115 protein-coding genes and 1 pseudogene are annotated in these 113,369 nt (G+C 66.8%); 54 read left to right on the forward strand and 62 right to left on the reverse strand.

Going from position 1 to position 113,369, the window contains the following annotated elements; genetic code table 11:
* The 3 genes from OVA28_RS00005 to OVA28_RS00015 all read right to left on the reverse strand — a co-directional run.
* A partial coding sequence (locus OVA28_RS00005) for a hypothetical protein (RefSeq protein WP_268095271.1) occupies positions 1–517 on the reverse strand: 517 nt, incomplete at its 3' end.
* A gap of 5 nt (positions 518–522) precedes the next feature.
* Complete coding sequence (locus tag OVA28_RS00010) at positions 523–1,539, reverse strand: zinc-dependent alcohol dehydrogenase (protein WP_268095272.1); 1,017 nt, start codon at positions 1,537–1,539, stop codon at positions 523–525.
* Between the two features lie 383 nt (positions 1,540–1,922).
* A complete protein-coding gene (locus tag OVA28_RS00015; protein WP_194662806.1) occupies positions 1,923–2,480 on the reverse strand; it encodes a VanZ family protein in 558 nt (185 codons plus the stop codon).
* A 383-nt stretch (positions 2,481–2,863) separates the two neighbouring features.
* Here OVA28_RS00015 and OVA28_RS00020 point away from each other — a divergent pair, with 383 nt between their 5' ends.
* Positions 2,864–3,598: an MIP/aquaporin family protein gene (locus OVA28_RS00020; protein WP_194662805.1), complete on the forward strand. Its 735-nt coding sequence runs from the start codon at positions 2,864–2,866 to the stop codon at positions 3,596–3,598.
* A gap of 168 nt (positions 3,599–3,766) precedes the next feature.
* Here OVA28_RS00020 and OVA28_RS00025 read toward each other — a convergent pair whose 3' ends face one another.
* The 5 genes from OVA28_RS00025 to OVA28_RS19070 form a co-directional block, all read right to left on the reverse strand.
* The gene (locus tag OVA28_RS00025; RefSeq protein WP_326493727.1) at positions 3,767–4,645 is read right to left on the reverse strand and encodes an AraC family transcriptional regulator; all 879 of its coding nucleotides are present in this window, start codon (positions 4,643–4,645) and stop codon (positions 3,767–3,769) included.
* Between the two features lie 21 nt (positions 4,646–4,666).
* The gene (locus OVA28_RS00030) at positions 4,667–5,398 is read right to left on the reverse strand and encodes a GAF and ANTAR domain-containing protein (protein WP_268095273.1); all 732 of its coding nucleotides are present in this window, start codon (positions 5,396–5,398) and stop codon (positions 4,667–4,669) included.
* A 43-nt stretch (positions 5,399–5,441) separates the two neighbouring features.
* The gene (locus OVA28_RS00035; protein ID WP_268095275.1) at positions 5,442–6,197 is read right to left on the reverse strand and encodes a GAF domain-containing protein; all 756 of its coding nucleotides are present in this window, start codon (positions 6,195–6,197) and stop codon (positions 5,442–5,444) included.
* A 770-nt stretch (positions 6,198–6,967) separates the two neighbouring features.
* Complete coding sequence (locus OVA28_RS00040; protein WP_268095276.1) at positions 6,968–7,705, reverse strand: hypothetical protein; 738 nt, start codon at positions 7,703–7,705, stop codon at positions 6,968–6,970.
* 372 nt (positions 7,706–8,077) lie between these two features.
* The gene (locus OVA28_RS19070; RefSeq protein ID WP_326493719.1) at positions 8,078–8,323 is read right to left on the reverse strand and encodes a hypothetical protein; all 246 of its coding nucleotides are present in this window, start codon (positions 8,321–8,323) and stop codon (positions 8,078–8,080) included.
* A 1,012-nt stretch (positions 8,324–9,335) separates the two neighbouring features.
* Here OVA28_RS19070 and OVA28_RS00050 point away from each other — a divergent pair.
* Entirely contained in the window at positions 9,336–10,406 is a 1,071-nt protein-coding gene (locus OVA28_RS00050) for a BLUF domain-containing protein (protein ID WP_268095277.1), read from the forward strand.
* Between the two features lie 538 nt (positions 10,407–10,944).
* On the opposite strand, the gene OVA28_RS00055 is transcribed toward OVA28_RS00050, so the two are convergent.
* The 4 genes from OVA28_RS00055 to OVA28_RS00070 all read right to left on the reverse strand — a co-directional run bounded on the left by OVA28_RS00055 (position 10,945) and on the right by OVA28_RS00070 (position 13,926).
* Entirely contained in the window at positions 10,945–11,571 is a 627-nt protein-coding gene (locus tag OVA28_RS00055; RefSeq protein WP_268095279.1) for a GAF and ANTAR domain-containing protein, read from the reverse strand.
* A complete protein-coding gene (locus OVA28_RS00060) occupies positions 11,511–12,188 on the reverse strand; it encodes a GAF domain-containing protein (RefSeq protein WP_268095280.1) in 678 nt (225 codons plus the stop codon). The genes OVA28_RS00055 and OVA28_RS00060 overlap by 61 nt, the downstream gene beginning before the upstream one ends.
* A gap of 611 nt (positions 12,189–12,799) precedes the next feature.
* A complete protein-coding gene (locus OVA28_RS00065; RefSeq protein WP_268095281.1) occupies positions 12,800–13,480 on the reverse strand; it encodes an RES domain-containing protein in 681 nt (226 codons plus the stop codon).
* A 68-nt stretch (positions 13,481–13,548) separates the two neighbouring features.
* Entirely contained in the window at positions 13,549–13,926 is a 378-nt protein-coding gene (locus OVA28_RS00070) for a hypothetical protein (protein WP_268095282.1), read from the reverse strand.
* Positions 13,927–14,146: 220 nt separating this feature from the next.
* Between OVA28_RS00070 and OVA28_RS00075 the strand changes: the two genes are divergently transcribed.
* Positions 14,147–14,491, forward strand: a complete 345-nt coding sequence (locus tag OVA28_RS00075; protein ID WP_268095283.1) for a hypothetical protein — start codon at positions 14,147–14,149, stop codon at positions 14,489–14,491.
* A 616-nt stretch (positions 14,492–15,107) separates the two neighbouring features.
* On the opposite strand, the gene OVA28_RS00080 is transcribed toward OVA28_RS00075, so the two are convergent.
* The 4 genes from OVA28_RS00080 to OVA28_RS00095 form a co-directional block, all read right to left on the reverse strand.
* On the reverse strand, positions 15,108–15,338 hold the full coding sequence (locus tag OVA28_RS00080; protein ID WP_268095284.1) for a hypothetical protein: 231 nt from the start codon (positions 15,336–15,338) through the stop codon (positions 15,108–15,110).
* Between the two features lie 251 nt (positions 15,339–15,589).
* Complete coding sequence (locus OVA28_RS00085) at positions 15,590–16,075, reverse strand: DUF3515 family protein (RefSeq protein WP_268095285.1); 486 nt, start codon at positions 16,073–16,075, stop codon at positions 15,590–15,592.
* 224 nt (positions 16,076–16,299) lie between these two features.
* Complete coding sequence (locus OVA28_RS00090) at positions 16,300–16,551, reverse strand: hypothetical protein (RefSeq protein WP_268095287.1); 252 nt, start codon at positions 16,549–16,551, stop codon at positions 16,300–16,302.
* A 174-nt stretch (positions 16,552–16,725) separates the two neighbouring features.
* Positions 16,726–16,962: a hypothetical protein gene (locus tag OVA28_RS00095; protein ID WP_268095288.1), complete on the reverse strand. Its 237-nt coding sequence runs from the start codon at positions 16,960–16,962 to the stop codon at positions 16,726–16,728.
* A 127-nt stretch (positions 16,963–17,089) separates the two neighbouring features.
* Here OVA28_RS00095 and OVA28_RS00100 point away from each other — a divergent pair, with 127 nt between their 5' ends.
* Positions 17,090–17,617: a hypothetical protein gene (locus tag OVA28_RS00100; protein WP_268095289.1), complete on the forward strand. Its 528-nt coding sequence runs from the start codon at positions 17,090–17,092 to the stop codon at positions 17,615–17,617.
* A gap of 203 nt (positions 17,618–17,820) precedes the next feature.
* Here the strand turns inward: OVA28_RS00100 and OVA28_RS00105 are convergent, their stop codons facing one another.
* The gene (locus OVA28_RS00105; protein WP_268095290.1) at positions 17,821–18,126 is read right to left on the reverse strand and encodes a hypothetical protein; all 306 of its coding nucleotides are present in this window, start codon (positions 18,124–18,126) and stop codon (positions 17,821–17,823) included.
* A gap of 570 nt (positions 18,127–18,696) precedes the next feature.
* A complete protein-coding gene (locus OVA28_RS00110) occupies positions 18,697–18,996 on the reverse strand; it encodes a hypothetical protein (RefSeq protein ID WP_268095291.1) in 300 nt (99 codons plus the stop codon).
* A gap of 349 nt (positions 18,997–19,345) precedes the next feature.
* Here OVA28_RS00110 and OVA28_RS00115 point away from each other — a divergent pair, with 349 nt between their 5' ends.
* Positions 19,346–19,720: a hypothetical protein gene (locus OVA28_RS00115; RefSeq protein ID WP_268095292.1), complete on the forward strand. Its 375-nt coding sequence runs from the start codon at positions 19,346–19,348 to the stop codon at positions 19,718–19,720.
* Positions 19,721–19,887: 167 nt separating this feature from the next.
* On the opposite strand, the gene OVA28_RS00120 is transcribed toward OVA28_RS00115, so the two are convergent.
* Positions 19,888–20,772 (reverse strand): aminoglycoside phosphotransferase family protein, encoded by an 885-nt coding sequence (locus OVA28_RS00120; protein ID WP_268095293.1) that lies wholly within the window; start codon positions 20,770–20,772, stop codon positions 19,888–19,890.
* A 152-nt stretch (positions 20,773–20,924) separates the two neighbouring features.
* Between OVA28_RS00120 and OVA28_RS00125 the strand changes: the two genes are divergently transcribed.
* The 7 genes and pseudogenes from OVA28_RS00125 to OVA28_RS00155 all read left to right on the forward strand — a co-directional run bounded on the left by OVA28_RS00125 (position 20,925) and on the right by OVA28_RS00155 (position 25,456).
* Positions 20,925–21,437, forward strand: a complete 513-nt coding sequence (locus tag OVA28_RS00125; protein ID WP_268095294.1) for an AAA family ATPase — start codon at positions 20,925–20,927, stop codon at positions 21,435–21,437.
* Between the two features lie 87 nt (positions 21,438–21,524).
* The gene (locus tag OVA28_RS00130; protein WP_268095295.1) at positions 21,525–22,049 is read left to right on the forward strand and encodes an AAA family ATPase; all 525 of its coding nucleotides are present in this window, start codon (positions 21,525–21,527) and stop codon (positions 22,047–22,049) included.
* A gap of 8 nt (positions 22,050–22,057) precedes the next feature.
* Positions 22,058–22,573: a nucleoside kinase gene (locus tag OVA28_RS00135; protein ID WP_268095296.1), complete on the forward strand. Its 516-nt coding sequence runs from the start codon at positions 22,058–22,060 to the stop codon at positions 22,571–22,573.
* A gap of 221 nt (positions 22,574–22,794) precedes the next feature.
* A pseudogene (locus OVA28_RS00140) lies at positions 22,795–22,977 on the forward strand (ArsR/SmtB family transcription factor); the annotation flags it as partial.
* A gap of 81 nt (positions 22,978–23,058) precedes the next feature.
* Entirely contained in the window at positions 23,059–23,367 is a 309-nt protein-coding gene (locus OVA28_RS00145) for a hypothetical protein (protein WP_268095475.1), read from the forward strand.
* Positions 23,360–24,619, forward strand: a complete 1,260-nt coding sequence (locus OVA28_RS00150; protein ID WP_268095297.1) for an MFS transporter — start codon at positions 23,360–23,362, stop codon at positions 24,617–24,619. The genes OVA28_RS00145 and OVA28_RS00150 overlap by 8 nt, the downstream gene beginning before the upstream one ends.
* A 129-nt stretch (positions 24,620–24,748) precedes the next feature.
* The gene (locus tag OVA28_RS00155; RefSeq protein ID WP_268095298.1) at positions 24,749–25,456 is read left to right on the forward strand and encodes a nucleotidyltransferase domain-containing protein; all 708 of its coding nucleotides are present in this window, start codon (positions 24,749–24,751) and stop codon (positions 25,454–25,456) included.
* A 90-nt stretch (positions 25,457–25,546) separates the two neighbouring features.
* Here the strand turns inward: OVA28_RS00155 and OVA28_RS00160 are convergent, their stop codons facing one another.
* Complete coding sequence (locus tag OVA28_RS00160) at positions 25,547–25,834, reverse strand: hypothetical protein (RefSeq protein ID WP_268095299.1); 288 nt, start codon at positions 25,832–25,834, stop codon at positions 25,547–25,549.
* Between the two features lie 298 nt (positions 25,835–26,132).
* On the opposite strand from OVA28_RS00160, the gene OVA28_RS00165 reads away from it, so the two are divergent.
* Positions 26,133–27,536 (forward strand): serine hydrolase domain-containing protein, encoded by a 1,404-nt coding sequence (locus OVA28_RS00165; protein ID WP_268095300.1) that lies wholly within the window; start codon positions 26,133–26,135, stop codon positions 27,534–27,536.
* 45 nt (positions 27,537–27,581) lie between these two features.
* Here OVA28_RS00165 and OVA28_RS00170 read toward each other — a convergent pair whose 3' ends face one another.
* Positions 27,582–27,788: a three-helix bundle dimerization domain-containing protein gene (locus OVA28_RS00170; protein WP_268095301.1), complete on the reverse strand. Its 207-nt coding sequence runs from the start codon at positions 27,786–27,788 to the stop codon at positions 27,582–27,584.
* A 271-nt stretch (positions 27,789–28,059) separates the two neighbouring features.
* Between OVA28_RS00170 and OVA28_RS00175 the strand changes: the two genes are divergently transcribed.
* The 3 genes from OVA28_RS00175 to OVA28_RS00185 all read left to right on the forward strand — a co-directional run bounded on the left by OVA28_RS00175 (position 28,060) and on the right by OVA28_RS00185 (position 29,659).
* Positions 28,060–28,515: a hypothetical protein gene (locus OVA28_RS00175; protein WP_268095302.1), complete on the forward strand. Its 456-nt coding sequence runs from the start codon at positions 28,060–28,062 to the stop codon at positions 28,513–28,515.
* Positions 28,516–28,715: 200 nt separating this feature from the next.
* The gene (locus OVA28_RS00180) at positions 28,716–29,357 is read left to right on the forward strand and encodes an AAA family ATPase (RefSeq protein WP_268095303.1); all 642 of its coding nucleotides are present in this window, start codon (positions 28,716–28,718) and stop codon (positions 29,355–29,357) included.
* A complete protein-coding gene (locus OVA28_RS00185; RefSeq protein ID WP_268095304.1) occupies positions 29,357–29,659 on the forward strand; it encodes a hypothetical protein in 303 nt (100 codons plus the stop codon). Before OVA28_RS00180 ends, OVA28_RS00185 begins: the two co-directional genes overlap by 1 nt.
* Before the next feature lie 186 nt (positions 29,660–29,845).
* Here the strand turns inward: OVA28_RS00185 and OVA28_RS00190 are convergent, their stop codons facing one another.
* From OVA28_RS00190 to OVA28_RS00205, 4 genes are all read right to left on the reverse strand, one after another.
* On the reverse strand, positions 29,846–30,661 hold the full coding sequence (locus OVA28_RS00190) for a hypothetical protein (RefSeq protein WP_268095305.1): 816 nt from the start codon (positions 30,659–30,661) through the stop codon (positions 29,846–29,848).
* Between the two features lie 167 nt (positions 30,662–30,828).
* Entirely contained in the window at positions 30,829–31,440 is a 612-nt protein-coding gene (locus tag OVA28_RS00195) for a recombinase family protein (protein WP_268095306.1), read from the reverse strand.
* Positions 31,441–31,597: 157 nt separating this feature from the next.
* A complete protein-coding gene (locus tag OVA28_RS00200) occupies positions 31,598–32,041 on the reverse strand; it encodes a hypothetical protein (RefSeq protein ID WP_268095307.1) in 444 nt (147 codons plus the stop codon).
* A 69-nt stretch (positions 32,042–32,110) separates the two neighbouring features.
* Positions 32,111–33,853 (reverse strand): hypothetical protein, encoded by a 1,743-nt coding sequence (locus OVA28_RS00205; protein ID WP_268095308.1) that lies wholly within the window; start codon positions 33,851–33,853, stop codon positions 32,111–32,113.
* Between OVA28_RS00205 and OVA28_RS00210 the strand changes: the two genes are divergently transcribed.
* From OVA28_RS00210 to OVA28_RS00220, 3 genes are all read left to right on the forward strand, one after another.
* Positions 33,854–34,516, forward strand: coding sequence for a hypothetical protein (locus tag OVA28_RS00210; protein WP_268095309.1), 663 nt, complete (start codon positions 33,854–33,856; stop codon positions 34,514–34,516). It abuts the gene before it with no gap.
* Positions 34,517–34,990: 474 nt separating this feature from the next.
* Positions 34,991–35,302, forward strand: a complete 312-nt coding sequence (locus tag OVA28_RS00215) for a hypothetical protein (RefSeq protein WP_268095310.1) — start codon at positions 34,991–34,993, stop codon at positions 35,300–35,302.
* Positions 35,303–35,404: 102 nt separating this feature from the next.
* The gene (locus tag OVA28_RS00220) at positions 35,405–35,986 is read left to right on the forward strand and encodes a helix-turn-helix domain-containing protein (protein WP_268095311.1); all 582 of its coding nucleotides are present in this window, start codon (positions 35,405–35,407) and stop codon (positions 35,984–35,986) included.
* Positions 35,987–36,023: 37 nt separating this feature from the next.
* Here the strand turns inward: OVA28_RS00220 and OVA28_RS19075 are convergent, their stop codons facing one another.
* Genes OVA28_RS19075 through OVA28_RS00240 form a run of 4 tightly spaced genes read right to left on the reverse strand, consistent with a single transcriptional unit; the run spans position 36,024 to position 39,982 of the window.
* Positions 36,024–36,947, reverse strand: a complete 924-nt coding sequence (locus OVA28_RS19075) for a S1C family serine protease (RefSeq protein ID WP_326493720.1) — start codon at positions 36,945–36,947, stop codon at positions 36,024–36,026.
* Between the two features lie 16 nt (positions 36,948–36,963).
* Positions 36,964–37,956, reverse strand: coding sequence for a VWA domain-containing protein (locus tag OVA28_RS00230; RefSeq protein WP_268095313.1), 993 nt, complete (start codon positions 37,954–37,956; stop codon positions 36,964–36,966).
* Positions 37,953–38,867: a DUF58 domain-containing protein gene (locus tag OVA28_RS00235; RefSeq protein WP_268095314.1), complete on the reverse strand. Its 915-nt coding sequence runs from the start codon at positions 38,865–38,867 to the stop codon at positions 37,953–37,955. The genes OVA28_RS00230 and OVA28_RS00235 overlap by 4 nt, the downstream gene beginning before the upstream one ends.
* On the reverse strand, positions 38,864–39,982 hold the full coding sequence (locus OVA28_RS00240; RefSeq protein WP_268095316.1) for an AAA family ATPase: 1,119 nt from the start codon (positions 39,980–39,982) through the stop codon (positions 38,864–38,866). The genes OVA28_RS00235 and OVA28_RS00240 overlap by 4 nt, the downstream gene beginning before the upstream one ends.
* Before the next feature lie 139 nt (positions 39,983–40,121).
* Between OVA28_RS00240 and OVA28_RS00245 the strand changes: the two genes are divergently transcribed.
* Positions 40,122–40,910: a response regulator transcription factor gene (locus OVA28_RS00245; protein ID WP_268095317.1), complete on the forward strand. Its 789-nt coding sequence runs from the start codon at positions 40,122–40,124 to the stop codon at positions 40,908–40,910.
* Positions 40,911–40,999: 89 nt separating this feature from the next.
* Positions 41,000–42,178 carry a sensor histidine kinase gene (locus OVA28_RS00250; RefSeq protein WP_268095318.1) on the forward strand — a complete coding sequence of 393 codons (1,179 nt, stop codon included), beginning with the start codon at positions 41,000–41,002 and terminating at the stop codon, positions 42,176–42,178.
* A 12-nt stretch (positions 42,179–42,190) separates the two neighbouring features.
* Here OVA28_RS00250 and OVA28_RS00255 read toward each other — a convergent pair whose 3' ends face one another.
* A complete protein-coding gene (locus OVA28_RS00255; protein ID WP_268095319.1) occupies positions 42,191–43,564 on the reverse strand; it encodes an MFS transporter in 1,374 nt (457 codons plus the stop codon).
* Positions 43,565–43,725: 161 nt separating this feature from the next.
* On the opposite strand from OVA28_RS00255, the gene OVA28_RS00260 reads away from it, so the two are divergent.
* From OVA28_RS00260 to OVA28_RS00280, 5 genes are all read left to right on the forward strand, one after another.
* Positions 43,726–44,652: a helix-turn-helix domain-containing protein gene (locus OVA28_RS00260; protein ID WP_268095320.1), complete on the forward strand. Its 927-nt coding sequence runs from the start codon at positions 43,726–43,728 to the stop codon at positions 44,650–44,652.
* The gene (locus OVA28_RS00265; RefSeq protein ID WP_268095321.1) at positions 44,649–45,527 is read left to right on the forward strand and encodes an FAD:protein FMN transferase; all 879 of its coding nucleotides are present in this window, start codon (positions 44,649–44,651) and stop codon (positions 45,525–45,527) included. Before OVA28_RS00260 ends, OVA28_RS00265 begins: the two co-directional genes overlap by 4 nt.
* A 79-nt stretch (positions 45,528–45,606) precedes the next feature.
* On the forward strand, positions 45,607–46,080 hold the full coding sequence (locus tag OVA28_RS00270; RefSeq protein WP_268095322.1) for a hypothetical protein: 474 nt from the start codon (positions 45,607–45,609) through the stop codon (positions 46,078–46,080).
* A gap of 53 nt (positions 46,081–46,133) precedes the next feature.
* Entirely contained in the window at positions 46,134–46,958 is an 825-nt protein-coding gene (locus tag OVA28_RS00275; protein WP_268095323.1) for an oxidoreductase, read from the forward strand.
* Positions 46,959–47,230: 272 nt separating this feature from the next.
* Positions 47,231–48,274, forward strand: coding sequence for a LacI family DNA-binding transcriptional regulator (locus tag OVA28_RS00280; protein WP_268095325.1), 1,044 nt, complete (start codon positions 47,231–47,233; stop codon positions 48,272–48,274).
* Positions 48,275–48,337: 63 nt separating this feature from the next.
* Here OVA28_RS00280 and OVA28_RS00285 read toward each other — a convergent pair whose 3' ends face one another.
* Entirely contained in the window at positions 48,338–49,600 is a 1,263-nt protein-coding gene (locus OVA28_RS00285; protein WP_268095326.1) for an MFS transporter, read from the reverse strand.
* Positions 49,601–49,762: 162 nt separating this feature from the next.
* Between OVA28_RS00285 and OVA28_RS00290 the strand changes: the two genes are divergently transcribed.
* The 4 genes from OVA28_RS00290 to OVA28_RS00305 are packed head-to-tail and all read left to right on the forward strand — an operon-like array spanning position 49,763 to position 53,427.
* Positions 49,763–50,797: a Gfo/Idh/MocA family protein gene (locus OVA28_RS00290; protein ID WP_268095327.1), complete on the forward strand. Its 1,035-nt coding sequence runs from the start codon at positions 49,763–49,765 to the stop codon at positions 50,795–50,797.
* Between the two features lie 13 nt (positions 50,798–50,810).
* Positions 50,811–51,275 (forward strand): heme-degrading domain-containing protein, encoded by a 465-nt coding sequence (locus tag OVA28_RS00295; protein ID WP_268095328.1) that lies wholly within the window; start codon positions 50,811–50,813, stop codon positions 51,273–51,275.
* Complete coding sequence (locus OVA28_RS00300) at positions 51,272–52,417, forward strand: Gfo/Idh/MocA family protein (RefSeq protein WP_268095329.1); 1,146 nt, start codon at positions 51,272–51,274, stop codon at positions 52,415–52,417. The genes OVA28_RS00295 and OVA28_RS00300 overlap by 4 nt, the downstream gene beginning before the upstream one ends.
* Complete coding sequence (locus tag OVA28_RS00305; protein ID WP_268095330.1) at positions 52,414–53,427, forward strand: sugar phosphate isomerase/epimerase family protein; 1,014 nt, start codon at positions 52,414–52,416, stop codon at positions 53,425–53,427. Before OVA28_RS00300 ends, OVA28_RS00305 begins: the two co-directional genes overlap by 4 nt.
* Positions 53,428–53,511: 84 nt before the next feature.
* Here OVA28_RS00305 and OVA28_RS00310 read toward each other — a convergent pair whose 3' ends face one another.
* Together OVA28_RS00310 and OVA28_RS00315 are read right to left on the reverse strand one after the other, a co-directional pair.
* On the reverse strand, positions 53,512–53,811 hold the full coding sequence (locus OVA28_RS00310; protein ID WP_268095331.1) for a Dabb family protein: 300 nt from the start codon (positions 53,809–53,811) through the stop codon (positions 53,512–53,514).
* On the reverse strand, positions 53,808–54,749 hold the full coding sequence (locus tag OVA28_RS00315; protein WP_268095332.1) for a TolB family protein: 942 nt from the start codon (positions 54,747–54,749) through the stop codon (positions 53,808–53,810). Before OVA28_RS00315 ends, OVA28_RS00310 begins: the two co-directional genes overlap by 4 nt.
* Positions 54,750–54,800: 51 nt before the next feature.
* Here OVA28_RS00315 and OVA28_RS00320 point away from each other — a divergent pair, with 51 nt between their 5' ends.
* Positions 54,801–55,832 carry a Gfo/Idh/MocA family protein gene (locus OVA28_RS00320; protein ID WP_268095333.1) on the forward strand — a complete coding sequence of 344 codons (1,032 nt, stop codon included), beginning with the start codon at positions 54,801–54,803 and terminating at the stop codon, positions 55,830–55,832.
* A gap of 55 nt (positions 55,833–55,887) precedes the next feature.
* On the opposite strand, the gene OVA28_RS00325 is transcribed toward OVA28_RS00320, so the two are convergent.
* The 7 genes from OVA28_RS00325 to OVA28_RS00355 form a co-directional block, all read right to left on the reverse strand.
* Entirely contained in the window at positions 55,888–56,289 is a 402-nt protein-coding gene (locus tag OVA28_RS00325; protein ID WP_268095334.1) for a (R)-mandelonitrile lyase, read from the reverse strand.
* Between the two features lie 58 nt (positions 56,290–56,347).
* Positions 56,348–57,517, reverse strand: a complete 1,170-nt coding sequence (locus OVA28_RS00330) for an MFS transporter (protein WP_268095335.1) — start codon at positions 57,515–57,517, stop codon at positions 56,348–56,350.
* A gap of 47 nt (positions 57,518–57,564) precedes the next feature.
* The gene (locus OVA28_RS00335) at positions 57,565–58,395 is read right to left on the reverse strand and encodes an oxidoreductase (RefSeq protein WP_268095336.1); all 831 of its coding nucleotides are present in this window, start codon (positions 58,393–58,395) and stop codon (positions 57,565–57,567) included.
* A gap of 54 nt (positions 58,396–58,449) precedes the next feature.
* On the reverse strand, positions 58,450–59,208 hold the full coding sequence (locus tag OVA28_RS00340) for an SDR family oxidoreductase (protein WP_268095337.1): 759 nt from the start codon (positions 59,206–59,208) through the stop codon (positions 58,450–58,452).
* A gap of 11 nt (positions 59,209–59,219) precedes the next feature.
* Complete coding sequence (locus OVA28_RS00345; RefSeq protein ID WP_268095338.1) at positions 59,220–59,765, reverse strand: flavodoxin; 546 nt, start codon at positions 59,763–59,765, stop codon at positions 59,220–59,222.
* 189 nt (positions 59,766–59,954) lie between these two features.
* Entirely contained in the window at positions 59,955–60,950 is a 996-nt protein-coding gene (locus OVA28_RS00350) for an oxidoreductase (protein ID WP_268095339.1), read from the reverse strand.
* Positions 60,874–61,719, reverse strand: a complete 846-nt coding sequence (locus tag OVA28_RS00355; protein ID WP_268095340.1) for an aldo/keto reductase — start codon at positions 61,717–61,719, stop codon at positions 60,874–60,876. Before OVA28_RS00355 ends, OVA28_RS00350 begins: the two co-directional genes overlap by 77 nt.
* Before the next feature lie 101 nt (positions 61,720–61,820).
* On the opposite strand from OVA28_RS00355, the gene OVA28_RS00360 reads away from it, so the two are divergent.
* The 11 genes from OVA28_RS00360 (at position 61,821) to OVA28_RS00405 (ending at position 70,097) form a co-directional block, all read left to right on the forward strand.
* A complete protein-coding gene (locus OVA28_RS00360) occupies positions 61,821–62,711 on the forward strand; it encodes a helix-turn-helix transcriptional regulator (protein WP_268095341.1) in 891 nt (296 codons plus the stop codon).
* A 15-nt stretch (positions 62,712–62,726) separates the two neighbouring features.
* Positions 62,727–63,452, forward strand: coding sequence for an SDR family oxidoreductase (locus OVA28_RS00365; RefSeq protein WP_268095342.1), 726 nt, complete (start codon positions 62,727–62,729; stop codon positions 63,450–63,452).
* A gap of 46 nt (positions 63,453–63,498) precedes the next feature.
* On the forward strand, positions 63,499–64,485 hold the full coding sequence (locus OVA28_RS00370; protein WP_268095343.1) for an aldo/keto reductase: 987 nt from the start codon (positions 63,499–63,501) through the stop codon (positions 64,483–64,485).
* A 4-nt stretch (positions 64,486–64,489) separates the two neighbouring features.
* A complete protein-coding gene (locus OVA28_RS00375; protein ID WP_268095344.1) occupies positions 64,490–65,740 on the forward strand; it encodes an SDR family NAD(P)-dependent oxidoreductase in 1,251 nt (416 codons plus the stop codon).
* A gap of 61 nt (positions 65,741–65,801) precedes the next feature.
* The gene (locus tag OVA28_RS19080) at positions 65,802–66,083 is read left to right on the forward strand and encodes an aldo/keto reductase (RefSeq protein ID WP_326493721.1); all 282 of its coding nucleotides are present in this window, start codon (positions 65,802–65,804) and stop codon (positions 66,081–66,083) included.
* The gene (locus tag OVA28_RS00380) at positions 66,049–66,786 is read left to right on the forward strand and encodes an aldo/keto reductase (protein WP_326493722.1); all 738 of its coding nucleotides are present in this window, start codon (positions 66,049–66,051) and stop codon (positions 66,784–66,786) included. The genes OVA28_RS19080 and OVA28_RS00380 overlap by 35 nt, the downstream gene beginning before the upstream one ends.
* A gap of 222 nt (positions 66,787–67,008) precedes the next feature.
* Positions 67,009–67,677 carry a hypothetical protein gene (locus OVA28_RS00385; RefSeq protein ID WP_268095345.1) on the forward strand — a complete coding sequence of 223 codons (669 nt, stop codon included), beginning with the start codon at positions 67,009–67,011 and terminating at the stop codon, positions 67,675–67,677.
* Positions 67,587–67,955: a hypothetical protein gene (locus OVA28_RS00390; RefSeq protein ID WP_268095346.1), complete on the forward strand. Its 369-nt coding sequence runs from the start codon at positions 67,587–67,589 to the stop codon at positions 67,953–67,955. The genes OVA28_RS00385 and OVA28_RS00390 overlap by 91 nt, the downstream gene beginning before the upstream one ends.
* A gap of 65 nt (positions 67,956–68,020) precedes the next feature.
* Complete coding sequence (locus tag OVA28_RS00395) at positions 68,021–68,689, forward strand: flavodoxin (RefSeq protein ID WP_268095347.1); 669 nt, start codon at positions 68,021–68,023, stop codon at positions 68,687–68,689.
* Complete coding sequence (locus OVA28_RS00400; protein WP_268095348.1) at positions 68,686–68,817, forward strand: hypothetical protein; 132 nt, start codon at positions 68,686–68,688, stop codon at positions 68,815–68,817. The genes OVA28_RS00395 and OVA28_RS00400 overlap by 4 nt, the downstream gene beginning before the upstream one ends.
* Positions 68,814–70,097 (forward strand): FAD-binding oxidoreductase, encoded by a 1,284-nt coding sequence (locus tag OVA28_RS00405; protein ID WP_268095349.1) that lies wholly within the window; start codon positions 68,814–68,816, stop codon positions 70,095–70,097. Before OVA28_RS00400 ends, OVA28_RS00405 begins: the two co-directional genes overlap by 4 nt.
* 339 nt (positions 70,098–70,436) lie before the next feature.
* On the opposite strand, the gene OVA28_RS00410 is transcribed toward OVA28_RS00405, so the two are convergent.
* A complete protein-coding gene (locus tag OVA28_RS00410) occupies positions 70,437–70,700 on the reverse strand; it encodes a hypothetical protein (protein ID WP_268095350.1) in 264 nt (87 codons plus the stop codon).
* Between OVA28_RS00410 and OVA28_RS00415 the strand changes: the two genes are divergently transcribed.
* A complete protein-coding gene (locus tag OVA28_RS00415; protein ID WP_268095351.1) occupies positions 70,671–72,995 on the forward strand; it encodes an ATP-dependent DNA helicase in 2,325 nt (774 codons plus the stop codon). The two genes, OVA28_RS00410 and OVA28_RS00415, sit on opposite strands and share 30 nt — an antisense overlap.
* A 30-nt stretch (positions 72,996–73,025) precedes the next feature.
* Positions 73,026–73,214 (forward strand): hypothetical protein, encoded by a 189-nt coding sequence (locus tag OVA28_RS00420; RefSeq protein WP_268095352.1) that lies wholly within the window; start codon positions 73,026–73,028, stop codon positions 73,212–73,214.
* Positions 73,215–73,442: 228 nt separating this feature from the next.
* Here OVA28_RS00420 and OVA28_RS00425 read toward each other — a convergent pair whose 3' ends face one another.
* Positions 73,443–74,348 (reverse strand): hypothetical protein, encoded by a 906-nt coding sequence (locus OVA28_RS00425; protein WP_268095353.1) that lies wholly within the window; start codon positions 74,346–74,348, stop codon positions 73,443–73,445.
* A gap of 430 nt (positions 74,349–74,778) precedes the next feature.
* Between OVA28_RS00425 and OVA28_RS00430 the strand changes: the two genes are divergently transcribed.
* Positions 74,779–78,105, forward strand: a complete 3,327-nt coding sequence (locus tag OVA28_RS00430; RefSeq protein WP_268095354.1) for an RHS repeat domain-containing protein — start codon at positions 74,779–74,781, stop codon at positions 78,103–78,105.
* 679 nt (positions 78,106–78,784) lie between these two features.
* On the opposite strand, the gene OVA28_RS00435 is transcribed toward OVA28_RS00430, so the two are convergent.
* Positions 78,785–79,813 (reverse strand): hypothetical protein, encoded by a 1,029-nt coding sequence (locus OVA28_RS00435; RefSeq protein ID WP_268095355.1) that lies wholly within the window; start codon positions 79,811–79,813, stop codon positions 78,785–78,787.
* A gap of 172 nt (positions 79,814–79,985) precedes the next feature.
* Here OVA28_RS00435 and OVA28_RS00440 point away from each other — a divergent pair, with 172 nt between their 5' ends.
* The gene (locus OVA28_RS00440) at positions 79,986–80,297 is read left to right on the forward strand and encodes a hypothetical protein (protein WP_268095310.1); all 312 of its coding nucleotides are present in this window, start codon (positions 79,986–79,988) and stop codon (positions 80,295–80,297) included.
* A gap of 618 nt (positions 80,298–80,915) precedes the next feature.
* On the opposite strand, the gene OVA28_RS00445 is transcribed toward OVA28_RS00440, so the two are convergent.
* Entirely contained in the window at positions 80,916–81,527 is a 612-nt protein-coding gene (locus OVA28_RS00445; protein WP_268095356.1) for an RHS repeat-associated core domain-containing protein, read from the reverse strand.
* A gap of 260 nt (positions 81,528–81,787) precedes the next feature.
* Between OVA28_RS00445 and OVA28_RS00450 the strand changes: the two genes are divergently transcribed.
* From OVA28_RS00450 to OVA28_RS00460, 3 genes are all read left to right on the forward strand, one after another.
* Positions 81,788–82,282, forward strand: coding sequence for a hypothetical protein (locus OVA28_RS00450; RefSeq protein ID WP_268095357.1), 495 nt, complete (start codon positions 81,788–81,790; stop codon positions 82,280–82,282).
* A 270-nt stretch (positions 82,283–82,552) separates the two neighbouring features.
* Positions 82,553–83,893, forward strand: coding sequence for a hypothetical protein (locus tag OVA28_RS00455; protein WP_268095358.1), 1,341 nt, complete (start codon positions 82,553–82,555; stop codon positions 83,891–83,893).
* A gap of 49 nt (positions 83,894–83,942) precedes the next feature.
* A complete protein-coding gene (locus tag OVA28_RS00460; RefSeq protein WP_268095359.1) occupies positions 83,943–84,266 on the forward strand; it encodes a hypothetical protein in 324 nt (107 codons plus the stop codon).
* 878 nt (positions 84,267–85,144) lie between these two features.
* Here OVA28_RS00460 and OVA28_RS00465 read toward each other — a convergent pair.
* The 4 genes from OVA28_RS00465 to OVA28_RS00480 all read right to left on the reverse strand — a co-directional run bounded on the left by OVA28_RS00465 (position 85,145) and on the right by OVA28_RS00480 (position 92,050).
* The gene (locus OVA28_RS00465) at positions 85,145–86,242 is read right to left on the reverse strand and encodes an RHS repeat-associated core domain-containing protein (protein WP_268095360.1); all 1,098 of its coding nucleotides are present in this window, start codon (positions 86,240–86,242) and stop codon (positions 85,145–85,147) included.
* Between the two features lie 39 nt (positions 86,243–86,281).
* Complete coding sequence (locus tag OVA28_RS00470) at positions 86,282–89,047, reverse strand: beta strand repeat-containing protein (protein ID WP_268095361.1); 2,766 nt, start codon at positions 89,045–89,047, stop codon at positions 86,282–86,284.
* 309 nt (positions 89,048–89,356) lie between these two features.
* Entirely contained in the window at positions 89,357–91,564 is a 2,208-nt protein-coding gene (locus tag OVA28_RS00475) for a phospholipase A2 (RefSeq protein WP_268095362.1), read from the reverse strand.
* 183 nt (positions 91,565–91,747) lie between these two features.
* Entirely contained in the window at positions 91,748–92,050 is a 303-nt protein-coding gene (locus OVA28_RS00480; protein ID WP_268095363.1) for an ArsR/SmtB family transcription factor, read from the reverse strand.
* A 230-nt stretch (positions 92,051–92,280) separates the two neighbouring features.
* On the opposite strand from OVA28_RS00480, the gene OVA28_RS00485 reads away from it, so the two are divergent.
* From OVA28_RS00485 to OVA28_RS00495, 3 genes are all read left to right on the forward strand, one after another.
* Positions 92,281–93,828, forward strand: coding sequence for a glycosyltransferase family 39 protein (locus OVA28_RS00485; RefSeq protein WP_268095364.1), 1,548 nt, complete (start codon positions 92,281–92,283; stop codon positions 93,826–93,828).
* A 104-nt stretch (positions 93,829–93,932) separates the two neighbouring features.
* A complete protein-coding gene (locus OVA28_RS00490) occupies positions 93,933–95,360 on the forward strand; it encodes a hypothetical protein (RefSeq protein ID WP_268095365.1) in 1,428 nt (475 codons plus the stop codon).
* Positions 95,361–95,474: 114 nt separating this feature from the next.
* On the forward strand, positions 95,475–96,641 hold the full coding sequence (locus tag OVA28_RS00495) for an ABC transporter ATP-binding protein (RefSeq protein ID WP_442780749.1): 1,167 nt from the start codon (positions 95,475–95,477) through the stop codon (positions 96,639–96,641).
* Positions 96,642–96,909: 268 nt separating this feature from the next.
* Here the strand turns inward: OVA28_RS00495 and mobF are convergent, their stop codons facing one another.
* Positions 96,910–101,394 carry a MobF family relaxase gene (gene mobF, locus OVA28_RS00500; RefSeq protein ID WP_268095368.1) on the reverse strand — a complete coding sequence of 1,495 codons (4,485 nt, stop codon included), beginning with the start codon at positions 101,392–101,394 and terminating at the stop codon, positions 96,910–96,912.
* Between the two features lie 426 nt (positions 101,395–101,820).
* Here mobF and OVA28_RS00505 point away from each other — a divergent pair, with 426 nt between their 5' ends.
* Positions 101,821–102,273 (forward strand): hypothetical protein, encoded by a 453-nt coding sequence (locus OVA28_RS00505; protein ID WP_268095370.1) that lies wholly within the window; start codon positions 101,821–101,823, stop codon positions 102,271–102,273.
* A gap of 99 nt (positions 102,274–102,372) precedes the next feature.
* On the opposite strand, the gene OVA28_RS00510 is transcribed toward OVA28_RS00505, so the two are convergent.
* The 13 genes from OVA28_RS00510 to OVA28_RS00570 form a co-directional block, all read right to left on the reverse strand.
* On the reverse strand, positions 102,373–102,672 hold the full coding sequence (locus OVA28_RS00510; RefSeq protein ID WP_268095371.1) for a hypothetical protein: 300 nt from the start codon (positions 102,670–102,672) through the stop codon (positions 102,373–102,375).
* A 558-nt stretch (positions 102,673–103,230) separates the two neighbouring features.
* Entirely contained in the window at positions 103,231–103,479 is a 249-nt protein-coding gene (locus OVA28_RS00515; RefSeq protein WP_268095372.1) for a hypothetical protein, read from the reverse strand.
* A gap of 17 nt (positions 103,480–103,496) precedes the next feature.
* Positions 103,497–104,270 (reverse strand): Fic/DOC family protein, encoded by a 774-nt coding sequence (locus tag OVA28_RS00520; RefSeq protein ID WP_268095373.1) that lies wholly within the window; start codon positions 104,268–104,270, stop codon positions 103,497–103,499.
* Between the two features lie 25 nt (positions 104,271–104,295).
* Entirely contained in the window at positions 104,296–104,505 is a 210-nt protein-coding gene (locus tag OVA28_RS00525; RefSeq protein ID WP_055949702.1) for a hypothetical protein, read from the reverse strand.
* 82 nt (positions 104,506–104,587) lie between these two features.
* Entirely contained in the window at positions 104,588–105,037 is a 450-nt protein-coding gene (locus OVA28_RS00530; RefSeq protein WP_268095375.1) for a hypothetical protein, read from the reverse strand.
* Positions 105,037–105,297, reverse strand: a complete 261-nt coding sequence (locus OVA28_RS00535; RefSeq protein WP_055949697.1) for a glutaredoxin domain-containing protein — start codon at positions 105,295–105,297, stop codon at positions 105,037–105,039. The genes OVA28_RS00530 and OVA28_RS00535 overlap by 1 nt, the downstream gene beginning before the upstream one ends.
* A 286-nt stretch (positions 105,298–105,583) precedes the next feature.
* On the reverse strand, positions 105,584–105,856 hold the full coding sequence (locus OVA28_RS00540) for a hypothetical protein (protein WP_194663644.1): 273 nt from the start codon (positions 105,854–105,856) through the stop codon (positions 105,584–105,586).
* Between the two features lie 323 nt (positions 105,857–106,179).
* A complete protein-coding gene (locus OVA28_RS00545) occupies positions 106,180–106,665 on the reverse strand; it encodes a hypothetical protein (protein WP_194663643.1) in 486 nt (161 codons plus the stop codon).
* A gap of 51 nt (positions 106,666–106,716) precedes the next feature.
* Positions 106,717–107,652, reverse strand: coding sequence for an ArdC-like ssDNA-binding domain-containing protein (locus tag OVA28_RS00550; protein WP_194663641.1), 936 nt, complete (start codon positions 107,650–107,652; stop codon positions 106,717–106,719).
* Positions 107,653–107,731: 79 nt separating this feature from the next.
* Entirely contained in the window at positions 107,732–107,938 is a 207-nt protein-coding gene (locus tag OVA28_RS00555) for a hypothetical protein (protein ID WP_071274492.1), read from the reverse strand.
* An 824-nt stretch (positions 107,939–108,762) separates the two neighbouring features.
* Positions 108,763–110,241 carry a ParB/RepB/Spo0J family partition protein gene (locus OVA28_RS00560; RefSeq protein WP_268095377.1) on the reverse strand — a complete coding sequence of 493 codons (1,479 nt, stop codon included), beginning with the start codon at positions 110,239–110,241 and terminating at the stop codon, positions 108,763–108,765.
* Between the two features lie 101 nt (positions 110,242–110,342).
* Positions 110,343–110,681, reverse strand: coding sequence for a DUF3846 domain-containing protein (locus OVA28_RS00565; protein WP_194663631.1), 339 nt, complete (start codon positions 110,679–110,681; stop codon positions 110,343–110,345).
* 963 nt (positions 110,682–111,644) lie between these two features.
* The gene (locus OVA28_RS00570; RefSeq protein ID WP_194663671.1) at positions 111,645–112,586 is read right to left on the reverse strand and encodes a GlxA family transcriptional regulator; all 942 of its coding nucleotides are present in this window, start codon (positions 112,584–112,586) and stop codon (positions 111,645–111,647) included.
* A 108-nt stretch (positions 112,587–112,694) separates the two neighbouring features.
* Between OVA28_RS00570 and OVA28_RS00575 the strand changes: the two genes are divergently transcribed.
* Entirely contained in the window at positions 112,695–113,006 is a 312-nt protein-coding gene (locus OVA28_RS00575) for a putative quinol monooxygenase (RefSeq protein WP_014909223.1), read from the forward strand.
* Positions 113,007–113,369: the final 363 nt, after the last annotated feature.

Consider the following 113,369-nt stretch of genomic DNA (forward strand, 5'->3'; position numbering starts at 1 on the left):
GCAGGACCACCGCGGCGGCGATGTTCACGAGCTTCGTCGCCTCGACGAGCGGTTCCCCGTCCTTGCGCGCGGTCACCGCACCCCAGACCCCGATGCCCAGCTCCGCGAACGTCGCCGCCGCGATGACGATCGCCACCCACTGGTCGTAGTGCACGGGGTGCGCCCGCCCGACGAGCATCGGCGCGCTGCACCCGACGAACACGACCGACATCGCGGTCATCGCACCCCCGATCCGCCGGTGGCCGGCCTGCCGGAACCGCATCCGATCGCCGTTCGCCGCATCGAACGCGAACGACAGCCGGTGCCGACGGACGGCCCAGACCTTCGCGGCCGCGACCCCGAGCGTGAAGACCACGGTCGCGGCGAGGAACAACGAGGGGGCCGCGCAGAACAGGACGACCTTCCACCCCGCCATCACGAGGCTGCTCGGCACCGACAGCACGGCGAGCACGAGCCCGCGCCGCGGCCGGTCCCGCCACACCGTGACGGCGTACTGCACGGTGACCTTTCTGGTCACCGGCATCAGTCGAACGTGACGACAACCTTGTCGGCCGTCCCGGGGGTCGCCGCAACCCGGAGGGCCTCGAGCACGTCGCTCGCCGGGAAGACGTCGCTGACGATCTGCGCGTACGCCTCGGGGTTCGCGATGATGTGCTTGGTGACGTCAAAGATCTCGGTCGGGTACCCCATGGCGGTCACGATCGTCGGCTCGACGGCCAGCAGGTCACCGAAGTCGACCTCCACGGGCCGCTTGTGCACGGCCACGATGCCGATCGTCGCGCGGTGCTTCGCCAGGCGCAACGCCGTCTGCACGGTGGCGGGGACCCCGGCGGCGTCGAGCCAGACGTCGGTGCCGGACTTGCCGCCGTGCCCGACGCCGTCGCGCGCTCCGCCGTGCAGGGCGATCAACCGCTCGTCGAGCGGCTCGTCCGCCGAGTTCACGACGGCATCGGCTCCGACGAGCAGGGCCTTCTCGAGTCGCGAGGGGATCACGTCGACGACGACCACGTGCCCGACGCCGAGCGCCTTGTAGCTGATCACAGCGCCCAGCCCGATCGGGCCGGCACCGAACACGACGATTGTGTCGCCCGGCTGTGGCGCAGTCCGATTCACGGCGTGCAGGGAGACCGCCATCGGTTCGTTGAGCGCGGCCACCTGCCAGGGCAGGTCCTTTGGGACGATCGCGACGCTGGTGCCGAGCACGGCTTGCTCGACGAGCAGGAACTCGGACAGCCCGCCGGTGGGGCCGCCGTTACCGATGATCCCGCGTGGGTCGCCCATCGGGTTCACCACCACGTGGTCGCCGACGGCGATGCCCTCGACCGCGTCGCCGACGACGGCCACCTCGCCGGCGACCTCGTGTCCGAGGGGCGTGTGCCCCTCGCGCGGCGGGATGCCGCCGCGTGCAGCGTAGAAGGCGTCGGAACCGCAGACCCCGCACGCCTTGACGGCGATCAGGACGTCGGCGGGGCCGACCTCGGGGACGGGCTCGTCGCGGATCTCGACGGATCCTGGGCTGGTGACGACGACGGTGCGCATGGTTCTCCTCTGGTCGGAGCACGGGTGGCTCGGGACGCAACCATTTGACCGCGACGGCGACCCGCCGGCGTACTGCGATCGTGGTACCACGACGTCGTCGGACGGACGGCGCGCGATCTCTGATGAATTCGAACTAGGAAGAGACCTGGAGCACTTTCCTGCCTACCGCATGATTCAACGAATGTCACTGCGATCGAAAGGCTGGCGACAACCTTGGTCGCCATGAACGCAACCCCTACCGCAGTAATCAAATCTCGCGCGAGGATGAGTGCAGAAATCCCGTCCGGGCCTCGTTCGCTCGACCATGACCGTCCCGGTCTCGGTCCCGAATGTGTGGATAGTTGCGCAAGCGGGTGTCAACCTGATATTGAACAAGGCGACCGTCATCGCACTGTGGCGACGTGCTCACTGTTTGGGAGAAGCCGTGCAAGCGGCTCGCTGCTCCGAAAAACTCGATAGACGGCATAGCCGATCGCCACACCCAGGACGTTCGCGATGACGTCGTTCACGTCGGCCAGGCGTCCACCAGAGAGCAAGCGCACATCCGCGTACTGCAACACCTCGATGCTCACGCTGACGACCAGGCCAACGAGAAGCACTGCGCGAAGGGTCCGCCGCTTCGTCAGTGCCGGAACGAGGAACCCGAGCGGCGCGGTGAGCAGGACGTTCTCGGCGAAACCTATGGGATCGATTGTGACAATCGGCTCCCAGTTGATCGAGTTCCACCAGGTGGAGGAACCCGTGAGCTCGTCGATCTTCACCTGGAACGGGAAGAACGTAAGCGCGACCAGGGCCGTGAGGTAGGCGATCACGAGCACACGCCACATCGCGAGACCCAGCGGTGCACCACGCCGCCATGACACCATTACGGTGACCAATGTTACGACTGCAGCCACTGGGAGAAGCGACAACGTTGGGAGGATGAAAAAGACGTCAGGCACGGGTGCGGTCCTTCGAGAAGTTGAGAGCAGGAAAACCGGGCCCTTCAAACATTATGAACCGCGACCACATTCGACATCCTCGCCAAGGACCACTCACATCGGTCCCGAGGATGAAGCTCGTTCGTCCAGACACACCCTCCTCGCGCAGTACCGCCCGCGGCGCGGAGTGGGGACCCGGCGACGATGTGTCAGTGGGCGAGGCAAGTTGAAGGGCCGACCGAAGCAGGGCCTCCGCCATCGGAATGGCGCCTGGGCAGGACTCCCCGGCTAGTGCTGCCATGAGATGATCGTCTGGTCAGGCAGCGCAGCTCAGGCACCCCACTGTCCGTCACCGCTCCAAGGATCTTCATGCCCGCAGCATCGTCACCGTTCCCGGGCGCTCTGTGATCTCCCACACCGGAATCTTCCTTTCGGAGACGCTCGGTACCGGGATCATGATCTTCCTCGGTCTCAGTACATCGATGCAGGGATGGTTCCGGCGCCAGGGTGCGGCCGCAGGTGCTGCCGGCTGGGCTCTCGCGGTCTTCACCGGCGCGAGCGTCGCCGATGCCAGCGGTGCACATCTGAATCCAGCGATTACGCTCGCGCAAGCTCTGGCGGGGCGGGTGGATTGGGTCGATGTGCCCGCCTACCTGGCCGGCGAGGGCACGGGCACACTCGTTGGCGCGGTCCTGGCCGCGTTTGTTTTCCATCACGACGTCCTCGGGGAGCGGAACAACGATCACCTCGTCGGGCTGTTCGCGACCTTGCCCCTCCGGCCAGGTCACGTCCGAAACGTCACGACAGAAGCGCTCGCTTCCGGAGTCTTGGTGGCGTTTGTGCTCTGCTCACCGTCCGCATCCGTCCATGACGGGGTGTATCACTTCGGCAACGAGGGCCTCGGGTACGCCGCTGTCGCCATGGTCATCTTCGTCCTCACCATCGGTGCGGGCGGTCCAACGTCTGCGGCTATGAACCCTTTTCGGGACCTCGGACCCCGCGTTGTCTACACGATCATTTACCGCGGCAGTGGGATGCCGTCAGCCCGCTGGGACTACGCCTGGGTTCCCATCGCTGGACCCCTGATCGGGTCCGGCCTCGGCGTCATGGCGAGCCTCCTGCTCTCAGCAGATGGGTGAGGTTCGAACCGTCCTGACACGGCGGGTCCACGCCCCTCTTCAACTCAAAATTGGCCAAAGCATCGGACGCTCGAGCACGGCGGCGGTCAGGCGCTGGCCGTCACTACCTCTGGCCCGACTGTTGTCCTGGGCGATAAGACGGGCTTTCCGTCTCAAGGGCATCAGGCATCAGGCATCAGTCGGACGAGCTGCGCTTCCACTTGCGGGAGCGATGTCAGCGACCGTGTCTGTCCAGGGCGTCGCGGTTTGCAAGTCCAGCCGCGCCTGGTCGAGGCGTACCTCTCGGATGTAGACCATGGGGGATCGCTGGAGGTGCCGGCGGAAGGACTCTTGCACCCCGCGAACGCTGATGTCGGCTGCGGCCGCGATGTCGCCGACCGTGATCGGTTTGTGTGCGTGTGCGTGCGCGTATCGCATTGCGGCGACGAAGCGTGCGTCGGATTGGCTTCTGATTGGCACGCGGACGAGGTCGGGGTTCAGTGGGTAGAGCTGGAGGAGCGCTTTCGCAACGTCGCGTTTGCCCGTTGACCAAGCTGACGACGCGGGGCCCTTCATGCGGAACGTTTTGACCGCGGCGGTGACGCTGGCGGCCCACTGAGTGATGGCGGTCTCGGTCGGCGGGATGTGTGTCTGGAAGCTGAGGGGCCTGCCCACGAGGGAGGTGTCAGCGGTGACACTGCGGAGCAGATCCTCATCGATGTGAACGAGGCGTTGGTCGACGTCGTTGAGTTCGATCTGGAACGGTTGGCCTGAGGGAAAGATGATCGGCGGCGAGCCCGGTTGCGTTGTGATTGTCTCGCCACCGAAGCTGAGGCGAGCGCGCCCCCGCGTCACCCACTGGGCGATGACGCCGTCCCCGGCTTCGAGGGTTCCGCGCAGGTACCCGTCAAGCTGGAGCCGGCGCAGTTGGAGGCGTTGATCGCCGATGCCAACGTATTGGAATCCGAAGTCCATGGATCCGGGTCGGCAGTGCAGGTCGTTCCCTCCATAGAGCTGACCGAGCAGCTCGACCGCGGCGGCAGGAGCGTGTCCCGAGTGGGAAATCAGCGGGGACCTGTTCGCGGTTTCTCAGCGTTGTGCGTCATCGCCGGACTTCGTGACGTGCGGCTGCATAGCCGGGATGGTGATGCGGCGATTGACGACGTGCCGGGCGGTGTCGGCGATGCGCGCCTGTTGTGAGCGTGCGTAGGAGCGGAGCATGTCGAATGCGGTGTCGAGATCGATTCGGTGCGTGTGCGCTAAGAACCCCTTGGCTTGCTCGATGGCGACGCGGCTGTCGAGGGCGTGCTGGAGCTGCGTTTGGACGAGGACGGCATGTTCTGTGGTGCGCTGCTGGAGGATGCTGATCGTCGCGACGTCCGTGAGCGCCCGCGCTGCGATGGCGTCCGTGGCGTTCAGCGCGCCGTTCGTCTCACGGAAGAGGTTCATCGACCCGAGCGTGTTGTTTCGGAGCCGGAGTGGGATGGAGTGCACGGAGGCGTACCCCAGTTGTGCTGACGCGGCCGCGAAGAGCGGCCACCTGCGTTGCATCTCCTCTGGGTTTTCCACGGTCACCGTCTCACCGGTGACGAACGCTTCCACGCAGGGCCCCTCGCCGGCTTCGAGCTGTAGGAGACCGATGAAGCTGCTGCGTTCGCTGGTGGACGCGACGACCTCGAGCTCCTGCTGCGGATTGGCGAGGAGGATCCCCGCCGCCTGGGCATCGAAAAGCTCGGCTGCGTTGTCGACCAGGGTCTGCAGGAGTTCGACGATGTCGTAATCGGAGACGAGACTGTCGGTGAGCGTGACGAACGCATCCACGAGCTGGTGCTCTCGAGTTCGTGTCATGGCGGTTTTTCCTTTCCTAGGAACTGACGTCGGAGCGGTCGGTGAAATCCACGTTCCGCGCGATGATGTCAGCGGACAGGTCGCGGACAGAACGTCCGGCACTGTGCGCATACGCCCGGAGCAGGAGCAGAGCATCGGCAGCGGTCGTACCCGTCTGCGCGGCGAGCATGCCGGAGGCCTGATACACCTCGCGGCGGGAGTAACGGCCCTCGCTTTGTTGACGCTCGTCGCTGGACCCTCCGGCCTGCACGAGCGCTCTGTGCAACACGTGCCGGGCCACGACGTGGACGAGCGCCGTCGCGTCGCGCACGGCGGTCGCCGGGAGCGCGACAGACGTTTGGTCGTAGAGATCCACCGCTCCGACATTGAGGGTGCCGACGCGCATGGGGAACGCGAACACTGCGCCGAGCCCTGTTTCACGCAGCGCACGCGATGCCATCGGCCAGTTCGGCGATGTTGCGGTCTGCACGTTTGGCTCCAGAACCGGAACGCCGGTCAGCATCGCTTCCCAGCACGGGCCTTCACCGAGGTCCAGCTGGATCTCATCCAGTTCCGCTGCTGCCGCGTCGCTCGCACACACAGTCTCGGAACCGAAGGGATCACCGAGTGTGGATATTGCGACACCGGTGACGGGAAGCGCCGAAAGGAACGGACCGCACAGATCGTCACCGATCCCCGCGCGTTGCAACGACGCGATCGCATCGACGAAGCCACCGCCGGTCATGAATAAGACCACGGCTGGCGGCGCCGATCGTAGCTGTTCTGCGGACATCGAACGCTCATGGCAGACCTCCGGTTCGGAGAGCAGTGCAGAGGTCTGGGCAAGCCGCTCGGACGGGACGTTACACCGATTGACTATCCACGTCGCGCTATGAGGACGGTCCGGGTCAGGGGGTTGTGGTCGAAGGGAGACGGCCCTATCGTTACGCCCACGCTGCCCCAGCCCCTGGCCGCCGGAACATCCACACTGCGATGTCCGATGACGAGCGAGGGACGATCTTGCACGAGCAGTACTCGGCGCTTTCTCGCGAAGTCACCCCGAACCACCGGTCGGGCTGTGACCCGAACGCACGCCCGGCCGGTCCAAATTTCTTCGTTCGTGCTCCGCAGTATTGCTTCCCGGCACGAAGGTAGGACGCTGAACCCTCGGCCGACTTCAGGTCCCCGTCACGTTCTGCCGCCAAACCAAGGGAACGGTGCAATGACGACCTGCTACCTAACTGTGCTGTGTCGCGAGGTTCGGCACTACGTCGCCATCCGGCACCCACAGGGGCCGGCAACGGTGAAACCCCCGAACCACACCCCATCTACAGACTTCCAATGAAGCACTCAAGCGTGTCCGTGATCTCGGCACATGGGTCCGAGTGCCATCGAGACACCCCGAGCAGACGGACAGGGCGACGGGATCCGGGAGGTCCCGTGGTTCGCATTGCCGTGATCCGCGCAGGCATTCCATGACGAGCTTGCTGGTCCAGCGACGGATCGGCTGTCGGACAGTCGTCTCCGCCGGTTCGGCATCGGCTGCCTCCTTTTTGGTCCGTGTCAGTTCGGGTCGGGCAGGTTCCGGGCGAGGTGCGCGGCCCAGATGTCGTATGTGTTGCTGTAGCGCTTCTGGTCTGACTCTGGACGCCACAGTGAGCGGGTCAGTTCCTCGGGGAACGAGACGCAGACGGCCTGAGAGTGGTCTTCAGCCGCGATGTCGGTGCGTCGGTTCAACGCGCTCCCATGACGACCCGCGGCGACCCGTGCCGGCCGGGAAAGACTGCCTGCGTTATCAAGCGGCGGGATGTGAGCGAGCAGGATCCGCGCGTCGGCAGCCAGCATCGTGGTGAGTGTCGTGAGGGTGTCCCGGATTCCTTGCTCCCAGATTGCTGGACGCACAACGCGCAGCGCGTCCGTGATCCCCACGACCACGACCACAATGTCGGCCCTGCGAATCGCGTCCTCACTCGCCGCGAGGACGGAGGGAGCGTCGGCGAGTCGCGCGTTCGGGAACGGCTCGATGCTCCACTTGACGCCTCGCCCGGACGCAGCGTGGTGGTGTCGGGCGAAGTACGCCGCCATCGACAGCTGATGCGTGCGGACTCCCAGGCTTATCTGACCGGCCTCGCCGAGGAACAACACCCGGTCCACGTCGGAGCCGGGGACCGTGCCATGTCGTTTATCGTCGGGGTAGATGTCTCCCATCGAATCCGCACGTCGGAAGAAAAATTCGATGGTGCGGGCGAGGCGGGTTGGGGCCCGGATGACGTGGTCGAGGGTGCGGGCGATTGCGCTCATCGGGGTCCTGATAGTTCGGAACCCTCGAGGTGGGCGCGACCGCGGTTCACGACTCCCGTCGGTCCGGGAATGAACGGACGGTGAGTGGTCGAGGCTGACGCGACTGAGGGTGCGCTAGTGGGTGGGATGCGGCTACCGGGGTCTGGGGTAGCCGCACATCAACGTAGGCAACGACTGCGGCTATTGCAACAGCAACACGGCGTGCGCTGTGACGTCTACCGCCCGAAGAAGGGCTTACGGCGGACAGTGCACCTCAAGCACCCCCACCCGGACACCGGCGATGCGATCCAAGTTCGAGTATCTCGAGTCGGCGGCGCCGGCACCCTCGGTGGCTCATGAAGGTGTTGCTGACCGACCTAGACCGGACCTGGATCAGCGCGTCGGCTGGCTGCTTGCAGTCGACAGGACGCAGGTCGACGGCTTCACGCTCGAGACCGGTTCGAGGTCGACCTGATCCGGGCTCGTATCCGTGAGGGCATGGCGACCGCGAAGGCAGCCGGCAAGCTCCGCGGCGGCAAGCCCAGGCTCAACAAGGCGCAAGAGAAGCACCTGGTCGAGCTGCACCGTGCCGGCACCCACACCACCAGCGACCTCGCCGAGCTGCTTGGATTCGCGCACCCACGACCGTCTACCGGGCCGTTCACCGCGCCGATCTCAACTGAGAACCGCCTCGGTTCTCAGTTAGCCATCCGTCGCTGATTCGCTTCGAGCGCCGAAGACACGGCGTACTCTGCCCTCGCGATGAGGCCGGTTCGAGCAAGCTCCTGACCTCGTCAGGGCGGTCCGACAGGGCTTGCCTAGAGCGGACGGGGTCAAAGCTCAGACCCCGTCCGCTCCCTCGTCTAGGTTCGGACCACGCATCCCGGACCGGTTCTCGCGAAGCAACGCTGACGAGTCTCGAGACGGGAAAACGTTCGCTTCGGACAGTATCTCGAACAGATCGGGCATACGACTTTCCGCCGACGCCGGTGCTTGATCGCCCCGGCGGAACCGGCGACGGAGTCCCGCCATCGTCTCGATCGTTACCGGCGCAACTGACGGCCCTCGCTCGTACCGTGATGTGTTGATGCTGACCTCCCAAAACTGGCCCCGATACTGCCCTGAACCGTGCGACCCGGTCGCCACGTAGCGCAGAACGGTGCCTGGGGATTACCCGCCACGTGGTGTCTGATTCGCCTGTTGGCGACTGCATGGGCGGCGCGGAACTTCGGAAGCCCTCGTATCGCGTGCAAACCGCGCATCGCGGGGGGGGGTTCTGCATCGTAAAGAGAGGTGCGACGCGATGCGTCACACCTCTCCGAGCGGTATCTCCCACCGATCAGGAAGGGGGCCGCTCTGACCGGTAACCAACCGGCTGCTCAAAGTTTCGCCGGTTCATCCAGATCGTGCAACACGTGTCGCATCGCAGCGCTCGATGTCTACCGTGGTACCTCGGCATAGAACGTCAGCGTTTCGAAGGCTGCGAGGCGACGGACTCAGGGAACCTGACCCGCGCCCGCGTGAACAGCAGTCTGACCGCAACACGTACCACAGGGCCGCACTCGTCCGCCCTTCGATCGCCAGGATGGGAACACCCGAAGGTGGGGTTGTGGCTCGTGTGGACATGCGTATTGACTCTGTCGAAGCCCGGGTGGACTACGAACAGGGAGAAGGCAGTATGCGATCGCTCGTCTACACCAGCACGCAGACACGTCCGATCACGGACTCGGAACTGGCCCAGATCCTCGCTGTCGGTCGCGAGAAGAACACGCGGCTGGGCGTCACTGGAATGCTCGCGCACAAGGAGGACAACTGCATCGGCGTGCTCGAGGGCGACGACGACGTCGTCCGCAGCCGGTTCGAGCAGGTCCGAGCTGACCCACGACACACGAACGTGCGCCTCCTGCTCGACGAACCCATCCAGCGGCGGTCGTTTCCGGACTGGTCGATGGCGTTTCAGTCCCTCGACCCACTCATGCGCGACGTCCCTGGTTTCAGCGATTTGTTCGCCGTCGCTCGTCCTTCCGACCCCTCGTTCGGTGCGTCCCGAGCACGAGGGCTGCTGGACTGGTTCCGGAAGCACCCACTGGCACCACTGACAAACCAGCAAGCGATCAATGAGGAAGCCCCGAAGACGCGGGTCATCAACGGTGCGATCGCCGCGATTCACGACGATGGAGTCTCACGCTTCTCGATCGAGGCTGTCGTAGATCGCAGCGGAATGAGCGTCGACCTGATCAGTGCGCTCTTCCCGTCCACACACGCACTGCTCGCAGCGACCGTGATGCGCTGGACGCGGGCCGTGTCGGCACCACTGCTGCCCCTGGCGGCGGAGAAAGGAACCGTCGCCTACCTCCATGCCCTGCTGGCGGCCCACCGGGAGGAACCCGCGCTGATGCGGCTGATCGCATCAACGCTCGGCGTATCGACCGACCCGTCCGCGGACGGATCGGACTACTACCGGTCGGCCTACCTGCAGTTCCGGGAAGTGGTCCGCGCCGCTCTCACCGAGGACGTACGAACGGGGAGGGAGCCGGCCACGATGGACCCGATGCGGGCTGCCCAGCAGCTCCTCGCCCTCTACGACGGACTCCGACTGCAATCACTCCTGACCAGCGACACTGACGTCGTCGACGCGTTCGACCGCGCAGCGACACGGATGCGGCGCGGCTGGTCGGAACAGTACGAACAACCCACCTACTGGGACATCCCAGTCGCCTAGCACGCCGCAACGAACACGCCGCTGTACTGCGATGCAATCGGCTTCGTCTCCACTGCAGGCGGGCCTCGCCGGAGCTGGTCACCTGAACGTTGGGATGTCCCGGGGTGGAGCGGTAGGTGGTGCCACTCAAGACGTTGGCAGCGTAAACGGCAATCCGATCGCTGGCAGCCGACGCGGCTTGAGCGCGGGCGCCGGTTGCTGACGAAGTCCTGGTCTGTCGGCTGGGTCTGCTGCCCGGGCTTGTGTGCTTCTGCCGGCATGAGCCGCGGTGGGGGAGCAGGAGCAGGAGCGAGCGCGACCGCAGACGGGCCGCACTGGAGCCTGCCTGTGAGTATCTCGGCCGCGCCGTCGTTGTCGCGTGACAGGGCGCGACACCGGCGCGCTTGCTTTCTCACGATGGTTAGCGGCCGACACACGCGATCACCCTGTCGGCATAACGAGGTGAGTAGCTCGTGGCGCTACGGCAGACGCTGGCGACTGCCACCGGCAGCGGCAGCCTGGGCGTAGCTGCCCGGGAACGTTGGGGGCAGCTTCTGCCTCATGCGCGTTCGCCGCTCCGGTCCTCGCGGAGAGCAGTCTCGCCGGCGGTTGCCGCCGAGACTGCGGCCGTGGGGATAACGAGGACTCGATCGATGACGTCGCGGGCGACGACGGCGATTCGGGACTGGTGGGCGCGGGCGTGGGAACGGAGCAGCGTGAACGCGGCGTCGAGGTCGATCCGGTGTGTGTGAGCGAGGTAGCCCTTGGCCTGCTCGATGACAACTCGGCTGTCCAGCGCGTGTTGCAACTGTGTCTGTACCAGCACGGCGTGTTCAGCGGTGCGCTGTTGCAGGATGCTGATCGTCGCGACATCTGTGAGCGCGCGGAGGGCGATCGCGTCCTCTTCGTTGAGCGCGCCCTCGGTTTCGCGGAACAGGTTCATGGAACCGAGCGTCGTCGCTCGAAGTCGAAGGGGCACTGAGTAGACGGCGGCATAGCCAAGGTCCGCGGACGCCGCGGCAAAGTACGGCCAGCGGCGCTGCATCTCCTCGCGATCGTGGACCGAGACCGTCTGCCCGGTCGTGAACGCCTCTATACACGGGCCTTCGCCGGCGTCGAGCTGCATCAGGCCGATGAAGTTGCTGCGCTCGCTGGTCGAGGCGATAATCTCGAGCTTGTGTTGCACGCGAACGCACGCAGTAGGAGCAGCGCGTCGTCGACGTTGACGCCCGCTTGCGCGGCGAGCATCCCGGAGGCTTGGTGCACCGCCCGGCGGGAGTACCGGCCCGCCTCTTGTTCCTGTGCCGGGTCGGCGCTCTCGGCGCGTACCAGGGCGCGGCGCAGCACGAATCTGGCTACAAGGTCCGTCATGACCCTTGCGTACTGGACGGCGGCAGCTGGGAACGCGACAGCGTTTCGGTCGTACATGTCCACTGCCCCGATGCTGAGCGCGCCGACGTGCATCGGGAAGGCGAACACCGACCCCACGTGCGTCTCGCGCATCGCCATGAGCGCGATCGGCCAGCGTGCTGATCCCGCCGTCTGCAGCCGCGGTTCGAGGACTGGTGCCCGGGAGCGCATTGCCTCCCAGGCGGGTCCCTCGCCCAGATCGATCTGGATCTCGTCCCATCGCGCAGCGGGGGCGCCGCTGGCGGTCACGGTTTCTGAACCGAAGGGATCGCCGAGAGTGGAGATGGCGGCATGGCGCACCGGGAACACGGACAGGAACGGCTCACACAGATCACCGTCACCGCTTGCCCGCTGCAGAGCGGCGACTGCGGCTGGGAAGCCGCCGCCGCTCATGGCCGTGCTTCGCGAGACGACGGGCTGTGAGCCGCTGGGTTCGGTGATGAGTGCATGACGGACCTCCAAGTCAGAGCGAGGTGCGGAGGTCCAGGCAAGCCACTCAACGCGGACGATACACGTACGACACAGCCTCAGCGTCCAGACGCAAGCAAATGTGTTCCGACCTTGCGCTGGGGCGGCACGCCGCTCTAGCGTTGCGGACACGCTGCCCCAGCCCCTGGTCGCCGGAACCTCGTTACTTTCGTTGACGAACCGGAAGCGACTCCGACAGGCAGCATCTCGCGCGTCAGCGCTCGGCTGCCTTGTGCTGCCGGTCGGGCGGCGACCCGAACTCTTGCCCGACCGACAGTCCTCACTGCAGCAGTGGCACGGTGCTTGGCTTCAGCATCGCCACCAACGCGCCCCTGACTGCTCGCGGCGTGCGCTCGGCCCTGCTACACGCTCGGGGGAGGGCGATAGACCGGCCCAGAGGCGAGCAGCGACTAAGCCTCATTCCGCCAATCTGACATAAGGTACATTATCGGCAAGCGTTCGAATCTAGAGAGAGTGGCTGTGGGCAGCTGCCGATACTCGGACTTACGCCACTTGCTCGATAGACGGCCGCGCTTTCAGAACGCGCGAATCCCGAACCGCCGAGTGACTGTGACCAAATCGGGATCGTGCACTTCGATCGGGGCCGTATTCGTGACTGCGAGGTGCCCGTGTGCGCGGTCGAGCCAGACCGCTCGGCACCAGGATTCTCCGTGCTTGCTCCCGAAATGGATGCCCATCGGGTGGGTGCCGTCGTCGAGGCGGGCGTCGTGGACAATGTCCGCGATCGCGGTTGTGAGCGCGCGGTCTTCACCGCGCAATGCCGCCGTGGTGAAGGCGTCGTAACCACCGACGAGCAGCTGCGTTCGAAGGCTCGGCTCGAGCGCACTGATCGAGTCGGGGTGCTCGACGTCGACGAACCAACCCGTCGACGGGTGCTGGATCTTGAGCAGGGTGCGATCCTCCCGCCAGGAACGCGGGAGCGTCCCGGTCTGCATGAAGGACCTCTCCTCCCACTCTGCGCCAACATCGGCGAGGAACTCCTCAAGGGTGAGACTCAGCGCTGCTGCGTCTGCCTCTAGGGCACTCCCGGTCCCGAGAGGCAACTTGAAGCCCGCTAACACCTCGGCGAGAGCCCCGGTGCGAAGGGATGCGGTGTACAGCGTGCTGGTATCGACAGCGTCATAACGACCCCAGCTGGAACGTTCAGTTTCGTGTCGGAGCGGTGCAGAGATCTCGGGGTAGGTGTTCTTCGCCACGCGGTGCCCGACGTCGCCGGCACAAGGGATTAGACGCAGCCCGGTCGCGGTGCAGGTGCGCGCGTCTCTCACGCGTCGACGGTGCCATCGATGAACGACTGGACGGCGCGGCCGAGCTGAGCGGCGTCATCTTCACGGACTGCGGAGAGGGGGGTGCGTTCGCCGAGGAAAGGGTTGGCGCCAATGAACCAGGCACGCGCGACGTGCGCGCCCTCGTGCTCGGCAACGACGCTCCAAGTACGGGCCATCAGGCGGAGCCGTCGTTCAAAATCAGCGCCTGGGCGGGGGCCGTCGTCCTTGGCCCATTTGATTGGAAGCTTGCGGTCCTTGCTTCCGGTCGCCGCGGCAACGAGGGTGGGACCAAGCACACGGTTGAGGTCGCGGACGAGTTCGTGGATGTTGAGCCGAGTTACACGACCGTGCTGCACCTCTGTTGCTACCGTCATGACCCCAGTATTACACCCTTGCGATTTGCTTCACCAGGGGCAGTCCAACCGCTATGCCGGAAGCTGGCTCCCGTGGCAGCGAGCTGCTGTTCGCCGAGTTCGTCGAGAGAGCAGCGCAGGAGCCGGCGACCGCCGTGCCGTTCAATCTCCCGCCAGCACTTCCGGCGAACGTCTGGGCGGGGGCTTTTACCGACACGGCCTTGCAGTCGTTGCCGCGTGGGTGCTGCTCTTCTGCGCAGCTCAAGCGCGCTACGTTCCTCTCGAGACCGCCTACCAAGCCCAGCTCGACACCCTGAACAATCCGCTGATCCTTCAAGATCCACCCGCCCAAGTTGCCCTTGCCGAGTTCTTCGTGGGCGCAGTGCTCGTGCTCGCTGTGCCCACGGCTGGTCTCGCGCTGCTCACTGGGCTCAGCACCGCGCGGAACTTCCATGGCGTCAGTGGGGTGCGAGTTCTCAGGTGGACGACGTTCGGGATTGGCGCCGTCGGAGCGTTGCCCGCGCTCCTCGCTGGTTCCTTCGGTGCGGTCGGAGCGTTTTTTAACGCACTGACCTTGCTTGGCTGACGACACACACAGGTGACGCGGATAGTTCCGCAAGCGGATCGCTGACCGGTCAGGGTCACCGGTCGCTCGGGACGCGGATGGTGACGCGGGTGCTGTACGGCCCGGGGCACTGCTCTGTTCCCTCGTTCTTCCAGGTTAGCTGCACGCCATGTTCGGCGAGGGTGCTGCCGTGGCGATCGTATGCGGCGACCCGACCGCGTTGGGGCTCGTCGTGGCCTGTCGGAATGTTCCACTCATCGCCCTCGTGATGAGCCGGCAAGGGAGTCGGCGTGCTGTCAGCATGCATGACTGACTGGCGTTGAGGGACGCAAGACGACGTCCCTCCGCAATACCCGATGTTGGCAACCGCCGCCGTGTCACCCACGGCATGGACGTACACCGTGTCGGACACCCAGGTCATAGCGCAGGCGCTGGTTGCGATCGGTGAGCAAGCCGTGAGGCTGAACGACAGTGCGGCCGCCCCGCATGCTGCAAGCACTGCCCCTATCCTCATGCCGACAGTGTGCACGTTCGCGTCGACACTGGGAAGGTCTGCCCCGGCAGGGGATCGGCTACCGCATCCCGACGCACCGGTCGTAGCGGCACGTCTAGAGGATGCTAGGCGCAGCAGAATGCGCTACGGCCGCAACTTCCAGATCCGTGCGGCGAGCCACACTGCCGCGGGACAGGCGAGGCCGAACGCCACCCCGAGCACCATCAGGAAGATCCCGTTCGGTCCGACTGCGACCGAGAGCTTCTCCGAGGCGAGAGTAATCAACGCGACGGCGGCGATCGGCGCAGCGATGCACTCCAGAACCGCATTGCTGAGCGCCCAAGTCCAGGCTCCCCGGTCGGTGAACTGCCTCATGAACTGTCCCTCCAGCACGTTCAGACGCCAAGCCGTCGCTCGGAGACCTGACGGTACCGCCCTACTGCGGTGTCCGGTAGCCGGTCGTGCAACGGGCGCACACGCTCCTCTTGCTGGCGCGATCGCCGACCTCCATCGTTCGTCTCACTTGCCAATCGGCTGCCGAGGCGAGGGGGTAGCTAAAGTCGGCGTTAGGGCAGCTCGCGAATTTCTTTGGGACCGAACCCGAGCGTGCCGCTTTCTTCTGGTGCTTATTCCCTTACGTCTTGCGGGTCGAGACAACGGTGGCCATCTCGGGGCAGAGCGCCGACCGCTCCGCTTAGCGCGCTGAGCATGCCGTTGGTGTAGGTCTTAGCGTCCGCAGTTACTTGTACGGCCGGGGAACGGCCGAAGGTAGTGAACGTGATTGCGTTCTTCTTCGAACCGTCACGAATCCAGTCAACTGTTCCAAGCGAGAAGCAGGGAAGATCCGAGACCACAGGCACTGGGACGCCGCAGTGCAAAATCAATACCGTCGGATCTCCCCAGGCCGCCGTAGATTGCGCGTTGGTGTTCCGAAGCGCGTACTTCGACGCAACGGTGTCAGGCAGCCGCACCTGCACGTCCGCGCATTGTGGGGCGTTGGCGGACGGTGCAGCTGTCATGGACACAGCGTTCGTGCACCCTGCCACACCGACCAGCAGGGCCAGTGCTCCGAGGATCAGAAGTTCGCGCGACCGTCGGTGCTCGTGTTCCATGCTCATAACGGTAGACGGACACCCAGGCCATAGCGCAGGCGCTGGTTGCGATCGGTGAGCAAGCCGTGAGGCTGAACGACAGTACGGCCGCCCCGCACGCTGCAAGCACTGCCCCTATCCTCCTGCCGACAGTGTGCGCGTTCGCGTCGACACTGGGAAGGTCTGCCCCGGTAGGGGATCCCTCTGCGGACGTCGAGGCGAATGATCGAGGCCGACGTCAAGCACTAGCGGTCGTTTTGGCTGAGTCGTCTCCAGCGAATGACGCCTTGAACGACCAGAACAAGGCCCGACAGGAGGACGATGCCTGCGAGCAGGCCGGGTGGCAGAGGACGGCGACTTAGAGGCTCGCCCAGATGCCCCCAGCTGCCGATGATGATCACCACACCGAAGGCGACGAATACCGCCCCGCCGATGACGGTGTTGCGTGCTGCTCGGCGGGCGCTACGACGCACTTGCTCATCGGACAGGTTCGACACCGCTCCACAGTATCTGCGCTCAAGCGGTGGCCATCGGTTTGACCGCACCGGAAGCCGATCCGCTACCGGACGGGTTGATGACGCCGTAGCCGCTTATTTGCTCACGCCCTTCACCGGTGGGCGTCATCTCCGACCAGGGGAGCTCGTCGTTGGCCCGCGTTGATCTTGCTGCCGTCATGCTTCCGGTGTGTGCGAGTGGCGACGGGCGAGCAACTCGACTGCACCAAGGAGCAGAGCTGTCCCACCCGCGATGGCGAGTGGTACGCCGAGTACCAGCAGGAGACCGGCGCCGATGTTCGCGCCGCCGTCGAACCCGCCGACGAACGTCGCGATGACGGCGACGCCGTAGATGAGGCCTCCGGCGGCTGAGATGATGCCGCCGACCAGGGTGAGTGCGCGTAAACCGTTCATCGAGTCACGACAGTGGCGGTCTACTTGCAATTTCGGGTCCGGACAGGCCGCTAGTCGACCGGTTGGCGGACGCTTCCGCGAAGACCTCGAGCGCGGGCGCCGCCTCCGGGCGGATAGCCTTCGAGACATGTTTTCCGACCCCCGTCCGACAGAGCACGTCGTCGTTCCGGCGGGAGCGCGCGCTGTGTTCGCCGGCGCCCCCAGCTTTGTCGACCCGGCAGCCGAGCGGCAAAGACCCCGCGTCGTCGTCCCGCCGGAGAGCGTCATCCCACCCCTGGCGAACGGGGAGCGCGACGTTTGGCTCATCGAGTGGCAGGTTGTGGAAGACGCTTTCGACGTCTCCGTTGACGAACACGTCGAATGGGACATCGTCGACGCGGACCCGAGTCATGGCGTCCACTTCGGGGGCCGACGAACGGTGAGCGAGGAACGCAACACATACTTGGAGGACCTCGGTGCCGGGGTGGAGCGACCGATCGCAGGTACCGTCGCTCGGATCGACCAGGTGTCGGTGCGGTACGCGCCGTCCGCGAACGGCTCCGGGCAAGAACCGATTCCGGGCTCTGCGATGCAGCACGCGGCGCGAGCGTTGGCCCCGAGGATCCCGCACGAGGGGACGATCATCGGTTGGGTTGTCCGGATTCGGGTCGACTGAGGCCGACCGAGTTGCGTCCGGTTCAACCCGTCTCAGCCGCGTCGACGCATCGGGGCTTGAGACCACGGACATCGACGTCGCGAGTGGCGAGTCGCAGCAGATCCTGAGTGACCGCTTGCCGATCGGCTTCCGAGGTAGTTACGGGCAGGCGCTTTCCCTGTGTTCGGGAGCGGGCCGGTCGCAGTAGCCCGGTCTGTGAGCTCTTAGCGGTCCCAGCGCCAGTCTTCGAGGCGAGCGTGCACCTGGATCATGTTGAGGTACAGCCCAGTCCAGCCTTCTTGTTCCAATGCCTCGAGGCACGTTCGAGCTTCCTCCTCGTCGACAAACGCGCCGAGCTGCCCTGTGGAGGGGCCGTCGAGATCGTTCTTCTCGAACTCGACTGCCCAGATCGTCCTGGATGGGCTGTATCCACAAGGCAAAAGCATGAAGAGGCTTGGCCAGGTACGGAAGTGCCAGCGGCCGAGTCGTACTCGAACGTGACGCCAGGACTGCACCTCCAACTCGAACACTGAGGCATCGAAGCACACGAGCTCGGGTCGGCTTCAGGAGCCGCGCGTCCGTGAGCCGATCCCCTACCGGCCGCGCTTCGCCTTCCGAAGTGCAAAGCGCAACAGCCCGGCGCCAGCGCCGAGCCAAAAGAGGCCGAGCGCGGTGTTCAAGATCACTAGGAGCACGTCGAGGTCGGGCCGAGTGACTGCATAGGTGAAGGCGCGAACGAACGTAAGTCTGGCAGCCGATCCGCTGATGGAGGGCGCTGCCCTCTAGCTTGGACGTATGTTCACTACTGCAGCGTCGGGAGCGAGTCAAGGAAGTCCAATACTCGGGATAGCGGCAGTGCTCCTAGCTCTCGGCTGCAGCTACCTGGCTGCTTCTCGGTGGGCTAAAACGATTCGGGCGCGAGCCGATGGTGAGCCTCGGGGAGAAGTGACGCCGGGAGCGTGGGTAGTGATCGGCGTGGTGGCTGTGTTCTCAATCACCACCGTCGTCCTGAACCTGACCGGGGTGTGGTGACTCGAACTGTCCGGGTGCCGATCGGCTATCGAAACGAACTCAAACGCGTAGGGCGTTTAATCCGGGCGTTAGGAGTTCGGGAACAGTGTGTTCGCGATGAAACGGAGCATGAGGGTGACCGCACCAACGACCGCGATGGCGGCGCCGATCACGACCAGGATCAGGGCGCGCAGTAGGGCGTGCGTTGCCGATTCGTCGGCGTGTTGACTGATCATCGTCGTGCTCGTCAACACGATGCCTGCGGCGACGAGCAGGACCGTGCCAACCCAGGTCGCTACACGGAGCGTGAGCGGTGCTTGCACGTGGTCCCTTGGTGTGCTGGGTCGCGCCCGAGCGCCCTCGGCTTCCCAATCAGCCAGCTTCGTCATGGTGTTCGCCCTCCGTCGGCATGAGCGTAGGGCGCTCGGAACGAGTTCGGTACCTTCTGTTCGCGCCAGCGCGCCGAAACTCCTGCTGCGACGATCGTCGTTAGCCGCATGCTCGGTACACGCTTCGGTGAGTCCGTTAGCCGATCGGTTGCCCGGGACGTGATGCCACGTTCCCCTGCTCTTGACGGGCTTAGTCGAACGCACACCGGCTGGTGTCTGCGTAGGAACAGACCGGCTCAGCAGACCGCGCACGCCTCTTGCCTCGTCACCCGGCGATCGGTCACACTGCCTCATGCCCACCGCGCAGTCTGTGAGTGACACCCGCCCCGTCAGCAGTCGCGTCCGAACGATGGCCACCATCGTGGCATACGCCGTCGCATCGATCCTGCTCGTCGCGATCGCCGCTCAGGGCGACCTCGAGCAGAACCTCAGCGCTAACACGACCCGCTCTCTCGAGACCCATGCACCACTCTTCGCTTTCGGCGTCATCGCAGTGCTACTTGTCGCCATGCTGACGCTCGTCGCACGCACAGGGCACCACGACACGATCCGGCATCGCATGATCAGGGAAACCGCCATCCTGGCCCTGGCAATCGCGACGGTTGCACTTGCAGCGCTCGTCAACGTGCACATGCAGGCGTTCCTGATTGGTTGGCCAAGCACTCCAGATGCCCCGCCGTGGTGGAGCAACGCGACCCTCAGCACCTACACCACGTCCGGCTGAACCTCACCGCGTCCGGCGACCGGTAGGGCACCGAAACGGCACCGCGCGCTTCAAGAAATCGCACGTCGGACACCCCGGTATTCCCTCCGATCTGCCGGCCGGCCCCCAGGCTCGATTCGATGACCGATAGCCGATCGGCTATCGAGACGGCGGAGGAGGACGATTGGTCAGGAGAACAACCCGAGCAGTCGGATGCACTTCGGCGGGTCCCAGGTCAGCCCCCGCGCGAGTCCCCAGACCAGGTAGGACATCGAACGCACGACCACCCATGCTCGGGCGCGATCCGCTGGCACGTCGGCCGCGTCCACGAATGCGTCGAACGCTCGGAATACGTCGCGATCCTCGGGAAGCTCGTCGAGCCGTGACCAGAGAACACGGCCCACGTCGTATTCACGATCGCCACGCAGCAACACCGGATCGACGACCGTCCAGGGGTGACGTCGTCCCGCGAGTACCTGCTCGAAATGGAGGTCCCCGTCGACGGATTCATCACTGGAGGGTTGTTCGGCCAACCACGAGGCCCGCGCGACCGCAGCATCGACTATTCCTGGCGGCGTTGGAGCGCTGACTGCTTCCCATTCGCCCACGAACGACGCTGCCGAATCTCGAGCGATCTGCGCCGTTCTCGGCGCGGATGCTGGTGCGGGGATCGCCAGTAGCTGAGTGAGGCCACCGAGGATCGTGACGGCCTTGATGATCGGAACGTCCAGCAACGACTGCGCCGGGTTCAACCGCTCCAATAGCGACGCCCGTGCGTCGAGGTCGACGTCGAGGAGTCGCACGACACCGCGTCCGCCCCAGTGCGAGAGCGCGGCAGTCTCGGTTGCAACGTCATCGCCGGGTGGCGCGAGCCGGAGCACCGCTGGCTCATTCGAGCGCCGCACAGGAACAACGAGCGCGTTGGTTCCGTGCGTCACATCGCCGTCAATTTCGAGCTGCCAGGCTGTGCACGTCCTTGCGACCAGCTCGGGCAGCTCTGCAAGCCAAGCTCGGCCAGGCTCGTCGTGCCACCACCGTGGCATCGAAAGGAACGACTGCGGCACTGCAACCATGCCTCACCCTAGCCGCGGCCTTCGAAGGCGTGTAACGACGGACGATCGGCTTTCGGACACGTCATCGGAGTTTCGGTGAACGTATCCATTTCGCTGGTGTCGCGCGTCGATGACAGATAGACAAGGAGCTCCGGCCAACGAAGGAGTTGTCGATGCTGGTTCAGGTTTGTGGTCTTCCCGGTGCAGGGAAGTCAACGCTGTCCGCTGCGATCGCGGAGTTGACGCCCTCGCTGACGCTTCGCGTTGATGCGATTGAGGGTGCGATGTGGAAGTACCAGATCCCGCGCGAGCAGTCCGGGATCGCCGCGTACTCGATCATGCATGCCATCGCAGTGCCGAATCTGCGTCGAGGTCAGGTGGTCATCGCGGACGCGGTGAGTGGCGTTGAACCCGCTCGGGCGGGGTGGGTGTCAACCGCGGATGCCGCTGGGGTACCGCTGCGCGTGATCGAGGTCGTGTGTGCGGACGTCGACGAACACCGTCGCCGTGTGGAACAGCGTGCGAACGACCTGCCCGGGTTCACCTTGCCGACGTGGGACGAGGTGCAGCGCACGGCGGATGAGTACGAGCCTCGCACGGACGATCGGCTCATCATCGACAGCACCCGCCCCCTCGAAGAAACGGTCCGTCAGGCCCTTGACTACCTTGAAATCCACACCCGGTAGGCGATCGGCTATCGGAGGCCTGCACCCTCGGAGCATCCACCCAGGTCCGCGGTGCTCGAGGGAGCCGACGGTATTAGGGTTCGAAGCATGGCGCTGGTGCTGACGTGTGGGTTGTCCTTCTCGGGTAAAAGCACGTTCGCTGCTGGGTTGTCCAGTGCATTGGGCGGTGAGCTGCTGAGCCTCGACCAGATCAACGAGGAGCGCGGGCTTCACGGCGGGCAGGGCATCCCGCCGGAGGAGTGGTCGACCACGAACCGAATCGCACACGAGCGCGCCCGTGCACTCCTTGCCGCCGACCGCCCGGTCGTGGTCGACGACACAGGGTCGCCGCGTTTCATTCGTGATGAGTGGCGGGCGACTGCATCAGCAGCGGGCGCTCCCTTCGTGCTCGTGTGGGTGCAGGTCAGCCCTGAGCTGCAGCGTCAGCGGGTTCTCGCCAACAGGGCGGAGCAGGTGCGGCCGGACGTCACGGACGCGGTTCTCGAAGAGCACGGCGCGAGCTTCGAATCACCGGTGGAGGAGAATCCGCTGGTCATCGACGCGACTGCCACGAGTAACCCAGCGACAATCGCGGCCACCGTCGAAGCAATCAACACTGCCGCGGTCCGGTAGGCCACCGCATGGGTCAGCGGAACTTTCTCGTAGAGGGCGTCTCGGGGACGGGAAAGACATCCGTGTGTCGAGAGTTGCGCCGTCGGGGGTTCGCGGCGATCAACGGTGATCGGGAGCTCGCGTACCAAGGCGACCCTGAGACCGGAACTCCGGTCTTGGGCATTAGCGGGACCGCTGTCCATGATCACCACCTCTGGCGAGAGGACGAGGTGCGGGCGATCGTCGGAGATCACTCCGAACCGGCAACGTTCTTCTGTGGAGGGTCCCGGAACGCTGGCAGCTTCATCGGCCTGTTCGATGAAGTGTTCGTTCTTACCGTCGACGCAACGACTCTGGACCGTCGGCTCGACGAACGCGATGACGACGACTGGGCTGCGCCCGGCCACAACGGTGAACGGGCACTCGTTCACCGGCTCCACGAGACCGGTGCGGACACGCCGCCAGGCGTGACAATCGACGCCACACAGTCCCTCGAGGCCGTCGTTGACGACATCCTGCGCCGGTGTGACCTACTCGGCAGCTGACAACTCCAGCCTGGAACTGGAGGGCCCATCGCGCGTGACGCCGTCCTAGCGTCCGGTTGACGATCGGCTATCGGACACCGCCGGGCAGCGTGAGCGTGACCGCATGAGGTCGCGGTCCTGGCGAGCTTTAGGAGAGGCGAGCCTGTCGAGGGGCGCGAGATGTCCTAGGAAGTGGCGTATTGAGCGTGTCCTATCGATAGGGTTCTCTCAAAGGAGGCGCTATGAATCGTCTGGGTGACGTGGAGCTCGATGCTCGGGGGATACGAGCCCTCGCGCATCCAGTGCGGGTGGCGATCCTCCGCGAGCTGCGTGCCATGGGGGCTTCCACGGCGTCGCGGCTCGCGCCGGCTGTCGGCGCGAGCCCGTCCGTGGTGAGTTGGCACCTCCGGCACCTCGCAGAGCACGGGTTGGTCGAGGACGACCTAGGCGATCATGGCGGCGGTCGGTCGAGATGGTGGCGAGTAGTCGGCCGTGGGTTCAGATTCATGGCAGATCACGAAAGCCCGGAGGCGGCCTCGGCCCTGTTCGACGCGCTGCAGTCCGACGAAGGCGACGTCGTGGGGGAGTGGACCGCAACGACGAGACCTAGGCTCGAGCCGGTATGGGCGGCTCGAGCGAGTCGGTGGAACACCCTGGTCGGCCTCACCGAAGACGAACTGCAATCGCTCAACGACGCTACCGAGGCGCTCCTCGAGCCCTTCGTCAACCGATCGACGGCAGACCAGCCCGATAACGCTCGAGTAGTACGAGTCCTGCGCTACGTCCTGCCGGAGGCCGGCGGCCCCGGTGCGTGACCAGCCCGGGCCGGGCGACGGACGCGTCTCTCTCAGGAGATCGCCGCCGTTCCGACGATTTTGGGCTGGGAGTGCCGTCTCGTCCTTCGGTGATCAGGTCACCGCCCTGGCGCTCCCAATCATCGCGGTCACCCAACTCAACGCGACGCCGTTCCAAGCGGGCGTCCTCACGGCATCGCTGTGGGTACCGAACCTCCTGGCCCTGTTCATCGGCACCTGGGTCGACGCGTTCCGGAGGCAGCGGTGGCTCCTGGTCATCGCGAACGTGGTGCAGGCCGCTGCGTTGGCGGTGGTCCCGGTCGCGTTCGTCATCGGTGGACTGACGATGCCAGTGCTGTACGGCGCAGCATTGATGCTGGGTCTCGGTGGCGTGCTTTTCGACAGCGCGTCCGCGACCTTCTTCGTTCGGCTGGTGCGGAAGGACCAGTACCTCTCGGCGAACTCGGCGCTGTCGACCACGGCGGGTGTGGCGAGCGTCGGTGGCCCCGCCGTGGCAGGCGGTCTCATCCAGGTCCTCGGTGCGCCGTTCGCTCTCGTTGCGGACGCGGCGTCGTTCATCGTGTCAGCAGTGGCTGTCGCATCAGTCCGAGTCGAGCAGGCAGATGTGGAAGTCCAGCGTCCGGAGCCGTTCCGGCGGAGACTGGCGCTTGGCGTGACCTACCTCAGTCGGCACCCGATCCTCCGAGCGAGTCTTTTCGCCTCGGCGACGATGAACCTCGCCGCCCTGGCCATCCAGGCGCTCCTGGTCCTGTACGCCACGCGGGAGCTCGGCCTCAGTGCAGCGGAGATTGGGATCGCACTTGGTATCGGCGCTGCCGGCGGCGTCATCGGAGCGGTTACAGCTGTCCCCGTTGCCAAGCGCATCGGCAACGGCCGTGCGATCACAGTCGGCGTCCTCCTGAACGCCTTGCCGTTCCTCGCTCTACCGATCGCCGGGGCAGAGCACTTGAACGGCTTCCTCGCGCTCTGCATCGCGGAGGTGGTTTCCTCGTGGGCGATCATGCAGTTCGACGTCAACAACAACGCGCTCCGCGCGGCGGTCACCGATGACGACATGCGAGCACGAGTATCGGGGGCCTACTCGACGGTGAACTACGGAATCCGACCCATCGGAGCGTTCGTCGCCGGAGTTGTGGCCTCGCAAGTCGGCCCAGGGATCGTCATCGCCATCGCCGCCACCATCGGAACCGTTGCCGTGTTCTGGCTGTTAGCGTCGCCCATTCCCCAGATCCGGCGCGTTGCTGACTTGTGATGGACCAGCGTTCGGCTGTGCATCCCGCTGCGGCGGGATGCGCGCATGCAGCCAGTCGCGATGAGCTGCGCCGCTCGGCTCTGTCGTGCGCCCTCGATCCCAGGGTGCTCGCTCGGTAGCCTCGCGGGCATGGACGACTCCGTACGCAGCATGGCGACCTTGTATGCACAGGAGTTCTATCCGCTCGCGGAGCTGATTGTGGTGGGTGGCAGCTCGGCTGGCGTGCGGCGTCCGAGAAGTGACATCGATCTGCTCGTGATAGGCCCAGCTGAGATGTTCCGCGAGGACGCTCGGGAGGCTGCGCACACGGACCGATTTCACGGCGAGCTGTTCGAGGTATTCGCGTGCACGCCCGATGTCTTCCACGCTCACGCGTTAGCCGGCGTGGGACGGTTCCGCCCCGTCTCAGCGCAGATGCTGGTGGATGGAGCGACGGTCCTCGACACGGGTCAGCACAACGAGCTGGTGTCCGTGGTCCGGTCACTGATAGCGGCTGGGCCGAAGCCGTCGCCGGCGGAGCTAGCTCAACGCCGCTATTCGGTCACGACCACCCTCGACGACCTCCTCGATGCTGTGGATTCGATGGAACGTACGGTCCTCGCCGCGACCTTGTTCCAGCGCCTCGGGGAGTTCCTGCTCCTCGCCAATGGCCGATGGATCGGTTCAGGACGCTGGCTGCTCCGTCGGCTGTTGCAATGGGATGAAAGCTTCACTCAGCAGCTCGGGACCGCGTTCGCGACGACCGACGTCGTGACGCTCGAACGACTCACGTTGGAGGCACTAGAGCCGTACGGTGGCCGCCTGATGGAGGGCCACCGACACGGCGAGCCGAGGTGAACGGCCGTCTCATCAGCTGATCGGCTACCGGACACTCCCCACGTACGACGACCCTGATATCAGGAGCTTCGCGCGATGCATAAGCGAGGGTCAGTCCAAGCGTTTCTTGTCGACGCCGGGGAGGTTCTTCGTCCGCTCGCGCTGGCGCGCACGCAGCTCCTCCAGCTGAGGATGCTCGTGCACCCCGTCGATGCCCCAGCCCGTCGTGACGACGGGCCCCGGCTGCAAGCGGTCGGGGGCGTAGATGATGAACGGTAGTTCGGCGACGGCGCGCAGCTGGACGACACGTCCGGCGCCCTCGCCGGCGCGAAGTGCAGCGGCGTGCTCGGGGCCAACTAGGAACGTCCCGTAGCTTTGCACGATGAACAGCGTCAGCATCCTGGCCCTTCTGGGTAGGACTCGTTCTGGCAGTCCTGAGGATGGCCATCCCGAGCAGGGCCAGCACGATGATGAGAGCCACTGGGACGATGACGATCGAGAGCACAGCGCCTCCGAGGAGTAATGATTGAAGCTAGCGAACTTCGACAGCGTGGTCGAGGCCGAAGGGCGGGGCCCGATAGGGGATGGCTGGGCGGTCGAGTCGGTCTCTAGCGCGTTGTAAGCCAGACTCGACGTCAGGCGGGGCGGTGCGGATCCCGCAGGGAGCTGTACCAGCTTGGGCAATGTGAGGGGATTCATGACGACGGCGGCAGAGCTGCAATTCCGCATCAGGGATGACCTCGAGCGTCTCGCCCGGCAGGAGGGCGTTCCGGGCGCGTCTGTGGCCTTCGTGTCCGGTTCTGACGCCGTGGACGCCACCTATGGGGTGCTCGACATGGGCACGCGAATTCCTGTCGAGGCGGGCTCGTTGTTTCAGATCCAGTCGATCACGAAGGTGTTCACCGCGACGCTCGTCATGCAGCTCGTCGACGACGGACTCGTCGAGCTTGCCGAGCCCGTCCAGACGTACCTGCCGGAGTTCCACACGGCGGACGCCACGGCGAGCGAGGAGATGACGCTCCACCATCTCCTGACGCATTCCGGAGGGTTCGAGGGAGACCTGTGGGAGCCCACCACCTCGGGTCCCGATGCCCTTGATCGGTTTGTCCGCGATCTTGTCAGCCAGGCCACCCAGTACAGCCCACCGGGCCTTCGCTTCTCGTACTGCAGCGCTGGTTACGCAGTGCTCGGCCGCCTGGTCGAGATCCTGCGGGGCATGACCTACGAGGAGGCGCTACGCCAGTTCCTGCTCCGCCCTCTCGGCATCGAGGCCGTCGCTTTCTCGACGAGCCAGGCCGCGTCCTACGGGGTGGCCATGGGGCATGTACGCCCCGGAGCCTCGAGTGCCCTCCGTCCGTCGTGCGAGTGGGCGCTCATGCCTCCGTCGAACCCGGCCGCCGGCAACCAACTCGCCATGTCCGCGAACGGGCTCTTGACCCTTGGCCAACTGTTTTTGTCGGAAGGTGTCACGCCGACCGGGCAACGCCTCCTTTCGAAGGCCTCGGCGATGCGCATGCTCAAGCCGTACCTCCCGCACCGAAACGCCGTCCGTGGCCTTTCCCATCAGGGTTTTGGCTGGCGGCTACCGAGGCCCGGGATCGCTGAGCATGGGGGAGGTGCGCCAGGAGTGTCCGGTGTGTTGACGATCGCCCCTGCCCATGGGATCGCTGCAGTCGTGCTGACCAACAGCGACGGTGGTGGGCGGCTCGCACGTCAGCTGTTCGAGCCTCTCTTTGCTGACCTCGCCGGCATCGCGCCGACACCGGTGTCGTCCACGCCCGGCCCACAGTCTCTGGTGTCCAACGTGGCGCCGTATCTCGGCCAGTCCTCGAACAGGCAGTCGGAGTTCTTGGTGGAAGACGATGCGGGCGGGCGACTTTGGTTGACCGAGGAGGCAGTGAACGAGGGCGCTGCCATGGAGCGCCTGGCTGGAGCGGTGCCCACGTCGAGCAGGAACGAGATCCGCCCTGTCGACGCGACAGCGTTCTCCGTCATCGGCGACGACGGACGCGGCACCGGTGTCGTCACATTCCTCGAGCCGCAGCCGTCCGGACATTTTCGCCTGATCGCCAAGGAGCGGGTCGCAGCCTTTCAGTCCTAGTTCTATGACCTCGCACACGAAACAGACCCGGACCCTGGCTCACATCTAGGAGCGTGAGTCTTTTTTCGAGCGCTTCTTAGCAGCTCGCTCAGTCAGCACCAGGAGGTAATCCTGCACCGGACAATCAAGGAGCTTCCCCAGCTCCTCGCGGACGACCAGCTCAACGTCCGCCTCGGACCGGTCCGAGAACTTCTTACGCACCGCTGCAGTCGCATCCCGGATCACCTGGTCCGCGTCAAGCTCAGTCGTCATCCCGTCAGAATGGTCAAAGAAGACGGATGAATCAACTTGCCCACATCCTGACCGGTCTGCCTTCTTGTTCTAGTTCGGCCGCCATCGCTCCAGCCCTGCAGATGCAATTGCTTGATGGGCGGCTCGCGGGAACAAACGTCGTGCTACCGCTATAGGGCGCCAAGTCAGGCGTCTCAGTAGGGGATTCTTGGGTTCAGAGACGCAAAGACCCCCGGTTCTGTCGCCTGTCGCGGCTAGCCTCGGAGCAAGAACATGAGCAGGGGAGAGTGACATGGTCGCGGAGAACGATGTACGTGCGATGGCCGCGCGGGCACAACTAGTGCTGTCGGACGACGAGGTCGCCGGCATCGTCCGGTTAGTGAACGAGACCGGCAATCTAGTACCGGAGTCGGCGGTCGTCGAGCGGTTCAATTCGGGATCGCTGACCCCGGGGATGCTGACGTTCTTCCTCCCAAGAATGTGGCGGTATCGGCTCGGTGATTCACCCGTGCCGGTCGAGGTGTGGCGGGCGATGTTCGAATTCGCCGAGTACACCGAGGACATGGTCATCCAGCGACGACGTCGAGAGACCCGGGTGGCGTACCGGGGCTCGACGGAAGCGAACCGGGAGGGCTTGTCGTGGTCCCTTGACCTCGAGCAGGCGTGGTACTTCGCCCGCTTCCGCCAGGCGCCGGGGGATTTCTCGGCGACCGTGTGGGTCGCCCGTATCCCGAGTGATCGCGTGTAGCCATGCGGTTCGTCCGACGCGGACTCCTCCAGCAGCTTCGGGATCTCGAGTTGGCTGCGTAGCCAACTGCTAGCCGTTAATAGCATCTGCTAGCGCTATCTCGTGCTTGCATGTGCTATCTTACTATCAGGCACTATCGTCCGCTGATTGGGCTAGCGACTGATAGTGCGTGATAGCAACGGCACACGAAAGGGATTGCGATGATCACCCTCGTAGGAGGAACCAAGGGGGGCCCGGGCAAGAGCACCGTGGCGACCAACATCGGGGCGGCGCTCGCCCATCAGGGCAAGAGCGTGATCCTCGTCGACGCCGACAAGCAGCGATCGCTCGCCAAGTGGCACGCACGTCGAGTGGACGCCGGCGTTGAACCCGCGATGACGCTCGTCGAGAAGCGCGGCAACGTACACGCCGCCCTGCGCGATCTCGACAAGCTCTACGACCACGTGATCGTCGACGTCGCCGGCGACGACAACCAGGAGATGCGAACAGCGATGACCGCTGCGGATCTCATGATCATCGTCCTCCGTGCCAGCCAGTTCGACGTCGAGACGCTCGAGGAGTTCGACGAGGTGATCTCGACCGCTCGTGACTTCAACCCGGACCTGGAGGTCCGTAGCCTGCTCAGCCAGGCGCCCACCAACCACAACGAGACGGAGACAGAAGACGTTTCCGAGTTCATCGTGGAGTACCCCCAGGTCAAGCCCCTCGAAACCGTTTTGTACTCGCGCAAGGCCTACCGCGACGCCGCCGCTCCCGGTCTTGGGGTGATGGAGCTCCCGGCGTCGAAGGCGAAGCAGGCGCGGGCGGAGATCCAGGAGCTCACCGCGGAGGTGTACGGCTGATGCCGATCGCACGGAACAAGAAGACCGAGGCCGATCCCGACGCGATCGCTGCGTTCGGGGCCGCGGCCGACGCGCTGCCCGCCGAGACGCCCGCGGCACCCCAGCCGGCAACTCCGGTGAAGGCGCGGGCGCAGAGCGTGGGCGATGCGCCGTTGACGGCCCTCGTGCGCTGGCGTGGGCACGAAGCGCTCCGGGACCGCATCGCCGACTACAGCAAGGCAACCAGGTACCCAAACCACGCGATCATGCTGCGTGCGATGGAGATCGGTATGGAGCACATCGAGAACAACGGCATGGAGTAGTACGCGCTAGCGGCTGCTAGCACCTGCTATGCACCTGCTATGTACTGCATGCAGGCAATAGCCCCTGGTATCACGCGATAGCAGGGGCTATCTGCGTCGCAAGGAGCACGGGTATCGTGTCTTGAAGTCGGCGCTCTACGTGCCCGTCGGCTCGGTGCCCCCGGCCCAATCCGGGGGCACCATCGCTTAGCGGTCGTTCCAGACCCGCTGAAACCTCGGCGCGGGGGGAAGATCGTCGCCGGTCCAAGCGAGGTCCTCTTGCCCGCCCCGGACCGCGACGACGTCCAGAGCAGTCTTGAATCCCAACAGCGCCGCGTCGAGCGCGAGACCCACGGTTGCTAGGTCTGCCGACATCGTCGCAGTGAGTATGCCGCCTTCGTTGTTTTCCTTCACCTCGACGCTGGCCATGCTGATAGCGCGTGATAGCGACGGATGGGTGAGGCCGGACACGAAGTGCCACGCGCCACGGACCTCGCCGACGCTCATGCCGATGACCGGGGCGATTGTTTCCAGGATCGGGCCGAAGCCGGGCATGCCTCGCTCGTCGACCTCCACTCCCAGGCGAGCAGCATGGTCGAGTAGTCGACGCTTCTCGGAACGGACTCGCTTCGAGTTCTCGCGTCGCATCTTCTGCTTGGCGGACCTCTCGGCGGCGTCGTCTGTCAGCTCGGGTGTCGACGCGACCACGACCGCCCTGTCATCGTGCGAGAGGTCTGAGAGTCGAGCCTCGAGGGTGCGTTTCACTCGCACGAGGCGCTCGTCAGGAGCGACCAGCCAAGTCGCGAGAGCGGAGCCCTCGATGACGGTCCGCAGGAGCGGGTAGAGGCCGATGATCGGGACTCGAATGTCTTGGCCGTCAGCTAGGACAACCAGCGCCGTCCTCAGCGCGTCGCTGGAGACGTTGAGCGCGTAGTGCACGAGATGGGACGTGTGGAACGGTGCCGTCGCTTCGTCGTCCGCCAAGAGCTCCGATCCTGGCCGGGCAATCTCGGGGACGCTCACCCGGTTATCGTGAGCGACCACCGAGCGCAGCATCAGCATTTGCCAGTTCAGGCGCTCGTTGGCGTCCGCCTCGTCCCCGCCCGGACCTACGATCCTCACCATTGGCGCCCCCATCTGACAGCATTCGCTACCGTGCGATAGCAGATGCTATCGCTCACTAGCTACCGCTAGTGGTCGATGCGGGGGAGTGCGAGGGTCTGGTCCTTCGCTTTCCCTCGAGTGATCGCCCGGTACACGGTAGCGCGGGCGACGTCGAACAGTTCCGCGAGCTCGGCTGAGGTGTAGTCGCCGGATCGGTGCATCGACACCAGGAGCGCTTCGCGCTTCTCGGAGAGCTTGGGCTTCCGGCCCTTCAGCCGGCCCTTCGCTCGAGCGGTGGCCATGCCCTCCCGAGTGCGGGCGCTGACCAGGTTCGCTTCGAACTCAGCGAACACCGACAGCATGCCGAAGATCATCCGACCCATCGGGTCGAGGGGGTCGTACACGGATCCGTTGAAGCTCAGACGCACGTCCTTCGCTGCGAGCTCGGCCGCGATCGTGCTGGCGTCGACGGCAGAGCGGGCAAGTCGGTCAAGCTTGGTAACGACGAGCGTGTCACCAGGCCAGCACGCCTCGATCGCCTTCTCCAGTCCCGGGCGGGCCCTGTTCGTGCCGGAGCGGCCATGGTCAACGTAGACCCGTTCGGGTGCGACGCCGGCAGCGATCAGCGCTTCACGTTGCGCGGTGAGGTCCTGCGCGTCGGTGGAGACGCGTGCGTACCCGACGAGTTGGCCAGCCATCCCGGCAGGGTCTCACATGAGGGGCCGTAACCGGGCATTTGTCCGGGCGGGTCTATTGAGACACCCGGATCCCCGGATTTCCGCGGGTACCGGATCCGGTGCAGAGGTGTGCGGTAGCCGATCAGCTGTGGAAGGGATGAGCGTGACCGCTTAGACATCAGACCTTGCTCGCGCGACCTTTGACAAGCGCTTGGCCCTTGCTTGGACCCCAGTAGGTCAGTTCACCTTCGTACCGACGGACAGCGATCACGCCGTAGTTACCGAGGTTCTCGACGAAATACCGTGGAGCGTTTTGGCCGAGGTCGAGTCCGCTGGAACCGCCGAACTCTGCCACTGTGACGATTGATCCGTCTGGGAATTTGACTTGCCCGTCGACGAGGTCGCAGTTCTGCCAGCGGTGTTGTGCCAGGTCTTGAACTTCAACCGTCGACCCAGTGGGGCATTTCGCTTCTGGGCTTGCTGACGGCGGGAGAGTGATGACGTCGCTTGGGAAGACTCGCGTCCAAAGGACCGTGCCGATGAGTATCAGCACCGCTGCTGCAGCCAAACCAACGGTCAGGCGCAGAGCCGTTCGCCGGTCGGCGGTATCGCGGGATCCCACTGTCGTGTCCTTTCGTGCGAATCGGCGGGGTGACGTTCCACCGGACCCCACCCCGCCGATGTCATGTTGTCACAGCGATCGGTTGAGATGTACCTGGCAGCCGAGGAAGGACGGCTGCGGGAACAAGCAGCGCAGTCCCTTCTCGGGCGCGAGGTAGTCGCGTGCAAAGTCGCCGGGCAGCAGTCCGGAGTACACCTCGTGCGTAGGCATCGCGTCGTGATATCCCACCATGGTGGAGTTGCCGGGCTGGAGGCGGAAGCGCATGTCGACGTCGATCGCGGGCTCAGGCGGGCTTGGGATGAACGGCAGCGCGCTGTGGATGCGGAGCTGCGCGATGCCTACCGAACCTGAGATGGACGAAGACGTCAGGCTGATGCCGGCAGTCCCAGCGTTTTTCGTCGCCGCTAGCTTGCACCCGGAGAGGTCAGGCCGGGAGCAGTAGTACTCGTGACTGTCGCCCACGTTAGGAACCAGCTCGATCGACTGGGGGCTGTTCTGGAAGTAGAACTGGATGTCGGCTTGGATGCGGTGGGAGCCGTCTGGGTGCCCGGGCCCGTGATTGTCCCCTCCGAACATCAAGAACGGTCGGGTTTCGTCGGGAGTGAGCAGGGGCACATACTTTCCGCCACCCTGGATGAACCCGAACCAGCGGACCTCATAGTTGGGGCCGGCCGCCGCGGCAGTGGTCGCGAGCTGCTTCTTGAGGGCCGTAGCGCCACCCGCCCGCGTCTGAGCCATCAAGGTCGCACGCGGTGAGACTTTGCTCATGGCTTCCATCAGCTGGGTGTCCGTGATGGTCGGCATTGCTGCGTGCGACGCACTGGCAGCGGTTCTCGCGGTGGCGGAGGTGGTGGCCCGAGCAGCCGCTGTCGCAGGGTAAGTCGTCGACGGGACAATGACTCCCGCGCCCTGCGTCTGCAGGGACGTCGATTGATCCGGCGTTGCGGACGCAGTTGACTTGCACGCCTGGTTGTCGACACCGCCTTCGGTTACGACGTCATAGGAATACTGCTTCGTCGTGTCCAGTCCGGAGTCGGTGAACGTCTTCGAGCATGTCGTTGCGATGGTCGTTGTGACAGGTGCTACCGATGGGTCGAAAGGATCTGTCATCGTTCGCGTGATCGTGCGAGGAGCCGATAGCGTGCCGAGGATCTGCAACACTCCGACCTTCGAGCCGTCCACCGTGGATGTCACCACGGCGGACTCCCGGTCTGATGCGTCCAAGTAGCGGTTGAGGTCGAACTCCATCCGCTTGAGTTCTTTCGCGGACGAGTTCTGCGCCGCGATAGCAACCGAGACTGGGTTACCCGTAATCGTGATGCTCGGTGTCGTAGAAGATCCGACGGTGTTGCCGAAGAGGTCGTACGCCACGTACTTTGTCGCACCGGTGTACGCGGTGAACGTGACCTTGAAGTTCGTGGTCGTCACGCTTGTGTCCGTGACTCGCCACGCTGGAGCCGCGTTGCGGGCGGTCGTCGGGTACTTCGACAGGGCAGTGGTGTCAGCGGTCGTGACGTTGACTCCAGTGAGGGTGACTGAGTCAGCTTCTGTGCCCCAGAGTTTCAGATCCGTGGCTGCGGGCGTGCCGGCAGTGCTGATCGCTGCAGTGGGGCCGGCGAGAACGGAGACGCCGTTCTTTGCTCGAGCGAGCAGGGCGTTGATGGCGACGCTAGCGAGAGAGTCAGATGGTGTCGCGTAGATGCGGTTGGCTTTCCGTCCGGTGGCGACGATCTGATCCACGGCCTGCATCTGCGTGCCCAGAGGGTCTTCGGTGGTGATCATGTCGAACTGCGACGCCTGCTGGTCGCTCACATGGTCCGTCACCTCGCTTGCGTCGCCGTACACGGAGATGGGTACAGCTGCATTGTTCGAGAAGAACGAAGCCAGGTCTGCATCCGCCTCGGTACCGTCGACGAGAGCGAGCGCGAAGCCGCTACTGACAGCCAGGTTCGTGGCGACTGCAACGTCAACCGGGTTCCGAGAGTCCGCAACAACGATCCTCGCGGCGCCTTCGCCGAAACCAGAGCGGTGTCGAACGCGAGCGGGGTGGCACCGGACAGGTTGCTGTCGACCGTGACGCCCGCGGCCGCAAGCTGGGACAGGAACGAACCGGAGAACGGCGTCGTGCCTCCCGCAAGGGCGATGTGCTGCACCGATGCCTTTTGCAGACGTGACAAGACCGCTGTCGCGTCGGAAGTGGAGTCACTGATGAAGAGCGCCGAGCCCGTCTCGGCGGACAACGTCGCCGCTTGGCCGACGGTAGTCGGAGTCGAAGCTGCAACCACTGCGGTGGTAGTCCCGCTTGGGAACACCTGCGCCGCTACTGACGCCGCGAGACCAGAAGCAGACGAATCGGTATTCGTTGTTGACGTCAAGGCTGCCGCGGGCAGGGCGGTGATCGTAGTTGCCGCGATGCAAGCCCCGACCGCTGCAATGGTGATGATGGTTTGCCGTGACCGTCCACGGCGACGCTGAGCGCGCATGTTTCCCCGCCTCGTTGAGAGTCCCTTTGAGAAGGGTGAGCGAACCCTATACGGGTTCTGAAGTTCGCCGCTGTCCTCATGAGGGGGGACTGATCGGAGCAAGATTGAAGCCCGCCAGCCGGTCGCTCACCGGCGCAAGGAGCGGAGTGTCAACCGCGACAACTTGGCCATGTGCCGCTTGACCTGGGGATTCCCGTAAGCCTATCCCGCAAAATTGCCCGGTGAAGGGGCGCTGAACGCTACACGCATAAGAGATCTTCGCGAGCCGCCCTGGTCGAGGAGGGGGACCGACCTGGAAGTTGGCTGTAGCCGCCAACGCTAAACTGACATAATCTATATTATCGGCGTGGTCGAGTGACGGTTGTTGTCCACATCATGCAACCTGCGTGAGCACGGATCAGCGTCCTTTCTAGGGTGAGTCAGTAGGGATCGATCGCGTCCCGTTAGGCCCGGACGGAGGATCGTCATGAAGCACCTCGCCTACGGGTCGTGGACGGTCCTTGTCTCAGACGACGTTGCTGACGCCGTGCTGCACTACTCCGCAGTGCTCGGCCAGGTGCGCTCGAGCGACGTCGTCGATGTTCCGACCATCGATGACAACGGCTGCGCTGCGACGGCGGGCTTCGTCCTCGGCACGGGAATCCCTGTGATGGCGATGCAAGCCTCGGACGATGTCCTCGAAGAGACGTTTCCAGTGTTCATCGACGAGCTCACGGCACGGATCGCTTCTATCCTCGCCGGCGGCTCTCGACTCCGCGGGGCTTCTGGAACGGTCTGATCCGACCTATAGTGACGTCGGAAGTGCGCCATAGCGCCGCCGATGTTCGCCCGAGTCGCCCTGAGCACGACCGATGGAGCCTTCGCTCCCGGAAGGTCCTCGATGGATCTCACAGCACGGTCCAACGGTGAGCTCCTGACAGCTGTCCGGCAGCGTATCGACGCTGACGCGACCGGTGTCATCGACGCAGCAGCACTTGCGGAAGCGGCATACGTGAGCGAGAGCGAACTCCGAAGCGCCCTCCGCGCGCAGACCGGGTTCTCGCCGCGGCAGTTCGTCCTGCATCATCGCTTAGACGCCGTTCACCAGGCGCTTCGCCTTCACGACGGCGACATCATGACCACGGCGCAGGCGTGGGGTTTTGTTCATCTACAGCGTTTCACCGATGCCTACGTCTCGCAGCATGGGGAGACCCCGGCGGAGACGATCGCCAGCGGAACGTTGGACCAGCCCAGAGACCTCCATTACCCAGAACCTCGCCGCGAGATGCTCAGGACGACCTCCTGCCCGTCCTGCGGGCATCCGGTCGCACTGCTACCGGCGGGCGTGTGGGGTTCGGATCGCGCCGTGTCTGTCGTGGCCTGCGTAGCCTGCGGATACACCGGTTCTGCGCAGGAGAGCGCCTTGGCGCCCGGTGGCTTGGAGCACACAAAGGGTTCTCCTGTGGCAGAGGGCGACCATTGACAGACGACGAATAACGGCTGCACGAGCCGTTGGCAGGTCACCCGTTGATGATGTCCGTCGCGATTCGAGCGGCGTCATCGACGGGGATCGCGAAGCCGATGCCAATGTTCCCGGAGCTGTAGCCGAGGGTCGCGATCGAACTGTTCACACCGACGACACGGCCGTCGAGGTCGACGAGCGGCCCGCCGGAGTTCCCGGGGTTGATCGATGCGTCGGTCTGCACGAGCGGTTGTGTCGAGCGTTGCGAGGTGCGGTCGAGTGCGCTGACGATGCCCGATGTGACGGTGCCGTTCAACCCGAGCGGCGATCCGACGGCGATGACTTGCTGGCCGATGCGGAGGTTGCCGCTGACGCCGAGCTCGACCGCCGGGACGGAGAGGCCCTGCGCTTCGATGACGGCGATGTCGCTGTCCTCGTCGCTGCCGACGACTCGTCCAGGGACCTCGTCGCCGTCAGGGAGGATGAGGGACACGCGCTCGGCGCCGTCGATCACGTGGTGGTTCGTCATCACATGACCGGTGTCGTCGATTACGAAACCGGATCCTGACCCTGAGGACGTTCGCACCTGGACGACGCTGCGGAGCATCCGCTGCGCGGCTGCCTCCGCGTCGCTCTGCGTCGAGGTGGTCGACGGCGCTTGCTGCGTCTGCTGCAACACGGTCGGTGCGGTGGTCGCGTCGGGGGTGACGAGGAGAGCGCCGGTGGTGCCGGCGGCTCCGCCGAGTGCGATCGCGGCGACAAGGATCCCGGCGGACCACCGCCGTCGCCGCGGGCGCGGCCTGGTGGGTCCGGTCGCGCCGGCGGGGGCCCGCTGCGGACCTGGGGTGGTGGGGAAGGCGGACTGGAGGCGCGGTGTGGGGGTGGGGGGCGCCTCCAGTCCGGTCGGTGGTGCGTCTGGTGGTCCGTCGATCCATGTCTGCGGGCCTCGGGGCTGTCCGATGCCGTTCGGCTGGTTGGTCATGAGCTGTCCTTGTCGGTCAGATGATGCGGGAGAACCAGCGGAGCGAAAGCGCGCCGGCGACGAGGGCGAGGAGCATGCCGAGCAGCGCGACGTACGGCGTGATGTCGACGGGTTCGACGTGCCACCCGATGGACGATCCGATGTCCTGGTAGACGTTGCGGAGCTCGTCGGTGCTCTCGGCGCGGTAGAAGCGCCCGTCGGTATCGTCGGCGAGTTGTCGGAGCGTGGTCTCGTCGACGGGAACCGACTGCTGTCCGCCCCAGAGGTTCGCGACGCCGTCGGCGGTGCCGTACGCGATGGTCGAGACCGGCAGACCGGCTTCGCGGGCGGCTTCGGCCGCTGTCGACGGGTCCCGGCCAGCGGTGTTCGCACCGTCGGAGAGCAGCACGAGTCGTGCCGGGATGCGCTCGGCTTCGGCGCCGGCTGATGGGGTCGGCGACGGTTCCCCGTCGGACGCGGGGTCGTCGCTCAGCCGGTTGACCTCGTCCACGGCCTCGATGACGGCATCGCCGATCGCGGTTCCGCCACCGCCGTCGTCCATCGCGGCGATAGCGTCGCGTACCGCGTCGTGGTCCTCGGTGGCCGGTGCGATGACCTCGGCACCGCCGGCGAAGCTGATCGCGCCGACGTTGAACGTCTCGGGCATCTCGGCAACGAACTGCTCGGCGGCGGACTTCGCGGCCTCGAGTCGGTTCGGTTCGACGTCGTCGGCTTGCATGGACCCCGATGTGTCGATCGCGACGATGACCGTCGCGCGTTCGTACGGCACGCGGATGTCCACCTGGGGCTGCGCAGCGGCGACGCCGAGGCTACCCAGCCCCAGCAGGACGAGCGCGGCGGGCAGGTGCCGGCGCCAGCGGGGTCGCTTCGGGACGAGTTTGTCGAGCATCGGCAGGGTGGCGAACCGGACGGCGTACCGCTGCCGGCGGCGCTGCACGAGCACGTAGGCGAGGGCGAGCGCTGCGACCGGGATCAGGGCGAGGAGCAGCCAGGGAGTGGTGAAGGTCATCGGGTCCTCCGTGCGGGGCGGGTCGGCGTGCGGTGCCGACGGTGGACGAAGCGGGTGAGCACGCGTGCGAGGTCGTCGTCGGTGCGGAGCACGAGGTGGTCGGCGCCGGTGCTCCGGACGGCCGCCGCGGTCGCGGCCCGGTACGCCGCGGCTCCCGCGGCGTACGCATCGCGGATGCGGCGGTCGGACGTGGAGACTTCGCGCTGGGTGCCGGACTCGGGGTCGGTGAGCAGCACATCACCGACGTCCGGGAGTTCGAGTTCCCTCGGGTCCACTGTCTCGACGACGATGACGTCGTGTCGGGCGGCGAGCTTCCGGAGCGGTCTTTCCCACCCGAAGGGCCCGGCCGGTTCCCCCGCGGGATCGAGGAGGTCGGAGACGATCACGCGGAGTCCGTGCCGGGGCGCCTGCGCAGCGAGCCGGGCGAGCGCCACGGCGAGGTCGGTGGTGGAGACGCCGTCGCGGTCGTGGTCCCGAGCGCGGAGCATGCGCCGTGCGGCGATCCGTCCGGACCCGGGAGCTTGCCAGTGGACGCCGTCTCGTCCGACGAGGCCGATGCCGACCCGGTCGCCGCCGCCCTGCGTGAGCAGTCCGACGGCTGCGGCGATCCACGTGGCGACGTCGGCCTTCTCACGAGTCGTGGTGCCGAACGCCATGCTGGGCGTCCGGTCGACGAGCACCCAGGTCTCGAGCGCGTGCTCCGCGCGGGTGAGCCAGACGTAGGGCTCGCCGGCGCGTGCGCTGGCGTTCCAGTCGATCCGGCGGACGTCGTGGCCCGGCTGGTACCGAACGAGTTCCTCGGGGTCGCTGCCGGTGCCGATGGTCAGACCCTGGTGGTCGCCCTGGAACGCACCGTCGATGCGACGTCGGACGGTGAGTTCGAGGCGTCGGAACGCGAGGTCCTCGGTCATCGGCGGCCGCCGTCGTCCGGCCACGCGGCTGCGTGCTCGGCGGTGGAAGCGGCCGCGGCGGGGGGTTGCGCAGCTGGGGGGTACTGCGTTCCGTCACCCGCCGCGACCGCGTTCGGGTCCCCGGAGCTCGCGACGCGGGGCTGCGGCACGACCTGCAGCACGGCGTCGACCGCGGTCCGGGGGTCGACACCGTCGGCGACGGCGTCGAAGGTGAGCACCAGACGGTGCGCGAGGACGTCCGAGGCGACGTCGGCGACGTCGCCCGGGAGGACGTAGTCACGACCTCGGAGGAGTGCGAGGGCGCGTCCGGCCGCGACGAGGCCGAGGGAGCCACGGGCGCTGACTCCGTACTCGAGGACGCCGTCGAGGGTGTGGATGCCGTACCGGTGCGGGTGACGGGTAGCCATCACGAGCTGCACCGCATACATCGCCACGGCATGATGCACGAAGACCCGCTCCGCCTCGGCCTGCAGCCGGCGGACCTCGTCGATCGTCAGGATCTGATGCGCGACGGGTCGCGCGGCACTCATCCGCTGGACAATGGTGAGTTCCTCGAGTTCGTCGGCGTGGTCCACGTCGACCTTGAGCAGGAACCGGTCCCGCTGCGCCTCGGGCAGCTGGTAGACGCCGTCGTTCTCGATCGGGTTCTGTGTCGCGAGCACCAGGAACGGGTCCGGGAGCCGGTGCGTCTGCCCGCCGATGGAGACCTGCTGTTCCGCCATCGCCTCGAGGAGCGCTGACTGCACCTTCGCGGGGGCGCGGTTGATCTCGTCGGCGAGGACGAGGTTCGCGAACACCGGGCCGCGTTCGACGTCGAAGGTCTCGGTGGAGGGTCGCCAGACCCGGGTGCCGACGATGTCGGACGGCATCAGGTCGGGCGTGAACTGCAGGCGGACGAAGTCGCCGCCGACGACGGTGGCGAGGGTGCGGACGGCGAGGGTCTTCGCGACTCCGGGGACGCCTTCGAGCAGGACGTGGCCGCGGGCGAGCAGGCCGATCATCATCCGTTCGACCATTGCGTCCTGTCCGACGACGACGTGCTTGACCTCGAAGAGTGCCCGTTCGAGGACGGCTGCTGCGGACGGGAACGGTGCTGCGTGTGCTGCGTCGGTCATGGGTGGTCCTCCTGTCGTTCGTGTGGTCCCACTCCAGTCCGCGGGTGCGAAAACGACGGGAAGCCGGAGCGAAACCCGACCGAAAAGGGTGTTCCGGCAGTCCCTGTTGCTGCGCAGCACGCGCGGTTAGGTTCTCTCCATGCGAGTGCTGCTGGTGGAGGACGAGGCCGGACTGGTCAGCGCGCTGCGTGTCGCCCTCCAGCGGGAGGGCTACGCCGTCGACACCGCACTCCGGCTGGCCGATGCTCGCGAGAAGCTCGCGGTCACCGAGTACGACATCGTCCTGCTCGACGTGAACCTGCCCGACGGCACCGGGTTCGACCTGGCCGACGACATTCGCTCCGGCCGGCTCGTCGCCGTTTCGTCCTCCCCGTCCGGCCAGGAGCCCGGAGCCGCGACGGACGTCATCGACGTCGGCCCGCGCATCCTCATGCTCACGGCTCGTGGACAGCTGCGGGACCGTGTGCGCGGGCTCGACCTCGGTGCCGACGACTACCTCGTCAAGCCGTTCGCACTCGTCGAGCTGACGGCGCGGATGCGCGCGCTCACCCGCCGCGCCGGCGAGGCGGCATCGTCGGTGCTCGTCGACGGTCCGATCGTCCTCGACACCGCCCGGCAACTCGCCCGACGCGGCGACCGCGAACTCGCCCTCACGCTGAAGGAGTTCGGCGTCCTGCGCTACCTGCTGGGTCGGATCGGGTACGTCGTCCCCGCCGAAGAACTCCTCGAGCACGTGTGGGACGAGAACGCCGACCCGTTCACGCAGACCGTCCGGGTCACCGTCGGGACGCTCCGCCGGAAGCTCACCGTCGACGGTGAGGACCCGGCGATCGAGACCGTCGTCGGCCGCGGCTACCGGCTCCGCGACCTCGCGCCTCCGGTCGAGCATGAGGTCCTGGGGTCGCCGGCGATCGGCTCAGTGTCGTGACCGCGCTCGATCGTGCGCGTCGCGAGTTCGGCGACCGACGCTTCCTGAGGCTCCCAACCTGGGCGCGCACCATCCGGATACGCCTCACCTTGACATACAGCGCGGTCCTCTTCGGCATCACGGCCGCAGCGCTGGCCGCAGTCTACGTCGCGCTTTCGAGCACGGTCAGCGCCGCGCCGCTCAACCCGGTGACGATCAAGAAGTTCTACAAGACCGCCGACGGCACCATCGTCTACAAGCCCGGCGAGCAGTTCCAGGTAGCGGACCTCGAGACGGTGCAGCGAGCGGTCAACTACGCGTCGCTGCAGTCGCTGCAGACGTACTCGATCGTTGCCCTGGTCGTGATGTTCGCGCTGAGTCTCGTGATCGGGTGGTGGGTCGCAGGACGAGCGCTCCGCCCCGTCGACGCCATCGCGAAGGCGACGCAGGAGATCACCGCGACAGATCTGTCCCGGCGCATCGACGCATCGGGGCCGCCGGACGAACTGCACACGCTCGCGGACACCATCGACGGCATGCTCGACCGGCTCGACAGCGCGTTCCGGGCGGAACGGATGCTCGTCGAGGACGTCTCACACGAGCTCCGCAACCCGGTGGCCGTCGTGCAGTCCAACGTCGAGGCCGTGCTCGCCGACGACGATGCGACGCCGGAGGAACGCCGCGCCGCCGCGACGGTGGTGCTGCAGTCGACGCACCGGATGACCCGGCTGCTCGAGGACCTCCTCGCCACGGCGCGCGCACGCTCCGAAGCGTTCACCGACCGGGATGTCGACGTCGCCGAGCTCGCACGGGCCGTGGCCTCCGAGTACCGCGTGCTGGCGGACCGGCGTGACCTGTGCGTGCACGAGCGCATCAACGGTGGCCCCCTCGTCTTCGCCGAACCGGATGCGCTCGCCCGGGCGCTCGGCAACCTGTTGTCGAACGCCGTCCGGCTCGCGCCGACTGGTTCGAGCATCATCATCGGTGTCGGGAGCAGCCGCGGCTGGGCTTGGATCGCGGTGCGTGACGAGGGGCCCGGCATCGCCGAGGACGAACGTGCCCGCGTGTTCGACCGGTTCTTCCGGAGTGCCGACGAGACGCATCGTTCGACGGGGACCGGGCTCGGGCTGTCGATCGCACGTCAGATCGTCGAGAGTCACGAGGGCCGCCTCCGGCTGACGAGTCGCGCTGGTGCCGGGTCGACGTTCACGATCTGGCTGCCAGAGCGAGCGGTGCCCGGTGCACCCGCACGGTCGGAGGAGCCGCCGACCGGCGACCCGGTCTCGTGATCTCCGACGTGTTCAGGGACGGCTCTCGGGGCGACGACGCGCACGGAGGTCTGACGGCAGCACGAGCACCAGTATCGCGACGAGTGCGATCCCGAGCATGACTGCGCCGCCGGTGTAGGCATCCGAAATGCGGCCGGAGAGGCTCGCCGCGCCGGCGCCGACCGCGGTGAGCACGGCGACGCCGAGCGTGGATCCGAGCTGGTGTGCCGTGTTGACCAGGCCGGAGGCAGCGCCGGCGTCCTCGGCCGGTGCGCCCGCGATCCCGGCTGCGGTCAGCGGTCCGAAGCAGAGTCCCTGCCCGATGCCGAAGAGGACGAGCGGGCCGGCGAACCCGGCGAGGTAGCCGACGTCCGGTGTGATCCGACTGAGCCAGAGCACGGCGACGAGGACGATGGCGATCCCGACCGCGACCAGGGCCGCGTTGCCGAACCGGCGGGTGAGGCGGGGGACGAACAGCGAGACGGCGAACTGGAGGAGCGTCATCGGGAGGAACGCGATGCCGGCCTGGAGCGCGGACCAGCCGTACACGCCCTGCAGGAACTGCGTCGTGAAGAAGAAGAACGCGATACCGGTCCCGGCGAACAGCAGTCGGGCGACCGCAGCACCGGATCTGCCGGCGTCGGCGAAGAGGCGGAGCGGCATGATCGGGTGGACCGCGCGCCACTCGTTGAGCACGAACACCGCGAGGACGACCGCGCCGGCGACGATCGGCAGAAGGGTCGCCGTCGCGCCCCACCCGCGGTCGCCGCCGTTCACGATGCCGTACACGAGTGCGCCCATGCCGAGGGTCGACGTGATGGCGCCGAGCAGGTCGAAGCGTCCGCGCGTCGGCGCGATCTGCGGGAGGTACCGGACGGCGAGGACGATCATCACCACGGCGATCGGGACGTTGATGAAGAATCCCGCACGCCACGAGACCAACCCCGCGAGCGCTCCCCCGACCACCATGCCCAAGCTCGCGCCCACTCCAGCGGTGGTGCCGTAGAGCGAGACGGCTCGGGTCCGCTCCGGTCCGGCCGGGAACGTCGAGGTGATGAGGGAGAGCGACGACGGCGCGACGACGGCCGCACCGATGCCCTGGAATGCCCGGGCGGCGATGATCCACGCCTCGTTCTGCGCCGTCCCGACGAGCAACGACGCGAGCCCGAACAGCGCGAGGCCGATGACGAACACCCGCTGGCGTCCGAGGAGGTCGCCGGCCCGTGCACCGAGCAGCAGCAGGCCGCCGAAGACGAGCGTGTACGCGTTCTGCACCCACGACAGAGCCGTCGGTGACAGGTCCATTCCGCGTTGGATCGCGGGCAGCCCGGTGAAGATGATCGAGTTGTCGAGGACGATCATGAAGTAGCTGACGAGGACGATGGCCAGGACGACTGTCCGGTGCACCACGGATGGGGACTCGGGTCGTGCTGTCGCGGTGGGTGCAGTGTCGGGGGCAGCGGTCATGGACGACAGTCCATCGCGCTGCGCCATCGAGCGACAGTGACAGGCTTTCCGTGTACCAGCGGTCCCTCCTTCGCGCCGGCGAAGGCGCGTAGCGTGTCGGGATGGACCAGGATCACCGCCCCGCGAGTGACGGCTCCGAGCACAGCACGGAGATCAGCGACTTCCTGCAGAGTCGGCGTGCCCGGATCACCCCGGAGCGCGCAGGCATCGTCGGTGGTGGACGTCGACGTGTGCCCGGGCTCCGACGTGAAGAGTTGGCGATGCTCGCCGGGGTCAGCTCCGACTACTACGCGAAGATGGAACGTGGCCACCTGGCCGGGGTGTCCGACGAGGTCCTCGACGCTTTGGCCCGCGCACTGCAGCTCGACGAGGCCGAGACCGACCACCTGTTCGACCTCGCCCGCGCGGACTCCCCCGTCCCGGTGCGACGACGCACGCCGAAATCGACCGACCATGTCGTCCGCCCGAGCCTGCAGCGCTTCCTTGACACGATCACCGGCACGCCGACTATCGTCCAGAACCGCCGCAGCGATGTCATCGCGACGAACGCCCTCGGCCGCGCACTGCTCTCCCCTCTCCTCGACGACCCTGCGAACCAGGGCAACAACGCCCGCTTCACGTTCCTGAGCCCGGCGTCGCGGAACTTCTACGTCGACTGGGAACAGGGTGCTTCGAGCCTCGTCGCCTCGATGCGCAGTCACGCCGGGAAGAACCCGCATGATCGTGACCTGACCGACCTCGTCGGCGAGCTCGTCACGCGCAGCGACGACTTCCGCCGCCGCTGGGCCGCGCACGACGTCCACTTCCACCGATCCGGCACGAAGCGACTGCACCACCCCGCAGTCGGCGACGTCGAGGTGGCGTTCGAAGCGATGCAGCTACCGGACAGCCCCGGATGGACGATGTACGGGTACACGACCGTGCCCGGTTCACCCAGCGATGAGCGCGTCCGGTTGCTCGGCAGCATCGCCGCAAGCGAGGCTGCCGCTGCCATCGGCGCGACGACGGACACGACCGGAACGGTGTGAACACCGATCGCCGCTTCGTCTTCGAAGGGATCGGCACCCACTGGCAGCTGGACGCCACGGAGCCGATCAGATCGAGTACCCGCGCGACCATCCTCGACGCGGTCGAGGACTTCGACCGCACGTGGTCACGATTCCGCAGCGACTCGCTCGTCACTCGGATGCGATGCGCCGACGACGGTGGGGTATTCGCCTTCCCTGCCGAGGACGCGGCGCTCTTCGACCTCTACGACACGCTGCAGGACGTGACCGACGGGGCGGTCGACCCGCTCGTCGGCGCGGACCTCGAGGCCCTCGGGTACGACGCCAGCTACTCACTCCGACCCGTCGATCCACCGCCCGTCGCCCCGCACCCGTACCGCTGGTGGACCGACGTCCGCCGCGACGGACCTGTCCTGGTCACTGATGGGCCGGTGACCCTCGACATCGGGGCAGTCGGCAAGGGGTACCTGGTCGACCGGCTCGATCGTCTGCTACGCGACGACGGGCACACGGCATTCGTCGTCGACGGCAGCGGTGACATGGCTGTCCGCGGCCCCGACCGGCTGCGCGTCGGGCTCGAGCACCCGTCGGATCCGGAGCGCGTCGTCGGCGTCGCCGTGTTGACGGACGCGGCGATCTGCGCCTCCGCGACGAACCGACGCCGGTGGGGGCGGGACCTGCACCACGTCGTCGACGCGCGTACCGGAAGGCCGACCGACGAGATCGTCGCGACGTGGGCGGTCGCTCCCTCCGCTGCCGTCGCAGACGCGTGGGCGACGGCGCTGTTCTTCGTCGACCGGCCGACCGCGGACGCCGGCGGTGTCGAGTGGGCACGAGTGACGGCCACCGGCCGACTCGAATCGTCGCCCGAGTTCCCCGGCGAGCTCCACGCCTGAGGCGCCCCGACGCACTCGACACGAGAGGGGGAACAGCGGAACCCCCCACGTCATGAGCTCTCGGACTTGCATGGATGCCATGGCGACCACGAACCGGATCCGGACCCTGACCGCCCTCGCTGCGGCCTCCACCGTCATCGGCCTGACCGCGGGGTGCTCCACGGGCGACGCCGGTACGACGACGACGAACTCACCGACCTCCGGCACGAGCGATCGCGAAGGCGGAACGAGCACCAGCGGCGCCGCCGCCGCCGGTGAGGCCGACTACCGTGACGGCGACTACGAGGCCACCGGCGAGTACGGCGGCCTTCCGAGCCACCTCGACGTCGCGGTCACGATCGCCGATGGTGACATCGCCGACGTGACGGTCACCCCGACGGCGACGAACGAGACATCGCTCGGCTACCAGCAGGACTTCGCCGATGCCGTCCCCGACGTCGTCATCGGGAAGCCGCTGGCGGAGGTGTCGGTCGGCAAGCTCGCGGGGTCGAGCAGCTGCGGCGACGGCTTCAACGACGCGCTCGAGCAGATCCGCGAGCAGGCAGCGGTCTGACCGTCTCCGGCCCGAGCGACACCAGCACCAGTCCGAACACGAGAGGAACACCCATGAGCACCTGGCTCATCACCGGAACGTCCAGCGGCCTCGGCCGAGCCTTCGCCGATGAGGCCCTCGCACGCGGCCACAACGTCGTCGTCACCGCACGCGACGCCGCGAAGGTGCGCGACCTCGAAGAGCAGTACCCCGACACCGCGCTCGCGACCACCCTCGACGTCACCGACCCGGACAGCGTCCGCGCGGCCGTCCGCGCCGCCGAGGACCGCTTCGGCGGCGTCGACGTCCTGCTCAACAACGCCGGCTACGGCTACCGCGCCGCCGTCGAGGAAGGCGACGATGCCGACGTCGCCCGACTGTTCGACACGCACGTCCACGGCACGGTCCGGACCCTCAAGGCCGTCCTGCCCGGCATGCGCGCCCGTCGCTCGGGAACCATCGTCAACTTCTCGTCGATCGGCGCCCGGACGACCGGGCCGGGTTCGGGCTACTACGGTGCCGCAAAGGCAGCGATCGAGCAGCTCACGATGGCACTCCGCACCGAGGTCGCACCGCTCGGCATCACCGCGACCGTGGTCGAGCCGGGAGCGTTCCGCACCGACTTCTCCGGACGGTCCCTGACCCAGTCCGACACCGTGATCGACGACTACGCGGGTACCGCAGGCAAGCGCCGCAAGGAGAACGACACGACGCACGGCACGCAGCCGGGCGACCCCGCCAAGGCGGCGACGGTCCTCGTTGACGCGGTCGACGGTAGTGCGCTGCCGTACCTGCTCCTGCTCGGTTCCGACGCGGTGCCGACCGTCCGCAAGGCGCTCGCGGCGCTCGGCGCAGACATCGACGCCTGGGAGTCGAAGAGCGTCACCACGGACGTCTGACGCGACTGCACCGCAGGAGGCGCGGCGAGGTCTGACCCGGTCCGCGCCTCCTCGACTTCGCGGGTCAGGCGTCCGCGTCCCGCCGCACGGTCAGCAGGTGCTCGATCTCGCGTTGAGTACCGCGTTCCAGCGGATTACCGGTCGGTCCCGAGCGACTACCGGAGACGATCAGCGGAAGAGCGGGTCGCGGTTCCGACGTCGCATCACCGCCAGAAGGCCCGCCGTGCGCGGTCAGCGAGGTGCCGGCCCGGTGCTCGTGGGAAGATCGCAGCGTGACGACGGAGACTGGCGACCTGGGGCGGCGCCCCTGTGGATCGGGGCGTCTGCCCACGATGCGCGACGTGGCCGAGCACGTCGGGATGTCCCGACAGCTCGTGTCGCTCGTGCTCCGCGGAGCGCCCGGCCCAAGCGCTGGGTCACGCGAACGGATCCTCGCCGCAGCCGCCGAGCTCGGGTACCGGCCGCACACGTCCGCTCGACTCCTGCGTGAGGGGCGGACCCGGCTCATCGGTGCTGTGTTCAGCATGCGGAACCCGTTCCAGGTCCGGTTCGTCGAGCGGCTCTTCGCCCGTGCCGCCGAGCAGGGCTTTGGCGTCGCGCTCGGGCCGGCTGATGCGGACCGCTCGACGGACGAAGTCGTGGCCGACCTGCTCGGCGAGCGTGTCGAGGCCCTCGTCGTGTTCAACCCGGACCCGAACACGACCGCGCTCCAGGAAGCGAGCCGCCTCGTCCCCGTCGTCCTGCTCGGCGAGTGGACGGACGCGCCCTACGCCGACAACGTGCACGTCGACGAGACCGGCGGACTCCGCGCGGCCGTCGAGCACCTGGTCGCACTCGGGCACCGCCGGATCGCCTACGTCGGCGGCGAGGACGGGCTGGTCGGCCGTGACCGTGCCACGGCCTACCGCGAGGCGATGGCGGCCTGCGGCCTCGACGACGAGGTCGACGTCGTCCCGTCCGGCTTCACCGAGGAGGGCGGCGCCACGGCGGCCCGCACGCTCGTCGCTCGCGAATCACTGCCAACCGCCGTCGTCTGCTGTGGCGACCAGTGCGCCACCGGACTCCTCGCCGTGTTCGCCCAGCAGGACGTCGCGGTCCCCGGGCGGGTGTCGGTAGTCGGGTTCGACGACAGCTACCTCGCGTCACTGAGCTACCACCGGTTGACCTCGGTGCACCAGGACGTCGAGGCGACCGTGGACGCGGCGCTCTCGGCTGTCGTGGACCGGACCGACGGGGACGGCGGGGAGCGCCGTCGCATCGCCACGCCCACCGGATTCGTGGTGCGCGAGTCGACGGGTCCTGCCGCGAGCGTCTGACGGACGGGAGGCGCGGTGCGGGCCCGCACCGCGCCTCCCGTCCCTGGGCTGGTCGCGTCGGACTCAGCGCACGCTGCGGATGGGCAGGACCACGGCCGCGCCGACGAGCGCGACGATCCCGGCGACCCAGAGCAGCACCTCGTAGTTGTCGCCGGCGCCCACCCCGAGGAGCAGTGCCCCGAGGCCGGGTGCGATCGACTGCGGGAGCGAGTTCGCGATGTTCATCACGCCGAGGTCCTTGCCGGGCTTGTCCGGCTCGGGCAGGACGTCGACGACCAGTGCGCTGTCGACGGCGACGTAGATGCCGTAGGCGAAGCCCATGACGACCTCGGCGGCGTAGAAGTGCGCAATGTCGTTCGCGAAGACGAGGACGACGAGGCCGACTCCGAACAGCACCGTGGAGCCGGCGACGAACACCTTCCGGCGCTGCAGTCGGTCTGACGCCCAGCCGGAGAACACCGTACCCACGAGCAGAGCGATCGTGTACAGCAGCACGCCGAGTGCGATCGCCGACGTCGCTCTCGCCGTGGTGAGTCCGATGTGGTCTTCCATGTAGAACAGGCGGAAGGTCGTGAACAGGAACGTCGCGAGCGTGATGAGGAAGCGGGACCACCACGCCATGCCGTAGTCGGGGTGCTTGATCGGGTTCGTCCAGAACGTCCGGAGGATGGTTCGCCACGAGAACGGCTTCGGACGGGCCTCGGGCAAGCGGTCGGGGGTGACGAACATGTACACGACGACGCAGAGCACCCCGAGGACACCGGGCAGGATGAACAGCAGCGGCAGGTTCTGCACGAGCAACACCGCGGCGTAGGTGCCCGCCAGGATCGCGACGTTCTGCGCGAAGCCGATGACGCTTGCGGCACGTCCGCGCTGCAGCTCGGGGACGTTGTCCGCCCAGCTCGCCATCATCGCGGAGAACGCGGCGTTCGATCCGAGCTGACAGATGAGCCAAGCGACGGTGAGGGTGCCGACGTTCGGGGAGAACGCGACCATCGCGAGGCCGCCGAGCAGCACCAGGATCCCCCCGAGCAGCCACGGCCGCCGGCGGCCCCAGCGCGTGCGCGTCCGGTCGCTGAGCGCGCCGAACAGCGGGTTGCCGATGATCGCGCCGAGGGAGCCCAGCGGGAGCGCGACGCCGATGACGGACGCCGGATCGGCGGGGTTGAGCGCTTGCGCCTTGAGCTGCATGCTCACGAAGACAGGAGACAGGATCGCCACGTAGATGCCGAACTGCGCGAGGCCGAGCGCGGTCAGGTACCAGGCGCTGACGTTCTGGGTGGGGGTGGCGGTGGTGAACGGGTGGGCCGGCAACCTTGTCGACATGCGACTCCTCCTCGGGTCGTGTCCACGTCGTCCGGTCGAACCCGATCATCGGTGATCGAATTTGGCTCGTGCTAACCTGACGACATCGGCGATGTTATCTCGTGCTAATCGGGATTTCCACCACTCGTCTGAGATCTACGGCAACGCGAGCACTGGAGCACGATGATCCCCACGGTCCTGCCAGAACCCGACCTCTTCACCGCCGACTCGGGCGAGCCCGTCCTGCGCTGGGGCATCGTCGGCCCCGGGTGGATCGCGGGCGAGTTCGCCACCGCGATCCGGTCCAACACCGCGCAGCGTCTGGTCGCAGTGGCATCGCGTTCGCGCGACCGCGCGATCGCCTTCGCCACCGAGCACGGGATCGAGACCGCCCTCGGCAGCATCGACGAGCTACTCGCGCGCCCCGACGTCGACGTCGTGTACATCGCTACGCCGCAGAGCGACCACGCCGTGACCGCGCTCGCAGCGATCGCCGCCGGTAAGCACGTCCTCGTCGAGAAGCCGTTCACCGTCACCGCCGCCGAAGCGCGCCGGGTCGCCGACGCAGCCCGCGCCGCCGGGGTCCTCGCGATGGAGGGGATGTGGAGCCGCTACCTCCCCCAGGCTTCCGTCCTCCGCACCCTGCTCGCCGACGGTGCCCTCGGCCAGGTCCGCAGCGTCCTGGCCGACCACGGCCAGGCGATCCCCTTCGGCCCCGACCACCGTCTGTTCCGTCCCGAGCTCGGCGGCGGCGCACTGCTCGACCTCGGCATCTACGCGGTGCAGTTCGCGTCCACGGTGCTCGGTGCGCCGACGCGGGTCACTGCGCGCGGGGCGATGACCGAGTCCGGCGTCGACGCCTCCGGCTCCCTCGTGCTGGAGTACGCGGACCAGGCGCAGGCGCTACTCCACACGACCATCGCGGCCCGGACCCCCACAACCGCGTCGATCGCCGGCACCGAGGGCACGATCGACCTCGCTGGCCCCTTCTACAACCCCACGACCTTCACGATCTCGGCCGCTGCACACGGCTCGCCCGTCCAACACTGGGAGGACCCGACACCGCTTCGTGGCTTCGCCGCCCTGGCGTGGGAGGCCACCGCGCTGGCACGCTTCGTCGGCGAGGGTCGTACGGAGTCGCCGCTGCACACCCTCGACGAGACGGTGTCGATCCTCGAGACCATCGACACCGCCCGCGCGCAGATCGCCGCGGGCTGAGCAGGAGACGACGATGTCCGACCTCATCACCACCCTCGAAGAGCAGGAGCGCGACCTCGTGCTCGACACGTTCACCCACGACGACGCCTGGGAGCTCGGCCTGGTCCTCCGCGGGATCGCCGCCGACGCCGGACACGGTGTCGGCATCGACATCCGGCGCCCGGGGCTCCGACTCTTCCGCGCGGCCCTGCCCGGGATCACCCCCGACCAGGACGTCTGGATCGACCGGAAGGCCGCTTTGGTGCTCCGGATGGAGGCCTCGAGCGCGCTGGTCGACGCTCGACTGTCCGCCGCCGGGGTCGACCCCGCCGCGATCGGCTGGCTCGGCCCGGAGTACGCCGTGACCGGTGGCTCGTTCCCGATCCGGGTCCGCGGCGTCGGGGTCGTAGCGGCCGCGACCGCCTCCGGTCTGTCCTCGATGGAGGACCACGAACTCGTCGTCGCCGGGATCCGGGCGTTCCTCGAGGGGCGCCGGTGACGCCACTGCGCGTCGCAATGATCGGGTCGGGCATGATCGCGGCCGCCCACGTTCGGGCTGCGCGGGACGCCGGAGCGGTCATCGTCGGCCTGCTGGGCTCGTCGGCCCCCCGCTCGCGCGAGGTCGCCGAGCAATGGGGCGTACCGACCGGGTACGCCTCGCTCGACGACCTGATCGCGGACGGCCCCGACGTCGTGCACGTGTGCACGCCGAACGACACCCACGTCGACTACGCCGTCGCGCTGACCGGTGCCGGGCTTCACACGGTCGTGGAGAAGCCCGTCGCGACCACCCTGCCCGAGGCGCGTCGACTCGCCGATGCCGTCCGCGCCGCCGGCACCGTGAGCACGGTGCCGTACGTGTACCGCTACCACCCGATGGTCCGGGAGGTCCGCGCCCGGATCGCCGCGGGCTCGCTCGGCCGCGTGCTCACCGTGCATGGGTCCTACCTGCAGGACTGGCTGGTCTCGCCCGAGGCGTCGACCTGGCGGGTCGACCCGGCCCGGGGTGGCGCCTCGCGGGCGTTCGCGGACATCGGCACGCACTGGGCCGACCTCGCCGAGTTCATCGCCGGGATGCGGTTCACGGAGTTGACCGCCCGGACGTCGATCGCTTACGCCGAGCGCCCCAACCCGTCCACGGCCAGCGCGTCGTTCGGCCGACCGGATACCGCCTCTGTGGCCACCGTCCCCGTCCGCACCGAGGACACCGCCGTCGTCACCTTCGCCACGGCCGACGGCTCGCTCGCCAACACCGTGGTGTCGCAGGTCGCCGCCGGCCGGAAGAACCGCCTCTGGATCGAGGTCGACGGCAGCGCCGGCTCCGCGGTGTTCGACCAGGAGCAGCCCGAGTCGGTGTGGTTCGGCGGCGAGGACGGCTCCACAACGGTGCACCGCGCCGAGGGCACCGTGTCCGACGACCAGGCCCGACTCAACCGCACCCCTGCCGGTCACCCGCAGGGGTGGACGGACGCCTTCGCCGTGTTCTGCGCCGACACCTACGCGGCCGTCCGCGGCGAGGTCCCCGAGGGGCTGCCGACCGTCGAGGACGGCGTCCGTTCGCTCGAGGTCGTCGACGCCGTGCTGCGCAGCGCCCCGACCGGCGAGTGGACCGGCATCAGCACCCGAACGGAGACACGATGAGCACCACCGCGAACCCCGTCACCTTGTTCACCGGCCAGTGGGCGGACCTGCCCTTCGAGGAGGTCGCACGCCTCGCGGCCGGGTGGGGCTACGACGGCCTCGAGATCGCGGCGTCGGGCGACCACCTCGACCTCGCCCGCGCCGACGAGGACGACGTCTACCTCCGCTCGCGCCTGGACGTCCTCGACCGGTACGGACTGGGCGTCTGGGCGATCTCGAACCACCTCGCCGGGCAGGCCGTGTGCGACGACCCGATCGACTTCCGCCACCAGGCCATCGTCCGCCCCGCGATCTGGGGCGACGGCGACGGCGAGGGCGTCCGGCGGCGTGCGGCCGCCGACATGCAGCGCGCGGCCCGCGTGGCCCGGAAGATGGGCGTCGACACCGTGGTCGGGTTCACCGGATCGAACATCTGGCAGTACGTCGCGATGTTCCCGCCAGTCGGGCAGGACGTCATCGACGCCGGCTACCAGGACTTCGCGGACCGGTGGAATCCGATCCTCGACGTGTTCGACGCCGAGGGCGTGCGGTTCGCCCACGAGGTCCACCCGTCCGAAATTGCGTACGACCACTGGACGAGCATCCGCGCACTTGAGGCAATCAACCACCGTGCCGCGTTCGGGTTCAACTGGGACCCGTCGCACATGGCGTGGCAGGGCATCGACACCGTCGGGTTCATCACCGACTTCGCGGACCGCATCCACCACGTCGACTGCAAGGACACCCGGATCCGTCCCGCGTCGGGCCGGCAGGGCATCCTCGGATCGCACCTGCCGTGGGGCGACCCTCGCCGCGGCTGGGACTTCGTCTCGACCGGACACGGCGACATCCCGTGGGAGGACGCCTTCCGAGCCCTGCGGCACATCGGGTACACCGGGCCGATCTCGATCGAGTGGGAGGACGCCGGCATGGACCGCCTGCACGGCGCCGCCGAAGCGGTCGGGCACATCCGGTCGCTGCTCTGGCCGCAGCCGGAGGCTGCGTTCGACGCCGCCTTCAGCAACCAGTAGCGGTGGCCGTCACCAGACGGCGGACGGGAGGCGCTGTGCCGGCTGGCACCGCGCCTCCCGTCAGGTTTTCACGCCGTCAGGTGTTCACGCCGGGAGTGGGACGAAGTCGAACTCCTGGAACGCCCGGACCTCCTCCGCCCAGCGCCTGGCGACGAACCCCTGGTGCGCCGGGTGGGCGTCGTAGGCCGTGTAGGCGTCCTGGTCGGCGAACCGCATCGAGAACTGGAAGCGGAAGTCGCTCTGCTCGGACACCTGCCGCGACACCGTGAAGTCGCGCACGCCGGGGATGGCCGGCAGGGTGGCCCGGGCAGCTGCGAGGAATGCGGCCTCGTCGGCGGAATCCGGTTCGTGGACGAGCGTGAAGCAGACGGTATGAACGATCACGCGGGGTCTCCGATGGGGTAGTCGACGAAGGCGAAGGCGGACCCGTCGGGAGCCCACCCGTTGACGTTGAGGGTGCCCTGTCCGCCGTCGAGCTCGACGACGGTTTCGGCTGCCTGCCATGCCTCGGGGCCCCAGGTGCTGACGGATCCGTCGCCGGTGACGAGGCGCAGGCGGACCCGCTTGTCGGCCGGGTGTCCCTCGGTGCCGGGCGGGAAGGACAGGTAGACGGCGGCGTCGTCGGTCGGTGCCGGGTGCGGGAACCAGTTGACGTGCTCGTCGACGGTGAGCTGCTCGATGCCCGAGCCGTCCGGCTGGACCCGTGCGATCTGCGCGTGACCCGGTGCCTGCTCGAACTGCTCGGTGTTGAACAGGATCCAGGTACCGTCCGGGGTCCACTCCGGACCGTCCGCGGCAGCGGGCTCGGTCGTCACGGCGCGGTCGGCGCTGCCGTCGGCGGCCATCACCCGGATCGTCCCCGACGACCACACGGCGTCACCGGACGGGTCGAGGTGTACGTACGCGAGTTCGGAGCCGTCGGGGCTGACTCCGTGCAGGAAGTGCAGCCCGCCGTCGTCCGGAGTCACCCGGGTGGCGGCACCACCGGCGAGCGGGGCGGACCAGATGTGGAAGTCGTTCGCGCTGACGTGCACGGTGACACCGTCGGGATCGAGCACGTGGTCGTTGTTGATCGGCGGGACGCCGGGGATGTCCACCGCGGTCGGGTCGGCGGAGCCGTCGGCCGGCATCGTCCACAGGACACCGTCGGCGTTCAGGACGAGCCAGCCGTCGACGGTCCAGTTCGGCGCCTCGTACAGGCGCTCGGCGGACTCGTGCACGGTGGTCACAGTGCGGTCGTTCCGGTACCAGATGCGAATGCGGCAGCGCTGGCCGGGGGCGAGGAGGCGTCCGGGTGGGGTGGCTTCGGCGTCGTTGCTCATGATTCCCTGCTGTCGAACAGTGTTGGCTCGTGCTAATACTAAAGCATGACGATGACGTTGACGCTTCCGAATCCAGACCTGCCCGACCCCGACGCGGTACCTGCGCTGCGCTGGGGAGTGATCGGCACCGGGATCGCCGCGAAGTTCGTCACGGCGATCCATCGGCACACGCCACAGCGCGCGGTCGCTGTCACTGCTCGCGACGCCGTGAAGACGGAGGCGTTCGCCGCCGAGCACGGCATCGAGCGTGTCCACGCCTCTGTCGGCGCGCTGGTCGAGGACCCGGCGGTCGACGTGGTCTACGTGGCGACTCCGCACCCGCTGCACCGCGAGCATGCCCTAGCCGCGATCGCCGCCCGCAAGCACGTCCTCATCGAGAAGCCGATCGCGATGTCCGCCGCCGAAGCGCGCGAGATCACCGATGCGGGTCGAGCCGCGGGAGTCCTCGTCATGGAGGCCATGTGGACCCGCTACCTGCCGCAGACCGACGTGATGCAGCGGGTCCTCGCGGACGGTGTGGTTGGCGATGTGCACGTCGTCACCGCCGACTTCGGCTTTACCATGCCGTACGAGCCGACGCACCGGCTGTGGGACCCGGCACTCGGCGGCGGCGCGCTACTCGATGCAGGCGTGTACCCGATCTCGTTCGCGGCCTCGGTCCTCGGTGCTCCGAGCCGGGTCGTCACCGAGGGCGACAGCGGTCCGGGCGGTGTCGACGTCCGGGCCGACTTACTGCTCTCCTACGACAGCGGCGCCCGGTCGGTGCTGTCGACGTCGCTGCAGACGGCGCTGCCGGTGCGGGCTTCGGTCGTCGGTACCGAGGGGCGCATCGACATCGGCAGCCCGTTCTTCGGACCGTCGTCGATCACGGCGACCATCGGGAACTTCGCCGCGTCGCAGTCGGCATCGTTCACCGACCGGCGATTCGAGGTCCTGCACGACGGACTCGCCTATCAGGCGACGGCCCTCGCGTCCTTCGTCGCGGAGGGGCTGGTCGAATCACCGGTCCACACTCACGACGACGTCGTCGGGGTCATGGAGGTGATCGACATGGCCCGCGCGGCGATCGCGGCGCGCGCCTGACAGACGTGGAATGCCCCCGGCCTCGATGGTCGGGGGCGTTCCACGTGGACGGCACTCAGCGGCCCTCGTACTCGTCGTCCGTGATGTGTTCGAGCCAGGTCGTGCTCGTCGCGGGGTCGTCGCCGCTCTCCACCATGGCGATGTGCTCCATGAAGACACCGGGAGCCGCGGCGTGCCAGTGTTCCTCGCCGGGCGGGGTGTACAGCGTCTGACCCGGGTGGACCTCGATGATCCCGCCGGTGCGGGTCCCGAACCGCCCGATGCCCTGCGTGACCCGCAGGTACTGACCCTTCTCGTGCGAGTGCCAGGCGGTCCGGCCCCCGGGAGCGAAACGGACCATGGCGACGGTCATGTGCTGACCGTCCTCGTGCGGGGAAGCGATGGGGTCGAGCCACACGTCGCCGCCGAAGCGCTCGGGCGGATTCTTGCTGGTCGGGACCTCGGGTTCGATGTTCATGGTGCTCCTTCGCTTGTCGGTGTCAGTACGGAGTGCGGTCGGCCGAGACGCCGAGCGGTCAGGGACGGCTCGCTGCGCGCTGTGCTCCTCGGAGCGCGACGATCGCGACCACGGCGGCGATCAGGACGAGCACGCCGTATCCGTACGCGATCTGGTCCGGCGCCATGAACGTCGCCAGGCGACCTGCGACGAGCCCTGGCGCTGCGGCTCCCGCGTAGGAGATCAGGTACAGGGTGGCGAGCAGGCCGGCGCGGTCGCCGGGTGCCGCCTCGCCGAGGACAGCGCGCATGCCGCCGGCATTGGCGCTGCCCTGCGCTATCCCGGCGAAGGCGCTCGCTGCCAGGAACCACCAGATGGCGGCCAGGTGCAATGTGATGAGGACGGCCGCGGTGGCGATGACGAAGACGATCAGTCCGACCCGCATCGCGGACGGCGCACGCCACCTTCCGGTCAGGAGGCCGCCAATCGGGCTGAGGATGACGATCGACGAGAACACCAGGGCGACGATGAAGGCGTTCGTGGTGCCGAGCTCATCCGCGGCGAGGACGGGTGAGAAGGCCTGGTAGAAGCCGGTGAGCGCCCAGGTACCGGCGAGCCCGGCACCGACCGCGAACAGCAGTCGTCCCTGCCCGGCCGGTACGAGCACACGCGGGATCAGGGATCGCAGCGCGCCCGGACGCCGGTCGACGGTCTCGGGGCAGAACGCCACGACGACCGCCAGGACCACGAGCAGGGCCGCGACCACCGTGTAGATGAACACGGTCGGAGCGGGACCGTACTGCACGAGCAGACCGGATACGAGCGCTCCGAGGGGGATCGCGAACGGTGGGGCGTTGCTCGTGATCACCGGGCCGAGCCACGCCGGCCTGCGGGGTGCAAGGTCGAGGATGTACGAGCCGAGCGCGCTCGAGGCGACCCCGCACGCGATGCCCTGCAACATCCGGCCGATGAGCAGCAGCCCGAGGTCGTGGACCTCGAGCATGACGAGGCACCCCGCGGCGGCGCACAGCGCAGCGCCGACAGCCATCGGCCGGCGACCGACGTGGTTCGACAGCCGCCCGGTGGTGAGCAGCGCGACCGCGGTGGTGGCGAGGTACACCACCGTCGTGACGGCGAGTCCGGCGCTTGTCACCCCGTCGTCGGCGCGGTACGTGTTGTACAACGGTACCGGCGTCCCCGACGCGAGGAACACCGCGACGAACGTCAGGGCTGTTGCGCCGAACGCCATCCCACCCGAGATGCGTGGCCGGACTACGCTCACGGAATCGGTTGCGGTCACGACGCAGGGTCGTCCGCGTCGGTGCTGCGGGTGAGGTGTTCGAACCGATCGACGTCCTCCGCGGCTTCGCCGGCAGCGGTCTGGAAGCCGCCGAGCGCGTCCGTCCCGAGGACCAGCAGCTTCGGCGGCTCGTGGTGTTCGACCGCAGCGAGGACGGCAGCTGCCGCCTTCGCCGGATCACCGCGCTGCGCGCCGAGCGAGGTGCTCCCGGTCCGGCCGAGGACCTCGTCGTAGGCGCTGATCTCGCTCGCGCTGCGGTCGGCGGAACGGCCGCGGAAGTCGGTGCGGAACGAGCCCGGCTCGACGACCATCACGTGCACGCCGAAGGACTCGACTTCCTTCCGCAACGACCCGGACAGTCCCTCGAGGGCGGCCTTGGCCGCGGAGTAGTAGCCGCCCCCCGCAATGGTGATGCGGGCACCGACGGAGGAGATGTTCACGATCGTGCCGGTCCGGCGCTCGCGCATCCCGGGCAGGACCGCCTTGATGAGGTCGACCGGGCCAAAGAAGTTCGTCGCGAAGAGCCGTGCCACGGCGGCGTCCTCGCCTTCCTCGACGGCGGCGGTGTACCCGTACCCGGCGTTGTTCACTAGGACGTCGATGCCACCGAACGACTCGATCGCGGCGTCGACCGCGCGAGCGATCGAACCGGGGTCGGTGACGTCGAGCGCCACCGGACGTGCCGTGTCCCGGTACAACCGGACCAGGTCCTCGATTGCGTCGGTGTTCCGAGCGGTCGTGACGACCTGGTGACCGGCAGCCAGGACGTGCTCAGCAATCGCACGGCCGAGGCCGCTCGACGCTCCGGTGATCAGCCAGGTGGACATCGTGATCCTCCTTCTGCCTGCAACGCAGGCGGTGTCTTCGGTGCGCTTCGGGGTTTAGTCGCGCTGACGAACGCGGTCGAGGTCGTCGACGACGCGCTGCGGTTCCTGCTCGAGCGGCAGGTTGTCCGCGTCACCGGCGCCGTCGATCGAGTCGCTGCCGTCCGCCGGCAGCGCTGCGAACACCGGGCTCAGGTCCTGCTGTTCGGAGCCAGGCTCGGCCACGAGTTCGAACGTGCGGTGGCCGGCGTCCGGATTGGTGAGGCTCTCGACGAGGACCCGAGCGATCTGCCGCCGGGCGATCACACCGTCGGCCGGGCCGCCGGTCTGGTGGGTGTCGCCCTGACGCGGGGCGATGCGGAGCTGGTCGTCGTCGTTGTAGTCGAACCAACCCGGACGGACGATCGTGTACTCGTTCCCGCTGGCGCGCACCAGGCGTTCACCGCGGCGCTTCCACTCGGAGCTGTCGCGCAGCGCCGTGACGCCGATAGTGGTCATGAGTGCGATCCGCACGCGACGGCCCTGCAGGGCGTCGAGGACGTTCTTGACGGCCCCGTAGTTGACCGCCTCGGCGTTCCCGTTGTCGCCGTGAGTGAAGACGACGGCGTCGATGTCCCCGACGGCGTCCTTCAGGCTGGCCGGGTCGGTCAGGTCGCCGATGACGACGTCCACGCCGCGGGCGAGTCCCTGCGCCTTGTACGATGTCCGCGCGAGCGCGCGGGTCCGGTGTCCTGCGGCCACTGCGGTCGCGACGACGTGCCGGCCGACGCTGCCGGTAGCGCCCACGACGAGGACGGTGAGTTGCTGGTCGGTCATGGTGGTGCCTTTCATGCAAGACCGGCGGCACTGAGCCACCGGTCGACGTCGGACTCGGTGCCGTCCTCGCGGACCTCTTCGCCGCGGACGGCCAGGCCGTCGCCGATACGGGCACCGGTGCGGAGGTCACGGTAGAAGGACTCGGTGTTCCCGAGCCGGCTGACGGCGTAGGAGACGAACGGGCGGAGCGACTTGTCGGACAGGTCGACCGCTTCGGCGAAGGTGGCCATGATCATCGGCGGCTGCACGTTCCAGATCGGGCTGCCGAGCAGGACGGTGTCGTACTCGGCGAGGTCCGGCAGGTCACCGGCGATCCGCGGGCGAGCGTCGCTGTTCTGCTCCTCGACGTTCCGACGGACAGTGTCGTCGTAGCGGTCCGAGTACGGTTCGGCAGCCTCGATGCGGAACACGTCGCAGTCGATGCGGTCGTGGATCAGGTCGGCGAGGACCTCGGTGTTCCCGATGTCGAGCCTGCGTCGACCACCGTTCCAGTAGTTCTCGCCGGCGCGAGAGAAGTAGGCAAGCAGGATGCGGTTGGAGCCGGTCGCGGGTGTCACGGTGTCTCCTGGAGAGGTACGGGGGGTGGGTGCAGAGCTGGAGCACGCGGCAAGGCTGGCCGCCGCCAAGCCGGCTACGGTGAGGCCTGCACCGCGAAGCAGGGTTCGACGGCTCACGGAACCGCTCTGAGCGGCGAGTCGGGGGCGAGAGGTGCCGGGAGCGGTAGAGCGCGACATCACGGCCTCCAGTTAGCTCGCTGTGTCAAAAGCGGTGCTGATCGAGACCTCGCGCCAGGTCGCCTGCTCGTCCCGGGCGGTGTCGAGTTTGGCGGTGACGAGGTCGAAGCAGTCCTGACCGAGCTGGATGCGGGCAGGCAGCGGATCGACCTGCTCGAGGTCGACGATCACCTTCGCGGCCTTTGCGGGGTCGCCAGGTTGGTTGTGGTTCGCGTCCGCTGCGACCTGCCGGGTGTGTCCGGCGGTGTGGGCGTAATCGTCGATGACTGTGTCGGCTGCCACGAGGCTGCTGGCGTCGAGAGCGTCGGTGCGGAACCCTCCGGGCTCGATCGCGACGACACCGATGCCCAGCGGTGCCAGCTCTGCTTTCAGGGCTTCGCTGATGCCTTCGAGCGCGAACTTCGTGGCGCAGTACACGCCCCATCCGGCGCGGGACACGAAGCCACCGGAGGAGGTGATGGTGATGATCGTCCCGGACCGCTGCTCGCGCAGCTGCGGGAGGACGGCGCGGGTGACGGTGAGGGTGCCGTGCACATTCACGTCGAACACCGTCCGGGTCTCGGCGTCGCTGGCTTCCTCGACGGCCCCGAGAAGGCCGGTGCCGGCGTTGTTCACGAGCACGTCGATGCGGCCGAACCGGTCGACGGCCGCCGCGACCGCGGCGTCCGCCTGGCTGGCGTCGGTGATGTCCAGCGGCAGCACGAGGAGGCGATCGCCTTCGCCGAGGACGTCGATGACGTGACTGGTGGTGCGGGCGGTCGCAACGACGTTGTGGCCGCTGCGGAGGGCTTGGCGGGCGATTTTGATCCCGAAGCCGCGGGAGGCTCCGGTGATGAACCAGACAGACATGACGCTCCAGAGGGACTGGTGATACAGGACGAGGGCGCCCTTCTCCGTCGGATGGACGAGAAGGGCGCCCTCGGTAGGAGTGTTAGAGGCGGCGGGCGGCGAGGTGCCGGACCGTCTCGGGATCGGCGTGATCGAAGAACTGCGACGCGCCGGTGTCAAGGGCCTTGATGCTCTCCAGCTCGTCAGCAGTGAGCTCGAAGTCGAACACGTCGAGGTTCTGCGCCATGCGCTCCGGGTTCACGGACTTCGGGATCACGACGATCTGGCGCTGCGTGAGGTAGCGCAGAACGACCTGGGCAACGGACTTCCCGTGCGCATCACCGATCTTCGTCAGGACGTCGTTGGTGAACAGGCCGTTCTTGCCTTCGGCGAAGGGGCCCCACGACTCGATCTGCACATCCTCCTTGGTGAGCAGCTCGTGGTAATCGTTGTTCTGCTTGAACGGGTGGGTCTCGATCTGGTTGACGGCCGGGGTGATCTCGTTGTTGACGATGAGGTCGATGAGGCGGTCAGCGGCGAAGTTGGAGACACCGATGGAGCGGGCGCGACCGTCCTTGTTGGCCTGCTCCATGGCGTGCCACTGCCCGTAGACGTCACCGAAGGGCTGGTGGATCAGGTACAGGTCGACGTAGTCGAGGCCAAGCTTGGTCAGAGACGAGTCGAGGGCACGGGTCGTGTTCTCCTTGGCGGGAGCGTCCTGGATCCAGAGCTTCGTGGTGATGAAGAGCTCGTCACGAGCGATGCCGCTCTTCGCGATGGCGGCACCGACTGCTTCTTCGTTGCCGTACGCGGCGGCGGTGTCGATGAGGCGGTAGCCAGCGGCGAGGGCGTCCGACACGGCCTTCTCGGTCGCGTCGTTGTCGACCTGGAAAACACCGAAGCCGAGGATCGGCATTTCGATGCCGTTGTTGAGAGTCACTGTCTGCATGTACCCATCACACGCCTCTGCGCCTGGCCGTGGGAGTGACGGGTTATCCGTGTACCAGCAGTCACTCCTCCGCTGTCCAGCCCAGTCGTACCGTGGCTGGCATGGATAACCAGGCAGAGGTCAGCGAGTTCCTCCGGACCCGCCGCGCCCGGATCACCCCGGAGCAAGCGGGGATCATCGGAGGTGGGCGTCGCCGTGTTCCCGGGCTACGCCGTGACGAGGTCGCGATGCTCGCCGGGATGAGCATTGACTACTTCGCGAAGATGGAGCGTGGCCACCTCGCCGGGGTATCCGCAGAAGTACTGGACGCGGTCGCCCGCGCACTCCAGCTCGACGAAGCCGAAACGGAACACCTGCACGACCTCGCCCGAGGAGCTGCCCCTGCACCAATCCGACGCCGAACGCGCGCAACCGACAGCAACGCGGTGCGTCCGAGCCTGCAACGCTTCCTCGACACCGTCACCGGCACGCCGACCTGGGTGCGGAACCGGCAGATGAACATCATCGCCACCAACCCGCTGGCGCGAGCCCTGTTCGCCCCGCTCTTCGACAGCCCGTCCGGCCGCGGCAACAACGCACGGTTCATGTTCTTCGATCCCGCGGCTCGCACCTTTTACCCGGACTGGGAAGCCGGCGCCAGCAGTATCGTGGCGACACTCCGGTCCGATGCCGGTCGTAATCCGAACGACAAGGAGCTCACCGGCCTCATCGGTGAGCTCGTCACCCGCTCCGACGACTTCCGCGTCCGTTGGGCGACGCACGACGTCCGGTACCACCGAACTGGCACCAAGCGGATGCACCACCCGGACGTCGGCGACCTCGAGTTCGCCTACGAAGCCTTCGACCTGCCCGACAGCCCCGGCTGGAGCATGTATGCATGCACCGCCGCTGCCGGCTCCCCGACCGAGGAACGCTTGGCGCTCCTCGGCAGCCTCGCAGCGAGTCCTCTCGCCGCGATCCCTGCGCTCCCTCGCCCCGGCGACCAGAGCTGACCCGAAAGGTACCTCATGTCAGAATCCGCCAACCGCGTCGCCGTCATCACCGGCGCGTCCTCCGGCATCGGCGAAGCGACCGCTCGAGCGCTGCACGCCGACGGCTATCAGGTTGCGCTCCTCGCTCGCCGGCAGGACCGCATCAACGCGATCGCCGCGGACCTCGGCGACGGAGCAATCGCGATCCCCGCCGACGTCACCGACCGCGACAGCCTCACCGCCGCAGCAGCCCGCGTGCAGGACGAACTCGGTGGCGCAACCGTCCTCGTCAACAACGCCGGTGTCATGCTCCTCGGCCCGTTCTCCAGCGACCAGCGCGACGACTACCGTCGCATGATCGAGATCAACCTGCTCGGTGCGATCACCGCAACCGAGGTGTTCCTCGGCCAGATCACCAGCGGCGGCGGCGACGTCATCAACATCTCATCCGTCGCCGGCCGCACGGCTCGCTCGGGCAACGGCGTCTACGCCGCGACGAAGTGGGGTGTGAACGGCTGGTCGGAGTCCCTTCGCCAGGAGCTCCTTCCGGACGTCCGCGTCACGCTCATCGAACCGGGCGTCGTCGCTACCGAGCTGCCGACGCACATCACGCACGAAGCGACGAACGAGTCCGTCAACCAGATGTACGACCAGGCGACCGTCACCGCCGAGGACGTCGCGGAGGTCATCGCGTTCGCGCTGTCCCGTCCCCGGCACCTCGCACTGAACGAGATCCTCCTCCGCCCGTCCACGCAGGCCTGACGCAGACCGGCTCGATCGGGCGACGCCCGACGACGAAAGGAACCACATGCAGTACGCACGACTTGGCAACTCCGGCCTCCGCGTCAGCCGCATCGCACTCGGATGCATGAGCTTCGGCGACCCCGCCAGCGGACACCTGCAGTGGTCGCTTCCGCAGGACGACGCGCTGCCGTACTTCCGGCAGGCACTAGACCACGGCATCACCTTCTGGGACACCGCGAACGTCTACTCGTACGGCGACTCCGAGCGGATCGTCGGTGAGGCGTTGCACCGGTTCACCAAGCGCGACGAGATCGTCCTGGCGACCAAGGCGTACTTCTCGGACACCCCTGGCAGCGCGCCGGGCTTGAACGTCGCAGGGCTGTCACGCAAGGCGATCATGCAGCAGATCGACGCCTCCCTGACCCGGCTCGGGACCGACTACGTCGACTTGTACCAGATCCACCGGTTCGACCCGGAGACGCCCGTCGAGGAGACGATGGAAGCCCTGCACGACGTCGTCAAGGCCGGCAAGGTGCGGTACCTCGGCGCGTCCGCGATGTGGGCGTGGCAGTTCGCGAAGATGCAGCACGCGGCGGACCTGCACGGGTGGACGCGGTTCGTGTCGATGCAGGACCAGTACTCCCTGCTCTACCGCGAAGAGGAGCGGGAGATGTTCGGCCTGCTCGCGGACCAGGGCGTCGGGAGCATCCCCTACAGCCCGCTTGCGAAGGGCCGGGTGGCCCGTCCCGCCGGCGAAGGCACGAAGCGTTCGTCCGACGACCCCGTCGGGAACACCTTCTTTGCCGACACCGAACGGGACCGGCCGGTCATCGACGCGGTGCAGCGCATCGCGTCGGACCGCGGGGTGCCGATGGCACAGATCGCGATGGCCTGGGTGCTGAAGAGCCCCGTCGTCACCGCACCGATCATCGGCGCAACCAAGCCGCACCACCTCGACGACGCGGCCGCCGCGGTCGACATCGAGCTCACCTCCGACGAGCTCACCGCGCTCGACGAGCACTACACCGTCCGCGACGCAGGGGGATTCTGACCAGATGCAGCACCCCAAGGTGTGGTTCATCACCGGAGCGGGGCGCGGGTTCGGCCGGGAGTTCACGCTCGCGGCCCTCAGGCGTGGCGACAAGGTGGGAGCGGCGGTGCGGGACCCCGCCGCCCTGGACGCCCTCGTCGCCGAGTACGGCGACGCGGTCGTACCACTGCGTGTCGACGTGACCGATCGGGATGCGGTCAACGCGGCCGTCCTCCGTACCGAGCAGGTGTTCGGTCGCCTCGACGTCGTCGTCAACAACGCCGGGTACGGACTGTTCGGCGCAGTGGAGGAGCTCGACCCGGACGCGCTCCGAGCTCAGTTCGACACCAATGTGGTCGGCGTGCTGCACGTCATCCAAGCGGCCCTACCCGTCCTCCGACGGCAGGGCTCGGGGCACATCGTGCAGATCTCCTCGACCGGCGGTGTCGGCGCCTTCCCGACGCTCGGCGGGTACAACGCCTCGAAGTGGGCCGTGGAAGCACTCAACGACGCCCTCTCGCAGGAGGTCGCAGGCTCCGGCGTGCGAGTGACTATCGTCGAGCCGTCCGGCTTCGACACGGATTGGGGCGGACCGTCGGCGGCGACGTCCCGCGCATTGCCCGAGTACGACGACGCCCGAGCTGGCATGGACGAGTACCACCGGACTGCGCGGCCGGGGGACCCGGCTGCCGCCGCTGCTGCACTGCTCGAGATCGTCGATGCCGACCAGCCGCCGCTCCGCGTGCTGTTCGGTGCCGGGATGGTCGAGTTCATGAAGGGCCTCTACGAGGACCGGCTGCAGACGTGGAAGGCATGGCGGGACGTGACGGAACGGGCACAGGGACACACGCCGGCGGAGGGTGATCAGCACCACGTGCACGACCCCGAAGCTGCGCACACCAGGACGGACACCACCGAGGCCGAGCTGAACGACGCCTGGTGCGCGGTCAGCGAGGCGATGACGAGCAACGACTCCGAGCGACTCGGCGCGCTGCTCGCTGATGACTTCGTCCTCGGACACATGACTGGGTACGAGCAACCCCGCGCCGACTGGCTCGCCGAGATCGCAGCAGGAACCACGATCTACCACTCCGTATCGACCACCGACACCGACGTGCGGGACGTGATGCCGAGCAGCGGCGTACTCACCGCCCGGACGCACACCGACGTCACCATCGGGGGCGAGCGCGGCACGTGGCCGACGCAGTTCCGCGTCACGTTCACCAGAGTCGACAGCCGATGGGTGGCCACCCGCGCTGACGGCAACTCCTGGTGACCGTCGCCGCGGAGTGACTCCTCCCTCGGATTCGAATCGCCACAAGCACAAGGAGAACACCATGCAGTACACACGGCTCGGAACTTCCGGGCTCACCGTCAGCCGTATCGCACTCGGTTGCATGAGCTTCGGTGACGGATCACGCGGGATGAGCTGGGCGTTGGACGCTGATGCAGCGGAACCGCTGTTCCGGCAGGCGCTCGACCTTGGGATCACGTTCTGGGACACCGCGAACGTCTACGGGCTCGGCAGCTCGGAACGGAATCGTCGGCGAGGCCATCCGGAAGTACACCCGCCGCGAATCGATCGTGCTCGCAACGAAGCTGTTCAACCGTATGGGTGACGGGCCCGGTGAGTCGGGAACGTCCCGTCGCGCAGTGATGGAGCAGATCGACGCGTCGCTGACACGTCTCGGCACCGACTACGTCGACCTGTACCAGGTGCACCGCTTCGACCCGAACACGCCTATCGAGGAGACAATGGAGGCGCTCCACGACGTCGTCAAAGCGGGCAAGGTGCGCTACATTGGCGCGTCGAGCATGTGGGCATGGCAGTTCGCGAAGATGCAGGAAGCAGCTCGCGCCAACGGCTGGACCACCTTCGTGTCGATGCAGGACCAGTACTCGCTCATCATGCGCGAGGAAGAACGGGAGATGTTCCCGCTCCTCGCCGACGAGGGTGTCTCGAGTATCCCGTGGAGCCCGCTCGCCGCTGGTGTCACCGCACGTCCGTGGGGCCAGAAGAGTACGGCGCGTGGAACAGCCAACCCGGACACCGACCCGAAGGGACGCCCGCTGTGGATCCCGGAGGACCAGTCGGTCGTCGACGCAGTGGAGCGTGTCGCCCAGGCGCATGACGTCTCGATGGCGCAGATCGCGCTCGCCTGGGTGCTGCGGAACCCGGTCGTGGCGGCCCCGATCGTCGGCGCGACCAAGGAGCACCACCTTGCCGACGCCGTTGCCGCGCTCGACGTGGTGCTCCCCGACAAGGAGGTAGCCGCCCTCGAGGCAGCGTACGTCCAGCGACAGCCGACGTACTTCTCCTGATCGACCCTCCACGGACGGGGCCATCAACCGAGCAACCCTCGTGTCGATGGCCTCGTCTATGTGCGGACGTCGCGCATCCTGCGGCCGAAAGCCCACCGAAAAGGGTGTACCCGGAGTCCCTCCTTCACGATCTCCCCCGCCCGTACGTTCGTCAAGACAGCTTCGAACGCAGGCAAGGAGACCGACGGATGCGACGAGCGCGAACGATCACCCATCGGGAGCGTGCTGGCTCTCACCGGCATACTGCTCGCGGGCTGCACGTCGAACGGTGACGGCGCCAGGACCGTCGCCGAGGTCACCGCGACCGACACCCCCCGTGCGGCCAACCGCGACGGCGACTCCCCAGCGGAGGAGCAGGGCAGGATCACCCGCGTCGACTACCCGACCGACTACGACGGCGACGTGATCCGGAAGCACGCTCTCGTGTACACGCCGGAGGGGTACGACCAGGACGGCACCGACCGGTACGACATCATCTACCTCATGCACGGTGCCGGCGGGAACGCCGACAGTTGGCTCGGCAGGACCGGGGACGACCCCACCCGGCTGCAGAACCTTCTCGACAACATGATCGAGGACGGCCGGATCAACCCGGTCCTCGTTGTCACCCCTACGTTCTACCCAGACGACGACTCGAGCATGGACCTCCACTACGCGGGCGAACTCGATCGCCAGTTCCACCTCGAGCTCGAGAACGACCTCATGCCGCCGTGGAGTCCCGGTTCCGCACCTACGCGACGACCGCTAACTCTGAAGGCTTCCGCGCGTCACGCGACCACCGAGCGTTCGGTGGCTTCTCCATGGGCGGCGTCACCACCTGGTACACGTTCATCAACAACCTCGACGTATTCCGGTACTTCATGCCCATGGCGGGCGACAGCTGGGCCGTGACCGACAGCGGCGGACTCGTCGAACCCGAGCGCACCGCCGCTCAGCTTGACCAGGTGGCCCGAGGCTCAGGCTTCGACAAGACCAAGTACCTCATCCTCGCGTCCGTCGGCGGCAGCGACGGAACCATCGGGCAAATGCAGCCGCAGATCGACGAGATGCGCGCATTCCCCAACCGCTTCGACGACACCAACCTCCGGTTCACGATCGATGCGGGCGGCGGACACGACGACGACTCGTTCCTCCAGCAGCTCCGCACCTCCATCCAGCAGATCTTCTGACCTGCCAGCACCACCCACCCTGCAGCACGACGACGAGCCGCCCGACCCACCAGAAGGACGACACCATGACCGCTCCCACCCGCCGAACGTTTCTCTCCCTCGCCGCTGTCACCGCTGTCGGCGCTGTCCTCGCCGGCTGCTCCCGCGGCAGCACATCGACGGGTGAAGCCCTCGACGCACCCATCGAGGGTGGGCGGACTCTCGTCACCTACTTCTCCGTCCCGCTCACGGATCGACCCGAGGGTATGGACCAGGACGAGGAGAACAGCACCCACGTCGTCGACGGCAAGGTGTACGGCAACGTCCAGTACTTCGCGCAGCTCATCGAAGCGCGACTCGGCGCAGAGGTGTTCCGCATCGAGACCGCAGAAGACCTGCCCACGTCGTACCAGCCACTCGCAGACCTCGCACTCGAGCAGCAGGAAGCCGGCACTCGGCCAGAGCTCAAAGGCGGCATGCCCGACCTGGCCGAATTCGACACAGTCTTCATCGGGTACCCGATCTTCTGGTACGACATCCCGATGCCGCTGTACTCGTTCCTCGAGCAGACCGACTTCTCCGGCAAGAACATCGTCCTCTTCAGCGTGCACGGCGGCAGTCAGCTGTCTGGCAGCGTCGAAACAATCACGGAAGCGCTCCCGGACGCGACCGTGTCGAAGAACGCGTTCTCCATCTCGCGCGACGACATGGACGACTCCGAACCGCAGCTCCGCGAATGGCTGGACAGCCTGTGAGCCGCACGCTGAAGACCATCGTGCTCGTCACCGTCCTGGTCGTCGCCTTCGCCGCGCTCATCACCGTCAACCGCGCCCACATTCGCGAGGTCGGCGGCTTCGCATCGTCGGAGGTCGAGACACGGTGACGACGTTCCTCCGACGGCTCGGCTTCTGGGCCGCGACCGTCGTGTTCCCGCTTCCCCTGGTCATCCTCTACGACGTGTCCGCCCGCGAACCGGACATGCTGAAGTTCCCGATCGTGCTCGGTCTCACCGCGTACTCGTGGTGGCTGCTCGCGATCCTGCTGAGCCTACGGCCGCCGTGGCTCGATCGAGTCGTCGGCCTGCCGGCGATCTACGGACTACACGGCATGCTCGGCGTCCTCGCAGTCGTCCTCGCGCACTTCCACCGCACCAGCCTCTACGCCGGCGAAGCCCTCGCCGTACTGCTGGGCGACTGGAGCTTCTGGATCGCGCTCGGCGTCCTCTGCTGGTCCGTGTTCTTCATGAGCGGCTGGCTCGTCGACCGAATCGCGCTGCTCCTCCGGGCCAAACGCCTGGTCGAGCCGGTGGTGCGCCATCAGGTGTCCGTGTGGGTGCACCGGTTGAACCTCGTTGTCATCGGCATGATCTGGTTCCACGCGCACCTGCTGGTCCGGGTCAACCAATACTTCTGGTTCATGACGCTGCTCGACGCGTACACGTTGGTCGTCATCGGCCTGTACGTCTGGAAAAAGTGGATCGCACCGGACGGTTACCTCGCCGGCACCGTCGTCGCCAACACCGCCCTCGGCGACACGTCACGGGAGATCTCGGTGCAGCTCGACCGTCCGGCGACGGCGCTCCGGCCGGGAGACTTCTTCTTCACGCGCGTTGAGACTCGGGGCGTTGCACACAGAGACTGGCACCCCTTCTCCGTCACCGGCATCGATCAAGCAACGTTGACCTTCACGATCCGGCAGAACGGCGACCACACCACCCGACTCGCCACGCTCCCCGACGGTGCTCGGGTCCAGTTCGAGGGTCCATTCGGGCGCTTCGGCCAGAGCGCGGATCGACAGGACGCCGATCATCCCCTCGTCCTCATCGGTATGGGTGCGGGCGTCGCACCCCTATTGAGCCTGCTCGAGGCGCACCACACGACCCGTCCCGTGCACCTGTTGTGGTCAGTCCGTCGGGAGGGCGACGCATACTTCCGCGACCACCTCGAACACCGCGTCGCTGCCTCCGACGGTCGGCTCTCCGTCACCATCCGCGTGGGGCGCTTCCGGCAGGCGGACCTCGCGGCGACGATCCCCCACCGCGCAGTGCAATCCGGCGCGTTCTTCGTTGTCGGCCCGAACCCTGCTGTGCTTGCGAACCAACGGATGCTCCGCCGGCTGGGCGTGTCGGCCCGACGCATCCACCAGGAGCGGCTCACCATGTGAGCCGGACGGGTAGCGGACGTACGACCCCGACCACCGCGCCAGACTGGCTGTCGAGTTCGCACTGGCGCAACCACCAGTCTCGTCGAACGATCAAGGGGCTGGGCGCGAAGCAAGATGGCGTACTCAGCAAGTACACCCTGTTCGACACGGAACGATCCGCGATTCCATGGTGTACTTCACCACCACCGACGAGTGGCCCACGGTCAGGTTTGCTCTCCGGGAGCACATCGCCGCCGGCAACGAACCAGTGCGTCCGTAGCTGACCCTCGAACAGCCGCGTCGAGTCCGTACGGCACTTCGTGGTTCGCTCTAGCTGCACCGAGTGCGGGCCCGCTTACATCAGGGGGTGCGCTCCGCTAGCTCGCTGACGAAGGACGGGTTCTTCTCCTCAAGTTCGTCCGAGGCAGCCGTTTCCGCGGCGATCGGTATCCCAACCGCCAGCAGCACCGTCGTCTCCAATGCGAAGCCGGTGCTGTCAACGGTCGGGACGATGACGATGTCGCTTACCCCGCTCTGTGCGCCGGTACGTTCCGCCTCGACGACGTCCGCGCGATCGCTTCCGAGTACGGCGCCGTGGTCCGCGGCATCGGCGACGACCGCCAACTCTCAGCCGTCGAGGCCGGCGGCGTACTGCGCCTCATCGACCGCGAGGTCGGGTCCGTGCAGCTCGAGCACGTGCACCGGTTCGCCGACGCCGGCGAGGCCGAAGCCTCCCTCCGACTCCGAGACCCGATGCGCCCCGGGGACCCGTTCGCCTGGTACCAGGACAACGGCCGTATCGTCGGCGGCGACAGCGAGCGGATGACCGCCGCGGTGTTCGAGGGCTGGCAGCACGACACCCTCGCCGGCACCCGCTCGCTCATGCTGGCCCCGACTGCGACCGCGGTCACCGACCTCAACGCCCGCGCGCAAGCGTTCCGGATCTCCACTGGCGACGTCGACACGTCCCGCTCCGTAAACCTCCGTGATGGGCTCGCTGCGCACGTGGGCGACACGATCGTCACCCGCCGCAACGACTCGGACCTGCGGATCCAGGGCGGCCGCGACCGCGTCAAGAACGGCGACCTGTGGACCGTCACCGGGATCCGCGACGACGGCGCCCTCGACGTGGCCCACGCCGAGCACGGCGCCGTCATCCAGCTCCCCGCCGGCTACGTCAGCCGCCACGTCGAGGTCGGGTACGCCCGCACCATCAGCCGCTCCCAGGGCCTCACCACCGAGAAGACCCACGTCCTCGGCGACGCCACCATGAGCCGCGAAGACGCCTACACGGCCCTGTCCCGCGGGAAGGAGTCCAACCGGCTCCACCTCGCACTCGACGACGCGGCCACCGTCCCCGACGCCCTCGAGCAGATCGCCGCCCGTTCCGAGCGGATGCTCTCCGCCCATGAGACCATCCGTCTCGAGCAGGACCGCGTCGAGGACCTCGTGTCTCTCATCGACCAGCACGCGGACGTCGCCGTGCACGCGGACGAGCTCCGCGCCGGCGCGATCGTCACCAAGGCCCTCGGCGAAGAGCTAGCAACGTCCCTCGAGGGGCAGGAGTCGTGGGGTGCCCTCGCGGCGTCGCTCCGCCACGCGGAGGACTATGGCCACGACCCGATCGCCACGCTGCAGAGTGCGTACCAGCAGCGTGAGCTCGGCACCGCCGACGACGTTCCCGCCGTGCTCCACTGGCGGATCGAGAAGGCCCTCGAGGGAATCGGTCAGCCGACTGTCCGCGTCGTCGATCGCGAGCCCGTCGACGGCGTTCCGGCGTGGATCGCGGACGGCCGCCGCCACCAGGACGAGTTGCTGCCGGTCGAGTGGCGTGACCACCTCGCGGAACGGCACCACTACATCGGCGTCCGCCTCAAGGAGCGCGGCGCTACCCTCGCGCTCGAGCAGCCAGCGTGGACGCAGGATCTCGGCCGGCTCCCGTCCGAGCCGTGGCGCATGTTCGACTGGCACCGCACCGCGGCCGAGGTCGACGTGCTCCGCACGAAGTACCGCATCGACCCATCCGAGCCGCAGGCGATCCCAGACAAGCTCCGCGGCAACCCCGTCGCGGACCACCTGCAGGAGCGTGTGACCGCGCTCCACAAGGCGGCCGCGCTGTCGACGGCACCCGAGGTCACGGCGTCGACCCGAGAGCACTACGCCGCCTCCGCGGCCGAGAGCTCGGCCGCGGCCCGCACAGCGCTGCTCACGGCCACGGAGAGCACCCAGCAGACGGCGGCGACCGTGGTGGCCACCGCGTCCGACGTCGTCGCGGAGAGCGCCGAGCAGACCCGTCCCGAGATGGCCGTTGAGGGCGCTCCTCAGCCGTCCACCGCCGAAGCCGCACCCGCGGCCCCGACCGGCACTGAGACCACCCCTGTGGCCGCGGCGTCGCCCACCACCGCACAGGAAGGAACCACCATGAGCGACCCCATCGATGAGACCCTTGACCAGATCGGTCGGCATGCCGGCCGGACCGGGCAGACGATCAGCTCAGAAGTTGCCCGTCAGATCCAGCGCGCCAACGACGACCGGCGACGCGCTCTGCTCGACGCCCAGCGGAAGGTCGAACGCGACCAGGAGCAGGCAACGCGCGACGCGCAGCAGGTCGCACGTGAGGCGGCGAAGGAGAAGGAGCGCACCGACCGGCTTGCTGCCCGGTACGGCACCCCGAGCTCCACCGAGACGCCCGGCGCCACCACCACCACGACGACTGCCGAAGGCGTCACGTCCGCCGAGATGAGCGACACCACCACTGGCTCCACCCGGGCCGAGCGGGAGCGTCGCCTGCTCGAGGGCGCTGGCTACGACCCCGACAAGCGTGCGAGCGCAGAAGAGATCAAGGCGCGCGAGGAGAGGCGCCGCACCGAGCACCGCGACGCCACGCAGACGCGAGGCGACGAGGGCCTCGAGCGCTGACCCAGCACAGAGCGCGTCGCGTGGGTGCATGTGCAGCGCCTCGTCGGTGAGGAGGCCGACTGGTGGTGCAACCCGCTTTCGTCCGTCCGTGACATGGAGACGGCGGAGAAGCTGATCGAGATCTTCCAGTCCTCGGCCGAGTCCGCGGACGCGAAGCAGGACGGACGGGAGACGCTGGCGCGGCTGTTTCTGCGATGGCGGTGCTCGAGGCCCCGCTGAGCGCACCGGCTCCCTGGACGTCGGCGGACGGCTGCCCACCCCTCTGACGGCCATCCTCAATGGGGCGGCGAACGTCGTCCGCTGGCGTGAGCTGCCGGACAAGTACTCCTATTACGGCTCCCGCGGCATCATCCTGTCCACGTGCTTCCATCTTTGGAAGGGCGTCGGAATTGGGGGTGCCTCTTCTTGTAGGTCCCAAGGCGCGGGGACGGTTCTTCCGTCGCGAACTCACTCGTCGTGGTCGAGTGCGCCGAGCCGCCTGCGGACTTCGCTGAACACGCCGGCACCGACGACGATCGCGTCACCGGCGGAACCCCAACTCAGGAGGTACCAGCCGCTGCCGACCACCACAGCGGCGAACGTTGCCAGAGGGGTTCGTGCGGCCGCGCCGTAGAACCTCAGCGCATCGCGCACGCCGAGCAGGTCGAGGCTCTGCTCGAGTTGATTGTTGGTGACGGACAGAGCATCCCGCGCTTCTTCTGTTCGAGCCTCGAGCTCTAACTGCAGGGCCGGCTCGAGGGTCTGGAAGTCTTCGACGAGGGCTCCCGCGGCGGTCTGAACCTCGTCGTAGTTCCACCGGAGTGCGCCACGGGTCGCGAGGGCATCGGCTGCGCTGTCGAGGTGCGGAAGTAGCTGCGTTTCCTCCAGGGACGAGTAGAGGGAACCCACCGCGTCCAGCCGTGTGCCGGTCCGGCCGCCGTACCCGTCCAAGAGGCGGAGGCGATTGGCGTCGTACGTCGGCACTCGCATCGTGGAAAGTGCGTCCAGCGCCGGCAGCAGCCTCGCCGTGTCGATGGTCGGGACATTCATCCCGGCAAGCCCGGTCAGTGCCGGCATGAACTTGGACGGATCGACGGTCGGGACCCGGATGCCGGAGAACGCCTGCAGCGCCGGCATGAGCTTCGCTATGTCGATGGTCGGGACATTCATCCCCGCGAGCCCGCTCAGCGCAGGGAAGAGTCGCGCCGTGTCGATCTTGGGGACCTTCACGTCGGCCATCACCCTCAGCGCAGGGATGAGCCTCGCCATGTCCAAGGTAGGGACCCTGACTGCTGCCATCGCGTCGAGCGCGGGCACGAGCTTAGACATGTCGAGGGCGTTCGGTGTGTTCGGGTCGAAGCCAGAAGCGTTCACGTTGTCACTCTTCCACGAGCAGCCGACGCCAATGGGTTGACCTGACCGAGAGGCAATCCGTCGCGGCGGACGAGCCCTCGTCTCGATCGTGCTGAGCGCCTAGTTCGGGTATCGAGCGCCTCGCGACACAGCTGCGTCCCGGTCAAGGTGACAAGGAGACCTAGGGCAACCTGATAGCCTGTGAAATAATATATAGTAAAGGCTTGGTCAGGCGTCAGGGTCCCGTCGCTTCCGACCAGGAACACTCTTCCCCGTTTGGGGGGTCCCGCTTCGGGGGTGTTGCTCGGTAGGTTCCGACTAACCCTCATCTGAGCCGACGTCATGGTCGACGGGCGGTGCGGGCGTTTTCACGCCTTACGAGCGGCTGTCCTGGGGGACGCCGAGCTCTCACCGCACCATCTCTGTGTCGTCACTTGTTCTAGGGGAACCCGTGCTTCTTGCTCCACGCCGCCCTGCGGCTCACTCATCCTTCGGCTGGAAGGTCGCGCTCGTCGGGGCGGTCAGCGTCGCGCTCGTCGGGGGTGTCGCGCAGACCGCGCACGCCGCGATCCCGACCGGCCCCACCACGACGGGCCTAACCGGGTCCCGCCCGTCAGCCACGACACTGCCGTTCGCGGTGTCGGATCAGGTCGGCGTCGCCGTCGACGTCGCGACGGGGAACCTGAAAGTCATCACGGCCGGGCTGACCCTGCCAGGCGTGAGCGGCAAGACCGCGATCGCACAGACCTACAACTCCCTTGGGTGGCAGGCCGCGAACTCGAGCACGCAGCAGGCCGCCCACTGGTCCACCGGTATCGCCGGTGCCGGAACGTTCGCCTCCGGCGCATCCGGCTCTGTGGTCTACACGGCACCTGACGGTGCGACGTGGAACTTCCCTGCGGCGACGTCGACGACGTTCACCCCGCCGGCCGGGTTCCTCCGGACGCTGACGGCGTCAGGCACCACCAACCCGATCTACACGCTGACCGACCCGGCCACGGGGCAGATCATCACCTCCGACGTCAACGGGCTCCCGGTATCGGTCAAGGACCGCAACGGCAACACCGTCACGATCGCCAACACCTCCAACGTGCCGACCTCGATCGTCAGCACCGCCGGCACCACGGGCGCACGTACTGGGAAGGGCGCATATGACGCGACGGCCCGGACGTACACGCTCACCCAGACCGTTTCTCCCGGCATCCGCGTGGTCAAGTGGGTGAAGGACGCCAACGGCAACCTGACCTCCTTCACCGATGCCACCAGCAAGACCACCTCGTTCACGTACTCGGGCAGCGACCTGACGGGAATCACGAGCCCGACGGGCGCCACGACGACGATCAGCTACTCCGGGACCACCCACAAGGTGGCTCAGGTGGTGCAGTCCAACAGCGTCGCTGGTGCTGCGGGTGATGCCACGACCAGGCTCAGCTACGCGTCGACGACGTCGACGCTGGTCGCGAGCCCGAACACGGACACCGCGTCCACGGTCGCCGCGGTGCCGCACACGACGTACACGGTCAACCCGACGCAGCGCCTCGTGACCGCGGTCACTGACGCTGCCGGCCGGGCACGGTCGAAGACGTACAACGCGAACTCGCAGCCGACATCGTCGACGACCGGGTCCGGTTCCACGCCGACCTCGACCGCGGAGTACGGGGCGAACAGTGGTCAGTCGCTGACGAAGGTTGCTTCCGCTGGCGGCGCGTCGCAGTCCCTGGGCTACAACGCCTCCCCGGCGGCTTCTGCCTACCTGCCCGCAACGAGCACCGATGACGCCGGCAATGCCACGCAGCTCGGGTACGACGGTGTTGGGAACCCGACCACCAGTGCCACCGGGTCCGGTGCCACCGCGGCGACCTCGACACTGGTCTACACGGCCGGTCAGGTCACCAGCGCGACTGCTCCCGGCAACGGGACCAACAAGACCACCTACAGCTACACGAACAAGCAGCTCACCGGTGTCACCCCCGTCACCATCACCCCGACCGCTGGATCCGCAGCCCTCGGTGCTCGCACCTACTCGTACGAGCTCCTGGGACGGATCGCCTCCGCAACGGACGGTGCCGGCCGGACCACGTCCTACACGTACGACCGAGACAGCCGAGTGCTGACCACCAGCTTCTCCGATGGCACCCCGACCGTCACGAACACCTACGACGCCGTCGGCAACCTGCTCACCCAGGCATCCGGGGGTGGGACGATCACGAACACCTACGACCAGCTCGGGCACCTCCTCACCACGGCGAACACGGCGAACGGTTCGGTCAGCTACGGCTACGACAAGGCCGGCAACCAGACCTCCTACACCGGCCCCGACGGCACCATCACCTCGGCGTACGACGACTCGGGTGTGCTGACCTCGACGACGACCCCGTCGACCTCGAGCGCCGGCACGCAGCAGTTCCACTTCATCACCGACAGCAACGGCCGCCGCACCGACACGTACACGGACGCCAACGCCGACAACAGCACCTGGGCCAGCCACATCCACACCGACTACGACGCCAGCGGCCGCCTCACCGGCACCCAGGGCTTCGTCGGCCCGTCCTCGGCCGACAACCGGAAGATCTACGACCTCTTCTACTGCTACAACACCACCAGCGCCGCACCCACCTGCGGCACCACCACCACCAACGACCGCTCCAAGGTCCAGTGGGTCGTCGACATCATGACCGGGCAGACCACCACCTACACCTACGACAACCGCAGCCGAATCACGAAGGCAGTCACTGCCGGCGGCGGCACCTCGACCGCGGGTACGTGGGACTACACCTACGACATCCGCGGCAACCGCACCAGCTCGAAGTTCACCGACAGCAACGGCACCGTCACGAGCAACCAGTCCGTGAGCTTCAACGCCGCGAACCAGATCAGCACCGCCGGATACGCGTACGACGGCGCCGGGAACCTGATCGCAGCACCGGAGTACACGTTCACCTACAACGGTGCGGAGCAGATGACCTCCGCCGTGCACAACGGCTCCCAGACCACGACGTACACGTACGCCGGCGCTGACCAGAAGTCGCTGCTCTCCCTCTCCACCACCGGCGGAGACACGAGGACGTACATGTACGGGCGGCCGGATCAGAGCGGCAACCCGACCCTGGTCACCTCCGCCCGCAACGGGCAGCGCGCGAACGTGGTCAATGATGCCAAGACCGGGCAGCCCATCGCCCTGGCCACCCCGTCGTACGTCACCGGCCTCTACGCCTACGACGGCACCGGGAACCTCTTCGCCCTCCTGGTCGACAACCCCGCCGCGTTCTCCAACACCGTCGACCCGTACGGCACCGAGACGGTCAGCTACAACGGTGGCGGAGACGGACTCCCCGCCAACCCGTTCGCGTTCAAGGCCGGCATCGATGACATCGCCACCGGGCTCGTGAAGTTCGGGCTCCGCTGGTATAACCCCTACACAGGTTCCTGGATGCAGCAGGATTCCATTGATGCGCCGCTCAGTGCGGGGAATGCCAACCGTTATGCGTTCTCCGGTGGTGACCCGATCAATAATTCCGACGCAACTGGGCGCAGCTATCTTTCGGCTCTTGCAGAGGTCATTCAAGCAGTGGCAGCTGGAAAAAGCGCAGGGGAAGCGTTGGATGGGCTTAGCAGTTCTGAGGCGTTGGCCCTGGCGCAAGGGACGGCTGCGGAAGTCGGTTGTGTTGGCATTGCGCTCCTCGCGGGTTTTGCATCTGCTGGTATCGGAGCCGTCACTGTTGGTCTATTCTGTTCACTGGTGAACGAGACCGTTTCCCGATATTACGATAGCCTATAAGTCTAAAGGAGACTCAAATGGGTCCCGTTGGAATTCTCTACCGATGGATTACTCCGATAGTTCTAGGTTTAGTCTCGGTGGGCTTGCTGAGTCTTGGGGTTTACCGAATCAACAGATTTGGTGCGGATGACACTCTCATCAAGCTAGTAGTGGTCTCCAGTGTTTCTGTTGTGTTGTCTGTCGCCCTGTTCGTCGCAGCGCAGATAATTCATCGGAGGGCGTTGCGCCACATCATGGATGAGGCCGATCGAAACGACCGAGACTGACCTGCGAGTGGAGAGGGTCGCGATTCCGATCGTCACCCTCTCCACGCGCTTGTCGGTCTGCGCGGTCGAAGAAAAGACCCCCCTCGGTGGTGACCTCGGGGGAGTCGAACGGAAGAGCGCGCGGGTAAGCCGCTGCCCCTGATGCCTATCGCCCGTCGTAGGCCAGCGCTGGCGACGAGTACGTCGACCAAACACGTAACGGCGGCGTCGGCGGTTAGTAGCCGACGAACCAGCAACGGCCCTTCCTCGTCGGGGAGGGCCGTCGCCCATTTCGGAAGCGGTTTGACTACCCGCAGACTCCGCTGAGCGCAACCAACGTTCTAGAATCTGCCATAACATACATTATCGGCGTAATGGACGGCGCCATGCTCGCTCTGACGCAGATGGAGGCATAACCAGCCACTGACATGGCGCTAATTGCGGTTGGCCTGTTCCTCCACGCGCAGAAGGTCGGTGGCGAGCATGTACACCCAGGACACACACGACTCCACTTCGGCATGGGAGAGGTCTGCGTGCACACCTTTGCTCGCCAGGTCGTCGAGCGACTTCAACCGCGTCCCTAGGCTCAGAAGGTTGGAGGCGAGGAGGTCAGCATGTGTTGAGCGACCTCTCTGCTGCAGTACCCACGTCGTCAGCCGGTTCCGGTAGTGATCATCGTCCATCGAGCGAACTTCGCCGTCGTCTCCGGTGACGGGAGGCCCTGGAGGGTAGAGCGCATCGGCGAGAGCCTTGATGGCACGTCTGCATGACGTCGCCGCCTGGCTCACGGCCTCTCGCTCGTGGTCTGCTGAACGTGCCTCAGCGGCTCGGAGTGCATCGAGAGCGTTCGGCGCAACTCTGGCGAGCTCCTTCTCGACGAAAGCTCGCCCCCTCGCAACTGAGTCGGGTACAGCCTCGCCAGCGAGGATCTGCGCTTCAGCGTCGAGGACGTAAATATAGGCCGCATCCTTGATCCGCTCGAGCATGCTGCGGCGTTCCGACACGGGCATGGACAGCGTCGAGCGCACCTTCTGGCGGTCGAGGAATGCCAGACCGGTGTCGAGCGGGGTCATGCCGAACGGGATCTCGTCGTCGTGGATGGTCATCAACGACGAGAGGGACGACTCGAGGCCGGCTACCGAGGGAGCTAGTACGGCTCTCTTGCCGTCGAGGTCCATCGTGCGTCGCGTTTGGAAGGATTCTGCTGCAACTTCCCACCGACGCTGAGCTCCCTCCGCGCCAATTTGTGCGGTGAGGCGTGCAAGCAGAGCCCGGTTCCGATCCTGACTGGAGTCGTCGATGCCCTCCACCTCCATACGCAGCCAGAACTCCGCGACGGTGTCCTGCCGGAGCATGGCGACACGCAGTGCGGCGCGGGTGATCACGCTTGCTGGTGCGTTCGCGGCGACTGCGGTTAGAGCGTCGTCGATCGCTCGCCCGATCCGTTCAGATGGTGGTTCCACCCATCGAGGATAACCCTTGGCATGGACGTTCGAAATATTGTATATTGCTGGCGTGGCCAAGTGACGGTTGTTGTCCACATCATGCAACCTGCGTGAGCACGGATCAGCGTCCTTTCTAGGGTGAGTCAGTAGGGATCGATCGCGTCCCGTTAGGCCCGGACGGAGGATCGTCATGAAGCACCTCGCCTACGGGTCGTGGACGGTCCTTGTCTCAGACGACGTTGCTGACGCCGTGCTGCACTACTCCGCAGTGCTCGGCCAGGTGCGCTCGAGCGACGTCGTCGATGTTCCGACCATCGATGACAACGGCTGCGCTGCGACGGCGGGCTTCGTCCTCGGCACGGGAATCCCTGTGATGGCGATGCAAGCCTCGGACGATGTCCTCGAAGAGACGTTTCCAGTGTTCATCGACGAGCTCACGGCACGGATCGCTTCTATCCTCGCCGGCGGCTCTCGACTCCGCGGGGCTTCTGGAACGGTCTGATCCGACCTATAGTGACGTCGGAAGTGCGCCATAGCGCCGCCGATGTTCGCCCGAGTCGCCCTGAGCACGACCGATGGAGCCTTCGCTACCCAGATGCGCCGGTAGTCGATCCTCCACCGGGGCTGTGGCTCCATGCTTAGGGCCGAAATTATGCTTCCTTCCGGCGCCGAGTCACGCCCCGATTCACGAACGACGCCCTTCGAACGCGGGAGCGATGTGGTCCTGCGGAGTGTGCGCGACTTCGCCGGCCGCGGTCGTACGGTCGGGTTCGCGGTGGCGGGCACCGTACTGGCCCGCGAGCGCGTCACGATGGACGATCGGTCACAGGACACGTCAGATCCGGTCGTTGTTGACCGTGTGCGCCAGCTGGTGGCCCATGGTCGGCATCCTACTTACCGTTTCGGCCGGACTTTAGTGCGCGGACGCGGATCCAGATAAATGCGCTTCCCCAGACCAGGAAGATGAAGGCCAGGGTAATAGATATGCCCCTATACCGACCCCAATTTTCGTTCAAGAGTGGTAGTGCAATGAAAGCAACAGCCAAGAAGTAAGTGCATATTGTGACGACTAGGCTCAGTGATGCCCGGCGTTGAGAAGCAGTTTTTTTCATGATTATCCTTATGCAAGGAAGAGCGCCGCTCCTCCGACGGCAATTCCCGATCCTACAGCTCCAATGACGGCGCCTTGCCAAGCGCGGGTTCCGATTTGCCCTGGGCTTTCACCCTCAAGAACGCCAACAGACGCGTTGCCCGCGGCTGTGCCGACAGTAGCCCCGGCGACGGCGCCAAGAGCACATCCGGTTCCAAGAGACTCGAGCCCAGTCGCGACGCAGATGGAACCCGCAACTGCGACTCCGACCACTCCCCCAATGATCGTGCTAGCAAGGTCCTCGCCGAATCCACGTCCGGCCGGGTCGGAGTAGTTCACCGGGTCTCCCCCGGCATAGGCATACCGGTTGGCGTTCCCAGGGCTAAGGGGAGCGTCGAGGGTGTCACGTTCAATCCACGCCCCCGTCGATGCAGCTTGCCAGCGCATGCCGAACTTGGTGAGGCTGGTCGCGGTGTTGCTGGAACGGATGCCGGTCTTAAACCCGTATGGGTTCTGCTTCCACTGCGCGCTGGTGTCGCCGAATGTCACGGTCTCGCCGCCGTACGGGGAGTACTTCACGGTGTATGCCTTGGTGCCCTGGTCGGTGATGGCGGCGGCGGGGTTTCCGATGCCGTCGATCACGAGCCTCCGCGGCCGAGAGCTCGGCCGCGGCACGCACAGCGCTCCTGACGGCCACGGAGAGCACCCAGCAGACGACGGCGACCGCGGCGGCCACCGCGTCCGACGTCGTCGCGGAGAGCGCCGAGCAGACCCGTCCCGAGATGGCCGTTGAGGGCTCTCCTCAGCCGTCCACCGCCGAAGCCGCACCCGCGGCCCCGAACGGCACCGAGACCACCCCTGTGGCCGCGGCGTCGCCCACCACCGCACAGGAGGGAACCACCATGAGCGACCCCATCGACGAGACCCTTGACCAGATCGGTCGGCATGCCGGCCGGACCGGGCAGACGATCACCTCAGAAGTTGCCCGTCAGATCCAGCGCGCCAACGACGACCGGCGACGCGCTCTGCTCGACGCCCAGCGGAAGGTCGAACGCGACCAGGAGCAGGCAACGCGCGACGCGCAGCAGGTCGCACGTGAGGCGGCGAAGGAGAAGGAGCGCACCGACCGGCTTGCTGCCCGGTACGGCACGCCGAGCTCCACCGAGACGACCGGCGTCACCACCACGACGGCTGCCGAAGGCGTCAAGTCCGCCGAGACGAGCGACACCACCGCTGGCTCCACCCGGGCGGAGCGGGAGCGTCGCCTGCTCGAGGGCGCTGGCTACGACCCCGACAAGCGTGCGACCGCAGAAGAGATCAAGGCGCGCGAGGAGAAGCGACGCACCGAGCACCGCGACACCACGCAGACGCGAGGAGACCAGGGACTTGAGCGCTAACCCAGGAAACGGTGATGTGCGCCGCCGCGACCCGACCTACGTCCTCGTGTCGCGAAGACCGCTGGTCGGCGCAGGGCTTGACGTCGGTGCTGGGCGGTGCGTGCCTCGTTAGCGAACCTTCGCAGCCTTCGAGCTGCCGGCGGACGTCGGTGCGACGGTACGGGCATACTCAGATTGGACATGAGACTGCGCGAAGGAAACGACCGTTGTGCGGTCCGGACCCCAGGTGCCCCCATTGCTGCGACATTGACGCGACGGCACCGGCTGAGTGTGCCACTGATCGGACTCGTCGTTGCCGTCGTCGTCGTCGTCGCTGCCGTCGTGGTCCCTGGGCTCACCGGGTGGCGTGTTCATGTGATTGCCTTCGCGCCGTTGCACGCTCGGTGGGATCCGCGCATCGGGCCGGGAACGCTTCCCGCGGTCCTGCTGGCGGTAGTTGTGTTCTCGTTCGCACCCCACGCTGTCAGGAGGCTTCCGTGGCGGGCATTGGTCGTCGTTGCGTTCGTGACGACTGTTGCCTGGTTTGCAGCGCTGGCGTTCGTGGACGGTACGGCGGGAATTGGGCGCATCCTCGACACCGGCTACGAGTACCTGCGGACGGCTCGTGCAGTTGCTGACCGCCCCTTCGCTGCGACCCTCGACGGGTACATCCCACGGATTGTCGGCGGTCCGGGTAAATGGCCGGTTCACATTGCCGGTCACCCGCCGGGGGCACTGCTGTTCTACGTCACGCTCGTGCGCCTTGGTTTCACCACAGGTCTCGCTGCGGGCTGGGGCACGCTGATCGTCGGGGCCACTGCACCGGTGGCGGTGCTGCTGAGCATGCAGACACTCGGTGCCGAGTCCGCGGCACGACGGGCGGCACCGTTCCTGGTCGCCGGGCCCGCCGCGATCTGGTCAGCGGTCTCAGCGGATGCGGTTTTCGCTGCTTTCGGTGCTTGGGCGGTGTTCGTGCTGGCCGTCGCGGTGACGAGACGCAGCCGGCGGGGAACCGCCGCGTTCGGGGTCGTGTCCGGAGTGCTGTTCGGCTGGTGTGTGATGCTCTCCTACGGCCTGCCGTTGCTCGCCGTGGTCGCGGTGGCGGTGATCTGTTCCCGCGGATCCTGGCGGGTGATCTGGTGGGTGGCTGCTGGCGCGATCGTCGTCGTCGCTGGGTTCGCCCTGTGGGGATTCCCGTGGTGGGAGGCCTACCCGGTGCTTCGTGAACGGTACCTGAACGGCGTTGCGCACAAACGTCCCATCGCCTACTGGGCGTGGGGGAACCTGGCCGCGTTCTGCTGCAGCGCGGGACTTATCGTCGGTGCAGTCATCGCGCAGGTCATCGCCGGGGTCGCTGGTGCTGGGCCGCGCGCCGGTGAGTCGCCTCGCTTGCGGTTCAGGTCACCGGAGCGGTCGGTACCGCTGCTCCTCGGCGCAGCAGGCATCACGATGATCCTCCTCGCCGACCTGTCAGGAATGAGCAAAGCCGAGGTTGAGCGCATCTGGCTCCCGTTCGCGCCGTGGGTGCTGGTCGGCACCGCACTCCTGCCTAACCGTTGGCGCCGCGTGGGGATCGGTGTCCAACTCGTATGGGCGCTTCTTCTCCAACATTTGCTCGCCACTGGCTGGTGAAGTGACTATGTGTGGCGCAGGGCGCCGATCCGAGGAAGGCCGAGACGCGATGGGATCCACGACGCCGCCGGAGTACACCTTCCTGCAGGTCTGGCGAGACGGTGCTTCCGGCTGGCTGGAGGTGGACGGGGACGATCTCTATGGCGGGACGACTGACCCGACCGGCGGTGAGCATGTGTTCCGTCTGGGCCGCACCACGCGCTGGTCACTTCGGCGATACGACGGCGGGGTTGCGCTCCTGAGGTTCTGCCTGCCTGCTGAGCACTTCGAGATCCAGCTCCCTACTCAGCATGTCCGCGGAACCCTGGCGCTGGTCGAACAGTTCCTCGGTGCACCCGCGGATGACGCTCGGGAGGGGACGGACTCTGCCTGATCATGGGCGGTTGGATCCAACCGCGGTGGTCAGCTCGACATGGATCAGATCCGACGGCGAGCATCACGCACTCGGAGACGCTGGCGACACTATGGGCGGAGTTCGCATCCGTCGCGGTACGTAGCTACGACCTCGCTGACTCCGACGGTGCGGCGCTATAAAACGCTGGGGTCCGGCCGCTGACCCAAGCGATCAGTGCGCACGCCTCTATGCGATCAAACCAGCAATCGACGGCATCCGGTTCCTGTCACGCTTCGGCGCCGACCAAAAGCTCTCGACCGTGTTCGCACGACCCGCCGACTCCGCCCACAGCAGACTCCTCACCGACCTGGCGGCAACGCCGCTGAGCCCGTTCGATGCGCAGGTGCGTGCTGTGTTCCGCACTCTTGGCCTCATGCAGACACTCTGAAGCAGCCCTACTCAACTAAAACTGACATAAGCTATATTATCGGCACTATGCTAGCTGCTGAGCAGTTTACGATTCGTGCATAAAGCCCGAAGATGGGCCGGCACCGCCGCTCGGGGCGGATCGCCAGAGCTGACCCTCCAGCTCTCACCTCTTCCTATGCACCGCACCCGGCACGCATGACGCGTGCGGGGTGCGGTTAGGAATCAGCCGGGCGGCTTTGATACAGCGTTTAACTTCGGGCGTCTAGTCACCTGGTACTACTGCAGTAGGACAAAGACCGCCAGTGCTACTGCGTCGAGAACGAGGACGCATATTCCGGTCCAGAAGGCCTTCGCACCCGCGCCTCGCGTCAGCTTGCCCTTATCCCAACCCTCGGATCTGACGGTTCGACGGGCGCTGAGAAGCAACAGTACTAGAGCAACAATTCCTACCGCGAAGAGAATGCTGAATACCGACCAGAACCCGACCATCAGAGAGGCCTTCGGCCCGGGACAACGAATCGAGCGACTTTGCCCCCGACGCCAGCGAAGGCTCCAGTGATGGCCCCTTCCACCGCGCCGTCAAGCGCAGCGGATCCGTAGTTGTCCCCACCACTGACGGTCTCTTCAACGATGCCGCCGAAACCTCCAAAGATGATACCGAGGCCAATTCCACCGAGGAAACAGCCAAGCCCCGCGCTGGCAGCGCACAGAGCAGCCCCAGCAAGAGCGCCGATCCCGGTAGCTACCGCACCTATTGCGCTGGGGCCCACTGCTCGACCAGAGGGATCCGCGTTGTTGATCGGATCAGCACCGGCGTATTGATAACGGTTCGCGTTCGAGGGGCTAAGTGGCGCGTCGAGCGTGTCCCGCTGAATCCAGGCGCCGGTCGATGCTGCTTGCCAGCGCATGCCGAACTTCGTGAGCCCGGTCGCGGTGTTGCTGGAGCGGATGCCGGTCTTGAACCCGTAGGGGTTCTGCTTCCACTGGGCGCTGTTGTCACCGAATGACACGGTCTCGGCGCCGTACGGGGAGTACTGGACGGTGTAGGCCTTGGTGCCCTGGTCAGTGAGCGCGGCAGCGGGGTTTCCGATTCCGTCGATGACCCACATGCTCGTGGTCCCGTCCGTGGTTGGGAGGTCCAGCGCGCGCCCATTGGCGGGGTCGCTGAGGACGGATGCTGTCCCGGTTCCGGCGAGGGTGCGGGCGGTGATCACGGGGACGCCGTTGGAGTCGGTGGTGCCATAGGTGTACGTGTAGTCGGCTCCCCCGTCGGTTTTCTGGGTGAGGAGCTTGTTCATGTCGGCGCCGGCGTAGGTGTACCGGGTGGTGGCGCCGTCCTTCGTGGAGGACGTCATCTGCTGCGCCCCGTTGTACGTGTACGTCTCTCCGGGGGCGGTGGTGAGGTTCCCGGTCCTGTCGTAGTCGTAGCCGTCGTTGGTGATCTGGCCGATGGCGTTGTAGGTGAGCTTCTGGTCGCTGATGGTGTCACCGGTGGTGACGTTGGTGGCCTTCGACTCGGTTCGGTTCCCGGCGACGTCGTAGGTGAACGTCCAGTTGGTGGGCTTGCTGCCACCGGTCTGGTTCACGCTGATCAAACGGTCGGTCGGCGATCCCGCAGAGTCCTTCTACCCGTAGGTGGTGACCTGGCCCGAGTTCGCCTGGTTGTCGGTGTTGTCCTTGGTCCACTGCAGCTGGTCCCGATCGTTCGCTGTGTCTTCCTTGGTGCAGTCAGACCCGGCGGTGACCCCGGCGATGTAGCAGTAGGTCACGTCGACCACGGGCTTGTCTCGGTTCGAATCGGCCCAAGCCTGGACGCGGGTGACCTTGCCGGACTTGTCGTAGTCGAGGTGCTGGTGTGCCTTCCACACCGTCGGGTCCGCGCTGCCGTTCGGCGTTGCAGCCAGCCAGGTGTCAGTCCGGCGGCCGGTGTTTGGGTCGGTCTTGTACAGCTGCTTCGCCGTCCCCGAGCTCGTCGGGTACGTGGTCGCGGTCAGCTGGTTGGAGGAGTCGTATTCGTGGGTGACGGTGCCCTGCGGGTCGGTGACCTGCACGGTGTTCCCGACCAGGTCGTACCCGTAGCTGACGGCACCCCCGCCAGCGGTGTTGACGGTCGAGGTGAGACGGTTGCGCTGGTCGTACGTGTTCGTGATCGTCCCAGTCGCGGACGCTTCGGTGAGCTGGTTGCCGTTGCCGTCGTAGGTGTTGGTGACGGTCGCCGTGCCGTCGCTGAATGCGGTGCTGGTGAGCCGGTCGTTGTTGTCGTAGCCGAAGGTCGTCGTGTTGCCGCGGCCGTCGGTCTCGGTCTTCATCCGCCCGAAGTCGTCGTAGAAGAGTTCCTTGTCGCCCACGGTGTCGGTCGGTGCGGTGATCTTCTTGAGCTGCTTGTTCTCGTATTCGTACGTCGTCGACTTCGCCGGCGAGGTGTCGGATGAGCCGTTGCCGGGGGCGGTGGCGGTCTTCACCGTGCCGTCGTCGTTGCGCTCGAGGGTGGCCTGCGTGGCCACGTCATCGCCGGACTGCGAGGACGAGGGGTTGCCGTAGTCGTCGTACTTCGTCGTGGTCGACGACTTTGACGACGAGGTGACCTTCGACGGGAGGTAAGCCGCGGCACCCGTTCCGTAGTCGGCGGTCGATGAAGACCCAGACCCGGAGGTCGACTGCGTCAGCGACTGGCTCTTGTTGGCGTCGAACTTGTTCTCCGTTGTGCCCGTGCCGGCCGACCCGGTCGCTCCCACCTGCGAGGTCGCGGTGCCGTTGTTGGCGGGGTTGTAGGTCTTGGACCGCTCGCGGTTCATCGGGTCGACGGCCTTCTTGACGAGGTCGTTGCCGTCGATTGTGTACGTGGTGTGCTTCGCGTTGGCGACCGTTGCGGCCTGATCCGAGCGCGGGTCCGCGACCTGCGTCGTGGTGTCGCTGACGTAGGAGAAGCGAGTGACCGCAGAACCGGGCGAACCGGCCGTGGTGTTCGCCTGCTGCACCTTCGTGATCCGGTCGTTGCTGTCGTAGGTGAACGACGTCACGCCGCCCTCGGGTGCGGTGATCGAGGTGAGGTCACCGTTGGTGTAGCCGAAGGCCGTGGTCTTGCCGGTGGCGTCCGTGTAGGTGGTGATGTCGCCAGCGGCGCTCTTGGTCCACGACACCGACCGGGTGGAGGCGCCGCTGGTCTGGGCGAAGGTCTGCGTGCCGTTGCTGTAGGACGACGTCGCTGTCTTCGCACCCGCCGTGCCGGCTGTGGACACCAGCGACGTCAGCGCGTAGTTCGTCCGGTTGAAGCCGATCGTGTTCTTGACCTTGTTCCGGTCATCGATCGAGGTCGGCTGACCGGCGAGGTTGAAGTGGATGACCTGGTTCGTCGTCCACCCCTTCAGCGCGTACTCGGGCTCGTTCTTCCCGTTCACGCCGCGGGTCAGCGTCTGCTGCAGACCCACGGGGGTGGTGAAGGTGCCGGCGTCGAGGCGCTTGAACTGCCACGCCGTCCCCGCACCGTCGGTGTAGACGACACCGAGCGCGTTGGAGGTAAGGTCCCCGGCTCCGGCGAGGGAGTATTGCCACCGGTTTGCGGCGGGCGTGGTCGTGTTCGCCTCACGCGTGGAACGGGAGTTGTAGCTGGTGCCGATCGCCGTCGACGAGGTCGCACCCGGCAGCGTCAGCGCAGCGGTGGTGACCATCAGGTTGCCGGTGCCGACATCCACCGACGCAGAAGTCTGGTCGGAGATCGTGAACGGCAGCCGGGTGGCGGAGGTCCGCTGCCCCGTCAGGCCGGTGTCGGCGGGACCACCGGGCAGGGAGTTGTAGGTGCCCTGCAGGTCGACGACGAAGTGCAGGTTCCCGGCGCCCTGGTTGCGGATCCGAATGTTCCCGTTCGCACCGACCGGGACGACCATCGAGGTCGTCATGATCGACCCGGCCTCGCTCGAGATCGAGATGGCGTCCGGCAGCGCGGAGCCGTCGGCGTACACCTTCGCGGACGCGTCGCGGGTGTCCTGGTTCACCGCGGTCAACGTGATCGCGACCGCGGACAACCCTGCCTCGACGGTGGGGACGCCGGCGCGTGCGCCACCGACCTGCACCGGGACGGAACCACCGGACGGGATCACCGCGCCGGTGCGGGTGTCAGCGAGTCGTCCGGTCTGCGGGGTGAACCCGCCGCCCGGGTTGCTCGGCACGAAGTACCCCTGGACGCTCACCACGAGGTCCAGCGTCGCGCCGCCCGTGGAGTTGTCGATGATGAGCTTGCCGTTGCTGCCGAGCGCGACCTGCGCGCCGACGGAGCTGTTGATCGTGTCCGGCGAGTACGACAGTCGTCCCGAGCTACGGCCACCATCACCCGGAGACACCCGGATCGAGCCGCTGCCGCCGCTGGTGTTGCGGATCTGGACGTTCGCCTGCACAGCAGCTGCCGAACAGGGACGACCCTCTGCTGAAAGGGGTCGTCCCTGTTGTGTTCGGTCTCGCCTCGCTACACCGAATCGCTACCTCTTATCGACCTGACTTAGTTCTTAAATTCCGGAACACTAAGGCGATCAGGCAGCCTAAGATACCCAGACTACCCAGAGTGACTCCAAAGAGGAATAGAATGCCCGCGCCAATGTTTGCGTCACCAGCAGCAGTGTTAGCGTTTATGTATCCACCCAGGGACGTAAAGATGAAGCCAAGCGCTAAGAGCACAGTCGAGACGACGTGCGTAATATTCATACTATTCATGCGTTACTTCCCCTACCAACGTAATGGCTTTTGCCAAACCGCCGAACCCCGATATAGTAACTATTGGCGGTATCTACACACCCTGAGACGACAGCGCCTATTTTTCCATATGCGTTGACACAAGCCACAGTGAGATTAGCGAGAAGCGCAAGATCACAATTTTTCCGACTTGTCCTAGATCCTTTGCTATAGCAGATATCATGCTTATCGCACGAAGGCTTGAAGTTCGCCTTGAACCATCGATCGGGAACGCCAGTGCATCCATTCGGAGCAGCCATCGGGGTGAATATGCCCTCTCCTGTCGGTTCTGCTGCCGGCTCCGTCGTCGGTTCCCCGTCCGCGGCGACGCGGAAGTGCCAGCTATCTGACGTGAGCGAAGACCCACCACTCCGAGGGCTGGCAGCGCGAACCGTTGCAGACCAGGAGTAGGTGTGGCCCTTCAGCAAAAAGTCCGATTCAATGGAAATCGGTTCATTCTGTGTGGTTTCTGTCAGCGTCGCTCCATTGGTCTCGTCAATGACATCGTAGCGGACCTGCGAGTCCGCGGGAAGTAAGACGGAGGAACTGAGTACCGGCTTCAGCACAACATTATCGTCGGTCACAGCACCGTCAGCGAAAGAGGGGACGAGGGATTCCGTGTCCCACTGGCCGACGCCGAATTGATACTGCGCCGTTGGTGTGGCAGCCCCTCCGCCTTCCACGTATGCACTTATCGTTGTAAGGCCAATCAAGTCCGCAAACGTGTACGAGTATGTCGCGGGACCGGTCTCACTCAGGGGGAAACTAGCTTCCGGTAGCCCGTTCACCGAAATTGCGAGTGACTGCCCGGACGCGGTAGCTGCCTGAGCAGTAAAGGAGCATTGAACTCCGGAGGAGATGGACTGAGTGTCAGTCACCCAGCTACCAGCCGAGAACGGTGCTGCGCAGGCGATCGTCGGTGTCTTGGGGTTGGTGTACCAGCCCTGCACATCGATGACGTAGTTGGTCGCTTCGGCAACGTTGTTCAACGCAATCTTCCCGTTTGCCCCGAGGGGGACCGTGACAGTATTTGTGCGGATCTCGTTGGTGGTGAAGTTGATTGCGGTTGTGTCGGGCTTGGTAGTGCCATCAGCCCAGACTGTTGCACGGCCATCGCTGCCCCCATGGGCCACGGTCAGCGTAGCGACGACAGCGGTGATACCCGACCCCATGACGGGAACTCCTGCTACGCCGGCGACCTGAATAGATCGAGTCACGTTCTTCCCAATTGCAGTATTGCCGGTTGCTCGCGAGTCGTAGGCGCGACCAATACCAGGAGTAAAGCTGGCGCCGCCTTGACCTGCCGCGGTGAAGTAGCCCTGAAGGTCGATAACGAGATCGATCGTGGACGAGGAGTTTGCGATCGTCATCTTTCCGTCCGACGAAAGCGCGACTTGCGCCTGGACGGAGGTGGTCGTTGACGGGGTGTAATGCAAAGAGTTCTGCGGCTTCGTCCCACCGGTTGCATACGGGGATAGGTTGCCGTCGGAATTAGTGGTATTGATCGCAATCAGGTTGACCACCGCGCCCGATGCGCCGGCAGGCACTCCACTTGCGCCGGTTACCTGCACATCGATGCTCTTGCTGGGAGCAATGGTCGCTTTGGGGGCTCCCAATCCGGATCTTGTGTCGACGAATCGCTTTCCGGCCATGGGAACGAATCCGCCGGCAGCGGTGCCGTCCGTGTTCACCGTATAGTACCCCTGAACGTCCAGCACCACGCGAGCGACCGTCTCGGTCATGATTTGGATCGTGCCGTCGGGAGCCACCGCAACAACCGACGTGTTGGAGGCGTACTCACCGTCGTTACCGTTGTAGATCGACATGGTAGTTCGTGCCGTGTTCGAGTCAGGACGACCGAACAAAATGCCAGCACTAGGAGCTTGCCCTACGGTGGTGTTCAACGACACCGCTCCAACGGTCCCGTCATCCGGAACCCCTGTGAGACCGGCGACCTTAATGGTGCGGTATTTGCCGGCCTCCATCGGCGTGCTATAACCGCCCGTTCCCACCTTCGTATCCAAGATTCGACCGGTTGCAGGGACGAACACGCCGCCAGTGCCCGTATCGCCCAGCGCCTGCGCTGGGGCGGCGACGAGAATCGAGCTTATAAGTGCAAGAGCGGCGATGGTCGCGGCAGCGATGCTGCGTTTCCTCGCCTGTGAAGTGTGCAGCGGTGCGCGCACGGGACCCCCTAGGTCATCGGACAGCACGGGATGCTGTCAACTTGCGCATAGTAGGGGGAGGCTGGGAATGCCAGCTGCGCCTCCTTCGAGGGTCAGATTGAAAACTCCAGATCAGGAGCGGTCTTAACTACCTGACCTGAAAGATCTCTCAGTCGAGCTGATCTGCTGCCATACGAAGGAGCGCTACTGGTTGAGTAGGTAGGTGCGCGTCTGCTCAAGCCGTCGACTGAGGGTCTCGGTGTCGACGAGGTATCGTGGTCGAGCAGTCGGGCCCGCTGCGGGGGTGAGGGTCAGAACTCCGAGCTTCGCGAGAACAGCGATGTGCTCCTGCGCGTTGTCCCGAGAGACATTCAGCGTTTCGGCGATCTCATCAGCCGATCGGGGCGTCGCCATCCCGCTGAGCGATCGGATGATGAGTGCGCGGGTGACGTTCCCTAGGCCGGAGATGATGTCGAGGACTGCAGGCTCGGAAGAGGATTCGCTCATGGGTCCATGATGTCTAATCTTCCCTCGGGATGATACTTCGTAGGAACGGCGGCCAGTCGACGAGTCAGGGTCGCTCGTGGCAGCCGGTGTAACCTCGATACGCCTCGTGTCGTGAAGCGGGGTCGCGTCGTAGTGCGCCCCCCCTGCCTCCGGATTGAGAAGCTCTCTTGAAGCGATCAGCGCCTCCTAACGCCGTGTTGCCGTCGGCGTCGCCTGGTCAGAAGCTCTCCGTGAGCGACGTCGGGCCGCGTCTGCGTCCGCTTGTGTCACGGCGTGAGTGGGCTACTGTCGCGGCTTTGAGTGTCGCGTTTTTTGCGGTGCTGCTGTGCTGGGCGATGATCACTCCGATCTTCCAGGCCGCGGACGAGTTGCAGCACGTCGATGCGGTGATGCACCTCGCGTTGGGTTACAGCTGGTCTGATCCCGGCACGATGCATCTTCTTGCCGCGACAGCTGCCGCGTTCCAGGACCCGCAGCAGGTATCGGGGTTGACGTGGCATCAGCTGCTGGAGCAGTTTCCGGGTCGACTGCAAACGTTCACGGCAGTGCCGGGTGTCTCTGCGGTCAACCAGATGTCGCAGCATCCGCCAACGTCGTACTTCATTGGGGCCGGCGTCCTTCGTCTGGTCGCGTTCGAGAACCTGCGGTGGGACCATGCGGTCCTCACGCTTCGGCTCCTCAGCGTCATCCTCACCCTTCCACTCCCCTTGCTTGCGTGGGCGACGGTGCGGCGGGTAACGACCTCGCCGCGGGCCGCTGTTGTCGGTGCGATCGCAATTCTGGCGATCCCACAGATCGCGGTGATCGGGTCTTCGGTTACGAACGATGCGCCCGTTTTCCTGCTGAGCGGCGCGGTGACTCTAGTTGTGGTGCGTGTTTTGACCGGTGACAGCCGGCTTCTGATGATCGTGCTGCTCGCAGTGCTCCTGGGCGCGCTCCTCTGGATGAAGGGAACTGCGCTGCCGGTCGTCCCGTTCGTCGCGATCGCGGTCTTTGTTGGCGTGTACCACTTCCAGGGACTGCGTCGTGCGCTGCTTCGAACGGGCTTGGCGGCGATCATCTCTGCGGGGACTGGCGCCTGGTGGTGGATTCACAACCTTCTGCTCTACGGCACGCTCCAGCCCGAGGGGTTCGTGTCCCGGGAGCCCAAGCCGTTCCCCGCGGGTCAGGGGCCGGACATCCCGACATACGTCGCTACGCTCTGGAACCGGCTGTCGGAAACGTTCTGGGGTAGTCCCGGTCGTACAGCGCAGTTCCCAATGTCGCAGATCCTGATCGATGTCGGCACGGTTCTCGCCATTGGGGTCATCGTCGTGTTCGCGATCCGGAGACACCAGAACCTGATGCCGGCGTTGGTGCTTGCGGTGCTCCCGGCCACGTTCGTGCTCATCGAAACCACGAAGGCGTGGCTGGGCTATCAAGAGATGGGCGTTGTCGGCGGTACGCAGGGCCGCTACTACTTCCCGGCACTGATCGCTCTGATCACTCTCAGCGCGATCGCGTGGCGCCGGCTCCCCCGCACCGGAACCGGCCGAGCGGCTCTCGCCACTGCACTGTCCGTCATCTTCGGCCTGATCGCGCTCTACGGCATCAGCTTCGACTACCGCACCTTTTGGGAGAACCGAGCGCTCGCGGTGACCTCGAACGGCCTCGCAATCTTCTTCCGTGACAGCAACGCTCCCGGTGCCGTCGTGCTGCTCTGTGCCGCACTAGCAATCGCTGGCTTGACGGTCGTAGTGCTGCTGAGCCGCAAGCTGCCACAAGGCGCTGACCGATGAGCGCGCCAGCAGCACCGCGGCGTCAGACCTGGGCGAACCGCCTCCGTCCTGCCCGACCAGCGACCAGGATCATCATCGCGCTCACGGTTGCATGGATCGCCCTCATGACCGTGTGGGCCCTGATCACTCCCCCAGGGAGCTCTCTCGCCGAAGCAAACACCATCGACGCGATCTTTCGCATCGCACTCGGAGGGACTTGGCCTGCGGACGGTGAACTGCATGCGCTGAACGCAACCCGATGGATCCTTGCTGAAGGGTTCGCCTCCCCCGCCGCCACGCACGGCACCGTCGCGGCGCTCCTCGCGGCTCACCCCGGCGACGCGCCGGATCTGAACATCCAGAGCCAAAACTCACCCGTCGCGTACTGGGTTGGTGCGCTCGCGCTTCGCGCTTCGGGGTGGGTGTCGCTTCGGTGGGATGTAGCCGTACTGCTGCTCCGCGTGATCAACATTGCGCTCCTCGCTCCGCTTCCACTCCTGGTGTCCGCGACTGCGCGCCAGCTCCTGGGATCCCCTGTCGCAGCAGCAACGGCCTCAGTCCTGCTGTTCGCGGTGCCGCAACTGGCGGAGACTGGTGGCACCGTCAGCCCAACGGCGGCGGCGACGCTGCTCTCGGCGGTAGCTGTGTGGCTCGGTGTTCGCCTGGTAACTGGGGAGCGGTCGTGGTGGTCGTCCGTTGCGCTGGCTTGCACTGCTGGATTCGCCACGGCGATCAGTTTCAGCGGTCTTCTCGTCGCGGTGTTCGCGCTTGTCTGCATCGCTTCCACTCGAGGACGCGGCGTCCGCCGGCTCGCCACCGACATCGCCCTCATCATCGTCATCAGTGGCGTGGGGATCATCGCGGTGGTGCAGCAGTACCTGGTGGAAACGCGTCGCTTCCTCACTGGGACGGCGAATGTCTCAAACGTGATCCCGCAGGAGTCCACGTTCGGTAACGCAGTCGATGCGCAGTGGACCGGTCTGAGCACGCGATTCTGGGGAGGTCTTGGCCGCGACGGGTGGTTACTCACCTCTCCTCTGGTTGCCATCCTGACCGTGGGGAGTCTCGCCGTCCTGAGCTGGGCGCTCCTGCGTCGCGAACCCTCGATACGCCGGGCGTGGCCCCTGCTGACCTGGGCCGGCATCGTTCTCGCCTCGCTCCTGCTGACTGGCATCCTTGGAGGACGTGTCTCGCATGTGGTCCTGACTGGGGATGGACAGGGGCTGGATGTCGCGGTGACCGCGCTCGTCGCTGCGGTCGCTGTCGCGGCTCGTTCAGTTCTCACCTCACCCCGTCAGACGAGAAGAGCTGTCACGGTCGCGCTGGTCGGGTCCCCGTTGATCGCCGCCTACGGGATGAGCGTCGCCTACCAGGGCGTCTACGAAGCTAGCCACTTCGCCGTGTCAACAAGCGGCTTATCGACCATGGCAGCGGTCAGCCCGTTCGGAGCAGGCGGCATCGCTTCCGCAGGGCTGATTTTGGCCGCAGCAACGGTTACGGCATGGGTTGTAGCAGTGCGCGCGGTGCGTTGCCAGGTCAAGGAGGAGGGATAGCCTGTGTCGGCGATGCAACCGAAACCTGAAGTCACGAACAGTGCCTTGCCAACCCAGGGCACGACCTCCCCGTTCGCCGACGCTCCCGCCGTCGTGACGGTGAAGAACGTCTCGATGCGCTTCACGATCCGCAAGGACAACTCCCTCAAGGAGCGTGTCGTCACCCTCGGACGCGCCGGACGCCGGCACAGCGAGGACTTCTGGGCGCTCAAGGACATCAACCTCGACATCCCGGCCGGCACCACGATCGGACTGCTCGGACCGAACGGCTCGGGCAAGTCCACGCTGCTGAAGACCATCGGCGGCATCCTCGAACCGACCACCGGGACCGTCGAGCGCCGTGGTCGTCTGGCGGCGCTCATCGAGCTCGGCGCCGGCTTCCACCCCGACCTGACCGGCCGCGAGAACGTTTACCTGAACGCCGCGATCCTCGGCCAGACGCAGGAGGAGACCGAGGAGCGCTTCGACGACATCCTGCAGTTCTCCGGCATCGGCGACTTCATCGACACCCAGGTGAAGTTCTACTCGTCCGGCATGTACGTCCGGCTGGCCTTCGCCGTCGCGATCAACACCGACCCCGACGTCCTGCTCGTCGACGAGGTCCTGGCCGTCGGGGACGAACAGTTCCAGAAGAAGTGCCTCGACAAGATCCGCGAGTTCCAGGCGCAGGGCCGCACGATCGTCCTCGTCAGCCACTCGCTCGGCCAGGTGCAGGAGCTCTGCGACTCCGCCGTTGTCCTGCACCACGGCGAGGTCAAGTTCCAGGGGTCCGCCCGCCTCGCGGTGAAGAACTTCCGCGAGATCCTCGAAGGCCGTCGCATCGCCGAGGCCGAGGCGTCCCACCCGGAAGAGGACGCCAACCCCGGCAAGGTCGAGCACGTCGAGCTCGAGATCCCGGGCCGCGCCCCCGGCGAGGACCACCGCTCGGGCGACGACATCGTGGTGCGCGCGACCTTCTCGCACACGACCCCGCTGCCCGAGTGGCGCGCCGGCATCAAGATCGAGAACCAGTTCGGCCACCCCGTTTACGGAGTCGACAGTAGGCAAACCGGAACCGTCTACCCGCCACTGCAAGGCTCGGCGTCAGTGGAATGGCGACTGTCCGACCTGCGCCTCGGCGGTGGGTCCTACTTCGTGCACGTCTTCCTCGCGAAGCCGACCGGCGAACACATCGTCATCGAGCGAGAAGCTGCCCGCTTCACCGTGATCGACGAGGACCGTCAGTCCGGCATCGCCCGGATAAAAGCAACGATGCGACGCCTCGACGTAGGCCTCGTTTAGTTCGGTTGGCATTAGCCACGACCTGGCCCTTCCGCCCTGAAGGCTGAGCTCAGGCGTGCCATAAGCTACCGAGCGTCCCGCCTACGAATAACAACATGCATTCTGTAGCGCCCAGCTCCTTCACCCCGGCTCCCCCGGTAGGTCGGACCAAACGACTCTGACCGGTGACCCCGGGAGAGGTCGTCCACCGAGATAGCGAGCACCTTGCAGTTGACCGCTCTCCAGCACGGCACGCGGCTGCTCTGTCGTGGGAAGACGGCCGCGCGCGTTACCGCTCGAGGCCGTCGTCGCCGCGGGAGAGCTCCGGTGCTGGTGACGGCTCGAACGTGAGAGAGGTGTGGGTCCCGGTGGACGTCGACGCCGCGTCGGGGTCGATACCGGCCTGGCGGAGCATTTCGCGGTCTCGCAGCTCGAACTCGTCGTAGTCCGCCTCGACGGAGTTCCCGGTCGCGGAGATTGCGTCGGCGTTGGTCCGCCCCTCGCCGGCGATCGACGCCGTCTCGGCCGCCGTCTCGTTGCGGCTGTCGGACGTGATCGCGACGGCACCGGTGTCGGTCTCGCTCTCGACGGCCGCTGCGGCGAGGACGGCCCCCTCGGCAAACGCGGCTGCGTCGCCATCGCGCTGCTCGGGGTTTGGATACCGCGACGCTAGACGCTCGTTCCGCTCCTGCTCGCGCGCTGCCTCTCGCTGTGCATCCCGTTCGGCCTGCTCGCGCTGACGGTCAGTCTTGCGCTGGGCGTCACGGGCGGCGAAGTCGCGCTCGCGTTCGGCCTTCCGCTGGGTTTCCTGCAGCTGCCGGCGATGTTCGTCCGCGGCACGCTGCGCCTGGCGGGCAATCTCCGAGGTGATGGTCTGCCCTGCCCGGCCTGCCTGGCGGCCAACGTGCTCGAGTGCCTCGTCGAGGGGATCGCTCATGATGGTTCCTTCCTGTGCGGTGCGGGACGACACCGCAGCCACGGGAATGGTCTCGGTGCCGGCCGTGGTCGCGGGTGCGGCCTCGGTGGTGGTCTCGGCGAAGACGTCGGTGGCCGTGGCCACCGTCGACGTCGCCTGCTGCACGGCCTGGGCGGCCGAGACGAGGGCGGTCCGTGCCGCGGCCAACTGCTCGGCTGCGTGGGCGGCGTAGTGCCCTCGGGTGGACTCGGTTACGTCGGGGGCAGTCGATAGTGCGGCCGCCTTGTGGAGCGCGGTCACGCGTTCCTGCAGGTGGTCAGCGATGGGGTTGCCGCGGAGCTTGTCGGGGATCGCCTGCGGTTCGGACGGGTCGATGCGGTACTTCGTGCGGAGCACGTCGACCTCGGCTGCGGTGCGGTGCCAGTCGAACATGCGCCACGGCTCGGACGGGAGGCGTCCGAGATCCTGCGTCCACGTCGGCTGCTCGAGGGCGAGGTCTGCGCCCCGCTCGCGGAGGCGGATGCCGATGTAGTGGTGCCGTTCCGCGAGGTGGTCGTGCCACTCGGCGGGGAGGAGTTCGTCCTGGTGTCGGCGGCCGTCGGCGATCCACGCCGGGACGCCGTCGACTGGCTCGCGGTCGACGAGGAGGACGGTGGGCTGGCCGATCCCCTCGAGGGCCTGCTCGATGCGCCAGTGCAGCACCGCGGGGACGTCGTCAGCGGTGCCGAGCTCACGCTGCTGGTACGCGTCCTGCAACGTGGCGATCGGGTCGTGGCCGTAGTCCTCCGCGTGCCGGAGCGACGCCGCGAGGGCACCCCACGACTCCTGCCCCTCGAGCGACGTTGCAACGTCTGCGCCGAGGGCGCGTTCCACGATCGCGCCGGCGCGGAGCTCGTCGGCGCGGGTGGCGACGTCGGCGTGCTGGTCGATGAGCGTGACGAGGTCCTCGACGCGGTCCTGCTCGACGCGGATCGTCTCGTGGGCGGACAGCATCCGCTCCGAGCGGGCTGCGATCTGCTCGAGGGCGTCGGGGACGGTCGCGGCGTCGTCGAGGGCGAGGTAGAGGCGGTTGCTCTCCTTGCCGCGGGACAGGGCCGTGTAGGCGTCCTCGCGGCTCATGGTGGCGTCGCCGAGGACGTGCGTGTTCTCGGTGGTGAGGCCCTGGGAGCGGCTGATGGTGCGGGCGTAGCCAACCTCCACGTGCTGGCTGACGTACCCGGCGGGAAGCTGAATCACGGCGCCGTGCTCGGCGTGGGCCACGTCGAGAGCGCCGTCGTCGCGGATCCCGGTGACGGTCCACAGGTCGCCGTTCTTGACCCGGTCGCGGCCTCCCTGGATGCGGAGGTCTGAGTCGTTGCGGCGGGTGACGATGGTGTCGCCGACGTGCGCGGCGAGTCCGTCACGCAAGGGCACCGACCGAGAGGTGTTGAGGTCGCCGGTGGAGATCTGGTACGCCTGTGCGCGGGCGTTGAGGTCCGCGACGGCCGTGGCGGTCGGGGCGAGCATCAGGGATCGCACACCGGCGTTGGTGTCGTGCTGCCATCCCTCAAAGACCGCGGCGGTCATCCGCTCGCTGTCGCCGCCGACGACGCGGCCGTTGTCCTGGTACCAGGAGAACGGATCGCCTGGGCGCATGGGGTCGCGGAGCCGGAGGGACGCTTCGGCTTCGTCGGCGTCGCGGAACCGGTGCACGTGCTCGAGCTGCACGGAGCCGACCTCGCGGTCGATGAGGCGCAGTACGCCGCCGGCCTCGACGGCTGAGAGCTGGCGGTCGTCGCCGATGCCACGGACCACGGCGCCGTACTCGGAGGCGATCGCGCGGACGTCGTCGAGGCGGAACGTGCCGGCCATGCCGGCTTCGTCAACCACGATCACGTCGCCCGGCTTGAGGGCGTACTTCGCCGGCACATCAGACCCAGCGACGTCGTCCTGCTGGTGGGCGACGATGAAGCCGTGGATGGTGGTCGCGTCGATCCCGACCGCGTCGGACAGCACCGACGCTGCCGGGGCGGACGGGGCGAGGCCGATCATGCGAACGCCGCCCGCGGTGAGTGCGGCGCCCGCGAGCTTGAGGGCGGTCGTCTTGCCGGCGCCGGCGGGCCCGATACCCATGAGGAGCTCTCGGTCGGACGTGGCGAACGCCTTCGCGAGGTCCCGCTGCCCCTGATCGAGCGGGCCGTCGTAGGCGGCCGCGACGCGCTCGAACACGTCGACCCCCACGGGCGCCATCGTTCGTGCTCGGGCCGCACCGAGGAGGCGGTCCTCGGCCGCGAGGATCGCACCGGAGGTGTAGACGGTCTTGCCCTTGTGCTCGAAGACCGACTCGCCGTCCGAGCGCGTCAGCGGCTTGAACGCACCGTGCGGGGACGGCGGGGTGAGCGAGATTGAGGAGTGCAGGGCGGACTTCGCGACCTGCTGCACGAGGGGCTCGGCGACGTCCTGGTCCGGGATGATAGCGGCGAGCTGGCGGCGGGCTTCGGCCTCGATGACGCCGGCGCCCCACACTGAGTACCGCTCCTCGACGGCGGTGAGGACCAGGGCGGCGCGCTCGTCGACGTCGACCGTCGGCGTACCGAACCCGTCGCGGGCCCGGACCTCCGCGATGCGGCGGGCCTTCGGAAGGACCTGGTCGGCGCGGTCCTGCCCGACGCGCGCGACGGCGTCGTCGTGGGCGGCTTGCGGGGAGCGTCCGTGCTCCTTCTGCGGGCGAGTCTCCAACGTCGCCTGCTGAGCGATCTTGATCTGCGCCTTGGTGTCAGGGGCGCGACCGTGGTCCCGCTGGTACTCCGCGGTGAGGCGCTCAACCTCGACGCGGATCGATGCCGACCGCGAGGAGAACGTGTCGATCAGGTCGGTGTCGACGCCGGCGATCTCCATCACGGGACGCTTGCCGACAGACACCGTGCGGGCCTCGGTGGTGACGTCGAGTGCCTTCGTGACCTCGGACATGATGGCGGCGTTGTAGAACTCCGAGATGGGCACGTTCATGCGGTGGAGGAGCTTCGAGTCGATGGTGCGCCACTTGCCGTCGGAGCCCTGGACCTTGTTCGCGACCACGAGGTGGTCGTGTAGCTGCGGGTCACCGTCTCGGGACTCGAAGTGCCGGAACGCGGTTACTGCGACGCCGCCCTCGACCTCAATCTGCTCCACACCGTTCGTGCCAGCGCGGGTCGCTAGCGCCTCCCGCTCGAGGTAGCGAATAGTCGACGCGACGGCGCGGTCCTGCGCCTGCTCGATCGCCTTGCGGGTGTCGTTGTCTCCGAGTGCCCAGAGCACGGAGACGCTCTTCGCGGGAGAGCACACAAGGTCGAACCCGGCAACGGCCTGCTGGTCAGGACGGGTCGCTGCGGTGATGTAACGGCCGAGCTCTTCCTTGTCAGCGGGCTCGCGGCCCTTCGCATCCCGGAACGCCTGCGCACCCTCGCGGGATCGGATGAGGCGCCGCTCCTCGGTGTTGGGCTCGTGGCTCTGCACGCGCTGGAACGCCTGGTATCCGGCCTGGATGCGCCCCTGCAGCGTGTTCTCGTCGGCCTTGTACACGTAGTAGGACCGACCCAGTTTCGCGGCCACCTGCGCCTGCTTGCCAGTCATCCCGGACGCGAGAGCATCCGCGATGATGCGGTCGGCGTCGGGGTGCAGCCCTTCACCGAAGAGGGCCTTCATCTGGTCCTCAGTGACGGTGCCGGAGACGCCGAGGAGGGCCGCACCGCCGCCCATCCACCGGCCGGGAGGGTTGCCGTCGGCGGTGTAGTAATCGCCGAGCTCACGGTCGTGGTCGCGGCGGGTATCGCCGGTGGCGACCTCCGACGTGTAGTACGTGTACCCGTCGCCGGCGGAGAGCACGTGCATGGTCATCATGCGCCGTCACCGCCCGTCATGGGAGTAATCGAGACGCGTCGGACCCAGCCGTGGTGCGAGCTGGATGCGGTGCGCATAAGGCGAGTCTAGCCTCATTCATTTGTAATGCCTGAGGTGTGACACGTTGATGACCGGAGGTCGTAGCGAGGAACGAGCGCAGACTGGAGGGAGAGATGCGAGGCCGGGAGGATCGGAGTCGGTGGAGCGAAGCGGAATCGGCGGAGAGACGAGCGCGGTAGACAGGTGGAGACCGGGAGCGGCGGCCAGCGACGAGGAACGAGGAGCGTCGGGCCGTCTGCATCCGGGTCGAGAGCTGTCACCGACCGCGCCGGAGGTGCGAGCTACACTGGGCGACAAGAAGAGCGCCGCTGGGCACCGCCGCTAGGCAGGTGCCGCCCGAATCAGGCGGGTGGTGGCCGTTAGGGTTTGGGGAACGACATGGCTAACGTTCGAACGTCGGGGAAGCAAGCCGCCGCGCGCAAGGTTGCACGTGAGCGAGCAGTCGAGCGGGCGGCGGACTTCCGCCGTCGGCAGGAGCAGCTCGAAGAGTTCGCCGTCGAATACTTCGTCGCAGCCGACGCCGTCGACGGGATCAACGAGGACGCGGAAACGCGCATCCAGAAGATTCGCGACGAGCAGGCCGCCGCGATCGCTGAGGCGGAAGCCGAAGCGCAGGCGATCATCGGACGCATGCTCGACACCAAGGTCACCCGCGACGAGGTCGCGGAACGACTCGGCATCCCCGTGCGCGACGTGAAGCGGTCCAAGGCGAAGGCTGAGACCGACGCGACGAACGGCGGCGACGAGGCCGTGACGGCGGCCGAGAACGACGACGAGAGCGGCGAGCAGGGCGACGCGCACGAGTCGTACGCGGCGTAGGAGAACCGCCTCCGCGGCGAACGCGGTACCGTCCCTTACACGTGACGCGGCCCCCGACCACTTGTGTGTGGTCGGGGGCCGCGGTGTGTGCTGTGACCGTTAGGCGAGGTTGACGTGCATCGACCAGATGCACACGGCGATGAAGCCGCCCCAGAACGTCAGACCAGACCATCCGAAGACGATGCCGACGACGGCGCGACCCGGGAGGTCCGTGCCGCGGCAGAGGCCGACGATGCCGAAGATGATCGCGAGTATCGGGATCGGCAGCAGCGCACCGAGAAGCACGGACTGGATGCCGAGGAACACGCTCCACCGTGACAGCTTCGTGCCCCGGCGAGGACCGGGCAGCGTCGGTACCTGCGATACGGGCGACCACTGGGGCGGCGCGTAGTTGGTCATGTTCCTGTCCCCTCGTCGGTTGTGCGCGACGGTACCGCCGGCGGCTGACACACTCGCGTCACCAGAGCGTCGGAGTGTTCGCCGCGATCCCTGTCCGACACGTGCGAACGGCATCGGCGTCCCACCCGTGCTCGCGGAACGCTTCGCGGAGCTCACGGGAGAGACGCACGCGCTCCGAGCGGGGAAAGCTGATCGTGCGGAGCGCGGTCGCGCCGTTGCGATGTCGGCCGCGCTGCGTCCGCTCGAGCATGTTCCCGCGGTGCGTTCCCGGCGCCAGGTGCGATCGTGCCGGCTCGACGTCGACGTGCACGCAGAGTGGCACATCGCACGCGTGCAGGAGAAGCGTCGACGGATGCAGAGCGGCGCCGGTGAGGTGCTCGTAGAGCCACCGCTGCGGGCGCATAGCGCGTTGCCCGCCGTCCGGCTGCGGTACCCAGAACCGGCCGTACCCGTCGTCGCCGACGGCGCCCGTCCAGATCCAACAATCGGACGACACCGGACCCTGCACCACGTGCGACCAGAAGCGGTCCGCGGCGGGCGAGGGGCGAGGCCCGCGAGTCATCGACGAAGCAGAGTCCGAATCGCAGCTGCGTCCGGACGCCCATTCAGATGGGTGAGCGCCGGCATGGCTTCCTCGTCAGGGTCAGCCGCGAACACCAGCGAATGCGATACCTGCGCAAGCGTCGACGCGAGGGCCCGCTCCCCCTGCACGTCCCCTGCGGCGCGTGCGTCGCGCAACGCGGTAGCGAGAGCGGAGGCGAGGTCATAGTCGTCCCGAATGATGAACTCGGCGGTGCGATCAGTCATGTCTCCGTGCTCCTTCGTTACCGCTCAAGGCCGTCGTGCCCGCGCGACTGCTGAGGCAGGGACGGCCACTGCTCGGTCGCCGGTTGGGTCGCGCCGTGCTGTGCTGTGGGGGACGCGTCGGGGTCGATGCCGGCGGTTCGCATCATGTCGCGATCGCGGCGCTCGAAGGCGTCGAACTCACGCTCATCAAGCACGGGCACACGCTCGACCAGGTGGGCACAGAGGTAGTCCGCGAGGGGGCGGTCGTTGCCGGCGACCGCGTACAGGCGTGCGGTGCGGAGCTCGTCGACGTCGACGCGCTCCCAGTCGATCGGGTGCCCGGCGCGCTCGGCGATCGCGGACACGTAGGTGCTCTGGGATCTGGTGTTGCCGTCACGGTACGGGTGGATGGCCGACAGCTCTCCCCACCGGTCTGCGAGCCGGTCGGCGAATGTTTCGGCGTCGAGGCCGGTGAGGTAGTCCTCCCGCTCAAGCTTGCCGAACACTGTCGCCAGGTTCGCGTCGATGTACTCGGGACGGCAGTACGGGATGCCCGTGCCAGTTGCCTGCACGTCGACGTCGCGGATGCGTCCAGCGATACCGGGCACCAGGTCACCGAACATGCGTTCATGGATGCTCTGGAGGTACCCGTAGCCGGGGCGGTCGGGCACCGGCTCGGCGCGGACCTCGGCCATCGTGATCGACGCGACGTCGTTCATCGCCTCGTCAAGCTGTCGCTGATCGCGAATCCCCGCAGCGTTCACCAGGACCCCACCACTACCCGGGTAGGTGTACTTGTCGTCGACGCTCATCCGCTCCCCCGCAGGACGCCGGCGCTCAGCGCTGGCGGAGAGGAAACCCGTGCTTCGCAGCGACCTCCGCGCGCGCATCCTCCGGCGACAGCGTCCCCTCGAGGATGCGACGGGCCCGGCCGAGCGCTTCCGCGTCGGGGAAGTGGCCGGCGAGCTGCTGGCCCTTCTCGACCAGCGCCATCTCCTGCTCGACGTCGATCGTTCGGGCGGTGTCGTGCTCGGTCTTGATGCTCATGGGGACTCCCCTGCTCGGACTCGATTCTACCAACCGCGTCGCTCGCGGAAGGGGTGGATCTCGTGGTGACGGCGAGGACCGCTCAGGCGCGAGTGCCGGCGTACTGGGGGAACATGCGGTCGATCGTCGCTTCGTGACGGTCAGCGCGTTCGTCGTCGCCGCGGATCCGCGAAAGCTCCGCGAAGGACTGCCCGTCCGGGCTGGGTGCTGCGGGACGGCGGCACATCTCGGCGTAGTACCGGTCCGCGTCGCGCTCGGCCCGAGCGAGGAGCTGCTCGAGGCGGTGCACCTGGGCGATGAGCTGCGGCTGAGCGGCGGAGAACCCGACCATGTAGCCGGCCTCCCACACGTGCCGGCCCTCGGCGTCGAGTTCCCACTCGCGGACGTCCTCGGATGGGTCGTGGGTGGCCCGGTCGATCGCGATGAGGGCGTGACCCGGGTCGGTCAGGAAGAGCTCGTCAACGGCAGCGCGACTCTCGGGCTGGATCGCGTCGCGGTAGGCGGTGGTCGGTCGTTCGAGCGTCATCGTCATCACGCGGCCTTGACCGTCGAGGTGGCGGTCTTGAGCTGGTCGATCTTGTCGGGGCGGAAGCCGCTCCAGGAACCGGTCTCGGTGTCGGTGATGACGATGGGTGCGTTCATGCCGAGGGTGGTCTTCCACTCCTCGATCTGCGCCTGGTCGACGTCTTCGAGGTGAACCTCGTTGAACTCGACGCCGGCGGAGACGAGAGCGCGCTCGGTGGCCATGCACATGCCGCAGAAACCAGACTTGCTGTAAACCGTGATGCTCATCGAAATCACCTTCCGAAAGATTGTGATGCAGTGGAGGCCCCTCCCCCGTTGCATGCCTCTATTCTACGTCGAAATAGCCGGGTTGACCAGCATTTTTCCTGCATTCTTCGACCCTTTTTTAGCCGGGCGGCACACCTCTTTGCAGGCCGTCGGTCTGCATTCTCTGGTACCAACGCAGAGTGTTCAGGAAGGCGACTTCGGGGAGTGAACGACAGCGGGAGGGCTGGAAATCCCCTGGTGCATTAGCGCTGTTCTGTCATTCACGGAACCGAATAGGAGTGCCTGGCTACGCCTCTCCCGTCGCCGCTGTCCCTGCCTGCCGCGGAGCGGCCTCTCCGGTCGCGACGGCAACCGCCGCGGTCACGCGATCGCTGAGTGCGCGGGCATCGGCGAGGCTGCGCTGTCGTGCTTCGATCCACTCGACGTCGGGGCCTTCGTCCTCGTCCCACTCGTAGGCGTCGTCGAGGCTTTGCGACGTTGCCGGTACGACGCGTTGCACGAGTCGGACAATGTGCTCCCAGTCCTCGCGGTTCAACGTAACCTGCACTGTGTCATTCATGGTGTTTCCTCTCCCTCTCGTTTTTTTGCCGTGAAGGCGACTTGTCGCCGCTAGGATGAGCGCCCGGAATGCAACCGGTCGTGGAATATATGGAGAGGACCCGCTTGCGGGGAGGGGCCGTTTATGCCGCGAAAGCCGGTTGCATTCCGGGTGATCGTCCGTATGCTGCCGAAGGCTTCACGGCAAAAGAACGGGCCGTAAGGCCCTTACAGACCGGCGCTCCGTCGCCGGTTCTACCAGCACCGCAGGTGCGCCGGGGGTGTGGGGGCGGGCCGCCTCCACGGGCGGCCGGAGGTCGGCCACGCCCCCGCCCCGCCGGCCCGTCACCCTGCCGCGGTGTTGAGGTCCCAGAGGCGGTGCAGCTCGGCGGCGATCGCGTCGAACCGGTCGGCTTCTCGCACGTGCTCGCGGTGCTTCCGGCTGCCCTGGACCCAGTGCTCTGCGCCAGCGCGTGCGACCTCGGCGCGGAGTTCGGTCCACGTGATCGTCTGGGCGAGGGTGAACGGCGGCTGCGTTCCGGTGTCGCGGAGCCCGCTCCGCGGTGCGACGGGGGCCGGGCTGGGGTCGTAGAGCTCGTCGCGCCAGGCGTAGCCGACGGCGTCGGCGGGGCCGTCGCCGCCGCGGTCGAACGCGGCGCGGTGCTCGTTGTCGGGGTGGTGGGGGCGGCGGGTGCAGAACCACTCTTCGCCCATCTCGGCGGTTTCGGCGCCGCATGTGGCGCCGGTCGGGTCGACGTCCGCGGCCGGGGCGGCGGGGTCGGTCGTGCGGGGGTCGAGGTGGTCGGGGCGGCGGTAGGTGACGGCGTCCATCGGTGGTGCTCCTTCCGGGGCGCGGGGGCCGCTGGGCGGCCCCCGCGGTGACTACTGCTCGGTGGGGTCCGCGTCGTCGCCGTCTTCGGCGTCGACGTCGGCGGGTGCGAGGATCGCGGCCACCTGGTGCGCTGCCGTGAGGACGCGGGCGGCGGTGGAACGGATCAGGTCGGCGTCTGCGTCGGACCATCCGGCGACGTAGCCGATCGAGTAGGCGGCGGTGTCGAATCCGACCAGTCCGGCGACGACGTAGGCGACGCTCTCGGCCTCGGTTTCCATGAGGCCGCGGTGCTCGGCGTACTCGGTCAGGTCGTCGGTGTGGCCGAGGAGGATGTGCGCGAGCTCGTGAATGAGCGTCTTCGCGGAGTGCTCCGGGGTCAGGTGCGACCCGATCACGACGCGGCGGGCGGTGGGGTCGGTGAAGCCGTTGCGGCCTTCTCCCGGCTCGGTGTGTTCGACGCTCCACCCGTCCGCGACCAGGTGAGCGGTCAGGGTGCCGATGACGCCGTGATCGTCGGTGCCGGTCAGCGGCGCGGTGAGGGTGGACGGGTCGTCGGCGTCCGGGTCGATCGGGTCGGTCTGGGCGATGTCGAACACGGGGAGGATCGGGAACCGGGGGTAACGCTTCTCGACGTCGTCGCCGTTCTCGTCCTGCTCGGTCACCTTCTTGGTGCTGTAGCCGAAGATGCGCAAGCTCTTTTCTCCCTTGCGGACCTGGCGACCGAGGGCCTGCCACTTCCGGAACCCGGCGACGCGCTCGGCGTCGGGCCGCTGGCTGAGGATCAACAACACGTTGTTGAGGCTGTACGTGTGGAACGCGCCCGCGAACTGCAGGAACGCGGTCCATCGGTCCGAGTCGCGCAGCTGCTCGACCTGCGTCGCGATCGACTCGTGCAGCGCGGCGGCCTGCTCCTTCCGCTGCTCCGGCGTGACGGTCGGGCGGCGGGTCTTGGTGGTGCGGGTCTTGGTGGCGGTGGTGCTGCTCATGGTCTGTACCTCCGGGGTCTCGATCGGTGAGAATGGAGGCGGGAGGGGGCAATTACGAGTTGTCCCCTCCCGCCTTGGATCACTCCGCGGGCGGCGTGAAGGTGATCGTGTCGACGAACGTGGCGACTTCGACCCCTTCGAGAACGAACGTGCTCGCGAGGGTCCAACCCAGCGACGCGGCGGTCTTGAGTTCCGCGGCCCGCTCTCGCAGTGCCGCCGTCCTCGCCTCCGCTGCGTCGTCGGCCTTGCTGACAACTCGGGTCAGCGTCTCGATCTGGTAGCGCATGTGCTCTTCCTCTCCCTCTCGTTTTTTTGCCGTGAAGGCGACTTGTCGCCGCTAGGACGGGAGGGCGGAGTGCAACCCGAAGGGCGGTGGGGGAGAGAATTTCGGCGCGAAATAAGGGAGCGAAGCGACCGCGTGCCGAAAATCTCGGAGGAGCCGGCGGCTTGCCGCTTGCGCGGAACCCGGACGTCCGTACGCTGCCGAAGGCTTCACGGCAAAGAAACGGGCCGGAGGCCCAAACTGTGCCGGCGAAGCCGGTTCCACTCGGAGCGAAGCGACTCCCGGCCGGGGCCGGAAGCCCTGGGATGGAGCGCCACGCTCGACCAATCGTCTGGAGACGTAGTGGATTTCGACACGTTGCTGGTCTGGCGTTGGTTCGGTGGCTATCGGGGCACGTTCACCGACACCCGGATCGCAGGCCGGCGTAATCGTGTTGTCTCAGCCCCCACGGCGACCCTCGACGCCCTGCTCGCGTGGGCACAGGAGCAAGTTGAGTTGGGGATCGTCCGTCCGACGCCCACGTTCACTGTCAAATGCGATGGAGTCCCCATCAACCGATTCCTCTGGGCGAGAACTATGCAGGTGGCGCAGCTTTCCTGGGAAGAGATCTAAGGCACGCGGCACCTGCGTCGCCGTCCTGGACCCGCCGCAGGCGGTGACAGCCGAGAGCTCCGTCGAGGGGCTCCGGGGTCCAGGAGGGGGCGAAGCCCCTTGCTGCGGTGGCGAAGCCGCCGCGCAGCCCACGGACACTCGGACGGGGCGATGAGACATGATCCGGTGCCGGGTGGGCGTGGGGGCCGCTGGCTGCGACCCCCACGCTGGTTCACCTACTCGGCTGCGGTGTCCGCGTCCTCGACCGAGTCGACCGGCTCGGGCTGGATGCCCGCGGCGATCTTCTCGACGTCGGTCAAGCGGTGGCCCCATGCGGCCAACTGGTTGAGGTACGCCGCGCCCTCGGTGGCGGGACGACGCCACCACTCGCGGTTCGCCGCGTTCTCGAACGCGGACAGCACCACGGCGAGGGCGACGTGCGGTGCCTTCGCGGGGTGCTGCTCGACCCACGTCGCCACCGTGTCAGCGCCGTAGCCGCTGCCCGACTCGATGCTGAGCAGGTCCCGGACACCGCCGCTGTTGTCGGCGCGCATGGTCCACCCATGACGGGTGCCCGCGACAGCGGCGAACATCGTCCAGTCCTTCGGCAGCGTCTTCCGCTGCAGGAGCGACTTCACGAACTCGATCCGGAGCGTGTCCGCAGCGTCCCACGCCTTGTTGTTGGCGATCAGTTCCCGGCGCGCGGCCTTCTCGGCCTCCTTCTGCTCGGCCACTTCTTCCTCGGTCAGCTCCGCAGCCGGGGCCGTGCTGAACGAGTACCGCGGGTACTTCACGTGGTGCGCCACCGGGGTGGTGCACACCGCGACCGCGGTGTGCTCACCCCATGCCTGCAGGAACACGGCGTGACCGGCGCAGCCGGTCGCGTGCGCCTCGGCATCGAGGACGGGGCGGTCCTCGGCGTCGTCGTTAGCGTCGGTCAGGCTCGACAGGGTCGTGTAGTCGTCCTCGCTGGTGACGACGCGGACGCCCTTGGCTTCCCACTCCCCCGCGATCCGGGCCATGTCTGCCTTGCCCTGCCGGTCCTGCCGAATGCGCTCGGCCGTGAACTTCAGTTCGTCGGCGTACCCCTCGTCCACGCAGCCCTGCAGTTCCGCGATGGCCTCCGGGTCGTCCTGGAACTCCGCGAACAGCAGTGCGTCGTCCAGGGTGAGCGCGGAGTCGGTGACCGCCTTCGTCGCGGCCTCCGACTTCGCCACGGCGAGGGTCGCCTTCACGGTGTCCCGCTTCGTGCCGGTCTCCTTGGCGATCGCGGTGACCGACAGGCCCTCGATTTCCAACTGCCGGTACGCGGCGAGCCGGTCACCGTCCGTCAGGGCGGTGCGGCGCTCGTTCGCGACCAACTGCTCCGCAATTCGCTTGGCTGTGTTGTCGTCACGAGCGGTGACAAACACTGGCACGTCGCACCCGGCCTCGATGGCTGCCAGGACGCGCATCTGCCCGTCGCGGACAACCACGCGGCCGTCCTGGTCGCGGTAGCCGATGGTCGGCAGGAGCACCCCGTGCTGCTTCACGGAGGCCAGGAACGCGGGGTCGAGGTCGGCCGCGGTGCGGACGTTGTTCTCGATCGACACGTTCAGCGCCGGGAGGGTCACCAGTTCCACGCCGTCCGTGGCCGGTGTGGCCTCGGGGGTGGGCTGATCGGCCTCGGGTGTGTCGGTCAGGTGGGTGATGTGAATGTTGTCTGTGATGGTCATTGTTCTGTACGCTTTCCGGTAGTGACCGGGTGCGGGTCCTGGCAACTGATTCTTGCCGGGAACTCCGCACCCGGTCGTTTCTATGGGTGCTGCGGGTGGTGTTAGCGGGACAGCGCTGCAAGCAGCGCTTCCGCCCGGGTGAGCGCGGCACGTGCCTGCTCGAATGCGGCCATGACCGCCTTGTACTGATCCGGCGACAGCGACCGGACCTCACCGGCGCGGTCGCTGGTCAGGAACACGACCGGCCCGTAGAGCGGGTCCGCGTGCCGGGGCCGACCGAGGACCACCGCGGCGACGGTCGCGGGCGCGTTGACTTCGGCGGTGTATGCGCCGTTGTCATCGACCCACGCCTCGATCTGGTTCGGGAGGTGGGCCACGTCCACCGCACCGCACCCGATCTGCGCTTGGAGGCCCGCGAGGACGGAGGTCCTCACGTTCACGACGACGCCCTCGGCGCGACCATCTGCGGTCGCTCGGATACCCATCAACATCATTTCTGCTTCCTCTCCCTTTCGTTGTTTGCCCGGGAAGGCACGTAGTGCCGATCAGGGAGGGGAACGGAGTGCAACCCCGGAGCCGGAACGCTCCGAGAAGTTCCGGAGGGAGCGCAGCGGAAGGAGGAAGTTCTCGCGTGCGGGCCGATAGCGGAGTGGGTTGCGCGGAGAGAGCCGACCGTACAATCGCCAAAGGCTTCCCGGGCAAACAACGAACCCGAAGGGTTCATAGCGCAGCGCCGGCTTGCCGGCTCAGATCAGTCAATGCAGTCCGCCGCAGGCGGCCCGATCAGGCCAGGACAGTCCGCCGGCGGCGGTCCGATCAGGATCCCGCTCGAGCAGCTCGCCTCGGCGCGCGAGGCCGGAGCGTGAAGCGGCCCCGGCCTGTTGGGGGGAACAGGACCGGGGCCGCCTACAGCTCGAGCGAATCTGGGGGGCTGCTCGAGCCGGATGCCCGGAACCGTTGGGGGGAACAATTCCAGGCATGCCCTACGGTACGCGCCGCCTCTGACGCCGGCGACGGCCGCCGCTATGGGGGCTCTTTCCCAGATGAGGGTGTAGGTCGGCCGGGCGCGTCGGTCCGCAGATTAGACGTCGAGGTCTCCCGACGACGGAGGTTCCTACGCCATCCGTCCGAAAGACCTCGACGTGACCGACGCTACCCCGCCGGCCGGCTTCGGCCGCCCTGACCTGACCGCCTTCGCGTCTCATCCCAGTCGACCCTGATCGGGTCTGCTGACCCCCTCGACGAGAACGCAGCGACATCACAGCCACCCAAACCCCGACCGTCCGGGAAGCCGGGACACGTCACATGACCTGTGCTGCGGGCGTGTCGAGTGGGTGGTCCAGGGGCGACGCAGGAGCGTCGACGCGACGTGCTGAGAGGTGGTTCTAAGGCATGGCGATAGGTCAGGAACGGCGTCGCTCCCTGCGCAGGAGGGAGCGCAGAGTCTCGGCGTTCGCGTAGCCGACCCGTAGCGCGATCTCGGCGGAGGTGAGGTCCGTGGTTGCTGAGAGGTGCCGAGCCCGTTCGATGCGAAGCCGTTGGGCGAAGCCGAGCGGAGTGAGGTTGAGCGCCGCACGGACTCGTCGCTCGAGGGTGCGCCGGCTGGTGCCGAGCGACTGCGCGACGAAGGCGACGTTGAACGGTTCGTCCAGGCGGGCGCGCACGAAGCGTTCGAACTCGACGACGATCGGGTCCTCGTGCCGGAGATGTTCGTAGGCGACGAAGGCCGCCTGCGACGGGCGCTCGTCGATGATGAGGAGCTTGGCGACATGTTGGGCCAGGTCGGGGCTGATCGATCGCACGAGTGAGAGCGCGAGGTCGATGTGGGCGAAGGCGGCGCCGGCGGTGACGAGGTTCCCGTCGACCACGACCATGGTGTCGAGATCGAGGGCGACGGTCGGATAGCGCTTCAGGAACTCCGGCCCCAGGAACCAGCTGGTCGTCGCCCTCCGATGATGCATCCGTCCGGTCTCGGCGACGGCGAACACGCCGGTGCACGCCGCGGCGATCCGGGTGGTCGCCTCGTCGAGGCGCCCGAGCGAGGCGATGACCGAACGAGCATCTCGGCTCTGGAGGGCGTCGTTGGTAGCGGCGGCCGTAAGGGTTCCAAGCGCAGGGACGACGACCACGTCGAACTCTCCGGACTCCGACAGCGGGTGGTCCACCGACAGGGTCATCGATGCCGTCGTGGTCACTCGCCGTTTCGGTCCGAGGATGGCGAGTTCGATCGGGTCGATCCGCGGGTCGACATCGCCGCGGGCTCCGTCGGCCACCCGCACGATGTCGATGATCGACGCGATAGCCGAACCCAAGCAGCCGTCGATCGCGATCAGTCCGATACGCATGACGTAAACAATAGCAATACTGCCGTGTACGCCACTCCCCACCGGCTCTCGCTCGTCATACGCTGAACTCGCTTCACCAAGAAACCTCGACACCTAGGAGAACCCCTCATGTCCACACCCGCATCACTTCCGTATGCCTTCGTCGCCAAGATCGTCGCGGCCGATGGACAGCATGACGCGGTCGCCGATCTGCTCGCCGGCGCTGTCGCACTCGCCAACGAAGAAGTAGGAACGATTGTCTGGTTCGCGGTCAGGACCCACGCCGACACCTTCTGGATCTTCGATGCATTCCCCGACGAGGCCGCTCGCGACGCCCACGCCAACGGCGCCATCGTCGCAGCCCTGATGGCCAACCAGCACCTCCTCAGCGCAGCACCCGAGATCCTGGCGGCCGACGTCCTCGCGTCCAAGCTCCCGTAGTCCGCCAACGCACGAGACGATCGCGCCCCGCCGAGCCGTCGCCAGGTCGCGACGCAACGCCACGCTGCGTTGCCGAGCGGTGCGAGGCCTATCGGCACACGGACAGGATGCCGGCCGCGAGCGCTCAGCCGGCGAGAGGTCCGTCGCAGAGGAGAGCGACGTCGGTGTCGGGCAGAGCCGTGAGGCCAGCGCACCGCGCGACCACCAGAACCGAACAGCCCCTGCCCTGCGTTTGCGCAGGTCAGGGGCTGTTCGCCGGAGCCGCCTGTCGGAATCGAACCGACGACCTAATCACGTCGGCTTTGCGTCTATCGCTTGATGCGCCCACTGGGCGAACGAGCCGCTGACCTGCGCAAACGCCGG

It is taken from the genome of Curtobacterium sp. SL109, from assembly GCF_026672405.1.
GTDB lineage: Bacteria > Actinomycetota > Actinomycetes > Actinomycetales > Microbacteriaceae > Curtobacterium.

Excerpts from the sequence above, each read along its gene's own strand:
- OVA28_RS00010 (WP_268095272.1), bottom strand. The coding sequence starts at position 1,539 with ATGCGCACCGTCGTCGTCACCAGCCCAGGATCCGTCGAGATCCGCGAC.
- OVA28_RS00035 (WP_268095275.1), bottom strand. The coding sequence starts at position 6,197 with ATGTCCGCAGAACAGCTACGATCGGCGCCGCCAGCCGTGGTCTTATTC.
- OVA28_RS00040 (WP_268095276.1), bottom strand. The coding sequence starts at position 7,705 with ATGAGCGCAATCGCCCGCACCCTCGACCACGTCATCCGGGCCCCAACC.
- OVA28_RS00060 (WP_268095280.1), bottom strand. The coding sequence starts at position 12,188 with ATGAGCGGCGGCGGCTTCCCAGCCGCAGTCGCCGCTCTGCAGCGGGCA.
- OVA28_RS00070 (WP_268095282.1), bottom strand. The coding sequence starts at position 13,926 with ATGACGGTAGCAACAGAGGTGCAGCACGGTCGTGTAACTCGGCTCAAC.
- OVA28_RS00080 (WP_268095284.1), bottom strand. The coding sequence starts at position 15,338 with ATGAGGCAGTTCACCGACCGGGGAGCCTGGACTTGGGCGCTCAGCAAT.
- OVA28_RS00085 (WP_268095285.1), bottom strand. The coding sequence starts at position 16,075 with ATGGAACACGAGCACCGACGGTCGCGCGAACTTCTGATCCTCGGAGCA.
- OVA28_RS00095 (WP_268095288.1), bottom strand. The coding sequence starts at position 16,962 with ATGAACGGTTTACGCGCACTCACCCTGGTCGGCGGCATCATCTCAGCC.
- OVA28_RS00100 (WP_268095289.1), top strand. The coding sequence starts at position 17,090 with ATGTTTTCCGACCCCCGTCCGACAGAGCACGTCGTCGTTCCGGCGGGA.
- OVA28_RS00110 (WP_268095291.1), bottom strand. The coding sequence starts at position 18,996 with ATGACGAAGCTGGCTGATTGGGAAGCCGAGGGCGCTCGGGCGCGACCC.
- OVA28_RS00115 (WP_268095292.1), top strand. The coding sequence starts at position 19,346 with ATGGCCACCATCGTGGCATACGCCGTCGCATCGATCCTGCTCGTCGCG.
- OVA28_RS00120 (WP_268095293.1), bottom strand. The coding sequence starts at position 20,772 with ATGGTTGCAGTGCCGCAGTCGTTCCTTTCGATGCCACGGTGGTGGCAC.
- OVA28_RS00125 (WP_268095294.1), top strand. The coding sequence starts at position 20,925 with ATGCTGGTTCAGGTTTGTGGTCTTCCCGGTGCAGGGAAGTCAACGCTG.
- OVA28_RS00130 (WP_268095295.1), top strand. The coding sequence starts at position 21,525 with ATGGCGCTGGTGCTGACGTGTGGGTTGTCCTTCTCGGGTAAAAGCACG.
- OVA28_RS00135 (WP_268095296.1), top strand. The coding sequence starts at position 22,058 with ATGGGTCAGCGGAACTTTCTCGTAGAGGGCGTCTCGGGGACGGGAAAG.
- OVA28_RS00145 (WP_268095475.1), top strand. The coding sequence starts at position 23,059 with ATGGCAGATCACGAAAGCCCGGAGGCGGCCTCGGCCCTGTTCGACGCG.
- OVA28_RS00155 (WP_268095298.1), top strand. The coding sequence starts at position 24,749 with ATGGACGACTCCGTACGCAGCATGGCGACCTTGTATGCACAGGAGTTC.
- OVA28_RS00160 (WP_268095299.1), bottom strand. The coding sequence starts at position 25,834 with ATGCTGACGCTGTTCATCGTGCAAAGCTACGGGACGTTCCTAGTTGGC.
- OVA28_RS00165 (WP_268095300.1), top strand. The coding sequence starts at position 26,133 with ATGACGACGGCGGCAGAGCTGCAATTCCGCATCAGGGATGACCTCGAG.
- OVA28_RS00170 (WP_268095301.1), bottom strand. The coding sequence starts at position 27,788 with ATGACGACTGAGCTTGACGCGGACCAGGTGATCCGGGATGCGACTGCA.
- OVA28_RS00175 (WP_268095302.1), top strand. The coding sequence starts at position 28,060 with ATGGTCGCGGAGAACGATGTACGTGCGATGGCCGCGCGGGCACAACTA.
- OVA28_RS00180 (WP_268095303.1), top strand. The coding sequence starts at position 28,716 with ATGATCACCCTCGTAGGAGGAACCAAGGGGGGCCCGGGCAAGAGCACC.
- OVA28_RS00185 (WP_268095304.1), top strand. The coding sequence starts at position 29,357 with ATGCCGATCGCACGGAACAAGAAGACCGAGGCCGATCCCGACGCGATC.
- OVA28_RS00195 (WP_268095306.1), bottom strand. The coding sequence starts at position 31,440 with ATGGCTGGCCAACTCGTCGGGTACGCACGCGTCTCCACCGACGCGCAG.
- OVA28_RS00210 (WP_268095309.1), top strand. The coding sequence starts at position 33,854 with ATGGTCCGTCACCTCGCTTGCGTCGCCGTACACGGAGATGGGTACAGC.
- OVA28_RS00215 (WP_268095310.1), top strand. The coding sequence starts at position 34,991 with ATGAAGCACCTCGCCTACGGGTCGTGGACGGTCCTTGTCTCAGACGAC.
- OVA28_RS00220 (WP_268095311.1), top strand. The coding sequence starts at position 35,405 with ATGGATCTCACAGCACGGTCCAACGGTGAGCTCCTGACAGCTGTCCGG.
- OVA28_RS19075 (WP_326493720.1), bottom strand. The coding sequence starts at position 36,947 with ATGACCAACCAGCCGAACGGCATCGGACAGCCCCGAGGCCCGCAGACA.
- OVA28_RS00230 (WP_268095313.1), bottom strand. The coding sequence starts at position 37,956 with ATGACCTTCACCACTCCCTGGCTGCTCCTCGCCCTGATCCCGGTCGCA.
- OVA28_RS00235 (WP_268095314.1), bottom strand. The coding sequence starts at position 38,867 with ATGACCGAGGACCTCGCGTTCCGACGCCTCGAACTCACCGTCCGACGT.
- OVA28_RS00240 (WP_268095316.1), bottom strand. The coding sequence starts at position 39,982 with ATGACCGACGCAGCACACGCAGCACCGTTCCCGTCCGCAGCAGCCGTC.
- OVA28_RS00245 (WP_268095317.1), top strand. The coding sequence starts at position 40,122 with ATGCGAGTGCTGCTGGTGGAGGACGAGGCCGGACTGGTCAGCGCGCTG.
- OVA28_RS00260 (WP_268095320.1), top strand. The coding sequence starts at position 43,726 with ATGGACCAGGATCACCGCCCCGCGAGTGACGGCTCCGAGCACAGCACG.
- OVA28_RS00270 (WP_268095322.1), top strand. The coding sequence starts at position 45,607 with ATGGCGACCACGAACCGGATCCGGACCCTGACCGCCCTCGCTGCGGCC.
- OVA28_RS00275 (WP_268095323.1), top strand. The coding sequence starts at position 46,134 with ATGAGCACCTGGCTCATCACCGGAACGTCCAGCGGCCTCGGCCGAGCC.
- OVA28_RS00285 (WP_268095326.1), bottom strand. The coding sequence starts at position 49,600 with ATGTCGACAAGGTTGCCGGCCCACCCGTTCACCACCGCCACCCCCACC.
- OVA28_RS00290 (WP_268095327.1), top strand. The coding sequence starts at position 49,763 with ATGATCCCCACGGTCCTGCCAGAACCCGACCTCTTCACCGCCGACTCG.
- OVA28_RS00295 (WP_268095328.1), top strand. The coding sequence starts at position 50,811 with ATGTCCGACCTCATCACCACCCTCGAAGAGCAGGAGCGCGACCTCGTG.
- OVA28_RS00305 (WP_268095330.1), top strand. The coding sequence starts at position 52,414 with ATGAGCACCACCGCGAACCCCGTCACCTTGTTCACCGGCCAGTGGGCG.
- OVA28_RS00315 (WP_268095332.1), bottom strand. The coding sequence starts at position 54,749 with ATGAGCAACGACGCCGAAGCCACCCCACCCGGACGCCTCCTCGCCCCC.
- OVA28_RS00320 (WP_268095333.1), top strand. The coding sequence starts at position 54,801 with ATGACGTTGACGCTTCCGAATCCAGACCTGCCCGACCCCGACGCGGTA.
- OVA28_RS00325 (WP_268095334.1), bottom strand. The coding sequence starts at position 56,289 with ATGAACATCGAACCCGAGGTCCCGACCAGCAAGAATCCGCCCGAGCGC.
- OVA28_RS00330 (WP_268095335.1), bottom strand. The coding sequence starts at position 57,517 with ATGGCGTTCGGCGCAACAGCCCTGACGTTCGTCGCGGTGTTCCTCGCG.
- OVA28_RS00335 (WP_268095336.1), bottom strand. The coding sequence starts at position 58,395 with ATGTCCACCTGGCTGATCACCGGAGCGTCGAGCGGCCTCGGCCGTGCG.
- OVA28_RS00340 (WP_268095337.1), bottom strand. The coding sequence starts at position 59,208 with ATGACCGACCAGCAACTCACCGTCCTCGTCGTGGGCGCTACCGGCAGC.
- OVA28_RS00355 (WP_268095340.1), bottom strand. The coding sequence starts at position 61,719 with ATGCAGACAGTGACTCTCAACAACGGCATCGAAATGCCGATCCTCGGC.
- OVA28_RS00360 (WP_268095341.1), top strand. The coding sequence starts at position 61,821 with ATGGATAACCAGGCAGAGGTCAGCGAGTTCCTCCGGACCCGCCGCGCC.
- OVA28_RS00365 (WP_268095342.1), top strand. The coding sequence starts at position 62,727 with ATGTCAGAATCCGCCAACCGCGTCGCCGTCATCACCGGCGCGTCCTCC.
- OVA28_RS00370 (WP_268095343.1), top strand. The coding sequence starts at position 63,499 with ATGCAGTACGCACGACTTGGCAACTCCGGCCTCCGCGTCAGCCGCATC.
- OVA28_RS00375 (WP_268095344.1), top strand. The coding sequence starts at position 64,490 with ATGCAGCACCCCAAGGTGTGGTTCATCACCGGAGCGGGGCGCGGGTTC.
- OVA28_RS19080 (WP_326493721.1), top strand. The coding sequence starts at position 65,802 with ATGCAGTACACACGGCTCGGAACTTCCGGGCTCACCGTCAGCCGTATC.
- OVA28_RS00390 (WP_268095346.1), top strand. The coding sequence starts at position 67,587 with ATGGGCGGCGTCACCACCTGGTACACGTTCATCAACAACCTCGACGTA.
- OVA28_RS00395 (WP_268095347.1), top strand. The coding sequence starts at position 68,021 with ATGACCGCTCCCACCCGCCGAACGTTTCTCTCCCTCGCCGCTGTCACC.
- OVA28_RS00440 (WP_268095310.1), top strand. The coding sequence starts at position 79,986 with ATGAAGCACCTCGCCTACGGGTCGTGGACGGTCCTTGTCTCAGACGAC.
- OVA28_RS00450 (WP_268095357.1), top strand. The coding sequence starts at position 81,788 with ATGAGCGACCCCATCGACGAGACCCTTGACCAGATCGGTCGGCATGCC.
- OVA28_RS00460 (WP_268095359.1), top strand. The coding sequence starts at position 83,943 with ATGGGATCCACGACGCCGCCGGAGTACACCTTCCTGCAGGTCTGGCGA.
- OVA28_RS00480 (WP_268095363.1), bottom strand. The coding sequence starts at position 92,050 with ATGAGCGAATCCTCTTCCGAGCCTGCAGTCCTCGACATCATCTCCGGC.
- OVA28_RS00490 (WP_268095365.1), top strand. The coding sequence starts at position 93,933 with ATGACCGTGTGGGCCCTGATCACTCCCCCAGGGAGCTCTCTCGCCGAA.
- OVA28_RS00495 (WP_442780749.1), top strand. The coding sequence starts at position 95,475 with ATGCGCTTCACGATCCGCAAGGACAACTCCCTCAAGGAGCGTGTCGTC.
- mobF (WP_268095368.1), bottom strand. The coding sequence starts at position 101,394 with ATGATGACCATGCACGTGCTCTCCGCCGGCGACGGGTACACGTACTAC.
- OVA28_RS00510 (WP_268095371.1), bottom strand. The coding sequence starts at position 102,672 with ATGACCAACTACGCGCCGCCCCAGTGGTCGCCCGTATCGCAGGTACCG.
- OVA28_RS00515 (WP_268095372.1), bottom strand. The coding sequence starts at position 103,479 with ATGACTGATCGCACCGCCGAGTTCATCATTCGGGACGACTATGACCTC.
- OVA28_RS00520 (WP_268095373.1), bottom strand. The coding sequence starts at position 104,270 with ATGAGCGTCGACGACAAGTACACCTACCCGGGTAGTGGTGGGGTCCTG.
- OVA28_RS00525 (WP_055949702.1), bottom strand. The coding sequence starts at position 104,505 with ATGAGCATCAAGACCGAGCACGACACCGCCCGAACGATCGACGTCGAG.
- OVA28_RS00530 (WP_268095375.1), bottom strand. The coding sequence starts at position 105,037 with ATGACGATGACGCTCGAACGACCGACCACCGCCTACCGCGACGCGATC.
- OVA28_RS00535 (WP_055949697.1), bottom strand. The coding sequence starts at position 105,297 with ATGAGCATCACGGTTTACAGCAAGTCTGGTTTCTGCGGCATGTGCATG.
- OVA28_RS00540 (WP_194663644.1), bottom strand. The coding sequence starts at position 105,856 with ATGAATGACACAGTGCAGGTTACGTTGAACCGCGAGGACTGGGAGCAC.
- OVA28_RS00545 (WP_194663643.1), bottom strand. The coding sequence starts at position 106,665 with ATGGACGCCGTCACCTACCGCCGCCCCGACCACCTCGACCCCCGCACG.
- OVA28_RS00550 (WP_194663641.1), bottom strand. The coding sequence starts at position 107,652 with ATGAGCAGCACCACCGCCACCAAGACCCGCACCACCAAGACCCGCCGC.
- OVA28_RS00555 (WP_071274492.1), bottom strand. The coding sequence starts at position 107,938 with ATGCGCTACCAGATCGAGACGCTGACCCGAGTTGTCAGCAAGGCCGAC.
- OVA28_RS00560 (WP_268095377.1), bottom strand. The coding sequence starts at position 110,241 with ATGACCATCACAGACAACATTCACATCACCCACCTGACCGACACACCC.
- OVA28_RS00570 (WP_194663671.1), bottom strand. The coding sequence starts at position 112,586 with ATGCGTATCGGACTGATCGCGATCGACGGCTGCTTGGGTTCGGCTATC.
- OVA28_RS00575 (WP_014909223.1), top strand. The coding sequence starts at position 112,695 with ATGTCCACACCCGCATCACTTCCGTATGCCTTCGTCGCCAAGATCGTC.